This window comes from Streptomyces sp. NPDC059169 (genome assembly GCF_042755225.1).
GTDB lineage: Bacteria > Actinomycetota > Actinomycetes > Streptomycetales > Streptomycetaceae > Streptomyces.
Window position 1 is genome coordinate 346,931 of record NZ_JBHZCF010000006.1, and the last position, 85,294, is coordinate 432,224.

72 protein-coding genes are annotated in these 85,294 nt (G+C 70.7%); 44 read left to right on the forward strand and 28 right to left on the reverse strand.

Annotated elements, in window-relative coordinates; genetic code table 11:
• Window positions 1-139 precede the first annotated feature (139 nt).
• From ACFXOM_RS14340 to ACFXOM_RS14350, 3 genes are all read left to right on the forward strand, one after another.
• Entirely contained in the window at window positions 140-1,255 is a 1,116-nt protein-coding gene (locus ACFXOM_RS14340; protein WP_384933977.1) for a thiamine ABC transporter substrate binding subunit, read from the forward strand.
• Between the two features lie 83 nt (window positions 1,256-1,338).
• Complete coding sequence (locus ACFXOM_RS14345; RefSeq protein ID WP_384946631.1) at window positions 1,339-2,964, forward strand: ABC transporter permease; 1,626 nt, start codon at window positions 1,339-1,341, stop codon at window positions 2,962-2,964.
• Entirely contained in the window at window positions 2,964-3,992 is a 1,029-nt protein-coding gene (locus tag ACFXOM_RS14350) for an ABC transporter ATP-binding protein (RefSeq protein WP_384933983.1), read from the forward strand. Before ACFXOM_RS14345 ends, ACFXOM_RS14350 begins: the two co-directional genes overlap by 1 nt.
• A gap of 43 nt (window positions 3,993-4,035) precedes the next feature.
• On the opposite strand, the gene ACFXOM_RS14355 is transcribed toward ACFXOM_RS14350, so the two are convergent.
• The 6 genes from ACFXOM_RS14355 to ACFXOM_RS14380 all read right to left on the reverse strand — a co-directional run bounded on the left by ACFXOM_RS14355 (window position 4,036) and on the right by ACFXOM_RS14380 (window position 10,182).
• Window positions 4,036-4,968, reverse strand: coding sequence for a hypothetical protein (locus ACFXOM_RS14355; RefSeq protein WP_384933986.1), 933 nt, complete (start codon window positions 4,966-4,968; stop codon window positions 4,036-4,038).
• Window positions 4,969-5,061: 93 nt separating this feature from the next.
• Window positions 5,062-6,210 carry an LOG family protein gene (locus tag ACFXOM_RS14360; RefSeq protein WP_384933989.1) on the reverse strand — a complete coding sequence of 383 codons (1,149 nt, stop codon included), beginning with the start codon at window positions 6,208-6,210 and terminating at the stop codon, window positions 5,062-5,064.
• Window positions 6,211-6,252: 42 nt separating this feature from the next.
• Window positions 6,253-7,398, reverse strand: coding sequence for a hypothetical protein (locus ACFXOM_RS14365; protein WP_384933991.1), 1,146 nt, complete (start codon window positions 7,396-7,398; stop codon window positions 6,253-6,255).
• A complete protein-coding gene (locus ACFXOM_RS14370) occupies window positions 7,380-8,108 on the reverse strand; it encodes an ABC transporter ATP-binding protein (protein WP_384933994.1) in 729 nt (242 codons plus the stop codon). The genes ACFXOM_RS14365 and ACFXOM_RS14370 overlap by 19 nt, the downstream gene beginning before the upstream one ends.
• A gap of 203 nt (window positions 8,109-8,311) precedes the next feature.
• Complete coding sequence (locus ACFXOM_RS14375; RefSeq protein ID WP_384933997.1) at window positions 8,312-9,682, reverse strand: aspartate aminotransferase family protein; 1,371 nt, start codon at window positions 9,680-9,682, stop codon at window positions 8,312-8,314.
• Between the two features lie 2 nt (window positions 9,683-9,684).
• Entirely contained in the window at window positions 9,685-10,182 is a 498-nt protein-coding gene (locus ACFXOM_RS14380; RefSeq protein WP_384934000.1) for an Lrp/AsnC family transcriptional regulator, read from the reverse strand.
• A gap of 202 nt (window positions 10,183-10,384) precedes the next feature.
• Here ACFXOM_RS14380 and ACFXOM_RS14385 point away from each other — a divergent pair, with 202 nt between their 5' ends.
• Window positions 10,385-11,824: a gamma-aminobutyraldehyde dehydrogenase gene (locus tag ACFXOM_RS14385; RefSeq protein WP_384934003.1), complete on the forward strand. Its 1,440-nt coding sequence runs from the start codon at window positions 10,385-10,387 to the stop codon at window positions 11,822-11,824.
• A gap of 224 nt (window positions 11,825-12,048) precedes the next feature.
• Here the strand turns inward: ACFXOM_RS14385 and ACFXOM_RS14390 are convergent, their stop codons facing one another.
• Both ACFXOM_RS14390 and ACFXOM_RS14395 read right to left on the reverse strand, forming a co-directional pair.
• Window positions 12,049-12,606 (reverse strand): TetR/AcrR family transcriptional regulator, encoded by a 558-nt coding sequence (locus ACFXOM_RS14390; RefSeq protein WP_384934006.1) that lies wholly within the window; start codon window positions 12,604-12,606, stop codon window positions 12,049-12,051.
• Window positions 12,603-12,965 (reverse strand): DUF1304 domain-containing protein, encoded by a 363-nt coding sequence (locus ACFXOM_RS14395; RefSeq protein WP_384934009.1) that lies wholly within the window; start codon window positions 12,963-12,965, stop codon window positions 12,603-12,605. Before ACFXOM_RS14395 ends, ACFXOM_RS14390 begins: the two co-directional genes overlap by 4 nt.
• 164 nt (window positions 12,966-13,129) lie before the next feature.
• Here ACFXOM_RS14395 and ACFXOM_RS14400 point away from each other — a divergent pair, with 164 nt between their 5' ends.
• Genes ACFXOM_RS14400 through ACFXOM_RS14410 form a run of 3 tightly spaced genes read left to right on the forward strand, consistent with a single transcriptional unit; the run spans window position 13,130 to window position 15,400 of the window.
• Window positions 13,130-14,302, forward strand: a complete 1,173-nt coding sequence (locus ACFXOM_RS14400; protein ID WP_385038065.1) for a spermidine/putrescine ABC transporter substrate-binding protein — start codon at window positions 13,130-13,132, stop codon at window positions 14,300-14,302.
• A 13-nt stretch (window positions 14,303-14,315) separates the two neighbouring features.
• Entirely contained in the window at window positions 14,316-14,840 is a 525-nt protein-coding gene (locus ACFXOM_RS14405) for an HXXEE domain-containing protein (RefSeq protein WP_384946622.1), read from the forward strand.
• Between the two features lie 32 nt (window positions 14,841-14,872).
• Window positions 14,873-15,400 carry a hypothetical protein gene (locus ACFXOM_RS14410; RefSeq protein ID WP_384934014.1) on the forward strand — a complete coding sequence of 176 codons (528 nt, stop codon included), beginning with the start codon at window positions 14,873-14,875 and terminating at the stop codon, window positions 15,398-15,400.
• Window positions 15,401-15,520: 120 nt separating this feature from the next.
• Here the strand turns inward: ACFXOM_RS14410 and ACFXOM_RS14415 are convergent, their stop codons facing one another.
• From ACFXOM_RS14415 to ACFXOM_RS14430, 4 genes are all read right to left on the reverse strand, one after another.
• Window positions 15,521-16,246 carry a response regulator gene (locus tag ACFXOM_RS14415; RefSeq protein WP_385038017.1) on the reverse strand — a complete coding sequence of 242 codons (726 nt, stop codon included), beginning with the start codon at window positions 16,244-16,246 and terminating at the stop codon, window positions 15,521-15,523.
• Complete coding sequence (locus tag ACFXOM_RS14420) at window positions 16,243-17,430, reverse strand: sensor histidine kinase (protein WP_385038020.1); 1,188 nt, start codon at window positions 17,428-17,430, stop codon at window positions 16,243-16,245. Before ACFXOM_RS14420 ends, ACFXOM_RS14415 begins: the two co-directional genes overlap by 4 nt.
• 157 nt (window positions 17,431-17,587) lie before the next feature.
• Window positions 17,588-18,271, reverse strand: a complete 684-nt coding sequence (locus ACFXOM_RS14425) for a glycerophosphodiester phosphodiesterase (RefSeq protein WP_384934022.1) — start codon at window positions 18,269-18,271, stop codon at window positions 17,588-17,590.
• A gap of 10 nt (window positions 18,272-18,281) precedes the next feature.
• On the reverse strand, window positions 18,282-19,307 hold the full coding sequence (locus ACFXOM_RS14430) for an adenosine deaminase (RefSeq protein ID WP_384934024.1): 1,026 nt from the start codon (window positions 19,305-19,307) through the stop codon (window positions 18,282-18,284).
• Between the two features lie 106 nt (window positions 19,308-19,413).
• Here ACFXOM_RS14430 and ACFXOM_RS14435 point away from each other — a divergent pair, with 106 nt between their 5' ends.
• The gene (locus tag ACFXOM_RS14435; protein WP_384934027.1) at window positions 19,414-20,169 is read left to right on the forward strand and encodes a DUF4190 domain-containing protein; all 756 of its coding nucleotides are present in this window, start codon (window positions 19,414-19,416) and stop codon (window positions 20,167-20,169) included.
• Between the two features lie 57 nt (window positions 20,170-20,226).
• Here ACFXOM_RS14435 and ACFXOM_RS14440 read toward each other — a convergent pair whose 3' ends face one another.
• Window positions 20,227-20,808, reverse strand: coding sequence for an NADAR family protein (locus tag ACFXOM_RS14440; RefSeq protein ID WP_385038023.1), 582 nt, complete (start codon window positions 20,806-20,808; stop codon window positions 20,227-20,229).
• Window positions 20,809-20,983: 175 nt separating this feature from the next.
• On the opposite strand from ACFXOM_RS14440, the gene ACFXOM_RS14445 reads away from it, so the two are divergent.
• From ACFXOM_RS14445 to ACFXOM_RS14475, 7 genes are all read left to right on the forward strand, one after another.
• Window positions 20,984-22,498: a gamma-aminobutyraldehyde dehydrogenase gene (locus ACFXOM_RS14445; protein ID WP_384946615.1), complete on the forward strand. Its 1,515-nt coding sequence runs from the start codon at window positions 20,984-20,986 to the stop codon at window positions 22,496-22,498.
• Window positions 22,499-22,545: 47 nt separating this feature from the next.
• Window positions 22,546-23,796 carry a spermidine/putrescine ABC transporter substrate-binding protein gene (locus tag ACFXOM_RS14450; protein WP_384934036.1) on the forward strand — a complete coding sequence of 417 codons (1,251 nt, stop codon included), beginning with the start codon at window positions 22,546-22,548 and terminating at the stop codon, window positions 23,794-23,796.
• Between the two features lie 45 nt (window positions 23,797-23,841).
• The gene (locus ACFXOM_RS14455) at window positions 23,842-24,993 is read left to right on the forward strand and encodes an ABC transporter ATP-binding protein (RefSeq protein WP_384934039.1); all 1,152 of its coding nucleotides are present in this window, start codon (window positions 23,842-23,844) and stop codon (window positions 24,991-24,993) included.
• Entirely contained in the window at window positions 24,990-25,922 is a 933-nt protein-coding gene (locus ACFXOM_RS14460) for an ABC transporter permease (protein WP_384934042.1), read from the forward strand. Before ACFXOM_RS14455 ends, ACFXOM_RS14460 begins: the two co-directional genes overlap by 4 nt.
• Window positions 25,922-26,719, forward strand: a complete 798-nt coding sequence (locus tag ACFXOM_RS14465; RefSeq protein WP_384934045.1) for an ABC transporter permease — start codon at window positions 25,922-25,924, stop codon at window positions 26,717-26,719. The genes ACFXOM_RS14460 and ACFXOM_RS14465 overlap by 1 nt, the downstream gene beginning before the upstream one ends.
• A 21-nt stretch (window positions 26,720-26,740) precedes the next feature.
• Window positions 26,741-28,153: an NAD(P)/FAD-dependent oxidoreductase gene (locus ACFXOM_RS14470; RefSeq protein WP_384946613.1), complete on the forward strand. Its 1,413-nt coding sequence runs from the start codon at window positions 26,741-26,743 to the stop codon at window positions 28,151-28,153.
• A 207-nt stretch (window positions 28,154-28,360) separates the two neighbouring features.
• Window positions 28,361-28,810 carry a hypothetical protein gene (locus ACFXOM_RS14475; RefSeq protein ID WP_384934051.1) on the forward strand — a complete coding sequence of 150 codons (450 nt, stop codon included), beginning with the start codon at window positions 28,361-28,363 and terminating at the stop codon, window positions 28,808-28,810.
• On the opposite strand, the gene ACFXOM_RS14480 is transcribed toward ACFXOM_RS14475, so the two are convergent.
• Together ACFXOM_RS14480 and gabT are read right to left on the reverse strand one after the other, a co-directional pair.
• On the reverse strand, window positions 28,740-29,324 hold the full coding sequence (locus ACFXOM_RS14480; protein WP_384934053.1) for a phosphatase PAP2 family protein: 585 nt from the start codon (window positions 29,322-29,324) through the stop codon (window positions 28,740-28,742). The genes ACFXOM_RS14475 and ACFXOM_RS14480 overlap by 71 nt on opposite strands.
• 351 nt (window positions 29,325-29,675) lie before the next feature.
• Window positions 29,676-31,010 (reverse strand): 4-aminobutyrate--2-oxoglutarate transaminase, encoded by a 1,335-nt coding sequence (gene gabT, locus ACFXOM_RS14485; RefSeq protein WP_384934055.1) that lies wholly within the window; start codon window positions 31,008-31,010, stop codon window positions 29,676-29,678.
• A 522-nt stretch (window positions 31,011-31,532) separates the two neighbouring features.
• On the opposite strand from gabT, the gene ACFXOM_RS14490 reads away from it, so the two are divergent.
• From ACFXOM_RS14490 to ACFXOM_RS14540, 11 genes are all read left to right on the forward strand, one after another.
• On the forward strand, window positions 31,533-33,620 hold the full coding sequence (locus ACFXOM_RS14490; RefSeq protein WP_385038026.1) for an ATP-binding protein: 2,088 nt from the start codon (window positions 31,533-31,535) through the stop codon (window positions 33,618-33,620).
• Window positions 33,621-33,706: 86 nt separating this feature from the next.
• The gene (locus ACFXOM_RS14495) at window positions 33,707-35,287 is read left to right on the forward strand and encodes a PucR family transcriptional regulator (protein ID WP_385038029.1); all 1,581 of its coding nucleotides are present in this window, start codon (window positions 33,707-33,709) and stop codon (window positions 35,285-35,287) included.
• 185 nt (window positions 35,288-35,472) lie between these two features.
• Complete coding sequence (locus ACFXOM_RS14500; protein WP_385038032.1) at window positions 35,473-36,438, forward strand: EamA family transporter; 966 nt, start codon at window positions 35,473-35,475, stop codon at window positions 36,436-36,438.
• Between the two features lie 128 nt (window positions 36,439-36,566).
• Window positions 36,567-38,012: an aldehyde dehydrogenase family protein gene (locus ACFXOM_RS14505; RefSeq protein WP_384934066.1), complete on the forward strand. Its 1,446-nt coding sequence runs from the start codon at window positions 36,567-36,569 to the stop codon at window positions 38,010-38,012.
• A gap of 193 nt (window positions 38,013-38,205) precedes the next feature.
• Window positions 38,206-40,188, forward strand: a complete 1,983-nt coding sequence (locus tag ACFXOM_RS14510; protein WP_384934069.1) for an acyl-CoA dehydrogenase family protein — start codon at window positions 38,206-38,208, stop codon at window positions 40,186-40,188.
• A gap of 184 nt (window positions 40,189-40,372) precedes the next feature.
• Window positions 40,373-41,635, forward strand: a complete 1,263-nt coding sequence (gene dxr, locus ACFXOM_RS14515; protein WP_385038034.1) for a 1-deoxy-D-xylulose-5-phosphate reductoisomerase — start codon at window positions 40,373-40,375, stop codon at window positions 41,633-41,635.
• Entirely contained in the window at window positions 41,632-42,933 is a 1,302-nt protein-coding gene (locus ACFXOM_RS14520; RefSeq protein ID WP_384941636.1) for a M50 family metallopeptidase, read from the forward strand. Before dxr ends, ACFXOM_RS14520 begins: the two co-directional genes overlap by 4 nt.
• Window positions 42,934-43,099: 166 nt before the next feature.
• A complete protein-coding gene (gene ispG, locus ACFXOM_RS14525) occupies window positions 43,100-44,254 on the forward strand; it encodes a flavodoxin-dependent (E)-4-hydroxy-3-methylbut-2-enyl-diphosphate synthase (RefSeq protein ID WP_384941638.1) in 1,155 nt (384 codons plus the stop codon).
• A gap of 219 nt (window positions 44,255-44,473) precedes the next feature.
• Window positions 44,474-45,316, forward strand: a complete 843-nt coding sequence (locus tag ACFXOM_RS14530; protein ID WP_384941639.1) for a GNAT family N-acetyltransferase — start codon at window positions 44,474-44,476, stop codon at window positions 45,314-45,316.
• A gap of 29 nt (window positions 45,317-45,345) precedes the next feature.
• Complete coding sequence (locus ACFXOM_RS14535; RefSeq protein ID WP_384941641.1) at window positions 45,346-45,888, forward strand: GNAT family N-acetyltransferase; 543 nt, start codon at window positions 45,346-45,348, stop codon at window positions 45,886-45,888.
• Between the two features lie 70 nt (window positions 45,889-45,958).
• A complete protein-coding gene (locus tag ACFXOM_RS14540; RefSeq protein ID WP_384941643.1) occupies window positions 45,959-47,656 on the forward strand; it encodes a proline--tRNA ligase in 1,698 nt (565 codons plus the stop codon).
• A 411-nt stretch (window positions 47,657-48,067) separates the two neighbouring features.
• Here ACFXOM_RS14540 and ACFXOM_RS14545 read toward each other — a convergent pair whose 3' ends face one another.
• The 3 genes from ACFXOM_RS14545 to ACFXOM_RS14555 are packed head-to-tail and all read right to left on the reverse strand — an operon-like array spanning window position 48,068 to window position 49,955.
• Window positions 48,068-48,940, reverse strand: a complete 873-nt coding sequence (locus ACFXOM_RS14545) for an aminoglycoside phosphotransferase family protein (RefSeq protein ID WP_385038037.1) — start codon at window positions 48,938-48,940, stop codon at window positions 48,068-48,070.
• Window positions 48,941-48,957: 17 nt separating this feature from the next.
• The gene (locus ACFXOM_RS14550) at window positions 48,958-49,422 is read right to left on the reverse strand and encodes a ferritin-like domain-containing protein (protein WP_384941647.1); all 465 of its coding nucleotides are present in this window, start codon (window positions 49,420-49,422) and stop codon (window positions 48,958-48,960) included.
• Entirely contained in the window at window positions 49,419-49,955 is a 537-nt protein-coding gene (locus tag ACFXOM_RS14555) for a hypothetical protein (RefSeq protein WP_385038040.1), read from the reverse strand. The genes ACFXOM_RS14550 and ACFXOM_RS14555 overlap by 4 nt, the downstream gene beginning before the upstream one ends.
• Window positions 49,956-50,106: 151 nt before the next feature.
• On the opposite strand from ACFXOM_RS14555, the gene rimP reads away from it, so the two are divergent.
• From rimP to ACFXOM_RS14600, 9 genes are all read left to right on the forward strand, one after another.
• Window positions 50,107-50,631, forward strand: coding sequence for a ribosome maturation factor RimP (gene rimP / locus ACFXOM_RS14560; RefSeq protein ID WP_385038042.1), 525 nt, complete (start codon window positions 50,107-50,109; stop codon window positions 50,629-50,631).
• 2 nt (window positions 50,632-50,633) lie between these two features.
• On the forward strand, window positions 50,634-51,629 hold the full coding sequence (nusA, locus tag ACFXOM_RS14565) for a transcription termination factor NusA (protein WP_384948528.1): 996 nt from the start codon (window positions 50,634-50,636) through the stop codon (window positions 51,627-51,629).
• 185 nt (window positions 51,630-51,814) lie between these two features.
• Window positions 51,815-52,093, forward strand: a complete 279-nt coding sequence (locus ACFXOM_RS14570) for a YlxR family protein (protein WP_384941655.1) — start codon at window positions 51,815-51,817, stop codon at window positions 52,091-52,093.
• A 149-nt stretch (window positions 52,094-52,242) separates the two neighbouring features.
• Window positions 52,243-55,296, forward strand: a complete 3,054-nt coding sequence (gene infB, locus ACFXOM_RS14575) for a translation initiation factor IF-2 (RefSeq protein ID WP_384941656.1) — start codon at window positions 52,243-52,245, stop codon at window positions 55,294-55,296.
• Between the two features lie 157 nt (window positions 55,297-55,453).
• A complete protein-coding gene (locus ACFXOM_RS14580) occupies window positions 55,454-55,747 on the forward strand; it encodes a DUF503 domain-containing protein (protein ID WP_384941658.1) in 294 nt (97 codons plus the stop codon).
• 24 nt (window positions 55,748-55,771) lie between these two features.
• Complete coding sequence (gene rbfA / locus ACFXOM_RS14585) at window positions 55,772-56,209, forward strand: 30S ribosome-binding factor RbfA (protein ID WP_384941659.1); 438 nt, start codon at window positions 55,772-55,774, stop codon at window positions 56,207-56,209.
• Entirely contained in the window at window positions 56,206-57,108 is a 903-nt protein-coding gene (gene truB, locus ACFXOM_RS14590; protein WP_384941661.1) for a tRNA pseudouridine(55) synthase TruB, read from the forward strand. The genes rbfA and truB overlap by 4 nt, the downstream gene beginning before the upstream one ends.
• A gap of 195 nt (window positions 57,109-57,303) precedes the next feature.
• Window positions 57,304-60,873, forward strand: a complete 3,570-nt coding sequence (locus ACFXOM_RS14595; RefSeq protein ID WP_385038045.1) for a trypsin-like peptidase domain-containing protein — start codon at window positions 57,304-57,306, stop codon at window positions 60,871-60,873.
• Window positions 60,874-60,935: 62 nt separating this feature from the next.
• Complete coding sequence (locus ACFXOM_RS14600) at window positions 60,936-61,886, forward strand: bifunctional riboflavin kinase/FAD synthetase (RefSeq protein WP_384948522.1); 951 nt, start codon at window positions 60,936-60,938, stop codon at window positions 61,884-61,886.
• Between the two features lie 43 nt (window positions 61,887-61,929).
• Here the strand turns inward: ACFXOM_RS14600 and ACFXOM_RS14605 are convergent, their stop codons facing one another.
• Genes ACFXOM_RS14605 through ACFXOM_RS14625 form a run of 5 tightly spaced genes read right to left on the reverse strand, consistent with a single transcriptional unit; the run spans window position 61,930 to window position 67,752 of the window.
• Window positions 61,930-62,940 (reverse strand): oligopeptide/dipeptide ABC transporter ATP-binding protein, encoded by a 1,011-nt coding sequence (locus ACFXOM_RS14605; RefSeq protein WP_384941666.1) that lies wholly within the window; start codon window positions 62,938-62,940, stop codon window positions 61,930-61,932.
• Window positions 62,937-63,932 carry an ABC transporter ATP-binding protein gene (locus ACFXOM_RS14610; protein WP_384941668.1) on the reverse strand — a complete coding sequence of 332 codons (996 nt, stop codon included), beginning with the start codon at window positions 63,930-63,932 and terminating at the stop codon, window positions 62,937-62,939. Before ACFXOM_RS14610 ends, ACFXOM_RS14605 begins: the two co-directional genes overlap by 4 nt.
• On the reverse strand, window positions 63,929-64,816 hold the full coding sequence (locus ACFXOM_RS14615) for an ABC transporter permease (protein WP_384941670.1): 888 nt from the start codon (window positions 64,814-64,816) through the stop codon (window positions 63,929-63,931). Before ACFXOM_RS14615 ends, ACFXOM_RS14610 begins: the two co-directional genes overlap by 4 nt.
• Window positions 64,813-65,886 (reverse strand): ABC transporter permease, encoded by a 1,074-nt coding sequence (locus ACFXOM_RS14620; protein ID WP_384941672.1) that lies wholly within the window; start codon window positions 65,884-65,886, stop codon window positions 64,813-64,815. Before ACFXOM_RS14620 ends, ACFXOM_RS14615 begins: the two co-directional genes overlap by 4 nt.
• A 3-nt stretch (window positions 65,887-65,889) precedes the next feature.
• A complete protein-coding gene (locus ACFXOM_RS14625) occupies window positions 65,890-67,752 on the reverse strand; it encodes an ABC transporter substrate-binding protein (protein WP_384941674.1) in 1,863 nt (620 codons plus the stop codon).
• Between the two features lie 723 nt (window positions 67,753-68,475).
• Here ACFXOM_RS14625 and ACFXOM_RS14630 point away from each other — a divergent pair.
• Together ACFXOM_RS14630 and ACFXOM_RS14635 are read left to right on the forward strand one after the other, a co-directional pair.
• Window positions 68,476-69,459 carry an endonuclease gene (locus ACFXOM_RS14630; RefSeq protein ID WP_385038048.1) on the forward strand — a complete coding sequence of 328 codons (984 nt, stop codon included), beginning with the start codon at window positions 68,476-68,478 and terminating at the stop codon, window positions 69,457-69,459.
• A gap of 485 nt (window positions 69,460-69,944) precedes the next feature.
• Window positions 69,945-70,136, forward strand: coding sequence for a hypothetical protein (locus ACFXOM_RS14635; protein WP_384941677.1), 192 nt, complete (start codon window positions 69,945-69,947; stop codon window positions 70,134-70,136).
• A 526-nt stretch (window positions 70,137-70,662) separates the two neighbouring features.
• On the opposite strand, the gene ACFXOM_RS14640 is transcribed toward ACFXOM_RS14635, so the two are convergent.
• The 4 genes from ACFXOM_RS14640 to eccE form a co-directional block, all read right to left on the reverse strand.
• Window positions 70,663-73,743 (reverse strand): SCO5717 family growth-regulating ATPase, encoded by a 3,081-nt coding sequence (locus ACFXOM_RS14640; RefSeq protein WP_385038051.1) that lies wholly within the window; start codon window positions 73,741-73,743, stop codon window positions 70,663-70,665.
• Window positions 73,744-74,082: 339 nt separating this feature from the next.
• Window positions 74,083-74,316: a DUF397 domain-containing protein gene (locus ACFXOM_RS14645; protein ID WP_384941681.1), complete on the reverse strand. Its 234-nt coding sequence runs from the start codon at window positions 74,314-74,316 to the stop codon at window positions 74,083-74,085.
• A gap of 207 nt (window positions 74,317-74,523) precedes the next feature.
• Window positions 74,524-75,246, reverse strand: coding sequence for a hypothetical protein (locus tag ACFXOM_RS14650; RefSeq protein WP_384948510.1), 723 nt, complete (start codon window positions 75,244-75,246; stop codon window positions 74,524-74,526).
• Window positions 75,243-76,454 carry a type VII secretion protein EccE gene (gene eccE, locus ACFXOM_RS14655; RefSeq protein ID WP_384941685.1) on the reverse strand — a complete coding sequence of 404 codons (1,212 nt, stop codon included), beginning with the start codon at window positions 76,452-76,454 and terminating at the stop codon, window positions 75,243-75,245. Before eccE ends, ACFXOM_RS14650 begins: the two co-directional genes overlap by 4 nt.
• Window positions 76,455-76,759: 305 nt before the next feature.
• On the opposite strand from eccE, the gene eccB reads away from it, so the two are divergent.
• The 7 genes from eccB (at window position 76,760) to ACFXOM_RS14690 (ending at window position 84,094) form a co-directional block, all read left to right on the forward strand.
• Window positions 76,760-78,280, forward strand: a complete 1,521-nt coding sequence (gene eccB, locus ACFXOM_RS14660; protein ID WP_384948507.1) for a type VII secretion protein EccB — start codon at window positions 76,760-76,762, stop codon at window positions 78,278-78,280.
• A 14-nt stretch (window positions 78,281-78,294) separates the two neighbouring features.
• A complete protein-coding gene (mycP, locus tag ACFXOM_RS14665; protein WP_384941689.1) occupies window positions 78,295-79,557 on the forward strand; it encodes a type VII secretion-associated serine protease mycosin in 1,263 nt (420 codons plus the stop codon).
• Window positions 79,558-79,751: 194 nt separating this feature from the next.
• Complete coding sequence (locus ACFXOM_RS14670; RefSeq protein WP_384941691.1) at window positions 79,752-80,219, forward strand: hypothetical protein; 468 nt, start codon at window positions 79,752-79,754, stop codon at window positions 80,217-80,219.
• Window positions 80,220-80,225: 6 nt separating this feature from the next.
• Window positions 80,226-81,989, forward strand: coding sequence for a hypothetical protein (locus ACFXOM_RS14675; RefSeq protein ID WP_385038054.1), 1,764 nt, complete (start codon window positions 80,226-80,228; stop codon window positions 81,987-81,989).
• A 24-nt stretch (window positions 81,990-82,013) separates the two neighbouring features.
• A complete protein-coding gene (locus ACFXOM_RS14680; protein ID WP_385038057.1) occupies window positions 82,014-83,261 on the forward strand; it encodes a S8 family serine peptidase in 1,248 nt (415 codons plus the stop codon).
• A gap of 108 nt (window positions 83,262-83,369) precedes the next feature.
• Window positions 83,370-83,729 (forward strand): WXG100 family type VII secretion target, encoded by a 360-nt coding sequence (locus tag ACFXOM_RS14685; RefSeq protein WP_384941696.1) that lies wholly within the window; start codon window positions 83,370-83,372, stop codon window positions 83,727-83,729.
• Between the two features lie 65 nt (window positions 83,730-83,794).
• Window positions 83,795-84,094 (forward strand): WXG100 family type VII secretion target, encoded by a 300-nt coding sequence (locus ACFXOM_RS14690; protein ID WP_384941698.1) that lies wholly within the window; start codon window positions 83,795-83,797, stop codon window positions 84,092-84,094.
• 656 nt (window positions 84,095-84,750) lie between these two features.
• Here the strand turns inward: ACFXOM_RS14690 and ACFXOM_RS14695 are convergent.
• Window positions 84,751-84,897: a hypothetical protein gene (locus tag ACFXOM_RS14695; protein ID WP_384941699.1), complete on the reverse strand. Its 147-nt coding sequence runs from the start codon at window positions 84,895-84,897 to the stop codon at window positions 84,751-84,753.
• Between the last annotated feature and the right edge of the window lie 397 nt (window positions 84,898-85,294).

Here is an 85,294-nt window from a genome sequence, read left to right on the forward strand (position 1 = left end):
ACCCCCTCTTTTTTTCTGGGGGGGGGGGGGTTGGGAGAGGAACCGTTTCTTCCCCCCCTCCCCAACTGGGCACCCCGGCGCCCCCCCCCCCCCCCCCCAGGGCCGCGTCTCTTCCTGGTCATGTCCAGGAGGAAGCTCAGTGAGCACCACCAAGAAGATCACGGGCGCGGCGCTGGCCGCGGCCCTCGGCGTCAGTACGCTCGCGGGCTGCGGCGCGGACGACGCGGACAAGGGCTCCGGATCCGGCTCCAAGACCGTGACGCTCGTCAGCCACGACTCCTTCAACGCCACCCCGGCCGTCCTCAAGGAGTTCACGGAGCAGACCGGCTACACCGTCAAGGTGCTGAAGAGCGGTGACGCCGTCGAAGCGCTCAACAAGGAGATCCTCACCAAGGGCTCCCCGCAGGGCGACGTGTTCTTCGGCGTCGACAACACCACCCTGTCCCGGGCCCTCGACAACGACCTCTTCACGCCGTACGAGGCCAAGGGCCTGGACAGGGTTCCCGAGGCACTGCAGCTCGACAAGGGCGAACACCGGGTCACGCCCGTCGACAGCGGCGACATCTGTGTCAACTACGACAAGAAGTACTTCGCGGACAAGAAGCTCGCACCGCCGCAGAGCCTCGACGACCTCGTGAAGCCCGCCTACAAGGACCTGCTGGTGGTCGAGAACGCCGAGCGTTCCTCGCCGGGGCTCGGCTTCCTGCTGGGCACCGCCGCCGCGTACGGGGACGGGGACACCTCCCAAGGCGAAGCCCCTGGGGGGTGGCAGGGCTACTGGAAGAAGCTCAAGGCGAATGGCGTGAAGGTCGTCGACAGCTGGGAACTCGCCTACAACCAGGAGTTCTCCGGTTCCGCGGGCGGCAAGACAGCCAAGGGCGACCGCCCGCTCGTGGTGAGCTACGCCTCCAGTCCGCCGGTCGAGGTGCTCTACGCCAAGCCGCAGCCGAAGGTTGCGCCGACCGGTGTCGCCACTGGTACCTGCTTCCGGCAGACCGAGGCCGCTGGTTTGCTCAAGGGCGCGAAGAACGAGGCCGGGGGCAAGGCTCTGTTGGACTTCCTGATCAGCAAGAAGTTCCAGGAGGACATGCCGCTCACCATGTTCGTGAATCCGGTGGCGAAGGACGCGGCGCTGCCCCCGCTCTTCACGGAATTCGGCGAGGTGATCGCCAAGCCGCAGACGATGGCGCCGGAGAAGATCGCGGACAACCGCGACAAGTGGATCCAGTCGTGGTCCTCCCTCGTCCTCAAGTAGACGACCGGCTGAACGGGACGGCACGCCCGCGGGGACGGACCGTCCCCGCGGGCGTGCGGGGGAATGCGGCGAGGCTCGCCCTGATGGCGCTGCCCGTCGCGTTCTTCGCCCTCTTCTTCGCCTATCCGGTGACCGCGATCGTCGGCCGCGGGTTGCAGGCCCACGGTGACTGGCAGTTCGGGCGCATCGGTGACGTCCTCGGCCGCCCGGACCTGCTCGGCGTGCTCTGGTTCACCGTCTGGCAGGCGCTCGCGTCCACGGTGCTGACGCTGCTGATCGCGCTGCCTGGGGCGTACGCCTTCGCGCGCCTCGACTTCCCCGGCAAGGAGGTGCTCCGCGCGGTCGTCACGGTCCCGTTCGTGCTGCCGACCGTCGTCGTCGGCACCGCTTTCCTGGCCCTCGTCGGCCGAGGCGGGCTGCTGGACGAGCAACTGGGCGTGCGCCTGGACACCACGGTCTGGGCGATCCTGCTCGCCCATGTCTTCTTCAACTACGCCGTCGTCGTACGGACCGTCGGAGGCCTCTGGGCGCAGCTCGATCCGCGCCAGGAAGAGGCGGCCAGGGTCCTCGGCGCGGGGCGGCTCGCGGCTTGGCGGCGCGTCACCCTGCCGGCACTGGCGCCGGCGGTGGCCGCCGCGGCCCTCATGGTCTTCCTCTTCACCTTCACGTCCTTCGGTGTGGTGCAGATCCTCGGCGGTCCCGGGTACGCCACGGTTGAGGTGGAGATCTACCGGCAGACCGCCCAGGTGCTCGACCTGTCGACCGCCGCCGTGCTGACCCTGGTGCAGTTCGCCGCGGTGGGGGTGATCCTCGGCGTGCACGCGTGGACGGTGCGGCGGCGGGAGACGGCCCTCCGGTTGGTCGACCCGGCCCGCACCGCGCACCGGCCGTGCGGCGCGGGCCAGTGGGCGCTGCTCGGAGGCGTGCTCCTCACGGTCGTGCTGCTGATCATCGTGCCGCTCGGTGTGCTGGTCGAGCGGTCCCTGGGCGGCGGGGGCGGTTCCGGTGGATACGGCTTCGCCTTCTACGAGGCCCTGCAGTCGGCCGAGGCGAGCGGAGGCACGTTCCTCGTCCCGCCGCTCGCCGCCGTGGGGAACTCGCTCCAGTACGCGCTCGCCGCCACCGCCATCGCCCTGGTGATCGGCGGGCTCGCGGCCGCGGCGCTCACCCGGCGGGCCGGTCGCCTGGTGCGAGGGTTCGACGCGCTGTTGATGCTGCCGCTCGGGGTCTCCGCGGTCACGGTCGGGTTCGGCTTCCTGATCACCCTCGATGAGCCGCCGCTCGACCTGCGCACCTCGTGGATCCTGGTGCCGCTGGCCCAGGCGCTCGTGGGGGTGCCGTTCGTGGTGCGGACCATGCTGCCGGTGCTGCGCGCCGTGGACACCCGGCTGCGTGAGGCGGCGGCCGTGCTGGGTGCGTCACCGCTGCGGGCCTGGCGCGAGGTCGACCTGCCCCTGGTCCGTCGGGCTCTGCTCGTCGCCGCCGGCTTCGCCTTCGCCGTTTCGCTCGGAGAGTTCGGCGCCACGGTGTTCATCGCGCGGCCGGACAACCCGACGCTGCCGGTGGCGGTGGCCCGGCTCCTCGGTCGCCCTGGCGAGTTGAACTACGGTCAGGCCATGGCCCTTTCGACGATCCTGATGCTCGTCTGCGCCGCAGCGCTGTTGGTGTTCGACCGGCTCCGTCCCGACCGATCCGCAGGGGAGTTCTGATGCTCAGGTTGGAGGACGTGACCGTCCGGTTCGGGCGGCGGATCGCGCTCGACGGGGTGGACCTCGAGGTCGCCGACCGCGAGATCGTCTGCGTGCTTGGCCCGAGCGGCAGCGGCAAGTCCACCCTCCTGCGGGCCGTCGCGGGACTCCAGACCCCGGACGGTGGTCGGGTGCTGCTCGGCGGCGCCGACCAGGCGGGGGTTCCGGTGCACCGGCGCGGGGTCGGCATGATGTTCCAGGATCACCAGCTCTTCCCGCAGCGTGACGTTGCGGGCAACGTCGCTTTCGGGCTGCGGATGCACGGTGTGCCGAAGGCGGAACGGCAGCGCAGGGTCGAGGAGTTGCTCGTGCTGGTCGGCCTGCCGGGGGCCGCGAAGCGGGCCGTTGCCGCGCTCTCCGGGGGGGAGCAGCAGCGCGTCGCCCTCGCCAGGGCCCTCGCGCCCAGGCCCAGGTTGCTGATGCTTGACGAACCGCTCGGCCAACTGGACCGCACGCTCAGGGAACGGCTGGTGGTGGAACTCCGCTCGCTGTTCGAACGGTTGGGCACGACCGTGCTCGCCGTCACGCACGACCAGGGCGAAGCCTTCGCGCTCGCCGACCGGGTCGTCGTGATGAGGGACGGGCGCATCGCCCAGAGCGGCAGCCCGCGCGAGGTGTGGCGGCGCCCCGCTTCCGAGTTCGTGGCGCGCTTCCTCGGTTTCGACAACGTGGTCCCGGCGACGGTGACGGGCGAAGCCGCCGACACCCCGTGGGGCAAGGTCCCGGTGCCTGCAGGCTCGCCGCAGGGTGCGTGCCGGCTGCTGGTGCGGCCCGCGGCGGTGCGCCTGGAAGGGCCTGACGTGGGGCTGCCGTGCACGGTCGAGTCACTGACGTTCCGAGGACACCACGTCGCCGTGACGCTGCGGCCCCACGATGCTCCGCCGTTGGAGGCGGAGTGCACGCCTTCGGACGCGCCCGCGGTCGGGGCGACGGTCGGTGCCGCGTTCGCCGTCGACGACGTGGTCGTGCTCCCGACCGGCGCGGGCTGACCGCCGCGGGGCCGGATCCGGTCGGGCGGCCGGCCCGGCCGGATCACACGCCGGCAGGAGTCCTGGAGCGGGCCTCGGCGGGCGTCGTGGACCTCGGAGTCGGGTCGCCCCCGTGGCCTTCCGGGGATCCGAACCAGGCCACGGCCACCGCACCGGCCACGGCGAGGACGAAACCGGTGATCGCGGCCCAGGCGAACCCGGGGCGTGAGGCGTCGCCCAGCCACATCACTCCGATCACGCCCGGCAGCACGGTCTCGCCGACGACCAGCGCTGCCGTGGCGCCGTTGACGGATCCGATCTGCAGGGCCACCGTGTGCAGGTACATCCCGCCGGTCCCGGCCACCAGGATCGCGTAGAGCGCCGGGTCGGAGAGCAGCGCTCCCGGGTCGAGCGGGTCGATGCCGTTCAGCACCCGGACGCCGACGCCGAGCGCACCGAAGCCGAGGCCCGACAGCAGGCCGGCCAGGATCGCGGCGCGCGACCCGAGGAGCCGGACGGCGACGGTGCCGCCGGCCATCAGCAGCGTCGAGATCCCGAGCAGCCACCAGTGCGTGGAGATCGGGGTGTCCCCGCTGCCTTCCGGGCCCGCCGCGGTCGCCAGGAGCACCAGCGCGGAGCAGACGACCGCGATCGAGGTCCATTCGGCGCGGTTCAGCCGGATGCCCAGCAGTTTGATGCTCAGCACCGCCGTGATGACCAGGTTGGCGCTGATCACGGTCTGCGACAGGAACAGCGGCAGCAGCCGTGCCGCCATTGCCCCGAGCCCGAACCCGACGAAGTCGAGGATCGTTCCGACGATGAATTCCCAGGTCATCGCCGCTTTCGCGGTGGACGACAGGCTGGGGCCGCCGTGCTGGGTGACGCTTCCCGCGGCGGCTTCCCGGCGGGCGGACTTCCGCGATCCTACGGCTTGCAGGACGGAGCCCGTGCCGTAACAGATCGATGCCGCAACGGCGGTGAGCAGTCCTATGAGCACCGAGAGCTCCGTTCACGTGTGGGTCGGTGGGGTTCGGCCCGTTCCGACTGGCAGACGTGACTTTCGGCGAGGAAGTTGCTTTGCGCGTCGGGGTCAGACACCCCGGCCGTCGGTGGCGGTGAGCCGGGCCAGGGCCTGCGGGACCTCGTCCACCGAGTCCACGAGCGCGATGCGGGACTCCATGGAGCGGTCCTCGGCAAGGGCCCGGAGCAGCGGCCAGGCCGGGAGCTTCTCGGTCCAGTGGGCCCTGCCGACCAGGACCATCGGCGTGGGCTCGCCGCGCGACTCGTAGTAGTTCGGCGTGGCGTTGTCGAAGATCTCCTGGACCGTGCCGGCCGCACCGGGCAGGAAGACGACGCCGGCGTTGGAACGGGCGAGCAGGCCGTCTTCGCGGGTGGCGTTGGCGAAGTACTTGGCGATGTGGCCCGCGAAGGGGTTCGGCGGCTCGTGGCCGTAGAACCAGGTGGGGATGCCGACGGAGTCGCCGCCCCCGGGCCAGCGCGTGCGGACCTCGAAGGCGGTGGTGGCCCACTCCGTCACGGACGGGGTGAAAGAGGGAGCTTTGGACAGAAGTTCGAGGGACTCGTCGAGCATCTCGTCGTGGAACGGTGCCGCGTACGCGCCGAGGTTCGCCGCTTCCATCGCCCCGGGGCCACCGCCGGTGGCGACCAGCAACCCGGTGCGGGAGAGCGTGCGGCCGAGTCGGGCGGCGCCGGCGTAGGCGTCCGTCCCGCGGTTCATCGCGTGGCCCCCCATGACGCCCACCACCCGCACGCCGACGAGGAGTTCGTCGAGGGCGTCGGAGACGGCGTCGTCGTGGACGGCCCGCAGCATCGACGCAAAGGTGTCGCGGTCTGCCTTGGTCTGCTGGAACCACGTGTAGGCGAGGGCGTCGAGCGTGGTGTCGTAGCCGCCGTCCCCTAGGCCCTCGAACAGTTCGTCGGGCGAGTACAGCAGTCCCCGGTAGGGGTCGAACGGCAGGTCCGGTATGGGCGGGAAGACCAGCGCGCCCTCCGCGCGGACCTTGGCCGCGGCGTCGGGTTCCATGCGGCAGCCGAGGAACACGGCGCCCGTGGTGTCGGTGGTCAGGAGCGCGAACGTACGATCCGTCAGGTCGACGGACTGTATGCGCCGGCCCGCCAGGGAACTGCGTTCCAGGACGCGGTCGAACTCCACGATGGTCTCGATCTCCCGGTCGTCGTCGAATGACGACCCCAGCCTGTGCCCGTGTCCCTGCGCCATGCGGACACGATAGGGGGAGGCGTTCCCGGCGCCGCGGTCGGGTCAGCGGCGCAGCGGCATCGCGGCCAGCTCCGCCACCGCCCAGGTGAGCGGAGCGAAGACCGCCAGCAGGACGATCACCCGCAGCAGCACGGAGGCGCGGAGGAAGGCTCCCGGGGCCCCCGCCCCCCGCAGGCCCGCCCGGCCGACCGACCGTGACTGCCGCGCTTCGACGACTGATGTGAGCAACGTGGCCGAGGTGCAGGCCATCACGAGCACGACCCCGAGTCCGGTCAGTGGACCCAGGGGCTGCGGGCGGTCGCCGGAGACGGCCGGGACGGCGAGGACGGCGGACGCCACGGCGCACACCACCCCGAGTGGGCGGCCGATACGAGCCGCGTCCACCATCAGCGCCCGGCCCGCCAGGAGCCGGACGGCACCGGGGCGCACGGACTGCAGTACGCGGCCGCACAGGTGGACGAGGCCGGGGCCCATCGCGGCGAGGCCGAGCGCGGTGAGCGCCCAGCCCGCCGGCACCCCGGGCGGGGGAGCCGTTCCGGCGCCGGGGGCGCCCTGCTCCGCGTACGCCTCGACCGCGAGGCCCGCCGCGGTGAGCGCGACGCCCCAGGGCAGTCCGGCCGGAGTGGCTCCCCAGCGCACGTCCGGCAGGTCGTCGTCGCAGTCGTCGCCCGGTGCGGTGCGGCGCGGGCGTACGGCGGTGGCGGCCGCCGCGGCCCCCACGACCGGGACCACTGCGAGGAGCACCAGTACCGCGCCCAGTGGCAGGGGCTGTTCGGCGGCGACCAGGTCCGCGGCGGACCCGTCGAACGGCATACCGGTCAGGTCGCCGCGCAGGTGCAGGAACACCAGCAGTGCCAGCGCGCTGCCGAGGGAGCAGGACACGGCCGTGGACACGGCGGCCAGTGCGGTCAGCCGCACCGGTCCCAGGCCGACAGCGGACAGGCCCTGCCGGGGCCGCGCCCCGGGGTCGGTCCGGGCGACCGCGACCGCCAGTTGCACGGTCGCGGCGAGTGGGACCAGGCACCAGAGCAGCCGCAGCGGGGCCGGCTGGGCGGGGTCGGGGCCGGCCACGGCATAGGACAGGGTGCACAACAGCAGGAAGCTGACGCCCGCGGACGCCGCGGCGACCATCAACCGGCGCAGCAGCACCAGGGGGTGGGTACCGCGGGCTAGACGGAGAGCGAGCACGAGGCCCGGCCTTCCTCCTCGATGTCGTGCACGGGGCTGACGGGGCGTCCGTCGAGCAGGCGCACCTCGCGGTCGGCGAGCGTGGAGACCTCGGTCTCGTGACTGGCGAGCACGAGGGTGATGCGGTGTGACCGTGCCGCGGTGGTGAGCGTGCGCAGCAACTGGGCGCGGTCGGTGCTGTGCAGGGCGGCGGTCGGCTCGTCCGCGAAGAGCACGCTGGGGGTGGTGACGAGGGCACGGGCCAGAGCCACCCGCTGTCGCTGGCCCTGCAGCAGGGCGCGCGGGCGCTTGCGCGCGCACGTGCCGATGTCGAGCCGCTCCAGCCACTCCCTCGCTGCGGCCCTGGCCCTGCGGTGCGAGATGCCCCGCAGGAGCAGCGGAAGCGCGGCGTTCTCCCACGCCGTCAGTTCGGCGAGCAGCTGGGGCTCGGGGCCGATCCAGCCGAACCGGTCGCGGCGCAGCCGCTCCCTGGCCCCCGCCCCCATGGTGTGGACGGGGCTGCTGTTGAACCACACTTCGCCCTGCTGCGGGACGAGCTGCCCGGACAAGCAGCGCAGCAGAGTGGTCTTCCCGCTGCCGCGCGGGCCGTTCACGGCGAGGATCTCGCCTTCCCGCACGCCGAGGGAGACTCCGCCGAGTGCGGGTGATCCGTTGTGGGTGTGGTGCAGGGAGCGAGCCCAGAGCACATCGTCGTCCGGCGGGGCCACCATGGGGCAACACCTCGGTTCAGATCCGTTCCCGTCCCCCGGGTGGGTGAACGCAAACGCGGCCGATTGTCAGAGCACCGTAGGGACTGGGAACCGGCCGGAGGCACAGCACGCGGCCCGGACGCCCTCCTTCTCACTCGAAGGGGTACATCCGGGCCGCCGGAAAGCCGACAATCAGAGGTATCGGTGCCGGGAGGTGCCGGGCGTCAGAGCTTGGTCCAGGCCTCGGTGAGGACCGCCCGCAAGACCTGCTCGATCTCGTCGAAGGTCTCCTGGGTGGAGATCAGCGGCGGGGCGAGCTGGACGACCGGGTCGCCGCGGTCGTCGGCACGGCAGTAGAGACCGGCGTCGAACAGAGCCTTGGAGAGGAAGCCGTAGAGGACGCGCTCGGTCTCCTCCTCGTTGAAGGACTCCTTCGTGTGCTTGTCCTTGACGAGCTCGATGCCGTAGAAGAAGCCGTTTCCGCGGACGTCGCCGACGATCGGCAGGTCGTGCAGCTTCTGCAGCGTCGACAGGAACGCGCTCTCGTTGTCCAGGACGTGCTGGTTGAGCTTCTCGCGCTCGAACAGGTCGAGGTTGGCGAGGCCGACGGCCGCGGAGACCGGGTGGCCGCCGAAGGTGTAGCCGTGCAGGAAGGTGTTGTCGCCCTTGTAGAACGGCTCGGCGAGGCGGTCGGAGACGATGCACGCGCCGATCGGGGAGTAACCCGACGTCATGCCCTTGGCGCAGGTGATCATGTCCGGGACGTAGCCGAACTTGTCGCAGGCGAAGGTCTTGCCGAGGCGGCCGAAGGCGCAGATGACCTCGTCGGAGACGAGGAGCACGTCGTACTGGTCGCAGATCTCGCGGACCCGCTGGAAGTAGCCGGGCGGGGGCGGGAAGCAGCCGCCCGCGTTCTGCACGGGCTCCAGGAACACCGCGGCGACGGTGTCGGGGCCCTCGAAGAGGATCTGCTGCTCGATCTGGTCGGCGGCCCAGCGCCCGAAGGCCTCCGGGTCGTCACCGTGGAGCGGGGCGCGGTAGATGTTGGTGTTGGGCACCTTGTGCGCGCCGGGCACCAGCGGCTCGAACGGGGCTTTCAGCCCCGGCAGTCCGGTGATGGACAGGGCGCCCTGCGGGGTGCCGTGGTAGGCGACCGCGCGGGAGATGACCTTGTACTTCGTCGGCTTGCCGATGAGCTTGAAGTACTGCTTGGCGAGCTTCCATGCGGTCTCGACCGCCTCGCCGCCGCCGGTGGTGAAGAAGACCTTGTTCAGGTCGCCCGGGGCCTCGTTCGCAAGGCGCTCCGCCAGCTCGACGGCCATCGGGTGGGCGTACGACCACACGGGGAAGAAGGCGAGCTCCTGGGCCTGCCGGGCGGCCACCTCGGCGAGGTCCCGGCGGCCGTGGCCCGCCTGGACCACGAACAGACCGGCGAGGCCGTCGATGTAGCGCTTGCCCTTGTCGTCGTAGATGTAGGTGCCTTCACCACGCACGATGGTGGGCACGGGGGCGTTCTCGTACGACGACATGCGGGTGAAGTGCATCCACAGGTGGTCGTAGGCGGACTTGGAGAGGTCGCTGCGGTCCTTGCTCACGGCTATCGGGTTCCCCACATGTAGGTCTGCTTCTTGAGCTTGAGGTAGACGAAGCTCTGGGTGGAGCGCACACCTGGGAGGGTGCGGATGCGCCGGTTGATCACGTCGAGCAGGTGGTCGTCGTCCTCGCAGACGATCTCCACCATCAGGTCGAACGAGCCCGCCGTCATGACGACGTACTCGCACTCGGACATGGCGGTCAGCGCATCCGCCACCGGGTCCAGATCGCCCTCGACGTTGATGCCGACCATCGCCTGGCGACGCAGGCCCACGGTGAGCGGGTCGGTGACGGCGACGATCTGCATCACGCCCTGGTCGAGCAGCTTCTGGACGCGCTGTCGTACGGCCGCTTCGGAAAGGCCCACGGCCTTGCCTATCGCGGCGTACGGGCGGCGCCCGTCTTCCTGCAGCTGCTCGATGATCGCCAGGGACACGGCGTCGATCGTCGGGGACGAACCCGTTCCGGTCCCGGTCTTGGAGTCTGCGCTTCGGCTTGCCACGCCCACACTGTGCACCGGAGTCGTCGATCCTGCAACCCAGTCGCGATGAATTTCGTTGTTCATGGGCGATAATTTCACCGATTCCGAAGTTGCCTGGGGTTGGGCATGTCGAAAGCGTTACTCGTCTGGCTAGCCTGTGCGACGTATGGTTGGGCTGGATCGGGGTGTCTCACCCATCGGACATCTGACAGGAGGGGTGGCTGTGACCACCGAACTGCGTCGTCTGCGCAATTACATCGACGGGGAGTTCCGGGACGCCGCGGACGGGCGGACCATCGAGGTGGTCAATCCGGCCACGGGCGAGGCGTATGCGACCTCACCGCTCTCCGGTCAGGCGGACGTGGACGCCGCCATGGCCGCGGCCGCCGCTGCGTTCCCGGCTTGGCGCGACACCACGCCCGCGGAGCGCCAGAAGGTGCTGCTGAAGATCGCGGACGCCTTCGAGGAGCGCGCGGAGGAGCTGATCGCGGCCGAGTGCGAGAACACCGGCAAGCCGGTGGAGCTGACCCGCAGCGAAGAGATCCCTCCCATGATCGACCAGATCCGCTTCTTCGCGGGTGCGGCCCGGATGCTCGAAGGGCGCTCGGCCGGTGAGTACATGGAGGGCATGACGTCGATCGTCCGGCGTGAGCCGGTGGGTGTCTGTGCGCAGGTCGCGCCGTGGAACTACCCGATGATGATGGCCGTCTGGAAGTTCGCGCCGGCGCTCGCCGCGGGCAACACCGTGGTGCTGAAGCCGTCCGACACGACGCCGGCGTCGACGGTGCTGATGGCGGAGATCATCGGCGCGATCGTGCCCAAGGGCGTCTTCAACGTCATCTGCGGTGACCGCGACACGGGCCGCGCGATGGTGGAGCACCCCGTGCCGGCGATGGCCTCCATCACCGGTTCGGTGCGCGCCGGCATGCAGGTCGCCGAGTCGGCGGCCAAGGACGTCAAGCGCGTCCACCTGGAGTTGGGCGGCAAGGCGCCGGTCGTCGTCTTCGAGGACACCGACATCGCCAAGGCCGTCGAGGACATCTCGGTGGCCGGCTTCTTCAACGCGGGCCAGGACTGCACGGCGGCGACGCGGGTGCTCGTCCACGAGTCCATCCACGACGAGTTCGTCAGCGCCCTGGCGAAGGCCGCCCAGGAGACCAAGACGGGTCAGCCGGACGACGAGGACGTCCTCTACGGCCCGCTGAACAACGCCAACCAGCTGAAGCAGGTCTCCGGGTTCATCGACCGGCTCCCCGCGCACGCGAAGGTCGAGGCGGGCGGCCAGCGGGTGGGCGACAAGGGCTTCTTCTACGCGCCGACCGTCGTGTCCGGCCTGAAGCAGGACGACGAGATCGTTCAGAACGAGGTCTTCGGTCCGGTCATCACGGTCCAGTCCTTCGCGGACGAGGCGCAGGCGCTGGAGTACGCCAACGGCGTGGAGTACGCGCTGGCGTCGTCGGTCTGGACGAAGGACCACGCCCGGGCGATGCGCATGTCCAAGGCACTGGACTTCGGCTGCGTCTGGATCAACACGCACATCCCGCTGGTGGCCGAGATGCCGCACGGCGGCTTCAAGAAGTCGGGCTACGGCAAGGACCTCTCGGCGTACGGCTTCGACGACTACACGCGCATCAAGCACGTGATGACGTCCCTCGACGCGTAACGCCCCTCCGGCAGGGGTGCCGGGCGGGCCCGACGGGGCTCGCCCGGCACCCCCGCGCGGCGGCCCGTGTGGTGCCCACAGTGCCGCGGTCCGGGCGTGCGGGCTCGTCCCGGTGCCGCGGCGCGGCCCTCGGGGTGGGCTCGGGTGCGGCCGCCGGGAGCTGCGAAGGGGCGGGGCCGGCCCCTTGATGTCCGGCGTGCCGGGCCGCAGCCGGTGGACCCGCCTCAGTGCAGCGGGGTCCCGTGGAGGGTGAACAACAGGCTCCAGACGGCCGAGGCGATCTCTTCCGGTGTTCCTGCCACGCTGTCGTGGAGCCAGTCCGCCAGGACCCCGGTGAAGGCGGCGGCCACGGCCGAGGCAATCAGCTCCGGCGCCGGGGCGCCCACCAGTTCCCTTTCGCGGCGGCTGCGTTCGCGCAGTTCGCGGTGGAGGAGATCGCCGAGCGGCCCGCCGCCCCCCTCGCGCAGGAGCGTGCGGTAGAGCGGGGCGTGCGGGGCGATCCGCGCGAAGAAGGACGTGAGGGCGGGCGGTGGGGCCGCCGGATCGGGTCTGCCGCGCCAGGCGTGCAGCGCGTCCACGGCGTCCCGGACCACCTCGGCGCAGGCGTCCACCGCGAGTGCCTCCAGGTCGGGGTAGTGCAGGTAGAAGGTGGCACGCCCGAGTCCGGCGCGACGCACCAGGCCCGCCACGCTGACCTCCGCGAGCGGACGCTCGGTGCACTCCTCCAGCAGCGCTCGGCGCAGGCGGTCCCGGGTGCGCTCCGCGCGGGGGTCGCCGCTCACCCCGCCACCAGCACCGCGGCCAGGGCCAGTGCGCCCGGCAGCGCCTGAGCCACCCAGATGCGCCGGGTGACGCTGATCCCGCCGTAGACCCCGGCGATCACCACACAGCCGAGGAAGAACAGTTGCACCCGGTATCCGGTGGGATCCTCCGCAATCAGCCCCCACACGAGTCCCGCGGCGAGGAATCCGTTGTAGAGGCCCTGGTTCGCAGCGAGCGGGGCGGTCTTCGCGGCCGTTGTCGCGTCGAACCCCGAAAGGGCCCGCCCCCGTGGACGTTCCCACAGGAACATCTCCAGGGCCAGGAAGTAGACGTGCAGCGCGGCCACCAGGCCGACCAGGACGTTCGCCGTCGCGTTCATTCCGCTCCTTCATTCATGGACGCATGTCCATGACATGATAGACAGGTGTCCATGATCGACAGGGTGTCGGGGCCGGCGCCATCCCCTCGACGTACCGTCCATTGCCCGCCGTGCTCGGCGAGCGGCATCCTTCCGGCGTGCCAGCGACCCCCAAGAGCGCCCCGATGTCCCGCCGTTCCGTCCTGCGAGCCCTCGGCACGGCGGGTGCCTCGGCCGCGGGCCTCGCACTCGCCGGCTGCGGTGTCCCCGCGGCCTACGTCGAGGCGGCCGACCGCGCCGGGCGCGACCGGTCCGGTCGGGACGGGACCCTCGCCTTCGCCAACTGGCCCCTCTACATCGACACCGACGACGAGGACGGCTCCAAGCGGCCGACCCTGGACGCCTTCACCGCACGCACCGGGGTCTCCGTCCGCTACACCGAGGAGATCAACGACAACGACGAGTTCTTCGGCAAGATCAGTCCGGCACTGATGAACCATCAGGACACCGGACGGGACCTGATCGTCGTCAGCGACTGGATGGCCGCGAGGTTCGTACGGCTCGGCTGGGTCCAGGAGATGGACCGGGATCGTCAGCCCAACGTCGCCAAGTACCTCGATCCGCAGCTGCGTTCGCCCGCCTTCGACGAGGGCCGACGGTACAGCGTCCCGTGGCAGTCCGGTATCACCGGCATCGCCTACAACCGTCGGAAGCTGGGGCGGGAGATCAAGCACACCGAGGACCTGTGGGCGAGCGACCTGCGGGGCGGGGTCACCCTGCTCTCCGGACTCGACGAGGCCTTCGCCCTCCTGATGCAGGGCGACGACGTGGACATCACCCGCTGGACGGCCGACGACTTCCACCGGGTGTGCGACCGGATCGAGAGGCTCGTGCGCCGGAAGCACATCCGGCGCTTCACGGGCAACGACTACATCAAAGACCTGTCCACCGGTGACGTCCTCGCCTGCCAGGCCTACTCGGGCGACGTCATCCAGCTCCAGGCCGACAATCCCGACATCGCGTTCGTCGTCCCGGAGGAGGGGGCGGAGCTCTGGGCGGAATCACTGATGATCCCGAACCTCGCGCAGCACAAGCGCAACGCCGAGGCGCTCATCGACCACTACTACGACCCCGAGGTCGCGGCCGAACTCGCCTCCTGGGTCAACTACGTCTGCCCGGTGCCTGCCGCGCGTGACGTCCTCGCCGACTCCGGGGACCGGGAACTCGCCGAGCTGGCCGAGGACCCGCTGGTCTTTCCCGACGACTCGATGCGCAGCAGGCTCGCCATCGCCAGGGACATCACCGCTCGGGAGCGGCGGGAGTTCACAAAGCGGTGGAACTCCCTGGTCGGCCTGTAGCAGACTGGCGATCATGGAAGAAGTGAACCCGCTGGTCACCTATGGGCTGTTGGCGGCCTGGGCACTGCACGACACCGAGGAACTCCTCGCCGCGCCCCGGTGGGTCAGGGAGAACGTCCCGCACCTGCGTGAACGCTTCCCCGGGGCACCCGAGAGTCTCTGGCGGACCATGGAGTCCGTCAACGCGCGCGAATTCACCGTCGCCGTGGGGGCGATGGCCGCGGTCGTCGGTGCCGCGGCCACGGCGGGAGCACGCTCCGGGGGTCGATCGGGCTTCTACCAGGCCGCGTTGAACGGCTTCGGCCTCCACGGCCTGGTCCACCTCGCACAGGCCGCACTCGTACGCGGCTACACCCCGGGATCCGCCACCAGCCCGCTGATCGTGCTGCCCTTCACGCTCTGGGCCCGCGGCAGACTCCGTACGGCAGGCGTCCTGCGACCCGCCCGCACGCGCGACGTGCTGGCCGGACTGACGACGGCCGCAGGCGCCGTCATCGTCTCGCACGCTGTCGCCCGCAAGGTCACCGGGGGTCGGTGAGACGCCGGCAAACCCGGGCGTACGCTGCGGACATGAGTGAGCGAAGAGCGCTTCTGCGGCGCATACGCGTGTGGCTTGTCGTCTTCATCGTCTGCTTGGTCCTGAGCGGGCTGACGGCCTTTCCTCTCGTCACCGAACTCCGCGTCACGCACGAGGCGCTGACGTCATGGGCGTCCCCCGTCGCCGACGCCTTCCCCGGACTGCTGGAGTGGATCGCACGCGTCCGGCACGGTCTGGACGCGGCCGATGCGGACCACCCGTTCCTGCTGTACGGCACCGACTGGCTGGCCTTCGCCCACCTCGTCATCGCCGTGGCGTTCTACGGCCCGTACCGCGATCCCGTCCGGAACGTCTGGGTCATCGAGTTCGGCATGATCGCGTGCGCCGGAATCATCCCGCTGGCGCTGGTCTGCGGCCCGATCCGCGGCATCCCCTTCTGGTGGTCGGTCATCGACATGTCGTTCGGCGTGTTCGGCGTGCTCCCGCTGGTGTTCGTAAGGCGTCTGGTCAAGCGGTTGGAGGGCCTGGACGCGCCCGTCCCGGCCGCCGCCGCCTCCTAGCCGGTTTCCGCAGCCGTGGTGCGACCTCGTTCCGGTCGTGCCACCTGGTACCGCCCACCCCTTACCCGCTCGATCAGCAGTCCCGCGAGAGGATCGCCGGCGGGAGCGGCTCCCCCAGGGTCAGTTCCTCGCAGCTACGGGGGGGAAAGCGGTCGTCCCGCCTCTCCCGGCAGCAGGAGGCACCGCCGTGGCTCCCGCTGCGATCAGCCCCGTCTCGTAGGCGCAGATGACCGCCTGGATCCGATCCCGCAGACCGAGTTTGGACAGCACGTTCCCCACATGCGTCTTGACGGTGTGTTCGCTCACCACCAACTCCGCCGCGATCTCCGCGTTCGAAAGACCGCGCCCGAGGAGCAGGAGCGTCTCGCGCTCACGCGCCGTGAGGGCCTCCAGCCGGGCGGCGGGGGGCGCCGTCCGGTGGGCGGTGTGCAGGGTGTACTCCTCGATCAGTCGCCGGGCCACCGAAGGCGCGAGCAGGGAGTCGCCCCGGGCCACCACGCGGACCGCGTGCACCAGATCGTCCCGTCGCACGTCCTTGAGGAGGAAGCCGCTCGCCCCGGCGTGCAGCGCCTCGTACACGTACTCGTCGGAGTCGAAGGTCGTCAGGATCACCGTGCGGCACACGGTCTCCCGGCTGATCGTGCGGCACGCCTCGATGCCGTCCACACCGGGCATCCGGATGTCGAGCAGGGCCACGTCGGGAGCGAGGCGGCGCACCGCGTCTACGGCTTGCGCCCCGTCCGCCGCCTCGGCGACGACCTCCACGTCCGGCTGCGCGTCCAGGATCATCGCGAAACCGCTACGGACCAGCTCCTGGTCGTCCGCCACCACCACACGGATCGTCAACTCCCCACCTCCGCAGGGGATCCTATGGGGAGCGTGACGGAGAGCACGAAGCCCCGCCCGCCGGGCCCAGGACCGGTGCGAGCGGTGCCCCCGTGGGCGGCCGCCCGCTCGCGCACGCCGATCAAACCGTGACCGCCGGCCCCGGACGGACCAGGACCCCGTCCGTCGTCGGTGACGGTGATGTCCAGCCGGTCCTCCCTGTATGCCAGGCGCACCCGTACCGACGTCGCGCCCGCGTGCCTGACCACGTTCGTCAATGCTTCCTGCACCACGCGGTGGGCGGTCGCGCCGGTGTCCGGAGGCAGGGTGCGGACAGCGCCCGTCGTCTCGTACGTGACGTCGAGACCGCTGCCCCGCACGCGCTCCACCAGACCGGGCAGCGCGTCGGCTCCCGGCTGGGGCCCGCGCGGCGAGCCGCCGGGACCGGCGTCGTCGCCGCGCAGCACCCCCAGCATCCGGCGCAGCTGCGTCATGGCGTCCCGGCCGGTTTCCGAGATCGCGTCGAAGGCCGCTTCGGCCCGTTCCGGATGTGCACGCACCGCGACCGGCCCCGCCTCCGCCTGGACGATCATCAGGCTCACCGCGTGCGACAGGACGTCGTGCATCTCGCGGGCGATCCGGGCCCGTTCCCGGGCCGCGGCCTGCTCCGCCTCGATCCGGTTGGCGCGCTCGAGGTGTGCGGCGCGGTCCTCGACGGCCCTGACGTACGCCTGTCTGGTGTCGGTGAGCCTGCCGAAGGCGTACGCCGCGCCGAAGACGAACAACGAGAACAGCAGTTCCTTGGCATCACCGGAGTTGGTGGCGACCGACGGGAAGGTGACCACGAACGTGACGAGGGCGACCCCGACGCGTTTGCGCGGCGACGAGAGGGCAGCGACCGTGTAGACGGCGACGAGTCCGGCGTAGGGCAGTGGCTGGCCCGGCCCGTCGAGCGCGAACCGGTAGAGCGTCCCTGCCACCAGCACGGCGCAGAACACCGCGACCGGTGCCCTGCGCCGCCACACCAGGGGCACCACGGTCAGCGTCGTCAACCCGTAGGACGCCCACGTGGCGTCCGGCAGCTCCGGTGCGCGCGGCACCACGAACGGCATCGTCATCGCCGCCTGCACCAGCAGTGCGAGACCGATGTCCGTGACCAGGGGAGCCGGGTGTCGCAGTGCCCGTATCCCTCGTCTCCCGCCCACCCCTGCCGCCCTCTGTGGAACTGATGTCGAGTGATCCGTGGTGTCGTCGCGGCGGTCTCCCGACCACGACCACGACCACGCCCCCGTGCCCGGTGCGGCAGAGGTGCCGGTGCCCCACCCTCCGGCGGTCGACGGCACCGCGCTCCTCGCGTCCCCGCTAGCGCCGGCGGAGGACCCGGGCCAGGGCGTCGACGCGGTTGGTGGTGATCGAGTCGACCCCGCACGCCACCAGCCGCCGCATGGTGCGGCGGGTGTCCGGGGTCCAGACCGAGAGCAGCCGTCCGCCCGCGTGGACCCGGTCCGTGAGGTCCTCGTTCACCAGCCCGAAGCGGTAGTTGAGCCAGCGGGGGCGCAGCGCGTCGAGCAACACCGGACGGGGCGGGGCGAGGGTCGTCCAGGTCAGCGCGATCTCGGCGTCCGGATCGGCGTCACGGACCGCGAACATACCGGCCGGACCCCCCGTGTAGTACACCCGATCCTCGGCCCCGCACTCGCGGACGGTGCCGGTGATCGTCCTGACCGACGCGTCGTCGGCGCCGGGCAGATCGAGCATGAGCCGGTGCCCGGCGACCTCGGTGAGCGCGGCATCCAGGGTCGGCACCCCGCCGGCGGTGAGCTCGGTGAGCTGCCGGTGGGTGAGCCGTGCCAACGGCACGTCGTGCCCCCACAGCCGCTTGAGCGTGTCGTCGTGCAGTAGCACGGGTACGCCGTCGCGGGTCAGCCGGACGTCGACCTCCACGGCGTCGGCGCCCCGCCGGACCGCCGCGTGCAGCGACGGAAGGGTGTTCTCGCGGGCGACGTACGGATCACCGCGGTGTCCCACGACGGTCACGGTGCGCACGGGGCGGTCCTCACTTCGCCAGCCACTGCTCGGTGTAGGCGTCGATCTCCGCGGCGATCCGTGCCTTGCCCGCCGCGTCCAGGAAGGACGCCTCGACCGCGTTCTTCGCGAGGGCGGCGACGCCCCGTTCGTCGAGTTCCAGGAGCCTCGCAGCGACCGCGTACTCGTTGTTGAGGTCGGTGCCGAACATCGGCGGGTCGTCGCTGTTGACGGTCACCAGCACACCGGCCGCGACCATCTCCTTGATCGGGTGCTCGTCCAGGGTGGTCACGGCGCGCGTGGCGATGTTCGACGTGGGGCACACCTCCAGCGGAATGCGGTGCTCGGCGAGGTGCGCCAGCAGCTTCGGGTCCTTGGGGGCGCTGGTGCCGTGGCCGATGCGCTCGGCACGCAGCTCGCCCAGCGCGTCCCAGATCGTCTCCGGGCCCGTGGTCTCCCCTGCGTGCGGCACGGAGTGCAGGCCCGCGGCGATCGCGCGGTCGAAGTACGGCTTGAACTGGGGCCGCGGAACACCGATCTCGGGTCCACCGAGGCCGAACGAGACCAGACCTTCGGGGCGCAGGTCCACGGCGAGCCGGGCGGTCTCCTCGGCGGCGTCGAGCCCTGCCTCACCGGGGATGTCGAAGCACCAGCGCAGGATGACGTCGAGTTCGGTCTCGGCAGCCTTGCGGGCGTCCTCGATCGCCTCCATGAACGCGTGCTCGGGGATGCCCCGCCGGGTGGAGCTGAACGGGGTGACGGTCAGCTCCGCGTACCGGATGTTCTGCCGGACCATATCGCGGGCGACCTCGAACGTCAGCAGGCGGACGTCCTCCGGGGTGCGGACCAGGTCCACCACGGAGAGGTAGACCTCGATGAAGTGGGCGAAGTCGGTGAAGGTGAAGTACTCGGCGAGGGCGCCCGGGTCGGTGGGGACCTTGGAGTCCGGGTGACGGGCGGCCAGTTCGGAGACGATGCGCGGTGAGGCGGATCCCACGTGGTGGACGTGCAGCTCCGCCTTGGGCAGCCCCGCGATGAAGGGGTGCAGATCGGTCATCGGGTCCTCCGTTTATCTGAGCCGTGCCGTTCAGGGATCATCGTAGGCGGGGCGGTCGGCGCGCGACGCCGGCCCGTAACATGACCATTCACGATGGGGGAGGCACATGTCTGACCAGAGCGCCCAGCCGGGCGGATACCAGCCGAAGGATCCGTGGGCTCCGCCCGAGGGCAAGGAGCCGCAGGACCGGGTCGATCTCGGCAAGCCCGCGCACGACGCCCTGCCGGGGCCGCAACTGCACGACCAGCCGACGGTGACCTCGATGCCCGGCGTCGCGCCGTACGGCGCTCCCGGCGCCGAGTCGGGTAGCGGAGCCGTACCGCCACCGCCCGTAGCCCCGGGGGGACCGGCGCAGACCACGCCGGGAGCGTTCGGGGCGCCGTCGGCCGGTGTCGGTGCGGGGTACGGGTATCCGCCCGCACCGGTGGCCGGAGCCACGGGGTACGGGTATCCGTCCGCGCCGGTGACCGGAGCCGCGGCATACGGCTACCCGGGATATCCCGGTGGCGGCTCCTGGGGGATGGCCAATTCCTCGCAGAACGGCATGGGGACGGCCGCGATGGTGCTCGGCATCCTCGCCGTGTGCCTGTGCTGGTGCTACGGCGTGCCCGGTGTGGTCATGGGTGTGCTCGCGCTGATCTTCGGCATCATGGGCCGCAAGCGCTACCGGCGGGGCGAGGCCACCAACAACGGGCAGGCCCTGGCGGGGATCATCCTCGGTGCCATCGGCGCTCTGCTCGGTCTGCTCTTCATCGTCGGCCTGGTCTTTCTCATCACGCACGCTGACGAGTTCGACGAGTCGAGCAGTGACGACGACCCCTGGGCCACGACGCTGGTCGTCGAGGAACGCACCGCGCAGTGACCGGACGGGCTCCGGGCGGCCCCCCGCGCCGTCCGGACGCCCGTCCGCCCGCGCCCGTCAGACGCCCTGCATCTGCGCCACTTCCCTCCGCAGCCGCTCGCGGGCCTCCATCAGGGCGAAGCCCAGGAGATTCAACCCGCACCAGCGCGCAGGATCATGAGCGCGCTCGTCATCGGCGGCCAGGCCGATGCCCCAGACGCGGTCGCGCGGACTCGCCTCCACCAGCACCCGCTCTCCGGTCGCCAGCAGGAACGCACGCAGATCCGCATGCTGAGCGAACTTGTGAACGTTGCCTTCGACGACGATCCCGAAGCGCTCGCGCTCCCAGGTCTCCTCGCTGAAACCCCGCACCAGTCGGCCGTACTTCTTCGCGAGGGCGGGACTCTTCGCTTCCACGGCCCTACGCTCCGCGTCCGTATCTCCGAAGAGACGCGCCTTGCCGGCCATCATCCAGTGCTCGGCCGTCGCATACTCGATTCCATCCACGGTGAACGGCGCCGGCCACCACTGACTCAGGCAGGCGGCGCCAATGGCTCCGTCACGGCGCGGAGTATGTCCCCAGAAGTGCAGATATTTCAGCCGCATGCCTCTGCTGACCTGATCGATCAGCGTCGCGGCCGTTGTGCTGGTCGTCCCCATGCACGCGAGTGTGGCATTCGCCACTGACACTCCGTACGCGGATTGTCGCCGCGACGCGACACATGGTCGACCGAATCCGTCGCGTAACCAAAAGGCAACTACGGAATCCCTTGTTGACTGGGTCTAGCTCTGTCAGGATCGGCACTCAAATCGATCTGGAACAACGGAGAGCGTCATGGGCAACCGCTTCCAGGTGCAGGACCGTTTCAAGAACGGCGCACAGTACATCGACGGGCGACTGCGCCCGGGCACGTCGGGACGCCGCCATGCCGTGGTGGACCCCGCCACCGCGGAGCAGGCCCTCGAGTACGAGCTCGCCGGCACGGCCGACGTCGACGCCGCCGTGGCCGCCGCTCGCGCCGCGTTCCCCGCCTGGGCGGCCGCTACTCCCGGTGAGCGCTCCGACGCCCTGCACCGCTTCGCTTCGGTGCTCGCCGAGCAGTCCGAGGACCTCGCCCAGGCGGAAACGCTCCAGTGCGGCAAGCCGATCAAGCTGAGCCGCGAGTTCGACGTGCCCGGCACCGTGGACAACACCGCCTTCTTCGCCGGTGCGGCCCGTCACCTCCAGGGGCAGTCCGCCGGCGAGTACAGCGGCGACCACACCTCGTACGTACGCCGTGAGCCGATCGGTGTGGTCGGTTCGATCGCCCCGTGGAACTACCCGCTCCAGATGGCGGCCTGGAAGGTCCTCCCGGCCGTGGCGGCAGGCAACACGATCGTGCTCAAGCCCGCCGAGCTCACCCCGCTGACGTCGCTGATGTTCGCCGAGGCAGCCGCCGAGGCCGGTATCCCCGCCGGAGTCGTCAACGTCGTCACCGGTGCGGGTCGGGAAGCCGGCGAACACCTCGTCGGGCACCCGGACGTGGCCATGACCTCGTTCACCGGTTCCACCCCCGTCGGCAGGCGCGTCGCCGAGATCGCCACGGCCACCGTCAAGCGGCTCCACCTCGAGCTCGGCGGGAAGGCCCCGTTCGTCGTCTTCGACGACGCCGATCTGGAGGCCGCCGTGCACGGTGCGGTCGCCGGGGCGCTGATCAACAGTGGCCAGGACTGCACTGCCGCGACCCGTGCCTACGTGCAGCGCCCGCTGTACGACGCCTTCGTCGAGGGCGTCGCCGACCTCATGGGAACCGTACGCCTCGGCGACCCGCTCGACCCGTCCACCGACCTCGGGCCGCTCGTTTCGCACGCCCAGCGTGACCGGGTCGCCGGCTTCGTGGACCGTGCCCGCGACTACGCCACCGTCGTCACCGGCGGCCGGGCACCGGGCGGGGACCTGGCCAGGGGTGCCTACTACCTGCCGACACTGATCGCGGACGCAGCCCAGGACAGCGAGGTCGTCCAGTCGGAGATCTTCGGCCCGGTGCTGGTCGTCCTGCCCTTCGACTCCGATGACGAAGGCATCGCCCTGGCCAACGACACCCCCTACGGCCTGGCCGCCTCCGCCTGGAGCCGGGACGTCTACCGCACGGGCCGCGCCACCCGAGAGATCGGGGCCGGCTGCGTGTGGATCAACGACCACATCCCGATCATCAGCGAGATGCCCCACGGCGGCTACAAGGCCAGTGGGTTCGGGAAGGACATGTCGGCCTATTCCTTCGAGGAATACACGCAGGTCAAGCATGTGATGTACGACAACACCGCGGTGGCCAGGAAGGACTGGCACCGCACGATCTTCGGGGACCGATAGAAGCCCGCCGACGAAACCGCGGCGACCATCCCGAAAGGGCACAGCGCATGAAGCAGTACGAGCCCGAGCGTCTCTCGGCGGCCCAGGAGGCCGCAATACGGCGCAGCATGACGAACGGTAGGGGCTCCCTCTCCCGTCGTTCCCTCCTGCGCGCGTCATCAGTGGGGGCGCTCACCCTGGGGGGAGCCGGCATGCTCAGTGCATGCGGGATCCCTCCGGCCAAGCGGGAGGGCGAAGCTGCGGCGGCGTCCGACGACCACTCGGCCCAGGAGAAGGTGGTCAACTTCTCCAACTGGACCCAGTACATCGACATCAGCGACGACGAGAAGGGTCACCCCACCCTGAGCGCCTTCGCCAAGCGCACCGGCGTGCAGGTCAAGTACACCGAGGACATCAACGACAACGTCGAGTTCTTCGGCAAGATCAGGCCGCAGCTCGCGGCGGGCCAGGACACCGGCAGGGACCTGATCTGCGTCACCGACTGGCTCGCAGCCCGCATCATCCGGCTCGGGTGGGCGCAGAAACTGGACCCCGCCAACCTGCCGCACGCGTTCGCCAACCTGTCGCCCCAGTTCCGCAACCCCGACTGGGATCCGGGACGCGCCCACTCCTATCCGTGGGCCGGCATCTCCACCGTCATCGCCTACAACGCCAAGGCGACCGGTGGGCGCAAGATCGAGAGTGTCTCCCAGCTCCTGGAGGACCCCCAGCTCAAGGGCCGCGTCGCGTTCCTGTCCGAGATGCGCGACACCGTCGGCATGGCCCTGCTCGACATGGGCAAGGACCCGGCGAAGGTCACCGACGACGATTTCAACGCCGCCATCGCCAAGGTCCAGAAGGCCGTCGACAAGAAGCAGATCCGCCGCTTCACGGGCAACGACTACACGTCCGATCTCGACAAGGGCGACATCGCTGCCTGCCTGGCCTGGGCGGGCGACCTCGTCCAGCTCCGTATGGACAATCCGAACATCCAGTTCGTCGTCCCCGACGCCGGTTACATGACGTCCAGCGACAACCTGCTGGTCCCGGTCAAGGCGCGGCACAAGACCAACGCCGAGAAGCTCATCGACTACTACTACGAGCTCCCGGTCGCGGCCGAGCTGGCCGCCTACATCAACTACGTGTGCCCGGTCGAGGGCGTCGGTCCGGAACTGACGAAGATCGATCCGGCACTCGCCCAGAACACGCTGATCCTCCCGGACAAGGCGATGGCCGCCAAGTCCCACGCCTTCCGCTCGCTCAGTAGCAAGGAAGAGACGGCGTACGAAGAGAAGTTCGCCAAGCTCATCGGTTCCTGACCCTTCCTCCTCCCTGCTCCCCCTAGACCACTGGGATCGCGACCCATGACTGACAAGACAGCGGGCGGCGACGTCCGACTCTCCGGGATCAGCAAGACCTACGGCTCCTTCACCGCCGTGCACCCGCTGGACCTCACCGTGCCACAGGGCTCCTTCTTCGCCCTCCTGGGCGCTTCGGGCTGCGGCAAGACCACGACACTGCGGATGATCGCCGGCTTGGAGGACCCCACCACCGGCACCGTCTTCCTCGGCGACAAGGACGTCACCGACCTGCCGCCCTACAAGCGTCCGGTCAACACCGTCTTCCAGAGCTACGCGCTCTTCCCGCACCTCACCATCTACGAGAATGTGGCCTTCGGCCTGCGCCGCCGCGGCGTCAAGTCGGTGAAGAAGCAGGTCGGCGACATGCTCGACCTCGTCCAGCTCGGCGACTTCTCGCACCGCAAGCCGCACCAGCTGTCGGGCGGCCAGCAGCAGCGCGTCGCCGTCGCCCGGGCCCTCATCAACCACCCGCAGGTGCTGCTGCTCGACGAGCCGCTCGGCGCCCTCGACCTCAAGCTGCGCCGCCAGATGCAGCTGGAGCTGAAGCGGATCCAGACCGAGGTCGGGATCACCTTCATCCACGTCACCCACGACCAGGAGGAGGCCATGACCATGGCCGACACGGTCGCGGTGATGAACGGCGGCCGGGTCGAGCAACTGGGCGCGCCGGCCGAGCTCTACGAGAACCCGCAGACCACCTTCGTCGCCAACTTCCTCGGCACGTCGAACCTCATTGAGGCCGAGGTCGTCGAGACCTCGGGCGACGACATCCGGGTCACTGCGGCCGACGCCAAGCTGCGCGTGCCCGTCGCCCGCTCCGCCTCCCTGCCCCGCAACGGGGGCAAGCTGCTGGTGGGCGTTCGCCCCGAGAAGATCTCGCTCGCGCACGCCGACGACGCGGGCGACATAGCCGAGGGGCGCAACCGGTTCACCGGAAAGATCGCCGACTCCAGCTTCATCGGGGTCTCCACGCAGTTCGTCATCGACAGCCCGGTCTGCCCCGAGCTCGAGGTGTACGTCCAGAACATCGAGCGGGACCCGCGCTTCGTCCCCGGTGCCGAGGTCGTCCTGCACTGGAACCCGGAACACACCTTCGGTCTCGACGCGGCCCAGGACATCGACGCCGGTGTCGAGACGGTGGAGGAGTCGTCATGACGGTCACCGAGGCGCCCCCGGCTTCTCCGGCTCCCCCCGCGGAGCCGCCGCTGCGCAAGCCTCCGGTCCGCCGGGCGCTGGTGCCGTACTGGCTGCTGCTGCCGGGAATCCTGTGGCTGCTGGTCTTCTTCGCGCTTCCGCTGGTCTACCAGGCGTCGACGTCCGTGCAGACCGGTTCGCTGGAGCAGGGCTACGAGGTCACCTGGCACTTCCAGACCTACTGGGACGCGTTCACCGAGTACTACCCGCAGTTCCTGACGTCGGTGCTGTACGCCGGCACGGCGACGGTCCTGTGCCTGCTGCTCGGCTACCCGTTGGCGTACCTGATCGCCTTCAAGGCGGGGCGCTGGCGGAACCTGCTGCTGGTCCTGGTCATCGCACCGTTCTTCACCAGTTTCCTGATCCGTACGCTCGCTTGGAAGACGATCCTCGCCGACGGCGGACCCGTGGTGCATGCCCTCAACAGCGTCGGTTTCCTGGACGTCACGAGTTGGCTCGGGCTGACCGAGGGCCACCGGGTGCTGGCCACCCCGCTCGCGGTCGTCACCGGTCTGACGTACAACTTCCTGCCGTTCATGATCCTGCCGCTCTACACCTCGCTGGAGCGGATCGACCCGCGGCTCCACGAGGCGGCCGGCGACCTGTACGCGAAGCCGGCGACCGTTTTCCGCAAGGTGACCTTCCCGCTGTCGATGCCGGGGGTCGTGTCCGGAACGCTGCTGACCTTCATTCCGGCCAGCGGCGACTACGTCAACGCCGAACTGCTCGGCTCCACCGACACCCGGATGGTGGGCAACGTCATCCAGTCGCAGTTCCTCCGGGTGCTCGACTACCCGACCGCCGCCGCGTTGTCGTTCATCCTCATGGCGGTCGTGCTGATCATGGTCACCGTCTACATCCGCCGGGCCGGGACGGAGGACCTCGTCTGATGCGCTGGATACGACGCAACCTCGTGGTGATCGCGGGCCTGCTGACGCTCGCGTACCTGATCCTGCCGAACGTCATCGTGATGGTGTTCTCCTTCAACAAGCCGGCCGGGCGGTTCAACTACTCCTGGCAGCGCTTCTCGACCGACGCGTGGATGGACCCCTGCGGCGTCGCCGACATGTGCGGCTCGCTCACCCTCTCGCTGCAGATCGCCTTCTGGGCGACGTTCGGGGCCACCGTCCTCGGCTCGATGATCGCGTTCGCGCTGGTGCGCTACCGCTTCAAGGCGCGCGGCGCGATCAACTCACTGATCTTCCTGCCCATGGCGATGCCCGAGGTCGTGATGGCCGCCTCGCTGCTGACCCTCTTCCTCAACCTGGGGGCGGAGCTCGGCTTCTGGACCATCCTGATCGCCCACACCATGTTCTGCCTGAGCTTCGTCGTGGTGGCGGTGAAGGCGCGCGTGCTGTCGATGGACCCGCGTCTGGAGGAGGCCGCCAAGGACCTCTACGCCGGTCCCGTGCAGACGTTCCTGCGGGTCACCCTGCCGATCGCGGCACCCGGTATCGCCGCCGGTGCGATGCTCGCCTTCGCGCTCTCCTTCGACGACTTCATCATCACCAACTTCAACTCGGGCAACACCGTCACCTTCCCCATGTTCGTGTGGGGTTCGGCGCAGCGCGGTACGCCCGTCCAGATCAACGTCATCGGTACGGCCATGTTCCTCATCGCCGTCATCGTCGTGGTCGCCGCACAGGTCATCAGCAACCGGCGGAAGAAGACCGCCCTCCCCAAGTAGCACCCCGAAGGAGTGGAAACCATGGCCCCAGCTGCCATGACCTTTGCCTCATCACTTTCCGACGCCCAGCCCGTCCCCTTCTGGCTGGAAGATCCCGGCAAGCCCGCCGCGCTGCCCGCACTGACCGGTGACGAGCGGACCGACCTCCTCGTCATCGGCGGTGGATACAGCGGACTGTGGACCGCGCTCCTGGCCAAGGAGCGCGACCCCGAGCGGGACGTGGTACTGATCGAGGGCCGCGAGGTGGGCTGGGCCGCCTCGGGCCGAAACGGCGGCTTCTGTGCCGCCTCGCTCACCCACGGACTCGGCAACGGGTTGGCCCGTTGGCCGGGCGAGCTGGCGAAGCTGGAGGAGCTCGGTGCGCGGAACCTCGACGCCATCGAGTCCGCCGTGGCCGCGTACGGCATCGACTGCGACTTCGAGCGCAGCGGCGAGATCGACGTGGCCACCGAGCCCCACCAGCTCGACGAACTCCGCGAGCTGCACGAGGAGGCGGAGCGCCTCGGCTTCGGCGGTCTCGAACTGCTCGACCGGGACGCGGTCCGCGCCGAGGTCGACTCACCCACCTTCCTCGGCGGGCTCTGGGACCGGCGGGGCGTCGCCATGCTGCATCCGGCGAAGCTCGCCTGGGGCCTCAAGCAGGCGTGCCGCGACCACGGCGTGAGGATCTACGAGAACACCCGGGCCCTCCGGCTCTCGTCAGCCGGCGCCGGGATGGCCGTTCGCACCTCCTACGGCAGGGTCTTCGCCCGGCGGGTCGCGCTCGGTACGAATGTCTTCCCGTCGCTGGTCAGGCGGCTGCGCTCGTACACGGTCCCGGTGTACGACTACGCGCTGATGACCGAGCCGCTGTCGCCGGACCAGCTGACCTCCATCGGCTGGAAGAACCGCCAGGGGCTCGGGGACAGCGCCAACCAGTTCCACTACTTCCGGATCACCGCGGACCACCGCATCCTCTGGGGCGGCTACGACGCGATCTACCCGTACGGTGGGAAGGTCACCGCGGAGATGGACCACAGGCCCGAGACCTACCTCAAGCTGGCCGGTCAGTTCTTCACCTGCTTCCCGCAGCTGGAGGGACTGCGCTTCAGTCATGCGTGGGGCGGGGCGATCGACACCTGTTCGCGCTTCTCGGCCTTCTTCGGTACGGCACACCGCGGGAAGGTCGCCTATGCGGCCGGCTACACCGGCCTCGGCGTCGGTGCCACCCGCTTCGGCGCGGACGTGATGCTCGACCTGCTCGCGGGTGAGCGCACCGAGCGCACCGAGCTCGACATGGTGCGCACCAAGCCCCTGCCGTTCCCGCCGGAGCCGGTCGCCTGGGCCGGGATCGGCATCACGAAGTGGTCGTTGGCGCGCGCGGACGCCCGGGGTGGCCGGCGCAACCTGTGGCTGAAGGCCATGGACCGCCTGGGCCTGGGCTTCGACAGCTGACGTACCGGCGCAGGTGTGCCGAAAGGATCGCCGGTTGAGCGCTGGGGCGCACAACCGGCGATCTTTCGTGCTGCTCACCACTCGTCGTGCTCCCGCACCACTGAAATCGGGGCGTAATCCGCGTCATGAGCCGCATCCGGCGCCGTCTCTCCGGGTGAAAGCACTGTTGGGGTGCGTTTACCTCACACGGAATGGAGGCTGTTTCCGATGACCGGAACGGGGGCCAGGGCAGCGGTGGAATGGCTGGTGTCGGTGGCACCGGATCCCGCCGTCTGCCGCTGGGAATGGGAGCGCAGCCCCCTGGGAGTCGCCTTGCTCCCCGCGGGTAGGCGCTGGGACGTCCTCATCCTGCCGCGAGGGTTGGCCGCCCCGACCCTCGCCGTGTTGAGACGCTTCGCCGAGCGTCTGGGGCCGGTCCTCGCCGGCCCGACCAGAGTGGGCTTCTTCGTGCCCACCGGCACGTCGGCCCACTGGCTGGGCACAGGGATACGCAATGCCGGAGACGGCAGCTGGATCGCCGTACCGTACCCGGGGCGGGCCGCCGCGCGGGTCCACTGGCTCATCGCGCCGGACGGTTCGGGCACGCTCAACGACCCCTGGCTGCTGGAGGCGTCGATGCACGAGGCGGTGGCCGCCACCGCCGCCAACCGGAGCTGACCAGCAGCAGGACGCCGCACAGGGACCAACTCGCAATGACGTCCAGCGGCCAGTGGTAGCCACGGAGGACCAGGCCGACTCCCGTCGCCGCCGTCAGCAGGGCGGCGACGGACATCGTCCACCGGCGCGGAGCCGGTGCGAGGAGCAGTGCCGACCACCCGTACGCCACCATCGCCGTGGCCGCGTGCCCCGAGGGGAAGTAGCCGGTCTCGGCGGTGAGCGGCCCCGGTCGGTCCGTCAGTGCCTTGAGGGGCGCGATCAGGACCGGGACGAGCGCCATGGCGAGCACGGCCGCCACCGCGTCACCGCGCAGCCGCCGGAAGAGGGCGTGTGCGACGCAGACGGCGAGTACCGGCAGGGCGACCACGGTGTTGCCGAGGTCGGCGAGGAACTCGGTGAGTCCGGCGGGGCCGCGGCCGACGACGGCGCGGGCCAGTCGCTCGTCCAGCACCCTCAGGGGTCCGGATGCGATCGTCTGCCAGGTGGTCGACGCGAAGAGGACGGCGCACGGCACCAGGAGGAGGAAAGGCCGCCTCGGGGCAGGGGGGGTTGTCCCGAGGCGGCCGTCACGATCGGTGCGCCGCGCGCCCCGGGGGGTTTGGGGCGGGCGGCCGTCCGATCGGTGAGGAGTCCCGGAGCGCGAGGCTCCGGTGGTGTGCGCGAGGGCACGATCACAGCAGGGCTGGGGAGGCTCCGCCATGGAGTCGCCCGCAGTCCCCTGCGGGCGGGGTGTTTCTCTCATCTGCAGGAACCGTACGACAGCCGGACGGGGGCCGACAGCGGGAATGCCATCCCGCCATCGGCCCCCCACACGTTCTTCACAGAGAGCACGCGATCACTGATGGTTACCCTGGGAAACAGGGACTCACAGCCCGGCGAAAGCCGTCTCGATCACGTCCAGGCCCTCGTTCAGCAGGTCCTCGCCGATGACGAGCGGCGGGAGGAAGCGGAGCACGTTGCCGTACGTGCCGCAGGTGAGGACGACGACGCCCTCGGCGTGGCAGGCCTTGGCGAGCGCACCGGCGGCCTCCGGGTCGGGCTCCTTGGTGGTGCGGTCCTTGACCAGTTCGATGGCGATCATCGCGCCGCGGCCGCGGATGTCGCCGATGGCGTCGTACTTCTCCGCCATCGCGGCCAGGCGGCCCTTCATGACCTCCTCGATGCGCTTGGCCTTGCCGTTGAGGTCCTGCTCGCGCATGGTCTCGATGGCGCCGAGCGCCCCGGCGCACGCCACCGGGTTGCCGCCGTAGGTGCCGCCCAGACCGCCCGCGTGCGCGGCGTCCATGATCTCGGCGCGGCCGGTGACGGCCGCCAGCGGCAGGCCACCGGCGATGCCCTTGGCCGTGGTGATGAGGTCCGGGACGATGCCCTCGTCCTCGCAGGCGAACCACTGACCGGTGCGGCAGAAGCCCGACTGGATCTCGTCGGCGACGAACACGATCCCGTTGTCGTCGGCGAACTTCACCAGCGCGGGGAGGAAGCCCTTGGCCGGCTCGATGAAGCCGCCCTCGCCGAGGACGGGCTCGATGATGATCGCGGCGACGTTCTCCGCACCGATCTGCTTGGTGATCTGGTCGATGGCCTGGGCGGCGGCCTCCGGGCCGCAGTTCTCCGGGCCGGTCGGCCAGCGGTAGCCGTAGGCGACCGGAACGCGGTAGACCTCTGGGGCGAACGGGCCGAAGCCGTGCTTGTACGGCATGTTCTTGGCGGTGAGCGCCATCGTGAGGTTGGTGCGGCCGTGGTACCCGTGGTCGAAGACGACGACGGCTTGGCGCTTGGTGTGCGCGCGGGCGATCTTGACCGCGTTCTCGACCGCCTCGGCGCCGGAGTTGAAGAGCGCGGACTTCTTGGCGTGGTCACCGGGGGTCAGCGCGGCGAGCTGCTCGCACACCTCGACGTAGCCCTCGTACGGCGTGACCATGAAACAGGTGTGGGTGAAGTCCTGCAGCTGGGCGGAGGCGCGGCGTACGACGGCCTCGGCCGAGGCGCCCACGGAGGTCACCGCGATGCCGGAGCCGAAGTCGATCAGACGGTTTCCGTCGACGTCCTCGATGATGCCGCCGCCGACCCGGGCGGTGAACACCGGCAGCACGGAGCCGACGCCGCCCGCGACCGCGGACAAGCGGCGGGCCTGAAGCTCCTGCGACTTCGGGCCGGGGATGGCGGTGACGACGCGGCGCTCCTGCGGGATTGCGGACATGGGGGCTCCTGGGTGTCTTACGGACGCACTTCTTCTTTCTCCGCAGGCTAGGTCCGCTCCGGGCGGTCCGGCATGCTCCGTTCGGTAGTGGTGGGAGCGTGTCGTTGTCCGCTGCGGACATAGGGATGGACGGGTGGTGACCAGGGGACCGGGGCCGCGTGCCCCGACGCCGGGCGGGGAGCCGCGGTCCCTCCGGCCGCGTTCCCGCTCGCGAGGGGCGCCGCGCGGAGAGGACCGGCGCCGAGGAGGATGGGGTCCGAGGCCGACCACTTCGGCGTCCGCCGCAGGCGCCCCGGCCGGGTGACCTCCATCGGGTGGGGTCCCGCGGACAGATGGGACCTTCATGCGGCGCGGACCGGTTCGGACCGGCGGCCGCCCCCGTTCCGGCCCGGTGACGGATCGTCGACATCCGCTCCGCGACCGCATCCGGACCTCCGCAGAGCACGTCCAACAGCCTGACGGGGCACTAGATTGACGAGTGCACAGATGCGGACGGTCCTGGCTGGTCAGGGGGCAGGGTTCATGGATACCGAAGGCACGTACCACGCACGCGGCACGGAGGCGAACCCCGCCCATCCCGTCCCGCGCCCCGCCGGGCCTCCGCCCGCGGCCCCCCCGGTCCCCTCGTACGCACCGTCCCCCGCCACCGGCGCGTCCCTCGCCGACTGGCTGCGCACCCCGCGTCCCGCGGCCGACCCCGGCGTCTGGCGCTTCGGGCACCGGCCGCGGCCGGAGCAGGAGCCGGAGGCCGTCCCGGCCCGGCGACTGTTCGCGGGAGCGGTCGTCGCCCTGCTCACCGGGTGGCTGCTCTGGTCCCTGCTGTGGAACGGCTACCTCGGGCGCTACTGGCTGTGGCCGCTGCTCGTGCTGACCCCGGAGTCCTGGCGCTCCGACCCGCCCCTGTGGATGACCGTCAGCTACGTCTACTACGCCGTCGTCGGGGGCGGTCTGCTGGTCTTCTTCGCCAGGATCGGGCACGTACCGGAGATCTGGCGTCGGCTCACGCGCCGGGAGGACCTGCCCGCCCCGCCGCCGCCTCCGACCGACGCGGACCCGGCCGACTGGCCCGAGTTGCGGGACGCCGGCCTCGACGAAGCAGCCCGCACCCTTGCCGGGGCCACCCGGAAGGGGGCGCTCGGCGACGTCGACTACGCACGGATCCGGCGGGCGTGGCAGGGCGTGCGCACCCGCCCCGAGCGGCTGCCCGCCTTCACCGACGCCGTGCGCACGGACGGCGCCGCCGCCTGCGCGCACCCGTCGGGCGTCCGGGACCTGCCGGTCCGCACCGCCACGCACGACCTGGTCACCGGGCAGGTGAGGATCGGCACCGCGGCCGACCACTCCCGCAATCCCTACGCGCGCCGCACCACCGGCGTCGCCCTCGACCCGGCCCTGCTCGGCACCTCGCTCCTCGCCGTGGGGCCGTCTGGATCCGGGAAGACCGTGCGGCTCGTCCGGCCCGTGGTCGAGGCGATGTGTCTGCAGGCGCTCGCCAACCGCGCCGCCGTCGTCGCCGTCGCCGCACACGGCAGCGCACTCGCCCCCGACGAGGCCTTCGACCTCGTCATCGCCCTCGGCAGCCCCGAATCCACCCACGACCTCGATCTGTACGGCGGTGCGGACGACCCTGACGAGGCGGCCCGCATCCTCGCGGAGGCGCTGGTCGGCGACCTCACCGTCGACAGTCGTCGGGCCGCCACCGCCCTGGCCCAGCTCATCGGGCCGTACCAATGTGTCCACGGTCACTTCCCCGCCGTCCCCGACCTACGTGAACTCATCAGCGGGGCGCCCCGCGAAACACAGGAGCTGCGGGCCGCGCTGGAGGAAGCGGGGGAGGCGTCACAGCTCCGCGAACTGGACGCGCGTGCGAGGCAGTCGGAACGCGCCGACGACGTCGGGGTGCTGCTCGCCGAACGGATCGCCGTCCTGGACCGGCCCGCCTTCGCTCCCTTCTTCCGCACGCGCGAAGCGGGCCGCCAGTTCTCGCTGCGAGCGATCGAGCACCCGCTGCGAGTCCGGGTCGACCTGCCCGAGAGGGGCCGCGGCGAGGCCGCACGGATCATCGCCCGGCTTGTCCTCGCCCAGTTCACCGAGGCCGCGCTCGCGCGCTCGGACCGCTCGCTGTTCGCCTGCCTCGTGCTCGACGACGCCACGCACACCGTCACCGCCGACTCCGTTCGGGCCGTGCAGCGGCTGCGCTCGGCCCACGCGGGGGTGCTGCTGACCCTGCGCACGCTCGAGGACGTGCCCGAGGCGCTGCGCGGCCCGCTGCTCGGCTCGGTCGGGTGCCGGATGGCGTTCGCCGGCCTCGCGCCGTGGGACGGCGGCCGGTTCGCCGAGGCGTGGGGCACCGAGTGGGTCCAGACACGGGACGTCACCAACCGGCAGATCATCTCGGACGAGCCGCTCACCAAGGCGCTGCACTTCATGCGCCGCCTGGTGACCGGGAAGGCCGCGACGGCGGAGGCGGTGACGGTCCGTGAGGTGGAGCGGGAGCGCTGGTCCGCCTCCGACCTGGCCCATTCGGTGCCCGCCGGCCACGCCGTGCTGTCCCTGACGTCGGTCCGGGGCGAACACGTGCCCCCGCTGCTGGTGGATCTGCGGATCTGACGCAGCCACTGGTACGTCCTGGCAGAATCGAGGTACGCCGTTCATACGGGACGGCGAAAAGCCTCCCGTCGAAAGTCCGCGGTCCCATGCCGGTCACCCTCGCCTCGCTCGTCCAGCACTCCGCGCTCAAACTGACCGTACGCGCGGGGGCCGGACGGCTCGGGTCCCCCGTGCGCTGGGCGCACGTCAGCGAGCTCGCCGACCCCGTGCCCTACATGGAGGGCGGCGAGCTGCTGCTCGTCACGGCCATGACGCTGGACGCCGCCGACCCCGAGGCCATGCGCCGCTACGTGCGCAGGCTCGACGGTGCCGGTGTCGTCGGCCTCGGGTTCGCCGTCGGCGTCAACTACGAGGACGTCCCCGAAGCCCTGCTGCGGGCCGCCGAGGAGGCGGACTTCCCCCTCCTCGAAGTGCCGCGCCGGACCCCGTTCCTCGCCATCAGCAAGGCGGTTTCGGCCGCCATGGCCGCTGACCAGTACCGCGCGGTGACCGCGGGCTTCGAGGCCCAGCGCGAGCTGACGCGCGCCGCGCTCGGCGAGGGGCCGGCCGACCTACTGGCCAAGCTCGCCGCCCACGTCGACGGCTGGGCCGCGCTCTACGACGCCTCCGGGGCCGTGGTCTCCGCCGCGCCCGACTGGGCCGCCCGCCGTGCGGCCCGGCTCACCGGGGACGTGGAGCGGCTGCGCGAACGGCCGGCACCGGCCAGTGCCGTCGTCGGCGGCACCGACGACCGGGTCGAGCTGCAGTCGCTCGGCACGGGGCGCCGGGTGCGCGGCGTGCTCGCCGTGGGCACCGGGGCGCCGCTCGGTACGGCGGAGCGGTACGCCGTGCATTCCGCGGTGGCCTTGCTGACGCTGACGACGGAGCGCTCCCGCTCCCTTCAGGCGGCGGAGCAGCGCCTGGGAGCGGCCGTGCTGAGGATGATGCTGTCCGGCCAGCCGGACCACGCCCGGGCGGTGGCCGGCGATCTGTACGGGGGCCTGCTGGACGCACCGTTCCGCCTGCTGATCGCCGAACCGTCGGCCGGAGAACAGGACCCGGCCGCCGAGCAGCCGGTCCCCTCGCTCGTCGAGACCCTGGAGTCCGCCGCGTCCCGGGCGGGCGAGGCCGTGCTGATCGTGCCCGAGGGAAACGACCGCCTCGTGGTGCTCGCCGCCGACGGGGGAGCGGTCGCCCTCGCCTGCGAGACGTACGCCGAACGCGAAGCCGAGGAAGCGGGCGTCGTCGTCGGCATGTCCGCGCCGGCGGGACCCATCGCCGCAGTCGGCGCGTACAAGCAGGCGGAGCAAGCCCTTTCGGTGGCGCGCCGCAGGGGACGTGCGCTCGTCGAGCACGAGGAGCTCGCCGCGGGCTCCGTCCTGCCGCTCCTGGTCGACGACGCCGTGCGGGCGTTCGCCGACGGAATGCTCCGAGCCCTGTACGAGCACGACGCCACGGGGCGGGGCGACCTGGTGTCCTCGCTGCGCGCCTGGCTGTCCCGGCACGGGCAGTGGGACGCTGCCGCGGCCGACCTCGGCGTACACCGCCACACCCTGCGCTACCGGATGCGCCGCGTGGAGGAGATCCTCGGCCGGTCCCTGGACGATCCGGACGTGCGCATGGAGCTCTGGCTCGCCCTCAAGGCGACGGAGGGGCCACATCCGGCGCCGGCCTCGGCGCCGGAGTAGCCGCTGAGACTACCGTCGGAACGACCCGTCCGTCGGCGGTCTTGTCGCACACGCAGAGGAAAATGCCATTCTCCTGCCCGATTCCGGGCAGAATTGCTGGTCTTTGATGGTTGAAGTGCCTATGGTCCTGGCTCGTGATCAGCAGGCGGGGGAACTGCCCCCCGTCCACGAGACGAGAAGGACCGATGACGCAACTCCCGTCCCGTACCGATGATTCCGCGGTCGCCACCACCGATGCCGTCCCCAACGGAGCACCCGGCCATAGCCGGATACCCGGCCACGTCTGGGGCGCGCTCGCCATCGTGTACGTCGTCTGGGGATCGACGTACCTCGGCATCCGCGTCGTCGTCGAGACGATGCCCCCGTTCCTCTCCGCCGGCGCCCGCTTCGTCACCGCCGGACTGCTCCTCGGCGTGATCATCGCCTGGCGACAGGGGCCGACGGTACTGAAGGCCTCCCGTGCCCAGCTTGCTTCCGCCGCGCTCGTCGGCCTCCTGCTGCTCCTCGGCGGCAACGGGCTCGTCGTCTTCGCCGAGACCGCCGTTCCGTCGGGGCTCGCCGCGCTGCTGGTCGCCGTCGTCCCCGCGTGGGTGGTCGTCCTGCGCAGGGCGTCCGGGGAACGGCCGGGCCCCGGTGCATACGGCGGCGTCACCCTCGGTCTCGCCGGTCTCGCCGTGCTGACGCTGCCGGGCCTCAGCGGCGACGTCCGGCTGTGGGGCGTCCTCACCGTGGTCGCCGGGACCGTCATGTGGTCGGTCGGTTCGTTCTCCTCCTCGCGCATCCCGATGCCGGCCAACCCGTTCGTGGCCAGCGCCTACGAGATGGTCGCCGGCGGCATCGGCTGCCTCCTGGTCGGTCTGGGCCGGGGAGAGCAGCGCGGATTCGCCCTCGCCGACGTGTCGGGCAGGTCCTGGGTGGCCCTCGCCTACCTCGTCCTCTTCGGCTCCCTCCTGGCCTTCACGGCGTACGCCTGGCTCCTGCACTCGGCGCCGCTCTCCCTCGTCGCCACCTACGCCTACGTCAACCCGGTCGTCGCCGTGCTGCTCGGTGCGCTCGTGCTCGACGAACGGCTGACCTGGCCGATCGCGGTCGGCGGCGTCGTCGTGGTGGCGGGGGTGTGCCTGATCGTGAGCACGGAACGCCGCCGATGAGCTGCCTACTCGCCAATCCGGCAGGCCCGGCGCGCCGACCACTCCAGCGCGGACAAACCACGATTCGGCCCCACCGGCCTACCGTGTGAGGAGAGACCCCACTACTTCGGAAGGGCCGGGACCCGCATATGACTTCCACCCACGCCTTCTGGCTCGCCGGCCGCCAGGCGACCGGTGAGACGACCTTCGACGTGACCTCCCCGTGGGACGGCCGCCTGGTCGGCAAGGTCGCCGTCCCGAGCGATGCTCAGGTCGAGGAGGCCGTGGCCGCCGCGCACGCCGTCATGGACGAGTTCGCAGCGACCTCCGCCCACGTCCGTGCCGCCGCCCTCGACCACGTCTCCAAGCGTCTGGTCGAGCGCACCGAGGAGATCGCCCAGCTGATCTCCGCCGAGAACGGCAAGCCCGTCAAGTGGGCCCGCGGCGAGGTCGGGCGCGCCGTTTCCGTGTTCCGGTTCGCCGCGGAAGAGGCTCGCCGGTTCAACGGCGGCGAGGCACAGCGACTCGACACCGACGCCGGCGGCCAGGGGCGCCTCGCGCTCACTCGCCGGTTCCCCAAGGGCGTCGTCCTCGGCATCGCACCGTTCAACTTCCCGCTGAACCTGTGCGCACACAAGGTCGCCCCGGCGATCGCCGTCGGCGCCCCGATCATCCTCAAGCCGGCGCCCGCCACCCCGCTGTCCGGGCTGATCCTCGGTGAGTTGCTCGCCGAGACCGAGCTGCCCACCGGGTCGTGGTCCGTCCTCCCGGTGCCGAACGACAGGATGCCCGCCCTGGTCCAGGACGAACGCCTCCCGGTCATCTCCTTCACCGGTTCCGACAAGGTCGGCTACGCGATCATGGATTCGGTGCCGCGCAAGCACTGCACCCTGGAGCTCGGCGGCAACGGCGCCGCCGTGGTCCTGGCCGACTTCGCCTCCGAGGAGGACCTGGACTGGGCGGCGACCCGCATCGCCACCTTCTCCAACTACCAGGGCGGCCAGTCCTGCATCTCCGTGCAGCGCGTGATCGCCGACGCATCGGTGTACGACCGCCTGCTGCCGAAGATCGTCGCGGCAGTCGAGAACCAGGTCACCGGTGACCCGTCGGACGCGGCCACCGACGTCGGCCCGCTGGTCAACGAGGAAGCCGCCAAGCGGGTCGAGTCGTGGGTCGACGAGGCCGTCGGGGCAGGCGCCCAGCTGCTGACCGGCGGCAAGCGCGACGGGGCCTCCTACGCACCGACCGTCCTCACCGGCGTGCCCGCCGGCACCACCCTCGCCTGCGAGGAGGTCTTCGGGCCGGTCCTCACCGTGCAGAGCGTGGACGGCGAGGCCGAGGCATTCCGCGCGGTCAACGCCTCGAAGTACGGGCTCCAGGCGGGCGTGTTCACGCGCGACCTGCAGACCGCGTTCCGCGCCCACCGGGCACTGGAGGTGGGCGGCGTGGTCATCGGCGACGTCCCGTCCTACCGCGCCGACCAGATGCCGTACGGCGGCGTCAAGCAGTCCGGCGTGGGTCGCGAGGGCGTGAAGTTCGCGATGGACGACTACACGTACGAGCGGGTGCTGGTCCTCACCGGCCTGGCGCTGTAGTACGCACCGGACCGACGGCCGGAGCCCACTGTGCGGGGGCTCCGGCCGTCCTGTCTCCCGCGGGCCGCCCGGATCCACCCGGGTGCGCCGCAGGACTGGTGAGGCGGCGCGTAATCGGGTAGATACGGACGAGTAGCACCGGACGGTAGTTCCCGTCCGGCCGCCCCCTACGCAGCGGCGAGGTGATTCCCTCATGTCCGCCCCATCCACTCCGCAGGACACCCCGAAGGCCACCGTGACCCCAGAGGTCGACGGGCAGCCCAAGGTCACCGAGCGTGAGGCACGTCAGGTCGCCGAGGCCGCGCGCGAGCAGGGCTGGCGCAAGCCCAGCTTCGCCAAGGAACTGTTCCTCGGTCGTTTCCGGCTCGATCTGATCCACCCCCATCCGCTGCCGTCCGCCGACGACGTGCAGCGCGGCGAGGAGTTCCTCGCCAAACTGCGCGACCTCCTCGAGACGAAGGTCGACGGCGCGCTCATCGAGCGCGAGGCCCGCATACCCGACGAGGTCATCGACGGGATGAAGGAGCTCGGCGCCCTCGGTATGAAGATCGACCCGAAGTACGGCGGGCTCGGCCTCACCCAGGTGTACTACAACAAGGCCCTGGCTCTGGTCGGATCCGTGAGTCCGGCGCTCGGCGCGCTGCTCTCGGCGCACCAGTCGATCGGCGTACCGCAACCGCTGAAGATCTTCGGTACGCAGGAGCAGAAGGACAGGTTCCTCCCGCGGCTCGCCCGCACCGACATCTCGGCCTTCCTGCTCACCGAGCCGGACGTCGGCTCCGATCCGGCCCGCCTGGCCACCCTGGCCGTCCCCGACGGTGACGACTACGTGCTCGACGGCGTCAAGCTCTGGACGACGAACGGCGTCGTCGCAGACCTCCTCGTCGTCATGGCCCGGGTCCCGAAGTCCGAAGGCCACAAGGGGGGCATCACCGCCTTCGTGGTCGAGGCCGGATCGGAGGGCATCACCGTCGAGAACCGCAACGCCTTCATGGGGCTGCGCGGCATCGAGAACGGCGTGACCCGCTTCCACCAGGTCCGGGTCCCCGCGGCGAACCGCATCGGCCCCGAGGGCTCCGGTCTCAAGATCGCCCTGACCACCCTGAACACCGGCCGTCTGTCGCTCCCCGCGATGTGCGTGGGAGCGGGCAAGTGGTGCCTGAAGATCGCCCGCGAGTGGTCCGCGGCGCGCGAGCAGTGGGGCAAGCCGGTCGCCAAGCACGAGGCCGTCGGCGCGAAGATCTCCTTCATCGCCGCCACCACCTTCGCCCTCGAAGCCGTCGTCGACCTGTCCTCCCAGATGGCCGACGAGGACCGCAACGACATCCGCATCGAGGCGGCCCTCGCCAAGCTCTACGGGTCCGAGATGGGCTGGCGGATGACGGACGAGCTGGTCCAGATCCGCGGCGGACGCGGTTTCGAGACCGCAGACTCGCTCGCGGCCCGCGGCGAACGCGCCGTCCCGGCCGAGCAGTTGCTGCGTGACATGCGCATCAACCGCATCTTCGAGGGCTCGACGGAGATCATGCACCTGCTGATCGCCCGCGAAGCCGTCGACGCCCACCTCTCGGTCGCCGGCGACATCATCGACCCGGACAAGTCCTTCGGCGACAAGGCCAAGGCCGGTGCGGCCGCCTCCGCCTTCTACGCCCGCTGGCTGCCGAAGCTGGTCGCGGGACCGGGACAGCTGCCGGGAGCATACGGAGAGTTCCACCCGCGCGGGTACGTGGACCTGTCCTCCCACCTGCGCTACGTGGAACGCTCGGCGCGCAAGCTGGCCCGCTCGACGTTCTACGCGATGTCCCGGTGGCAGGGACGGATGGAGACCAAACAGGGCTTCCTCGGCCGGATCGTCGACATCGGCGCCGAACTCTTCGCGATGAGCGCCGCCTGTGTGCGGGCGGAACTGCTGCGCAAGACCGGTGAGCACGGCCGGGAGGCCTACCAACTCGCCGATGCGTTCTGCCGACAGTCCCGCATCCGCGTCGAGGAACTCTTCGACCGGCTCTGGACCAACACCGACGATCTCGACCGGAAGGTCGTGAACGGTGTGCTCGGCGGCTCGTACGCCTGGCTGGAGGAGGGAGTCCTCGACCCCAGCGGCGACGGACCCTGGATCGCCGACGCGACCCCCGGCCCAGCGACCCGGCCGAACGTCCACCGCCCGATCCGCTGAGAAGGCCCGCCCGCACGGTGCGGGGCGCCGCCACCACAGGGCGCCCCGTACCGAAGGACCCGCACCTCGGGAGGACCTCCTCCGCGACGCCGCACACGTGGGCGCGGGCCCTCCGCGGGACCGGCGGCGGCACACGGGGGGACGCCCTGTCCGACCGGCCGGACGCAGCGGCCACAATGGGGGGATGAGCGACAGCCCATCCCCCCTGGCCGACCCGCACGTCGTCTTCGATCCGACCGAAGACCGCCGGGACGTCGTCGTCCTCGGCTCCACCGGGTCCATCGGTACGCAGGCCATCGACCTGGTGTTGCGCAACCCCGACCGCTTCCGCGTCACCGGCCTGTCCGCCGCAGGCGGGCGGGTGCGCCTGCTCGCCGAGCAGGCGCACCGACTGCGGGTGCCCACGGTCGCCGTCGCACGCGAGGACACCGTCGCCGCGCTCCGAGAGGCCCTGCGCGAGGAGTACGGCCCGGGCGAGCCGCTGCCCGAGATCCTCGCGGGGCCCGACGCAGCCACCCGGCTCGCCGCCTCCGAGTGCCACACCGTCCTCAACGGCATCACCGGTTCCATCGGCCTCGCGCCGACCCTCGCCGCGCTGGAGGCGGGCCGGACGCTCGCCCTCGCGAACAAGGAGTCGCTGATCGTCGGCGGGCCGCTGGTGAAGGCGCTGGCCAAGCCCGGCCAGATCATCCCCGTCGACTCCGAGCACGCGGCGCTCTTCCAGGCGCTGGCCGCCGGCACCCGGGGTGACGTCCGCAAGTTGGTCGTGACCGCCTCCGGAGGCCCCTTCCGCGGCCGCACCAAGGCCGAACTCGCCGAGGTCACCCCCGAGGACGCCCTCGCGCACCCGACCTGGGCCATGGGCCCGGTGATCACCGTCAACAGCGCGACCCTCGTCAACAAGGGACTGGAGGTCATCGAGGCGCACCTCCTGTACGACCTCCCCTTCGACCGCATCGAGGTCGTCGTCCACCCGCAGTCCTACGTCCACTCGATGGTGGAATTCATCGACGGATCCACCCTCGCCCAGGCGACCCCGCCGGACATGCGTGGCCCGATCGCCATCGGCCTCGGCTGGCCCGGGCGGATCCCGGACGCCAGCCCTTCCTTCGACTGGTCGAATGCCTCGACCTGGGAGTTCTTCCCCCTCGACACCGAGGCTTTCCCCTCCGTGGGGCTCGCCAGGCACGTCGGCGAACTGGGAGGTACGGCACCAGCGGTGTTCAATGCCGCGAACGAGGAGTGCGTGGACGCGTTTCTCGCGGGACGGCTGCCGTTCAACGGAATCATGGATACGGTCACGGCAGTCGTCGGCGAACACGGGACCCCTGCCGGGGGAACTTCGCTGACGGTGCCGGACGTCCTGGAAGCGGAGGCATGGGCCCGAGCCCGCGCCCGGGAACTGGCTGAACTGACGGCGAAGGCGACAGCGGAGGCTCGCGCATGACGATTCTGTTGACGGTCCTCGGCATAGCGCTGTTCGCCGTGGGACTGCTCGTCTCCATCGCCTGGCACGAGCTCGGCCACCTTTCCACGGCCAAGCTCTTCGGCATCCGCGTGCCCCAGTACATGGTCGGCTTCGGTCCCACGATCTGGTCGCGGCACAAGGGCGAGACGGAGTACGGAATCAAGGCCATTCCGGCCGGCGGCTACATCCGGATGATCGGCATGTTCCCACCGGGGCCGGACGGACGGCTCGAAGCACGCTCGACCTCTCCCTGGCGCGGAATGATCGAAGACGCCCGATCGGCGGCCTTCGAGGAGCTCAAGCCCGGGGACGAGGACCGCCTCTTCTACACGCGCAAGCCCTGGAAGCGCGTGATCGTGATGTTCGCGGGCCCGTTCATGAACCTGGTGCTGGCCGTCGCGATCTTCCTCGGCGTCTCCATGTCGTTCGGATTCGCGACCCAGACCACCACGGTCGCGGGCGTCCAGAAATGCGTCATCCCGCAGAGCGAGAAGCGCGACACCTGCAAGGCGTCCGACCCGGTGTCACCCGCCACCGCCGCCGGGCTGCTCAAGGACGACAAGATCGTCGCCTTCAACGGACGGCCCGTCGACGACTGGGCCACGCTGTCCCAGCGGATCCGCGACACGATCGGACCGGCCACGATCACCGTCGACCGCGGCGGCGAGCAGAAGGTCCTCAAAGCCACCCTGCTGAAGAACCTGGTGGCCAAGAAGGACGCGGACGGGGACGTGGTCCCCAACCAGTACGTCGCCGCCGGCTACCTCGGTTTCGCCGCGAAGACCGAGATCGTGCCGCAGACCCTCGGCCAGTCCGCGGACCGCATGGGTGACATGTTCGAGAACGGTGTCGAGTCGATCATCTCGTTGCCCGGGAAGGTCCCCGACCTCTGGAACGCCGCCTTCGGTGACGGCGAGCGCAAGGACGACTCCCCGGTCGGCGTGGTCGGGGCCGCCCGCCTCAGCGGCGAGGTGCTCAACCTCGACGTGCCCACGCAGAACATCATCGCGACGTTCCTGATGCTGCTCGCCGGCTTCAACCTGTCGTTGTTCCTGTTCAACATGCTCCCGCTGCTGCCGCTGGACGGCGGTCACATCGCCGGAGCGCTGTGGGAGTCGCTGAGGCGCCAGGTGGCCAGGTTGTTCCGCAGGCCCGACCCCGGCCCGTTCGACGTGGCGAAGCTGATGCCGGTGGCCTACGTGGTGGCGGGGATCTTCATCTGCTTCACCCTGCTCGTGCTGGTCGCGGACATCGTCAATCCGGTGAAGATCACCTAGCGGTGCGACGACGGAGGGACGCGGCCGGGACCCGTGGGGCGCCCGACCGCGTCCCTTCGGGTGATCTCCCGCCGCGGTGTGCTGGGCCGGTGGCCCGTGGCGTAACCTCAAAGGCTGGAGCCCGCCCTCTCTGGGACTCGATCCACACCTTGGGGTTGCACAGCAGATGACCGCGATTTCTCTCGGGATGCCGTCCGTTCCGACCAAGCTCGCCGACCGGAGGGTCAGCCGCAAGATCCAGGTCGGCTCGGTCGCCGTCGGCGGCGACGCGCCCGTGTCGGTGCAGTCGATGACGACGACGCGGACCTCCGACATCGGCGCGACCCTGCAGCAGATCGCCGAGCTCACCGCGTCGGGCTGCCAGATCGTCCGTGTCGCCTGCCCCACCCAGGACGACGCCGACGCGCTCGCCACCATCGCCAAGAAGTCGCAGATCCCCGTGATCGCGGACATCCACTTCCAGCCGAAGTACGTGTTCGCCGCCATCGACGCCGGCTGCGCCGCGGTCCGCGTCAACCCGGGCAACATCAAGCAGTTCGACGACAAGGTCAAGGAGATCGCCAAGGCGGCCAGGGACGCCGGCACTCCCATCCGGATCGGTGTGAACGCGGGCTCGCTCGACAGGCGGCTGCTCCAGAAGTACGGCAAGGCCACCCCCGAGGCACTCGTCGAGTCGGCGCTGTGGGAGGCCTCCCTCTTCGAGGAGCACGATTTCCGCGACATCAAGATCTCGGTCAAGCACAACGACCCCGTCGTCATGGTCAACGCCTACCGGCAGCTCGCCGCCCAGTGCGACTACCCGCTGCACCTCGGCGTCACCGAGGCCGGCCCCGCCTTCCAGGGCACCATCAAGTCCGCTGTCGCGTTCGGCGCGCTGCTCAGCGAGGGCATCGGCGACACCATCCGGGTCTCGCTGTCCGCGCCGCCGGCCGAGGAGGTCAAGGTCGGCATCCAGATCCTGGAGTCGTTGAACCTCCGCCAGCGGCGCCTGGAGATCGTCTCCTGCCCTTCGTGCGGCCGCGCCCAGGTCGACGTCTACAAGCTGGCCGACCAGGTGTCCGCCGGACTCGAAGGCATGGAAGTCCCGCTGCGCGTCGCCGTCATGGGCTGCGTCGTCAACGGCCCCGGCGAGGCCCGCGAGGCCGACCTCGGCGTCGCGTCCGGCAACGGCAAGGGGCAGATCTTCGTCAAGGGTGAGGTCATCAAGACCGTCCCCGAGTCGAAGATCGTCGAGACCCTCATCGAAGAGGCCATGAAGATCGCCGCACAGATGGAGGCGGACGGGATCCCCTCCGGCGAGCCCGAGGTGTCCATCAGCTGAACCGTTCCGCGGAGGACCGGCCCCCGGCGCAGTCGGGGCCCGGTCCTCCTGCACGAGGAACTCCCGCGAGCGGTACCACGCGGCATCTCCGGGTACAGTGCGGAGACCAGCGGGCCCGTAGGGACGTGCCGAGACCGACGAGCCGTCCGTACGCCCGGGAGCTGGCCGGCCGAGCGGCACCTGTCGTTGCCCGCAAGGAGTGATGGAGGGCCCCTCGTGTTGACGCAGACCAGTACCCGGGTGCTCGACCCCGAAGACCTCGACGCCGCGCTCGCCGTCCTCGGGAGCGACCCGGTCGTCAATGCCTTCGTCACGGCCCGGGTCCAGGTCGCAGGCCTCGACCCTTGGCGGCTCGGCGGCGAGATGTGGGGCTGGTACGCGGAGGGCAGGCTCCGCTCGCTCTGCTACGCCGGGGCCAACCTCGTCCCCATCTGCGCCACCCCCGAAGCCGTGCGCGCCTTCGCCGACCGCGCCCGCAGGACCGGGCGCCGCTGCTCCTCGATCGTCGGACCGGCCGAGCCCACCGCGCAGCTCTGGCGACTGCTGGAGCCCAGCTGGGGCCCCGCCCGCGAAGTCCGGGCCCACCAGCCGCTCATGGTCACCGAGTGCCAGCCCGCGGACATCGCCCCGGACCCGTACGTCCGGCGCATCCGCAAGGAGGAGATGGACCTGATCATGCCCGCCTGCGTGGCCATGTTCACCGAAGAGGTCGGCGTCTCCCCGCTGGCCGGCGACGGGGGACTGCTCTACCAGGCCAGGGTCGCCGAACTGGTCGGCTCGGGCCGGTCCTTCGCCCGCATCGACGACGGCAAGGTCGTGTTCAAGGCCGAGATCGGCGCGGCCACTGCCCAGGCCTGCCAGATCCAGGGCGTCTGGGTGGCACCGGAGTACCGCGGCCGGCGCTTGTCGGAAACCGGCATGGCCGCCGTCATCCGCTACGCCCTCGCCGACGTCGCCCCCGTCGTCAGCCTCTATGTCAACGACTACAACACGGCCGCCCGCGCGGCCTACCGGCGCGTCGGATTCCGTGAAGTCGGTGCGTTCATGAGTGTGCTGTTCTGACCGGCTGACGCCGAAGTAGGGTTCCCGCCATGGAACGTGATGTCGAGGTCGGGCCGGTCAACCTCGCCGCCCGCGTGGACGACGCCCTCGCCGTGCAGGCCCTTGCCTTCGGGCTCAGCGACGAGGAGATCGGAGTGCGCCGCCACATCGTGCTCCGGCACCTGCTCTACCCGGGTGCCCAGGCATTCGGCGCCACGACCCCCCAGGGCAACCTGGTCGGCTTCGTGTACGGCATGCCCAACGACCGCACCCACTGGTGGTCCACCATCGTCGAGCCCTATCTGCGCACCAACGGCTCCGAAGACTGGCTCGACGACTCCTTCGTGATCACCGAGCTGCACGTCCACCCGCTTTACCAGGGGCGCGGTATCGGCCGGACGCTGATCACCACCATCACGGACGGGGTGCCCCAGCCGCGCTCCATCCTGTCGGCGATCGACGCGGAGAGCCCGGCGCGCGGCCTCTACCGCACTCTCGGCTACCGGGACCTGGCGCGGCGGGTGCTCTTCCCGAGCGCACCGAAGCCGTACGCGGTGATGGGGGCGCCGTTGCCGCTGCTGCGCGGCAACTGATTTCCACCCGCCCGCCCGGCCCGGCTAACCTCCTGCCCATCACCCTTTCTTGCAACGCAGGAGTAAACCCATGGCAGCCCAGGTCCAGCGCATGTCCCGTCTGATGGTCAAGACACTGCGCGACGACCCGGCGGACGCCGAGACGCTCAGCCACAAGCTGCTGGTCCGCGCGGGCTACGTGCGCCGGAACGCCGCCGGCATCTGGAGCTGGCTGCCGCTCGGCATGCGCGTCCTGGAGAACGTCGCCCGCATCGTCCGCGAGGAGATGGACGACATCGGTGCGCAGGAGGTCCTGCTGCCCGCGCTGCTGCCCAAGGAGCCGTACGAGGCGACCGGCCGCTGGGAGGAGTACGGTGCCGAGCTCTTCCGCCTGAAGGACCGCAAGGGCGCCGATTACCTGCTCGGTCCCACGCACGAGGAGATCTTCACCCAGCTGGTGAAGGACCAGTGCACCTCGTACAAGGACCTGCCGGTCATCCTGTACCAGATCCAGACGAAGTACCGCGACGAGGCCCGCCCCCGTTCGGGCATCCTGCGCGGCCGCGAGTTCCAGATGAAGGACTCGTACTCCTTCGACACCACGGACGAAGGTCTCGCGGAGTCCTACCGGCTGCACCGCGAGGCGTACATCAAGATCTTCCAGCGTCTCGGCCTGGAGCACCGGATCGTCTCCGCGGTCTCCGGCGCGATGGGTGGCTCGGCGTCCGAGGAGTTCCTCGCGCCGGCGGCCGCCGGCGAGGACACGTTCGTGTACTGCCCCTCCTGCGACTACGCGGCGAACACCGAGGCGGTCACGTTCACGGCGGAGGCCGTGGACGGCGCGGAGCACGGGCCTGTCGAGGAGCTCGACACTCCGGACACCCCCACCATCGAGACGCTCGCCGAGCACCTCGGCGTCCCGGCGTCCGCCACCTTGAAGAACCTCCTGGTGAAGGTGGACGGCGAGATCGTCGCGGTCGGCGTCCCCGGGGACCGCGAGGTCGACCTGGGCAAGCTCACCGACCACCTGGCACCGGCCGAGGTCGAGCTCGTCACGGCCGAGGACTTCACCGGCCGTCCCGACCTGGTGCGCGGCTACGTCGGCCCGCAGGGGCTGGGCAAGGTCCGCTACATCGCGGACCCGCGGGTCGCCCCGGGCACGGCTTGGATCACCGGCGCGAACAAGCCCGACACCCACGCCAGGAACGTCGTGGCGGGACGGGACTTCGAGGTCGACGACTACCTCGACGTCGTGGTGGTGGAGGACGGCGACCCCTGCCCGTCCTGCGGGACCGGGCTGAAGCTCGACCGCGCCATCGAGATCGGGCACATCTTCCAGCTGGGCCGGAAGTACGCCGACGCCTTCCAGCTCGACGTGCTCGGCCAGAACGGCAAGCCGGTGCGCGTCACCATGGGCTCGTACGGCATCGGCGTCTCGCGCGCCGTCGCGGCACTGGCGGAGCAGCACGCGGACGAGCAGGGCCTGTGCTGGCCCCGTGAGGTCGCACCGGCGGACGTGCACGTCGTCGCGGCCGGCAAGGCGCTCCAGACCGAGCTGGCGCTCGACGTGGCGGAGAAGCTGGGTGCGGCCGGCGTCCGGGTGCTGGTCGACGACCGCGCAGGAGTTTCTCCCGGCGTGAAGTTCACGGACGCCGAGCTGATCGGCGTGCCGACGATCCTGGTGGCGGGCCGCCGCTCGGGCGAAGGCGTCCTGGAACTGAAGGACCGCCGCACGGGCGAGCGCGAGGAGCTGACCGTGGACGAGGCCATCGCCCGCATCACGGCCTGACGGGGGAGCCGTCGCCTCCGTCACGGGCTGCCGCGGCTGACGGGCCCCGCTCCCCGGGCCGTGGCCCGCCACACCGGTCGGGAGCCACGTGCCGTTCTCCCACCCCGTCCTCCCGGATGCCGCCCGCGGGGGGATCCCCGCTGACGGTGAACCGGCCACCCGTTTCCGGATCCGGTGCATGCCGCACGGGTGCCCGCCATCGGCGGGGCCCTCGCCGGCGGGTGCCCGTTCGCTGTCGGTCGGTGCTCACCCGTCCGGTCCGCAGGCGTCCGCTCGTCCGGCCGAGGGGCCCGGGCCCCTCGGCGTGGGAGCACTCCGCGCCCTGCACCCGGCGGCGTCCGGCGGGAGGGACCAGTGCCGCCCAGCAGGCCCGCACGGGTGCCCCCCGATGGCGGGCACCCGGACTGCTGCCTACAGCCAGGCTGCGAACTCCAGCGCCAGCTCCCCCTCCGCCAGACGCCCGGCCGCCATCGCACGCATTCCGGATTCGACGGCCCTGAACAGGGTCCAGCCGCGCAGGCGGTCGGCGTCCACGTCCAGCGAGTCCGCAAGCCGGTTCACCCGGCGTCTGGCGGCGGACGGGCCGGCGGACGTCGCGATCAGGTCCTCCACGCGATCGCGGACGAGCCGAGCCAGGTCGTACGCGCGTTCACCCACGAGCGGCTCGGGACCGACGGCCAGCCACGGCGTGCGGTCGCCCGAGAGGACCTTGCCCTGACGGAAGTTCCCGTGGAGCAGAAGGCGCTCCGGGGAGTCGGCGGCCAGCTCTTCGCGTGCCGTCAGGGCCGCGGCGAGGAGCGCGGGCGGTGCCCCTCCACCGTGTGCGGCGAGCGCGGACGCCTGGCGGGCCGTGCGGTCGGCGACCGACTCGAAGCCGTGTCCGGCCGGCGGGTCGACCCAGAGCCGGCGCACCGTACCAGCGGCCTCCAGCAGCGCCTTCGCCTCCGGCAGCGAGCGCAGCGAGACCTCCGGGTGCAACCGCTCCAGCAGCAGCGCCCCTTCGGATCCGCCCAGCAGCCGTACCGCGCCGAAACCGTTCCAGTGCGCGAGCGCGGCACCCTCGAGCTGCGGCGCGGCGAACGGCGGCACGAGCTTCAGCGCGGCGGGCGCCCCGTCCTGCCGGTGCACGAGGACGACCAGACTGCTCCTGCCGCCGGGAGCCATCACCCGCTCGGCCTCAAGCCCGTCGCGGGCGAGCGCCGCCTCGGTGAGCTTCGGCAACTGCCCGAGCCACTCGTTGTCGCCGAGCGCCCGCACCAGACGTTGGGGCGGTTCAAAACCCATGCGTGTGTCGTTCCCCTTCACTGGCTCGTGGACCGCTCGGCAAGCCCGGGAAAGGCTACGCCGCTGCCGCGCCACCGCACCGCCCGCACCGCCGCCTCCCGCAGCGCGTCCGCCGCCTCCCGCCGCAGCGCACCTTCGGCCGCGCGCACGAGGTCGGAGTACACGCCTGCGACCCGGTCCTCCAGGACCGCGGCCAGCCGTACCGCAGCGGCGGAGTCCGGCACCGGGAACGGCAGGGCGTACGCGGCCCGGGCGGCGACGGGAGCCGCGCCGAGGTCCCGGACGGTCCGTTCCATGGCGTCACGACGGGCGCGGTGGCCGGCGTACGCCGCCTTGACCTCCGCGCGCCGGGCGTCTCCCGCACGGCCGCCGACGACCCCGTAGCCGTACACGGCGGCATGTTCGGCGGCGAGCGCGGCCTGGACGGCCCGGACCGTGTCCGTCGTGGTCCTCCCCGGGGGCGCGGGGTCCTGCCGACTCATGACCGGGCTCCTTCCGTGAGCAGGTAGGCGTGGGCGGCGCCGGCCGCAGCGACCGAGGCGAGCAGCCGGGCGTACTCGGCGTCGGCGCCGACGAGGGCGGCGGTGTGCGCGTCGGACGTGCGCCGTTCGGCCGCGGCGAGCGCGCGCAGGACGCTCGGAACATCCGCCACCGGCACGGACGTGCCGCCCGGGGACGCCGAAGGCGCCGGATCGGCAGCCGGGGCCGGCGTGCCCGTGGCGGTCGGCGGCGGTCCGGCCGAGAGCGCGGTGACGTGCGCTGCCACCGCCGTGCGCAGCGGGGTCAGGCGGCCGGAGAGTCCTGGATGGGTTCCCAGGGCCGCGTCGTACTCGGCGAGGAGCGCCCTGCTGGCCGCCGTGCTGCGCCGGCGCAGCACGGCGGCGGCCTTATCGGCCGCCGACGGCGCTGTGGGCCGGTCCTGTCGGCCGTCCGGGGAACAGCCGGTCAGCGCGGCGGCCGCCGCCGCTCCCGTCGCCATGAGCGCCCGTCTGCGGGTCGTTCCCGTGCGCTCCACGCCTTCTCCTCGGGCCTCGCCGTGATCACCGCAGGCGAGCGTACCTGTGGGTCATCCAAGGGTGGACGGCAACACCCCCCGCGACCGGATACCCTTTGTGCTGACACACGACGAAACCCACAACAGCACACGCGGCCGAGGAGTCACCCGGATGAGCACCACCCAGAGCGAGAGGCTGCGCGGACTGCTCGAACCGCTCGTCAGCGCCGCGGACCTGGATCTGGAAGAGATCGAACTGTCCCGGGCCGGCCGCCGCCGTGTGCTCAGGGTCGTCGTGGATTCCGAGGAGGGCGTGGATCTCGACGCCTGCGCCGATCTGAGTCGAGTCATCTCCGACATGCTCGACGAGAGCGATGCCATGGGCGAGGGCGAGTACCAGCTCGAAGTGACCTCCCCGGGGGCAGAGCGCCCGCTCAAGGAACACCGCCACTACGTGCGCGCCACGGGTCGGCTGGCCAGGTTTCAGCTGACCGACCCGGACGGGAAGCCCGCCGGCGACCTGGTCGCACGGATCCTGAGCGCCGATGACGAGGGTCTCGACCTGGAGGTGCCCGGCGTGAAGGGGCGCAAGCCCACCACCCGTCGCCTCGCCTTCGGCGAGATCGCCAAGGCGCGGGTGGAGATCGAGTTCAACCGCAAAGACAAGAACGGCATTCAGAAAGAGGAGGAGGCGTAGCCGTGGACATCGACGTGAAGCTCCTGAGGGGCTTGGCACAGGAGAAGGAGATTGCCTTCGACCTGCTGGTCGACGCGATCGAGTCGGCCCTCCTCATCGCGTACCACCGCACCGAGGGGAGCCGCCGCCACGCGCGGGTCGAGCTCAACCGCCAGACCGGGCACGTGACGGTGTGGGCCAAGGAGGACCCGTCCGAGCTCGAGGAGGGCCAGGAGCCCCGCGAGTTCGACGACACCCCGCACGACTTCGGCCGGATCGCCGCCTCGACGGCCCGCCAGGTCATCCAGCAGCGGTTGCGGGACGCCGAGAACGACGTGACGTTCGGCGAGTACGCGCGCCGCGAGGGCGACGTCGTCGCAGGGCAGGTCCAGCAGGGTAAGGACCCCAAGAACGTCCTGGTGAAGCTGGACGACAAGCTCGAAGCCATCCTGCCGGTGCAGGAGCAGGTTCCGGGCGAGGAGTACACCCACGGACTGCGTCTGCGCACGTACGTCGTCCGGGTGGCCAAGGGAGTTCGCGGTCCGTCCGTCACCCTCTCGAGGACCCACCCCAATCTGGTGAAGAAACTCTTCGCCCTCGAGGTTCCCGAGATCGCGGACGGTTCGGTGGAGATCGCGGCCATCGCGCGTGAGGCCGGTCACCGTACGAAGATCGCCGTACGCTCCACGCGCAGCGGACTGAACGCCAAGGGGGCGTGCATCGGGCCGATGGGCGGCCGCGTGCGCAACGTCATGGCAGAGCTCCACGGCGAGAAGATCGACATCGTCGACTGGTCGGACGACCCCGCGGAGATGGTGGCGAACGCGCTGTCGCCCGCCCGGGTCTCCAAGGTCGAGGTCGTTGATCTGGCCTCGCGTTCCGCCCGGGTGACGGTGCCCGACTACCAGTTGTCGCTGGCCATCGGCAAGGAGGGGCAGAACGCCCGCCTCGCCGCCCGGCTCACCGGGTGGCGGATCGACATCCGCCCGGACACGGAGCCGGCCACCGAGCAGAGCTGACCGGTTCCCGGACCGGCCCGATGCCTCGGGATGCCCCGCGGCCCGCGCGGCGTCCCGAGGCATCGGGAAGAGAACCACGCCCGGTGTCCGTTCCGACACGGAGAGCTCGGGTGAGGAATTGAGCCATCAACTGTTCGATTCTTGCCCCAAAGGGGTGAGGTCGGTGCGGGGAGGTAGACTTAAGAGTGTCTGGCCGGACGCATGCCCGCGCATGCCCTGAGCGAACCTGCGTGGGATGCCGGGAGCGAGCGGCCAAGAGCGATCTGCTGCGCATCGTGGCGGTCGAGGGCGCCTGCGTCCCCGATCATCGCGGTACGCTGCCCGGCCGGGGTGCGTACCTGCACCCCGCCTCGGTCTGTCTCGACCTGGCGGTCCGCCGCCGGGCGTTCCCGAGGGCCTTCAGGGCCCAGGGACCGCTCGAAACCGCGGACGTACGCCGTTACGTCGAGCAGGCAGCACCGTAGGAAAGAAGTACGGCACGGAACCCCGTGCGGTCAGGTACCTCGCGAGTTGGAAGTAGGTCGAGATTGCGATGAGCACTCGATGAGTACGCGATGAGTACGCCCATGAAGTAGCGACGGTCCGGCGGTAACCCGGACCTAAAAGGAGCGAAGTGGCTAAGGTCCGGGTATACGAACTCGCCAAGGAGTTCGGTGTGGAGAGCAAGGTCGTCATGGCCAAGCTCCAAGAACTCGGTGAATTCGTCCGTTCGGCGTCCTCGACGATCGAGGCGCCGGTTGTACGCAAACTGACTGACGCTTTCCAGCAGGGCAGCGGCTCCGGCCGTGCCGCCGGGAAGCCCTCGGCGCCGCGCAAGGCGACGCCTTCCCCCGCAGCCAAGCCTGCCGCGCCGTCGCCGGCCGCCCCGGCCCAGACGGCACGTCCGGCTGCCCCCAAGCCCGGTGCGCCCACCCCCGGCCCCAGGCCGGCCGCTGCCGAGAAGCCCGCGGCGCCCACTCCGGGACCGCGTCCCACCCCGGGCCCGAAGCCCCCGGCTGCGCCCAAGCCCGCGCCGGCCGCGCCGGCGGCCCCCGAGTTCACCGCGCCTCCGTCGGCTCCTGCCGCCGGCCCCCGGCCCGGTGCTACTCCGGGACCGCGTCCCGCCGGCCGTCCCGGCCAGGGCGCGCAGGGCGGTGGCCGTCCCGGTGCCCCGCGCTCCGGTGGCGAGCGCCAGGCCCCCCGTCCGGGTGCCCGGCCCTCGGGTCCGCGTCCGGGTAACAACCCCTTCACCTCCGGTGGCTCCACCGGCATGGCGCGCCCGCAGGCGCCCCGGCCGGGAGGCGCGCCGCGTCCCGGCGGCCCCGGTGCCCCGGGTGGTCCGCGTCCGCAGGGCGCCGGTCAGGGCGGTCCCCGCCCGCAGCCCGGTCCCGGCGGCTCCCGCCCGACTCCGGGCGGTATGCCCCGTCCCCAGGCTCCGCGTTCCGCGGGTGGCCCCGGCGGCGGTCCCGGCGGTAACCGTCCGAACCCGGGCATGATGCCGCAGCGTCCCGCTGCCGGCCCGCGTCCCGGTCCCGGTGGCCGTGGCCCCGGCGGCCCCGGTGGCCGTCCCGGCGCCGGTGCCGGTCGCCCGGGTGGTGGCGGCGGTTTCGCCGGTCGTCCCGGTGGTGGCGGTGGCCGTCCCGGTGGTGGCGGTGGCGGCTTCGGCGGCCCGCGCCCCGGTGGTGGCGGAGGCTTCGGCGGTGGCGGCGGTGGCCGTCCCGGCTTCGGCGGACGTCCGGGTGGACCCGGTGGCCGTGGTGGCACGCAGGGCGCCTTCGGCCGTCCCGGCGGTCCGGCCCGTCGTGGCCGCAAGTCGAAGCGGCAGAGGCGCCAGGAGTACGAGGCCATGCAGGCCCCGTCCGTGGGCGGTGTGATGCTGCCCCGCGGCAACGGCGAGACCGTCCGTCTGTCGCGCGGTGCGTCCCTCACCGACTTCGCGGAGAAGATCAACGCCAACCCGGCGTCGCTCGTCGCCGTGATGATGAACCTCGGCGAGATGGTGACGGCCACGCAGTCCGTCTCCGACGCGACGCTGCAGATCCTCGCCGGCGAGATGAACTACACCGTTCAGATCGTCAGCCCGGAGGAGGAGGACCGCGAGCTCCTCGAGTCCTTCGACATCGAGTTCGGCGAGGACGAGGGCGGCGAGGAGTTCCTCGTCGCGCGTCCGCCGGTGGTGACCGTCATGGGTCACGTCGACCACGGTAAGACCCGACTGCTGGACGCGATCCGCAAGACGAACGTCATCGCGGGCGAGGCCGGCGGCATCACCCAGCACATCGGTGCCTACCAGGTCTCCACCGAGGTCAACGACGAAGAGCGGCGCATCACCTTCATCGACACCCCGGGTCACGAGGCGTTCACCGCCATGCGTGCCCGCGGTGCCAAGTCGACCGACATCGCGATCCTCGTGGTGGCGGCCAACGACGGTGTGATGCCCCAGACGATCGAGGCGCTCAACCACGCCAAGGCCGCGGAAGTCCCGATCGTCGTCGCGGTCAACAAGATCGACGTCGAGGGTGCGGACCCGACGAAGGTGCGCGGTCAGCTGACCGAGTACGGCCTGGTGGCCGAGGAGTACGGCGGCGACACCATGTTCGTCGACATCTCCGCCAAGCAGGGCCTGAACATCGACAGCCTGCTCGAGGCCGTGGTCCTGACGGCGGACGCCGCCCTGGACCTGCGGGCCAACCCGGAGCAGGACGCCCAGGGCATCGCGATCGAGTCCCACCTCGACCGCGGCCGAGGTGCCGTCTCGACCGTCCTGGTCCAGCGGGGCACCCTCCGCATCGGTGACACGATGGTGGTCGGCGACGCGTACGGCCGAGTCCGCGCGATGCTCGACGACAAGGGCAACAACGTCGAGGAGGCGACCCCGTCGACTCCCGTCCTCGTCCTGGGTCTCACCAACGTCCCGGGCGCCGGCGACAACTTCCTGGTCGTCGACGAGGACCGTACGGCCCGTCAGATCGCCGAGAAGCGTGCCGCCCGTGAGCGCAACGCCGCGTTCGCCAAGCGCACCCGCCGGGTGTCCCTCGAGGACCTGGACAAGGTGCTCAAGGCGGGCGAGGTCCAGCAGCTCAACCTCATCATCAAGGGCGACGCGTCCGGTTCGGTCGAGGCCCTCGAGTCCTCGCTTCTCCAGCTGGACGTCGGCGAGGAGGTCGACATCCGGGTGCTGCACCGCGGTGTCGGTGCGGTCACCGAGTCGGACATCGACCTGGCGACCGGTTCCGACGCCATCGTGATCGGCTTCAACGTGCGCGCCGCAGGGCGTGCCACGCAGATGGCCGACCGCGAGGGCGTGGACGTTCGCTACTACTCGGTCATCTACCAGGCGATCGAGGAGATCGAGGCGGCCCTCAAGGGCATGCTCAAGCCGGAGTACGAAGAGGTCGAGCTGGGCACGGCGGAGATCCGCGAGGTCTTCCGTTCGTCCAAGCTGGGCAACATCGCGGGTGTGCTCATCCGCTCCGGCGAGGTCAAGCGCAACACCAAGGCGCGCCTCATCCGCGACGGCAAGGTCATCGCGGAGAACCTCACGATCGAGGGTCTGCGTCGCTTCAAGGACGACGTCACCGAGATCCGCGAAGGCTTCGAGGGCGGTATCAACCTCGGGAACTTCAACGACATCAAGGTCGACGACGTCATCGCGACGTACGAGATGCGCGAGAAGCCGCGCGGCTAGCACGGCGGCTGCCGCACAGCACCCGTTTCGGGGCCGGTCGGCGGGAGGTAAATCCCGTCGATCGGCCCCGGCCGTGCGTGTACGGTTCTTGGTGTCCCTGCCAAGAGCGGGCGGGGCATCACAACCGATCCCGTACCGGCGGGACATCCGGACATACATGTACGTGGGGACGCTGTCCTTCGACTTGCTCCTCGGCGACGTTCACTCGCTGAAGGAGAAACGCTCCGTCGTCCGCCCGATCGTGGCCGAACTCCAACGCAAGTACGCGGTGGCCGCGGCTGAAGTGGGTGATCAGAACCTGCACCGCAGGGCCGAGATCGGCCTCGCGGCGGTGTCCGGGGACACGGGGCACCTCAGAGACGTACTGGACCGGTGCGAGCGACTCGTCGCCGCCCGGCCCGAAGTGGAGCTGCTGTCGGTTCGACGGCGACTGCACGGCGATGAAGACTGAATGAACGAAAGAGGAGTAGGACCGGTGGCCGACAACGCGCGGGCCCGCAAGCTGGCCGATCGCATCCAGGTCGTGGTCGCGGAGACCCTGGACCGGCGTATCAAGGATCCGCGGCTGGGCTTCGTCACGATCACGGACGCCCGGGTCACCGGCGACCTGCGGGAGGCCACGGTCTTCTACACGGTCTACGGCGACGACGAGGAGCGCGCGGCGTCCGCCGCGGCGCTCGAGTCCGCCAAGGGCATCCTGCGATCGGAGGTCGGCCGGCAGACGGGAGTCCGCTTCACGCCCACGCTGACCTTCGTCCCGGACGCCCTTCCCGACAACGCCCGGACCATCGACGACCTGCTCGACAAGGCCAGGGCCAAGGACGCGGAGGTCCGTGAGTCCTCCACGGGCAAGACGTACGCGGGCGACGCCGACCCGTACCGGAAGCCGGAGGAGGACGAAACCTCCGAATGAACCGGCACAGCACTACGCCCGACGGACTCGTCATCGTCGACAAGCCGTCGGGCTTCACTTCGCACGACGTGGTCGCCAAGATGCGCGGTATCGCCAGGACCCGGCGGGTCGGGCACGCGGGCACGCTGGACCCGATGGCGACGGGCGTCCTCGTCCTCGGCGTCGAGAAGGCGACCAAGCTCCTCGGCCACCTCGCGCTGACCGAGAAGGAGTACCTCGGCACCATCCGGCTCGGGCAGAACACCGTCACGGACGACGCCGAGGGCGAGATCACCACCTCGACGGACGCCTCCGGGGTCACTCGGGAAGGCATCGACGCGGGCGTGGCCGAGCTGACCGGCAACATCATGCAGGTGCCGTCCAAGGTCAGCGCCATCAAGATCGACGGAAAGCGGTCGTACGCACGGGTGCGCGGCGGTGAGGAGTTCGACATTCCGGCCCGCCCGGTGACCGTCTCGCAGTTCACGGTGTACGACGTCCGCGAGGCCGTCGCCGGCGACGGTACCCCGGTGGTGGACCTGGTCGTCTCCGTCGTGTGTTCCTCGGGTACGTACATCCGGGCACTCGCCCGAGACCTGGGGGCCGGTCTCGGTGTGGGCGGGCACCTGACCGCGCTGCGCCGCACCCGCGTCGGCCCGTACAAGCTCGACGCGGCCAGGACGCTGGACCAGCTCCAGGAGGAGCTGACGGTGATGCCGATCGGAGAGGCCGCCGCAGCGGCTTTCCCGCGTTGGGACCTCGACGAGAAGCGCGCCCGGCTGCTCGTCAACGGCGTCCGCCTGGACATGCCGGAGTACGGCACGGCCGGGCCGGTGGCCGTTTTCGGCCCGGAGGACCGTCTCCTGGCCCTGGTCGAACAGCACAAGGGGAAGGCGAAGAGCCTGGCCGTCTTCGGCTGAAGGCCCTTCGGCGCCCCACCGTGGAGCGGGCACGGCCGCTGCCCGCTCCACGATCCCCCTCGGGTAGGGGTCTATCCCTCCAGACGCGCGGATTCACCCACTTGGGCAGGCGCTCGGAGTGAACAGAGGGAGCATTCGGGGGCGCTTTCCTTCTCCGGCTTCATCCGTTGATCATCGCCGACCTACGGTCGGACCATGGCACGCGGGGACCTGGCAACACTGGTACGGATCTGCGATCGGGCGGGCCGTCCGCGCGGCTCGGGATTCGTCGCGGACGATTCGGGCACGGTCGTCACCAGCCACGAAGCCGTCGCCGGGCTGTCCGGTCCCGAAGTGCACGCCGCGCGGGGCGACCGCACCAGCCACGTCGGCGCGGACGACGTCACCCTGCTGCCCGAGGTCGATCTGGCGCTCGTCCGCACCCGAGGGCTCGGCGTGCGCCCCCTCCCGATCGTCGCGCGCCGGGACGTGGAGACCGGTGCCTATGTGTGCGTCGCAGCCCGCGGCTGGAGGGAGGCGCGCGTCCTCGGGGTCACCGACGTCACTTACGCGGACGCCGGTCGCCACCACCATCTGGGCGGTGCCCTGGAACTGACGATCGGTACCGACGGCAGCGACGCCCTGCGGCTCGGCGGGACCACGGGCGCCCCGGTTCTGGACGCTGCGACCGGTGCCGTCGTGGCCGTCCTCGGTGCCGCGCTGCACGGCAACCGTGCGGCCGCCGGGTTCGCCGTACCGCTCCGTGCTGCCGCCGCCCGCGATCCGCACGGGCCCCTCGCGGAGCTGCTGGAGCGCAACGCGTCCGACGCCCCCGGTTTCGGACCCGATCTCAACCTCGCGGGCGCGCTCCGCCTCGCCGCCGTGTCCACAGGTCCCCCGCAGGACCCGCCGGCCGTGGAACGAACCGCCATCAGCGGTCGGTTGACGTCCTTCGCAGCGTCCGACGCCCTCGTCCTCGGCATGACCGGGGACCCCGGAAGCGGCCGGACCACCGCACTCCGGTCCTTCGCCGCACGGCGAGCGGACGGGACGGCACCGGCCCCGACCGTCCTGCTGCGCGGCGCCGACCTGTACGCCGCGGACGGCTCCCTGGCCGACGCCGTCGCCCGCATCCTCGCCCGCGCGAGTCGGATCGCGGCCGACGGCGACGAGACCTGCGCCACCCCCGAGCGGATCGCGCACCTCGCCCGCGACCACGACCGCCGTCTTCTCGTCCTCCTTGACAGCCCCGAGGAGATGCCGCCGGGCCTCGCCGCCCGCCTCGCCGACTGGACCGGGGCCACGGCGCACTGGCTGCGCCACTGCGACGCGCGCCTGGTCGTCGCCTGTCGACCCGAGCACTGGGAACAGGCTGCGGCCCTGTACCCGGAGGGAGTCCTGCACCGCCCCGGCGGAAACGCGCCGGGCGAACCACACCGTCCGGCCCTGCACCTGGGTCCGCTGACCGGAGCCGAGGCCGCGCAGCTCCGCGGGCAGTACGGGCTACCGCCCGGATCGCTCGCGGAGCGGGACTCCCACGATCCGCTGGTGCTGCGACTCCTCGCGGAGGTGCGGGAGGCGCTGCCCGGCGACGTGGCCGGGCAACCGGGCCGGGACGAGGTCTTCGGGGCGTACCTGGACCTGGCCTGCTTGCGGGCCGCGGAACGGATCGCGTCCGCGGCGGGGCGGGGAACGCTGGCCACACCCGTGCGGTGCCTCGCCGCGCGGATCGCGGGCCGCGTCCACGAGGCCGCACGGCGGTGCCTCGGCTCGGGGCAGGGGCGTCTGGACAGGGAGTGCTTCGAAGAGCTGTTCCCCTGGCGCCCCGGCTGGGCCTCCGCCGTGCTCGCCGAGGGCCTGCTGGCCCCGGCCGGTGGTGGTTACCGCTTCGCGCACGAAGGGCTTGCCGACTGGGTGCAGGCCGCCCATCTGGACCTGGACGGCGCGCTGCACTCACTGGTCCACCGTGCGCACCCCGCCGAGCCGTACGAGGCGGAGGAGGCCGGACAGCCGGATGAAGGCGCGCAGCCGGGGGACCGCTGGACCCCGAGGGTGCCCCGGCACCGGCTCGGCCCGGTGGTCCAGGCCCTGCTCCTCCTCGGCCGGCGCTCCGGCGCCGCTGAGCTGGGCCACCGGCTCAAGGCCCTGGTCGATGCGCTGCCCGCCCTGGACGCACAGGGCGCCGACGGCTCGGGCGTCGACGGCCCGGCCGGAGGACCGCCGGGCGCGGGGGAAGCCCGCTGGTGGGCCGTCCGGCTGCTGCGGGAATCGCTGCTGCGGCTTCCCGACGCCCGCCCTCACCTCGGTGTGTTGCAGGCACTCGCGGACTGCGTCAGCCACTGCTTCGCGCAGCGGGGCGACACGGGCGGCCCGACCCTTCGGGACGACTTCGGGCCCGGCTTCTGGCAGCGGCTGCGTCTCACGGAGGCAGACCGGATCGACCTCTTCCGCCGTCTGATCCCCGCGGACGGCGTACCGCGAACCCGGGTACCGGGGGGCGAAGCGACTCGGCCCCGATACCTGGACGCCGTGGCGGAACGCCTCGCACGGGCCCCGAGGAGCGTCCAGCCGCTGCTGTGCCGCTGGTTCACCGACGACCGGCCGCTGCCCACGGGGCCGGCGGCGGACGTACGGCCCACCGTTGCCGGGGCGGCCCAGGCGCTGCTGTACGCCCGGCGCACGCTGGCACCCGACGACCTGTGCGAGGCCCTCATCAGCACAGCACATCCGCGCGCCGGTGAGCTGCTCGCGGCCCTCGCCGAGGACGAGACGTCCGCGGTGTGCCGGGCTGTCGACCGTTGGGCGCACGACGACGCGCGCCAAGGGCGGCGCGCGGCGGCGGCCAGCTACGGGTGGGCCGCAGCACACCACGCCACCGGCACCACCGACCGCGAACTGCTGCGCTACGCAGCGGTCGCCCTCCTCGCGCGGCCCGCCGACACCGCGCTGCACGGCCAGGCCCTCGCCCTGCTCGTCCTCGACCCCCGCACCAGGTCCCGCTACCTCGCCCGGGCCCTCGCGCTGTACCGGTCCGGGGATCGCGGACTGCCCGCGAGTGCCCTGGCCGCGGCACTGCCGACCCATCCTGAGCAAGTGTTTGAATCCTTCCGGGCCCGGCTGCTGGAGCCGGGGGACGGGGCACGCGAGGTGTTCCGCGCGCTGGCCGGGATCGGCGCGCCCGATCTGGCCGAGCGGGCGGTGGGTCTCGTCCGCGAGTACGCCGATCTGCAGCCCGACGCAGCTGCGCACGCCGCCGTCTTCGTGGACCGCGCCCTGGAGCGGGGCACCGCTGCACGCGTCGTGCTCCTGCCACTGATCAGCTGCCTGCTGCGGGGCAGGCCGGAGACGGCCCGCGGCGCCCTGGCCGAGGTGCTCGCGGCGCCCGGGCCGACGGCCTCCCGCCCACTGCGGGCCGAGCTGCTGGACCTGCTGCTGGAATACGAGCAGTACGAGGGCAGCGGTCTGGACGTCCTGGACGCCGTGGTCCGGACCGCGGCCCTCGGCTGGGCCCGGCAGCCGGAGTCCAGGACCCGCGAGCTGGTCCACCGTGCCGGGTTGCTCCTCGTGCGCACTCCCGAAGGCGCGAACCGCTTCGACAGCCGGCTCGTCGAGTTGGCGCGGCGGTTCCCCGGCTTCGGCTCGCTCGTCGCGGTCTGGCTCGCCGAGGCGCCGCACGACTGGTCCCTGGTGGTCGGTCCGAGCACCAGGCGCACGGTGGAAGCGCTGCGCAGTCCGATGCCGATGCGAACGGACGACCTCGGGCATGGCAGTCTTAGACCTGCGTGAGCGCTCATGCGTCACGCACAAAGGTTCGGTTCGGGTTGAGGTTCGGGCGAGGAGCGGTCACAGTGCAGCGCTGGCGTGGCTTGGAGGACATCCCCCAGGACTGGGGGCGCAGCGTCGTCACCATCGGTTCGTACGACGGGGTGCACCGCGGCCACCAGCTGATCATCGGGCGGGCCGTAGAACGCGCCCGTGAGCTGGGCGTGCCGTCGGTCGTCGTCACTTTCGACCCGCACCCCAGCGAGGTCGTCCGCCCGGGCAGCCACCCGCCGCTGCTCGCACCGCACCATCGGCGCGCGGAGCTCATGGCCGAGCTCGGGGTGGACGCCGTGCTCGTCCTCCCGTTCACCTCCGAGTTCTCCAAGCTGTCGCCCGCGGACTTCATCGTGAAGGTGCTCGTGGACAAGCTGCACGCCCGCCTGGTGATCGAGGGTCCCAACTTCCGCTTCGGTCACAAGGCCGCGGGCAACGTGAGCTTCCTGGCCGAGCTCGGCGGCACCTACGACTACGAGGTCGAGGTCGTCGACCTCTACGTCCGGGGCGAGGCGGGGGGCGGTGAGCCCTTCTCCTCCACCCTGACCCGGCGCCTGGTCGCCGAGGGCGACGTCGAGGGGGCTGCCGAGATCCTCGGCCGGCCGCACCGCGTCGAAGGCGTCGTGGTCCGCGGTGCCCAGCGCGGCCGTGAGCTGGGCTACCCGACGGCGAACGTTGAAACCCTCCCGCACACCGCGATCCCTGCGGACGGCGTCTACGCGGGCTGGCTCATCGCGGACGGCGAGTGCATGCCGGCCGCGATCTCCGTCGGCACGAACCCCCAGTTCGACGGGACCGAGCGGACCGTCGAGGCGTACGCGATCGACCGCGTGGGGCTCGACCTGTACGGCCTCCACGTGGCCGTCGACTTCCTCGCCTACGTGCGGGGCCAGGAGAAGTTCGCCTCGATCGAGGCCCTGCTGGACGCCATCGCGGCCGATGTGAAGCGCGCACGCGAACTGACGGGGGCCCAGGACGCGTAGGGCGCGCCCGGGAGGCGCACGGCCCTCCCCAAAGCCCCCGAGCTCACAACCGGTCGGGGGAGGCGGCCCAGTGGCACGCCACGCCGCCCGGACCGGAGCCCTGGAGCAGCGGCAGGTCCTCCGCACGGCACCGGGCAGCGACCCCGACGCTCTCGGCCTCCCCCGAGGCGAGGACCTGGCAGCGTGCGTGGAAGCGGCATCCGCCCGGGATGCGGGTCGGGTCGGGCGGTTCGCCGGTGAGGACGACCGGGGTCATCGGGGATTCCGGCAGCACGGACAGCAGCGCCCGTGTGTAGGGGTGCTGAGGATCCGTCAAGATGCTTTCCACCGGGCCTGCTTCCACGATCCGGCCCAGGTACATGACGGCGACACGGTCCGCGATGTTCCAGGCGAGGCCCAGATCGTGCGTCACCACCAGCGCCGACAGGCCCAGTTCATCGCGCAGGCGCAGCAACAGTGCGAGGATCTCCCCCCGCACCGAGGCGTCCAGCGAGGCCACCGGCTCGTCCGCGACGATCAGTTCGGGACCGAGAGCCAGCGCACCGGCGATGACCACCCGCTGCCGCTGCCCTCCCGACAACTCGTGTGGGTAGCGCAGGAAGAACCGCTCCGGCGGTCGCAGCCCCGCCCGTGCGAGGGCCTCCGTGACCGCCTCGCGCTCCTCGCCCCCGCACCTGTGGATCCGCAAGCCCTCCGCCACCGCGTCGTACACGGTGTGCCGCGGATTGAGCGATCCGCTCGGGTCCTGCAGCACCAACTGGACCCGCCTGCGGTACGCCTTCAGGGCCCGGGCACCGTACGACAGCGGCACACCGTCGAACGTCACGCCGCCCGCCGCCGGCTCCACCAGCCCCAACAGCGCCCGCGCCAAGGACGTCTTCCCGCACCCGGACTCGCCGACCAGTGCCACGATCTCCCCGGCTCCGACGTCCAGGTTCACCCCGTCGACGGCCCGTGCCACGGGAGCGCCCCGCCGGCCGGGGAAGGTCACGTGCAGCCCCGAGGCCGACAGCAGGGGAGCAACGGGCCCGGCGGATCCGTCGGTGGCGCTCATACGTCCTCCCGTTCCACGCGCACGCACGCCGCCCAGCGGCCCGCGCTCGCCTCCCGCAGCAGTGGTTCGTCCGGCCCGCACGCGTCCAGTGCCACAGGGCAGCGCGGACGGAACGCACAACCGTCGGGAAGCGCCAACGGGTCCGGAGGATCGCCGGGCAGACCCCGTGGGGACCTGCGCGACGACGGATCCCCGATGCGCGGGAACGCCGCGGACAGCGCCCGTCCGTACGGATGCACCGCCGCGTCGTACACCTCCTGCGCCGGACCCTCCTCCACCACCCTTCCCGCGTACATCACGGCGAGCCGGTCACAGGTCTCGGCGAGCACGGCGAGATCGTGGCTGATCATCAGAAGACCGATGTCCTGGTCGGTCACCAACTCGGTGATGAGGCGCAGGATCTGCGCCTGGATCATCACGTCCAGCGCCGTTGTCGGCTCGTCGGCGACGATCAGCTGCGGATCACAGGCCAGTGCCATCGCGATCATGACGCGCTGTCGCTGCCCACCGGACAGCTCGTGTGGATAGGCGCCGGCCCGTCCGGCCGGCAACCCCACCTGCTCCAGCAACTCCACGGAGCGTCGCGTGGCCGCCCCCTCGGTCGCCCGTCCGTGCACGAGCAAGGGCTCCGCGATCTGCTCGCCGACCCGGTGCACCGCGTTGAGCGAGTGCATCGCACCCTGGAAGACGATCGAGGCGCCGGCCCAGCGCACCGCGCGCAGCCGTCCCCACCTCATGGCCAGCACGTCCTCGCCGTCCAGCAGTACCTCGCCCGACAGTCGCGCCGTCGGCGGGAGCAGCCGCAGCAGTGCGAGCGCCAACGTCGACTTCCCGCAGCCCGACTCGCCCGCGATGCCCAGCGTCTGCCCCGCACCGAGCGTCAGGTCCACTCCACGCACGGCCGGGACGGCAGACGCGCCCTCACCGTAGGACACCCGCAGATCCCTGACCTGCAACAGGCTCCGAGCGGACGTCGCGGCGGGCACGGTCATCGGGCTGCCCCCAGCTTCGGATTGAGGACGGACTCGATCGCCCGGCCGCACAGGGTGAATGCGAGTGCCACCAACGCCACCGCGATGCCCGGAGGGGCCAGGTACCACCAGTGCCCCGACGACACCGCTCCCGCCTCCCGGGCGTCCTGGAGCATCCCGCCCCAGGACACCACCGTCGGGTCCCCGAGGCCGAGGAACGCAAGCGTCGCCTCCGTCAGGATCGCGGCGGAGATGCCGAGCGTGGTCTGGGCGAGGACCAGGGGCATCACATTGGGCAGTACGTGGCGGGCCATGACGTGGCGGTGACCGCCGCCGAGTGCCCTGGCCCGCTCGATGTACGGCCGTGACTCGACCGCGATGGTCTGGGCCCGCACCAGTCGGGCCGTCGTCGGCCACGTCGTCACCCCGATGGCCAGGATCACCGTCCACACGCTGCGCGACATCACCGTGGCCAGCACGATCGCCAGCACAAGCGTCGGCATCACGAGGAACCAGTCCGTGACCCGCATGGCGACCGTGGCGAACCAGCCGCCGTAGTGGCCGGCCGCCACGCCGACCAGCGTGCCGATGGCCACCGACAGCGTGGCCGCGAGCAGACCCACCGCGAGCGAGATGCGCGCCCCCCAGACCAGCAGGCCGAGCAGCGAGCGCCCGAACTGGTCGGTGCCGAGGGGGAACTCACCACTCGGCGGTTCCAGTGCCTGCCCGGGGGCACGGGTGACGTTCTGGACGTCGCTGCCGAAGAGCGCCGGGGCGGCGAGCGCGATCAGGGCAAGGAGCACGAGTCCGGCCAGGCCTACCACGCCGGCCCGGTGCCTGCGGTACTCGCGCCAGAACCGTGCGGCCGAGTCACGGCGGCGCGCCCAGGGCAGTGATCTCGTCATCGGCTCACCCTCGGGTCGAGCAGCGGATAGAGGACGTCCGCGAGCAGGTTCATCAGGATCATCGCCCCGGCGAACACCATGAACAGGCCCTGCACCAGAGGCAGGTCGGGGACACTGAGCGCCTGGTAGAAGAGCCCGCCCAGCCCCGGCCAGGAGAAGACGGTCTCGACGAGGATCGACCCGGCCGCCACATGGCCGAGGTTGATGAAGACCATCGTGACGGTCGGGAGCAGTGCGTTGGGCACGGCGTGTCGACGGCGTACGGCGTCGTCCGGCAGTCCCTTGGCCCGGGCGGTGGTCAGGTAGTCGCTGCCCATTTCGTCGAGCAGCGACGCCCGCGTCACCAGGAGCGTCTGGGCGTAGCCGACGGCGACCAGCGTGAGCACCGGCAGCACCATGTGGTGGGCGACGTCCAGGACGTGCGCGTAGCCCGTCGTTCCGCCGGACTCCATGCCGCCCGTCGGGAACAGCCCAGGAACAGGACCGACACCCACCGAGAAGGTGATGATCAGCAGCAGCCCGAGCCAGAACGACGGCACCGACCACAATGTGAGCGCCACCCCGGTGTTCAGCCGGTCCCCGAGCCCGCCGTGGTGCCATGCGGAGCGCGTACCCAGCCACAGTCCCAGCATCGAGTAGATGACCACGGACACACCGGTGAGCAGCAGCGTCGCCGGCAGTTTCTGCGCGATGAGGTCACCGACGGGCGCGTGGAACTGGTACGACGTGCCCAGGTCACCGGTGAGCGCGCCGGAGCAGTAGCTCGTGAACTGGTGCCACAGCGGTAGGTCGAGCCCGAACTGACGCCGGAGTGTGGCCAGTTGCTCGGCGCTCGTCGGCATGCCGTGCGTCATGGCCTTCACCGGGTCTCCGGGGACGATCCGGAAGAGGAAGAAGCTGGTGACGAGGACGGCGAACAGGGACACGGCGGCGCCGACCAGCCTGCCCGCCACGTAGGCCGGATAGCCGGACGTCCGGCCGCCGCGCCCGGGACGGTCCCCTGGGAGCAGGGTTGCCGGCTGCCCGTCGTCCCTTGCGGACGTCGCGGGGGTGCTGCTGGCGCTGCTCATCGACTACTCACGGTCGTAGGCGGAGGATTTGCGGCGCCGGCTGGAGATGATGCCGACCGCTATGACCAGGGCGATGGACACGCCGATGCCGATGGCCACCGCCGCCGAGGAACCGCCGGAGCCCGTTGACGAGGCCTCGCCGTCTGCCGGCTCGGCGGACCACCAACTCCAGTAGCCGTCCTGCCCGTAGAGGTTGCCCGCCGCCTCGGGCATCGTCGTGATGGCCTTGATCTGGTCCGTGCGGTACGCCTCCACCACGTTGGGGTAGGCGAGGACGTTCAGGTAGCCGGTGTCGTACAGCCGGGACTGGAGCTGTCGCACCAGGTCGGATCGCCGGGTCGCGTCGTATTCCGCGGCCTGCCGTGCGTACAGGTCGTCGTACTGCCTGTCGCAGATGAAGTTGTCCGTGGCGCCGGTGTCCGCGGGCGTCGCGGGCAGGGCCGCACAGGTGTGGATGGAGAGGACGAAGTCGGGATCGGGGTTGACCGACCAGCCGTCGAACGCCAGGTCGTAGTCGCCCTTGACCCAGGGGTCCGAGACGTTGTCGAGGCAATCGACCTTCAGGCCGATGCCCAGGGCACCCCACCATTCCTGGAGGTACTTGCCCACCGCCTTGTCGTTGGGGTCGGTGGCATGGCACAGGATCCGGAAGTCCAGCGGTCTGCCGTCCTTGCCGGCGCGCTTGCCGTTCTCGCCCTTCCGGTAGCCGGCCCCGTCGAGCAGTGCGGCTGCCTTCGCGGGGTCGTACCCGATCCGCTGGGCGGCCGTCGGCTTCCAGAAGTACGTGTCGAAGCGCGGGGGGATGTAGCCCTCTCCTTCCACTGCGTGCCCCTGGAACACCTTGTCGACGAGCGCCCGCCGGTCGACGGCGTGGAACAGCGCCTTGCGCACCGCCGGGTCGAGCAGCGCCGGGTGTCCGCTGCCGAACTTCCGGCCGTTCTTGGCCCTGGCGCCCGGGTTGGTGGCGAGCGCGAAGAAACGCCGCCCGGGAGCGTCGTTGACCTTGATGTTCTCGCTGCCGTCGAGCGATGCGGCCTGTGCAGGGGTGAGGTTGGAGACGAAGGAGACCTCGCCCTTGCGCAGCGCGGAGACGGCCGCGTCACCGTCCTTGTAGTACTTGAACACCAGGGCTTCGAACTTCGGTGCGCCCCGCCAGAACGTCTTGTTGGGTTCCAGTCTGATGTACTGGTCGACCTTGAAGTCGGTGAGGACGAACGGCCCGTTGCCGACCACGGGGAACCGCTTGTCGTTGTTGAACGTGGAGAAGTCGCCGACCTCGTCCCAGACGTGCTTGGGAACGATGGGGACGTCCAGGGAGACCATCGTCGCCTGCGGCTTCTTCAGCTCGATGACGAGGGTCTCGGGGTCCGGGGCGGTGACCTTCCTGAAGTTGGCGGTGAAGCTCCCGTTGGCGGTGGCGGCGTTCGCGTCCGTCATCATCGTGTTGAAGGTCCACGCCGCGTCCTCGGCGGTGGCCGGTACCCCGTCGGTCCACGTCGAGTCCTTGCGGATGGTGTACGTCCACGTCAGCTTGTCCGGCGAGGAGGTCCAGCGGGTGGCGAGGCCGGGGACCGGATGGGCGTCCTTCACGTCGTAGTTCGTCAGGTAGTCGTAGATCAGCCGGTGGATGCTGGTGGAGATCAGGCGTTGTGCGAGGAACGGGCTGAGCGAGTCCACGCTCTGGGAGACCGCGACCGTCAGGACCTTCTGCGGGCCGGACTTGGCGTCGGTCCCTCCGCTGTCGTCGTCCGGTGCGGGGACGCGGGTCGGAGCGGCTGCCAGGGCGCACGCTGCCAGGGCGCAGACGAGTAACAGCCGGAGGGGCGGACGCCTCCGAGCGGGCCGGGGCCGAGCCGTTTTGATCATGGACGTTGACCTCACGTCGTGGTCGCCAGGAGGACGTACGCGGATCTATGGGGCGCCAGCTGATGCAGCGAAGGTTTATCAGCGTGGTCTAGACGTGTCAACGGACGCGACGTCAATCCGCTTACGGTCCCGCACAATGCGTGAGGATCCGCATCGTCGGAACGGACGCCGTCGGTCAATTCCGCTTCGCTGGACACATCCGGTGGAGTGGGATCGCTGTGAAGGGCGAGGTGCGAGTGGAGGGTCCGCCGGCAGTCAGGCGTGGGGGCGTGCCGGGGCTCGCTCCCGCGACGGTGGCGTGCTCCGTCGGAGCCTTCGTGGGTGGGGCGTCGTCATGGGGAGGGAACCTGCGCCGGCTCCTCCTCGTGGTGTACCCGAGCGCGTCCGGCGCAGAGCCGGTGCCGCCTTCTCGATCGAGTAGCGGCGAGGGGGCTCGTCGGCCTGTGCGACGGCGGGGTGTCGGCGGCGGTCGCGGCAGCCGGCGGGGGTGACGGACTGGGTGTGGTTGTGTTCGGTCGCACCCAGCCGCAAGGATGCGTTCATGACAAGTCGCCAGTGCCGTCGACGCCCTCTGCCATGCGGGCGTCCGCGCGGCGCCCCGCGCCACGAACCTGCCGCGGACCCCGCCGAGGGCACCTCGGAGACCGCTGGTGCCCTCGGCGAGGGCACCTCGGAGACCGCTGGTGCCTGCCTGCGCGACACCCCCGAGAGAAGGGACAACACATGCCGGCACCTCGTACGGCAACCGGGTTCGCCGTTCCCGCCGTGAGCCTGGCAGTGCTCACCGCGACGATGGCTCTGTCCCCCGTCGCGTACGCCGACGGATCCTCGACCGGACCCGCCAGTGGCACCTTCAGCGTGCTCACGTACAACGTCGCCGGGCTGCCCGAGCCGCTCTCCGGCAGCAAGCCCGCGAAGAACACCAAGGTGATCTCCCGGCGGATCAACGCCTACGACATCGTCAACGTCCAGGAGGACTTCGCGTACCACGCCGACCTCATCAAGCACGACGAGCACACGTACCGGACACCGCCGTCGGTTCCCGACTGGGTGCCAGTGCCCGGCGTGCCCTTCTCGGACGGCCTCAACACCCTGTCCGACTTCAAGCTGAAGAAGCTCGACCGGGTGACGTGGGACCGGTGTACCAACGCCGACTGCCTGACGCCGAAGGGATTCACCTACCTCCGACTGGAACTTCCGGGCGGAGCGTCCCTCGACCTCTACAACGCGCACATGAACGCGGGGTCCGGCACGGAGAAGATGCTGCGCGTCCGCCGTCACAACGTCCGTCAGCTGTCCGACTACATCAGGAAGCACTCCGCCGGCCGGGCGGTCATCGTGACGGGTGACACCAACAGCCGCTACACCAGGTCCGGCGACATCATCCGCGAGCTGCGGGACGACAACGGACTCACCGACGCCTGGGTCCGACTGGTGAAGGGCGGCACGACGCCCGATGTCGACGACGATGCGCCGACCTGCAAGGAATCCACCGAGTGTGAGCTCCTCGACAAGGTCTTCTACCGCAGCGGCCCGGGACTGACCCTGGACGCAGTCCGCTACAGCAATGAGTACGCGGAGTTCCTCGATTCCGAGGGGGAGCCGCTGTCCGATCACAATCCTCCGACCGTCACCTTCTCCTTCACCGTCGACGACGGGAACGGTGCTGCTGAGGCGCCCAAGGACGCGATCGTGCGCCGTCATTGATGAAAGCCACGGTTGCCACTCCGTCCGAAGCCGGGGCTGCGGGCACTCCACGACGAAACCGCCCCCGGCTTCGGGTGCGGCGGCGGTTTCGTCGTACGGGCTCCTGGCGGGCATCCCCGTTTCGCTTCGGGGGCGCCGCAGGGCAAGAGTGACGTTTCAGCTGGTCAGAGCCGTGCCATTCTGCCCGGGACCACCGTCGTGGGGGGGCATCCACGGGTTCCTCGGCAGATCAGGTTCCGTGGCCGTGCGCGTGGGCATTGACCGGCCGTGCCGGACGGGCATAGCGTGGCGCGCTCTGATCAACAGATGAGCCCACCGGCCCGGACGTAACGGGCTGGAGGAACGAGCCCTGTCCCGCCGGAGCATCGCATCGGGCACCCGTCGATCGACGGACAGCCCGTGCCCCGGCGCCGCCCGGCGGCAGTGTTGCCGTGGAGGCCGTCCCGCGGGCCCCGACGACGACGTGTGCTGGAGGCGAGGCGACGATGGGACCGGATGGCCCGGACACCGGGGATGGCCGGCGGAACTCCGAGGACTTCCGTCAGGACGTACTGGAAGCGGCCCGGATCCTGGGGTACCGCCCCGAGGTCATGGCCCGGCGCAACCGCCTCGCGATGATCCTCGTGGCTTTCGCCGTGTGTATGACCCTATTCGCGGTCGGCGTCATCGTCTTCTAGCGATCCGCCACGGCAGAGGTCCGGTACCCCGCGTGGTGAAGAGTGGGCCCGCACCCCCTGGACCGGGTCCCGTGCCACCACCTGAGGGACGTCCGGTGAACCTGCTCCACGGTGGAGGAGCGCCCATCGACAACCGACCGGTCCTCGGCTCGGTGGTGCTCCTGGCGTCATACGGCCGGCCTCATGACGACGGGAACGCCCCGTGCTGCATCGGCTCTTCGTCGTTGTGGACCGCAGTTGCCCGGCGGCCCGATCCGTCGGGCGCTGCGGCGCGCACAGGCTGCGCCCCCGCGGGTGGGTGAAGACCTGTTCCCGGCCGCAGCTCACCGCCGCCGCGACCAACCTCGCCCGCACCGACGCCCATCTCGCCCCGCACACCACGGGCCCGCAACCGCACCGCCTGTTCGTGGTGCTTCGTTCCGCGGACCAAGCGATCGGCGGAACGAAGCGACCAGGAACCCGGTTTGACCAACGGCGTCGATCGGCACAGCACGAGCCCGCACGCGCCAGGGTGTCGACGCCCTACTTACTGATGGGGCGGCTGAGGATGCTGAGGCGGTTGAGGCGCCTGCTGCTGGGGGTATCCGTAGCCCTCGGGCGGGACCGGGCCCCCGGGAAGCCCCGATTGGCCGGGCGCGGGGGGAGTACCCGGCAGCTGGCTCTGCGCGGGCGGCTGGCCCGGTGCGGGCGGCTGGGCGGCACCGGCGGGGAAGTGCTGCGGAAATCCCGGCTGGCCGGGCTGCGACTGCGGCGGCTGGAGGGCCGCCGGGTTCGGCACGGACGGCGCCTGCGACGGCAGCGGCTGCTGCCACTGCTGCTGGGCGCCCGGCTGCGGCGGGTACGGATGCTGTCCCCCGTACGGCGGCTGGCCCGGGTGCGGGGGCTGCCCACCTTGAGCGGGCGCTTGTGGGTTCGGCGCGTACGGCGGGGCCGCCTGACCCGGGTACGGTGCCGGCTGGTGACCCGGGTAGGGCTGGCCGGGCATCGGCGGTGCCATGTGCGGTGGCTGGTGGCCCTGGCCCTCGGACGTCCACAGCCCCTGCGCCTGCTGCGCGCGCACGAAGTCCTCGGCGACCATCGCGGACAGGTTGAAGTACGCCTCGCGCGTCTTCGGGCGCATCATGTCCAGGTTGACCTCGGCGCCGGCCGCCAGGTGCTCGTCGAACGGCACGACGACGACGCCGCGGCAGCGGGTCTCGAAGTGCTGCACGATGTCCTCGACCTTGATCATCTTTCCGGTCTCGCGGACTCCCGAGATCACGGTGATCGACCGTTGCACCAGGTCCGCGTAGCCGTGTGCCGAGAGCCAGTCGAGCGTGGTGCTCGCACTGCTCGCGCCGTCGACGGACGGGGTGGAGATGATGATCAGCTGATCGGCGAGGTCGAGAACCCCGCGCATGGCGCTGTAGAGGAGCCCGGTGCCGGAGTCGGTGAGGATGATCGGGTACTGCTTGCCCAGCACGTCGATCGCACGCCGGTAGTCCTCGTCGTTGAAGGTCGTCGAGACCGCCGGGTCCACGTCATTGGCGATGATCTCGAGACCCGAGGGCGCCTGCGACGTGAAGCGGCGGATGTCCATGTACGAGCTGAGGTACGGGATGGCCTGGACCAGGTCGCGGATGGTGGCCCCGGTCTCGCGGCGCACCCGGCGACCGAGCGTGCCGGCGTCCGGGTTGGCGTCGATGGCCAGGATCTTGTCCTGCCGCTCACTGGCCAGGGTCGAACCCAGCGCCGTGGTTGTCGTGGTCTTGCCGACGCCGCCCTTGAGGCTGATGACCGCGATGCGGTAGCAGGAGAGCACCGGCGTGCGGATCAGTTCGAGCTTGCGCTGGCGCTCGGCCTCCTCCTTCTTGCCACCGAGCTTGAAGCGGGAGGCGGCGCTCGGGGTACGACTCGACTTGGCCTTCTGCTTGTTGTTGCGCAGGAGGCGGTCCGAGGAGAGCTCCACGGCCGCGGTGTAACCGAGCGGCGCGCCCGGGACGGAACGCTCGCGCTGGTCGTGCGCCACGGGAGTGGGCCAGGCGGCGCCGGTCCTGGGGTCGACGGGCGCGCCCTGCGACGGGACCTGGCCCGCTGCCTGCGGGCCTGGCGCCTGCGGTCCCGGTGCCGCCTGCTGGGCGGGCAGGTGGGGCGGGGTGGGCATCGCCGGGTTCTGGGCCGGGAAGGCCTGGGGTGCCGGTGGGGGAAAGCCGTAACCGGCCGGTGGGACCTGCGCGTTCGGCCCGGGAGCGGCCGGCGGCGGGGGCGCCGGAGTCTGCTGGCCCTGGGCCGGCGCCGGGGAGGGCGCAGCGGACTGCGGGGGCTGGGGCGCCGGCAAGGGGAAGCCGTACCCGCCCTGCTGGGCGGGGACATGCGGTGTGGGCCGGTCCGGCTGCGGAAAGCCGTAGCCGCTCTGCTGGGCGGGGGTCGGGGCGCCGGCATGAGGTCCCGGCCAGCCGGACTGGGCCTGCTGGGGCGGCAACGGTTGGTCGGGCTGCTGTGTCGGCGCCGGCCACTGGGCAGCCGCCGTCGGTGCGGCCGGTCGGTACGCGGGCGGCAAGGGCGGAAGGGCGTCGCCCGCTGCCGGGTCGGCTGCGGCCCAGGGCTGTGCCGCGACAGGGCCGGGCGCCGCCCGGACGGTGTCGGTGGGCACCGAGTCCTGGGGGGAGGCATCAGCGGGCGCGTCGGCGGCCTCGGCGTCTCGTGGGCCCACCGCCGCGCCCGTGGCCTCCGCTGCGGGAACCACGGGCTCCGTCACCACGGGGGCGGACTCACCCCCGGCGCCCGGGAGTTCCCCAGCGGCGTCCCCGGGAGCGGACTCCGCGGCGTCCACGGCCTCGGTCGCGCCGGGGGCTTCGCCGTCCGGCGCTCTCTCGTCCGCACCGGGCGCGGCACCGGGCGCCGACTCGTTCCGGACGGCGTCGGTTTCCTCGGTGACCTCCTCGGCACGCGTGCCGCCTCCGGAGACCTGCACTGGGGCGGACGTACCCGCCTCCTCTGCGTCGACGGGCCCACCGCTCGCTGCGTCGCCCGGCTCAGTCGTACCCGTGACGGAGGGCTCATCGGCGCCATGCTCCGCAGAAGCAGCCGCAGCCGCCTCACGCTCGGCGATCTCCCGCTTCAGTGCGGCGGGGGAGAAGCGCATCGTGGCGCCGCTCTCGACGTCTCCACCGCCGAACGGCTGCGGCACGTCCGCCCCGGCGCCTGCGGGCACACTGGCCGGAGCCGGAGCCGGAGCCGGAGCCGGAGCCGGAGCCGGAGCCGGAGCCGGAGCCGGAGCCGGAGCCGGAGCCGGAGCCGGAGCCGCGTCGGGGGAGGGGGTGACGGGTGCCGCCGCAGCCCCGGACGAGGACGCCGCCGCCGGGTTCTGCAGGGGCGCCCAGTTCGGTTCGAAGCCACTGCCGGGGGGGAGGTCGGGAACGGCCACCGGGGCACCGGACGGCGGCGGTGCCGTCTGTGCCGTCCCGCTGGGACCGCCCGCCGCGTCCCCCGTCGCATTCTGGGTGTACCAGGCCGGCGGGGTGTAGTCGATGGTGAACTCACCCGTCATCTCTGAGGGCTCCGCGTCGGACTGATCGTCGACGGGCGTGTTCCAGCCCTCGCGGATCTCGTCCCGATCGCCGTTCACTTTGCCTCCTGTGGTCGAGCACCCTCGTGCCGTGGTGGGTGGGGGCGACCGTCATCGTCGTCCGATCCGCCTGGCTCTCCCCCGTGGGACGCCGCGTGCCTGCCCGCAGGTCGCTACGCGTCGCGTCCCCACCCTAAACGCCGATGCCGTCAGTAGGGCAGGCCGGACCACCCGGCAACGACTGTCCCGCTCCTCACGCCTGTCCTCAAGTGGCGCGGCCACGCCGGTGCGTGCAGAGCGAATCCGTCACATCCGCACGGACCGTGCCAATCGCGGTGCCGACATCCGGGACCGACACGAACGGGTGCCGCCCGGCGTCCGCCGGTCCGGCAGGGGGGCTCAGCGGAGGTCGAACTCCCCGTCGCGCGCACCGAGCACGAACGCCCGCCACTCCGCCTCGGTGTAGCGCAGCACGGTCTCCGGGGCCAAGGACGACCTCATGGCGACGGCGCCGTCGGGCAGATAGGCGATCTCGACCCGCTCCTCGTCCGGTCGGGTGCCGGGGGCGCCGTGCCACTCGACCTGGGAGATGTCGAGGGCGTACAGCTCGTCCTTCTCTTGTGCGCTCCCCATGAGTCACGCTTCCTTTCGGTCTTTCCGGGACGAACGCGCCCGATGCTCGGCGAGCGTGACCCAAGCGCCCAGGGACGCCGCTCAGTTGGATGTGGCCCGGGTCACTCCGGGCATCCTATCCAGCACGGACCGCGTCCGAGTCAGGGTCGACGGGGCCGGTGAACCCGTGGTAGGAGGTGACCCGGCCCGGCCGTCACGGCCGTGGGGTCAGTCCATCCTTCGTGCCACGCCCAGCAGTCCGGACTCGGCGTCCGTGGCAGTCGTCATCACCCAGTGGCGTTCCCGTCCGGAACACCAGAGCGTGACCCCGTCCGCCAGGGACGGCAGCGCCTCGCACTCGGCCCGTGACAACCCCAGTATCCGGGTGATCTGTTCCGCCTCCTGGGGCGAGACCCGCTGGACCCCCACGAGGGTGGCCGAGCGCAGCAGCCGGGGAGCGACCGGGCTCAGATAGGGCAGCAGCGTCAGCACCGACTGCCAGGGGGACGACACCACGCGCCCACGGGGCGGCCGCATGCCGCAGTCCCGCACCACGACGACCGGACTGCCCACCGTCGCCCCCATCGGGGGAACACGGCCCACGTCGTGCAGCGTGATGCACTCCAGACCCGCTCCCGCGGCCTGCGCCAGACGCGTCCACTCCTGGGCGCGTCCGGTCTCCACGGCCACCCGGGCGCCCGTACCGGCGGCACGCAGGGCGAGTACCTGTGCCGTCCACAGTCCGCCGATCAGCAGCACGTCGTACGGTGTCGAGCGGTGGAACCCCACCATCTGCGGGCGTCCCTCGGCGTCGTCGCCGATCACCACGCCGTCGTCCCCGACAGGAAGCGACAGTGCGCCCAACTGGCTGACAGGCAGGCTGTGGCCCGCGTGCCGCGGACCCAACAGCCCCCGCGGGCCACGGGGTGAACCGTTGCGGGTCGTCGTCATCGCACACCTCCGAGTGGCAACGTGGCCAGCACGCCGGGCAACTGTTCGCGGTCCAGGCGCAGCAGTCCCACCTTGGCGCTCCGGGCGGCCTGCTCCAACGCCCTGCGCACGCCCACGAGTTCCGTGTCGGACACGCCCGTGATCCGCACGTGGCTGCCGACGGTCATCGCCCCCTGACGAGAGCCGTGCCGCAGGGTGAGACTGAAGGTGGTCGCATGGGCAGGCGCCGACGTGAGCGTCGACACCAATGCGGGAAGGGGGGTCGTACCCGGGCCCAGCTCCGGCCAACGGCCGACGGCGTAGGTCGTGTGCCATCGATTGTCACAGCGCCAGACCCGTGAGGTCTCGGCGGTCCTGCGGTGCGGGGTCGCATCGGGGCGCCCCGCCCTGGCGGCGGCCCCCGGACTGGCGCAAGCAGCCGTGGCCACTGCGGAGTTCAGCTCCTCCTGGTCCAGCACCGCGGCCTGGAAGCCGGCGCCGACGATGCGGCTCGCCACGTGATCCGCAGCACGCACCAGGCAGCGCTGCGCACCCTCCATCCCGCCGCCCCGAGCCTCGACGGCCTCGCGGCAGCGTTCGGGGTCCAGCTTCACCGCCACCCACGTCAGGCGGAGCGCGGGCGACCCGGTCCGCTCCTGCAGCGGGGCGTACGAAAGTCGCGCCACCGACTGCTGAGGCAGGTGCGGTGCCGGTGCCGATCGCACCTGCTGCACCAACTGCACCGACTCCAGTGCGATGTCGTCCACGGTGAGCGCGTCACCGAGGAGGGACAGCGGAAGCGCCCGGGCGCCGGAAGCGGGTCGCAGGGACGATCCGCTCGCCTCGACCCTCACCACCGCGGTCAGGAAGGTGCCGTCACCGAGCATCCCGACCGTGCGCCGATCGCGGTCCACATAGGTGAAGGGGCGGATGCCCGGTACGGCTTCGACGACCGGTGCCAGGGACGGTTCCACGTCCGGCGCGGCAGGAGCCGTCGCCCGATTGCGCGAGCGCAGGGAGACGGCCGTCGACAGCCAGTCCGGCACCGCCTGCCCGCGGCGGCGTACTACGGCCAACAGCACCAGTACGCAGGCCGCCACGGAGGCGGGCACCAGCCAGAGGCTACCGAGCGCGGCACCCACGACGACCAGCGCGAGCGCCACCTCGACGAGCACCAGCTGCCTCAACTCGAAGGGTCCGAGACGGCCGGCTCGGGACAGCGTGCGCATCGTCGCCGACGTGCCAGCCGCCCGATACGCATTCCCTGCACGGACGTTGCTGCGTTGCCGCCGGGAAGTCTCGGGGGCCCGTCCGGAACTCCGCCCACTCCGCTCGCGCGTCGCCGTACCCATCGCCGCGTTGCCCCCCTCGTGTCCGTATTTACCAAATTCCCATGGGCGTTGACCGGGCGATCACCCTACCTGAGCAGTGCGGAGCAAACGCCAGCAGGCATAGTAGGGGGCCGTGCAGCTGCGGGGCCCACGACGAGCGTGTGGGAACCTGGTCGCCCAGCGGGGAGAGGGACAGCGGACAGATGGCATCACGACGGGACGAACTCAACGCATACACCTTCGCGAAGCGGAGACTGATCGCACAGTTCGTACAGCCCAACACGACCGGTTCCGAGGAGGGTGCCCCCAAGCCGCTGCGTGCGGTGATGCCCGGAGCCGTCGTGGGTGTCGTCGTCCTCGCGGTCTTCGGCGCCTGGGGCATGTTCAAGCCCGTAGCGCCGCAGAAGTGGGACGCACCCGGTGAGAACGTCATCATCGCGAGCAAGTCCACGACCCGCTACGTGGTGTTGACGACGGGCGGCAAGAAGCAGCTGCACCCGGTCCTCAACATGTCCTCCGCCAAGCTCCTCCTCGACCCCGACAAGGGCAAGGTCATCAACGTCGACGAGTCCGTACTCGACAGCGGAAGGATCCCGCACGGCGCCACCCTGGGCATTCCCTACGCCCCCGACCGGCTGCCCGACGCCAAGGAAGCCGGCCTCCCGAAGCGTTGGGCCGTCTGCGAGCGTCCGGGCGAGGGTGGCCGGGCCATCCAGAAGGCGGCCTTCGTGCTGGCGGCGCGCGAGGAGAAGAAGACGGAGGGCGAAAACCGGCTGCGGGGCGGTGAACTGCTCTACGTCGAGGGACCCGACAAGGCGCGCTACATCGTCGACGCCGACGGCACGGCGTACCCGGTGGCCAAGGACGAACTCCTCCTGCGGCAGCTGGTGGGCCAGGGCCGAGCGGCCCAGCGCGTGTCCACCGCCTGGCTCGACACCCTCCACAAGGGCGACCGGATCTCCTTCCCGACGATTCCCGCGCCGGGTACCGACGCCGGAATCGCCGGCGGCCTGGACCAGGACCTGAACAAGGTGGGCACCGTCCTCACCGCGACCGACGGAACCAAGGACCAGAACTACGTGGTCCTGCCGGGACGGGTCGCGCCCGTCTCCGACTTCATGGCGAAGCTCCTCCTCAACAGCAGGGAACTGGTCCGCCTCGGTCAGGCGGGGCGGGCGAAGCCGGTCAGCGCGGCCACCTTCCGCCCGGGCCGGCCGTTCGGGCAGGACAAGAAGTGGCCGACGCACTCCCCAACGCCCGTGAACACGCCCACCACCGAGGACGGCAGCCGCAACACCGTGTGCAACGTCCTGCGGACGGTGGGCGAGAAGGGTTCCACCACGCTCAGCACCTGGGCTGGCACCGACTTCCCCGCGACGCTGCCCACGGGGTCCAGCAGCGCCTACGTCACCCCCGGATCCGGTCAACTCTTCCGCCAGTTCAAGGGCTCCCGCACCGACACCGGTTTCCTCTTCCTGGTCACCGACACCGGCCTGCGCTACGCGATGCAGTCCAACGGCGACAGCGCCACGGACGACTCCGGCATCGGCACCTCGGGGTCCGCCAAGGACAAGGAGGCCCGCCAGCAGGAAGCCCAACAGGCCCAGAACCGACTCGGGTACAAGGGCGTGGACCCCGCGGCCATCCCCGCTGCCTGGTCCACCTTCCTGCCGACCGGCCCCCGGTTGTCCACGGGAGCCGCTCGTCAGCCGCAGGGCTCGTGAGGACGGGGCTCACCATGACGAACCTCCACCGTCGGCTGGCCGCTCTCGCCGCGGCCGCGACGCTCGCGTTCATCGGTCTGCCGGCGAGCCCCGCGGCGGCCGACTCACCGGACCAGTGCACCTTCCCCGGAAAGACGTACGAGGCCCGTCCGTGGGCCCTGCAGCGCGTCATGCTGGACGAACTGTGGAAGCAGTCCACCGGCAAGGGAGTGCGGGTCGCCGTCATCGACACGGGCGTCGACGTCAAGAATCCGCAACTGACCTCCGCGGTCGACACCAAGGCCGGACGGAACTTCCTCCCGAAGGACCTCAAGGACGCCAACGGCAACAAGCTCGATCGCGGCAAGGACGACGGCACCTCGGACACCGTGGGCCACGGGACCAAGGTCGCGGGCATCATCGCCGCCCGCCCCGTGAAGGGAACGGGCTTCGTCGGGCTGGCTCCCGACGCCACGATCATCCCGATCGACCAGAACGACGCCGAAGGACACGGAACCGCCGAGAGCCTCGCCGCCGCGATCGACCACGCGGTCCGCGTCCGCGCGGACGTCATCAACATTTCCCAGGACACGGCCAAAGCGGTCAAACCCACACCCCTGTTGGAAAGGGCCGTGGACAACGCGCTCACACGCGGTGTCGTGGTCGTCGCCTCGGCGGGCAACGATGGCCTGGGCGGGAACGTGAAGGAGACCTACCCCGCCTCGTTCGACGGCGTCCTCGCGGTGGCCGCCTCCGACCGCAACAACGAACGCGCACCCTTCTCCCAGTCGGGGGAATTCGTCGGCGTGGCAGCCCCCGGCGTGGACATGGTCTCCACCGTCCCCGGAGGCGGCCACTGCGCCGACAACGGCACCAGTTTCTCGGCCCCTTACGTGGCGGCGATCGCCGCGCTCATCAAGAGCAAGCACCCCAAGTGGACGCAGAAGCAGATCGTCGCGCAGATCGAGCAGACCGCGGAGAGGTCGATCGCGGGCCATGACCGGCTCGTGGGCTGGGGAGTCGTCGACCCGGTGAGTGCACTGACCGAGGACGACAAGCCCGTCGAGCAGCCCGTCGCCCACGAGGGCGTGACGAGGGCGGAAGCGCCGACCCCGGCGGAGATCCACCTCGGGGAGACGGCGGATGAACGCAATGCCCGTCTGGCCACGTACGTCGTGGTGGGAGGCGCCGTGCTGGTCGCGGCGATCGCGGGCAGCGCGGTGGCCGTACGGGACGCGCGGCGGCGATCGCGCAGGCTTGCCGCCGGACCCGGAGACGAGTACGCGGTGAGTAGCTGAACGGGCGGGTCCCGCGATTGCAACCGCATAGGTCGGGTTGATCGTCGACCTTGTGAAGTTGGCTCCACATTAAGGGACTTGGGACTGTCAGACCGCGTGACTACAGTGGTCTGCGTGTATGGGTAAACGATGAGTCGCCGGCTGGCGACGAGTGAACCTGTGACAGCAATGGCAAACGGGGAGGAACGGGAGTAATGGGCGGAGCAGGTGGCGGGGGCGGCTCTGGCGGCGGCGGTGATCTCGAGCGCGGCCTCGGCGCACTCAAGAACTTCCAGAAGAAGGTGAACAAGCTGCTCGGCGACCTCGAAGAGGGCGCCGGCAGCGCCACCAAGTTCGAGGAGCAGCGCGTTTCACGGGCCTCGTTCAGCGGCTCCAGCATGCCGTTCGCGGAAGCCGACGGCTTCTACAGCCAGTACAACCGGGTGCACACGTCACTCGTCTCGCTCTCCAAGTCCCTGAGCGACCAGATCGAGCTGCTGAGCATCGGCGTCCACGGTGCGGACGTCGGCTTCAACAACGTGGAAGACGAGATGCGGCGCCGCTTCCACCAGATCCAGACCCGTCTGGACGCCAGGCGAGAGACCGAGGACCACGGCGGGAAGGGCGCAGGGTCCGGTCAGCACCGCAACAAGGACAATACGCTTCCTACGGATATCGGGTGATATCTGATGAGTGACAAGAAGCCGCAGAAGGAACTGACTCCCGAACAGCACCAGGCTGAAGTCGCAAAGCAGCAGGGCGATCAGGCCACCCAGTTGAAGAATCAGTTCGAAGCGACGAACGCCTACGAACAGATCGCGGCATCGGGGAACCCGTGGATCCCCCTCCCTGGTGGGATCTTCGGCAAGACGAGCTTCGAGCAGGCTCAGCTCAACGCGATGCTCGACCTCATGGAGCACGCGAACCCGTCGGACCTGTCGAGCGCGGGCGATGCCCTGAAGAAGGCGACGACGGCTCTGAACGAGGCGGCCAAAGAGCTGGAGGACTACGTCAGGGTCGTCGAGTGGAAGGGCGACTCCGGCACCGAGTTCCGTCGGTACGGCAAGGAGCTCGTCACCTACGCCTACGGCCTCGGGACCTTCGCCAACGCCATCGGCACCCAGATGGTCGAGGCGAGCACGGGGCTGAGCTCCGTACGAAGCGCGCTGCCGCCGCGTGATGGTCGGGCGAACCCGAAGAAGGTCGAGGACTTCAAGCCGTCCGAGCGCAGGGACGACAACCCGGAGTACGCGCAGGCGGTGAAGGCGGAGCAGCACCGCCAGGAAGCCATCAACCAGATGAACCGCCTGGCGTCCTTCTACGGGGTTTCGGAGCAGACCCTGGCGGCGCAGGAGCCGCCGAAGCTCCCGAACTCACTTGGCGCGCCGGTGCCGCCGCCGAGTGCCCAGTACCGTGCGGATGACGACTCAACGGGCGGCTCAGGGGCAGTTGACGCCCCTCGTAGTTCCGGGCACCCATCGGTGGCTGACCAGCCAGAGTCCAGTGGAGGAAACGGAGCGCACCCTCGCGCGGGAGTCCCTGGTGTAGCGCCACAGCTGCCCGATCGTGACACATCGATGGAAATCGACAGCGTCACGGCTCCACCGGCGCCCCCCACGGCTCCCAGCGGCGCACCACCCTCCCCGGTCACCGGTACGGCGGTCCCGTCGACCAGCCAGGTGCCTCCTCTGGCTCCTGCGCTGGGAATTTCCGCACGGGGCACGGGACCGAAGGCTGGCCCTGCGTTCGGTCCTCGAACCGCGGGACCGAACGCAGGCCAGCTCGGTCGGACAAGCTCAGGGTCAGGTCCGGCGGCTAGCGGACGTTCCGGCCCCGCGGGGCGGCCCGGTGGCGCCCAGGCCACTGCGAGCGGGCGTCAGGGACTCGTGGGTCGGCCGGTGAACCCGACCACGGCCAGCCCGTCCACCGGCCGGACTGGCACACCCGGGCCTGCTGGCCAGAACGCTGTCGGGCGGAACGGCAGTACGGGTCAGCAGGCGACTGGCCGGGTTGGACAGGGCACTTCCAATGGCTCCCGAGCCGGCCGCTCGAACGGCATCGTGGGCGGCACCCCGCAGCGCTCCACGGGAGGCTCCACCAGTTCCCGGATCCCCCGTGGCACGGTCATCGGGGCGGATGGGTCTCCTCAGGGGCGTGCCAGCGCCGGGAAGCCCGGCCAGTCAGGCGTCATCGGGTCCAACCGGGGCAACGGTGCGCAACGCTCTGTTGGCAAGGGCACGGCGAGTGTCAACGGAGTCGTCGGCACGCCTCGGAACGGTTCCTCGTCAGGGAAACCAGTCGCAGGAAATGCGGCTGGCGGTGGTTCTGCTCAGCGCAACACCCGTGACAAGGATCAGGAGCGCGCCCGGTCCGAGCGTCCTGACTACCTGACGGAAGACGAAGAGACCTGGGCTACGCGACGTCGTGGTGCAGTTCCACCCGTGATCGACTGAGCACAGAGAAGGTTTGGAAGTCTGATGACAGCAGCAGCGAGCCGGGCGTGGTGGCGTCCCAGCCGGCGAAGTCTCGCGTGCGGACTGGCCCTGGTGACGTTCACGGTCGGGATGGGCGGAACGCCGACCGCAGCCGCCGCGGAGGGCGTGCAGTCGAAGCAGTGGTACCTCGACGCAATGCACGCCGATGAGATCTGGAAGAAGACCACCGGCAAGGGCATCAAGGTTGCTGTCATCGACACGGGCGTAAACGCGTCCACGCCGTCCCTGAAGGGGCAGGTACTACCTGGCCTTGACGCTGCGGACGTCAAGGGCGACGAGACCGATGACTACACCGGCCATGGAACGACCATCGCAGAGTTGATCGCAGGTACGGGGAAAGGTGGCGGTCTCAAAGGTCTCGCCCCAAGCGTGAAGATCATTCCCTACCGGATTTCCAACACGGATCTGCAGAACCGTGAGGCAGTGAACGGGTTTGACCAAAGAGACGCGATTCGTGCTGCTGCCGACAGCGATGCGCAGATCATCAACATGTCCTTTGGCACCATCTACAGGAACCCCCAAATCAGGGAAGCCGTTGAGTATGCGGAGCGCAAGGGGAAGCTGTTCTTCGCCGCCGTTGGCAACAATGCCAAGAAGGGAAACGAACCGTCTTATCCAGCGGCCTACAGGCAGGTAGTTGGCATCGCGGCGTCCTCGCCGGAGGGTCGCGTATCCGACTATTCTCAGCACGGGGATTCCGTAGAGCTCGCCGCCCCCGGCGACGACATTCCTTACTGGTGTGACTCCAGCTTTAAACGCTACTGCGACGGGAATGGCGGCACCAGCGCTGCGACCGCAATTGCCTCCGCCTCCGCCGCGCTGATCTGGTCAATACACCCAGACTGGACTGCAAACCAGGTCCTCCGGGTCATGTTCGAAAGCGCGGGCCGGGGCGAGGACGGGAACAAGACCACCCTCAGCGAGTACTACGGCCACGGAATCGTCCGCCCCAACGCCCACATCAACCGCGGTCTCGGCAAGCCCGGAGACCCCGACGTCAGCCCGCTCACCGGCGAGCGGACGGATGGCTCACCAGCCCCCTCCACCCCGACTGCACCAGGTTCGTCACAAGCCCCGAAGGGCAAGCCCGGCGCCGACGCAGTCGTGGCAGGCTCCGGCAAGAGCGCAGAGGACGATGGTCAGTTGGGCCTCATCGTCGGCGGAGTCGTCGCCGTGGTCGTCCTCGCGGCCGGGGCGTTCGTCCTCGCGCGCAGGCGTCGCACCAGTTGATCCCGGCACTCACACCGACGTGGCGGTCGGCGCGTCCGCCCGCCCGGCTCACGCACACAACGGTGAGACACAGGCTCACCGAGAACCTCTAGAGAGGAACACCAACGCATGGCAGTCCAGAAGGTCAATGGCGTAGCCCTCAAGTCGTTGCAGGGCGAGCTCACGCACAACTTCGAGGACGTCAAGGGCCAGCTCCGCTCCCTGCAGGGCACCATCGACAGCCTCGAGGGCCGCTGGCAGGGTATCGGCGCCGGCGCGTTCAACGACAAGCAGGCCCAGATCAACCACCGCATGGTCCACATCGGCAAGCTTCTGCTGAAGTTCCAGGAGGCGATCGAGGCCGCCCGGACCATCGCCGGCAACACCGACGACGATGTCCTCCAGGCCATGCGTGGCGTCAACGTGGCCGACGGCTACGTCGGCGACGCCGGCGCCGAGAGGGCCGTCTCGAACATCGCGAAGCTCTGATATTTCCGCGGCCGTCATACGCACTCGGCCACCTCGCCACATTTACCACGTAATTGGAGGACCGCATGGCTCACGACAACGACACGATGGTCGTTACGTATGCCTCGCTCACGGAAGCAGCCGGAGAGATCCGGAAGCAGGCGAACAAGCTCGACCAGAGCCTCGAGGCCATTCAGGCGAAGATCCGCCAGGTCTCGGCGCTGTGGGAGGGTGAGGCGCGTGAGGCCTACAACACCGCCCAGGCCGACTGGGACAAGCAGGCCAAGGAGATCCACACCGCGCTGATGGAGATCGCCGGCCGGGTCGACGAGGCAGCTCCCGCCTACAAGGGCGGCGACAAGAGGGCCGCTCAGAACTTCATGTAGTAGGCGCTTCTTCAGTGAGACGGGGTGGGCGTGTGCGGGAGGCGCCCACCCCGCGAGCAAGAGTCAATGGTTGTTCATCGGTTGAGTACCACCGGCTTGGTGATGCCGGTTCGTCGCCCGGCCGGCTCTCCGTCAGATTGCTGTCATCCCAAGCGTCAGGATCCCAGGGCCACGGTCACGATGACCGCTGTGATCGCGCGGTCCAGCGATACTTGGTGGAGGATGCCGGACGAATGTGCCGCGAGGCCCCTCATCGTCGGCCGTTCCGTCATCGAGACAGGGATGCCGCACTCTTTTCGCCCTCCAGCCGCTGCACAGTGGCGCGCAGCCCGGCCCTCACCAACGGGTCGGCATATCGGCTTACCTCGTTGAGCGTGCCTCTGTGCCTGAGGGGTAGGGCGGCGCCTCGGAAGCGAGCACCCTCGGTGATTCGTACGCAGACGGACCGTGGCGAAAATCGACTCGATGGGACTCGTGGTCCGCAGGGGATCCAGTGCTCGGCGGGGAAGTCGTAGGACGCCGGAACCTCGTCCTCTTCATCGTCGATCTTCTTGACTGCCGTGGGGAACTTCGCTCCGTACGGCCTGGCGAATGCCTGGATGGCCTTTGCGACGTGGTCGCGGGCCTCGGGTTGCAGATGGCCCGGATGGCAATCTTCAGTCGCCGGCTTTGACCTCGACGATCCCAGCCGCGGCGGTCACCGTCCGCGGCTGGTGGTAGACGCTGCGGGCGACCAGGCGTCGGCCGTCGCCATCCCGCTCACCTGCCGACTCGGCCGGGTGGCTGCTGACGTCCGCTTCCAAGCGCGGAGGCAAGCACCGCCTGGTGCCCGCTGGCACGTCCTCGTCGATCAGGGATCCGACTGGCGTGGAACCGTCAGAGTTGACCACCGCGAGTACGGGCGTGCCTTTCCGACCGGTGCTGCGAACACCGGCCTGCTCATGGACTCAATCGACCACTCGGGAAGGTACGGCCTCCCAGGGTGATCCACAGGAATTGAACATGGCTCGCACCACGGCTCGTCGTGGTCGGGCCCGCCCCGTCCCGCCGTCGGAACGGAGCAGCGCTGCCGGTGGGGAGAACGGATAGCGGGGGGGGTTGGGGGCGGGGGGGGGCGGGGGGGGCGGGGGGGGGTGCAGTGGCAATGCCGTGTCAGATGCCGTGCTTCTTGAGGATCGCTTCGATATCGCTGAAGTCCTC

Excerpts from the sequence above, each read along its gene's own strand:
- ACFXOM_RS14345 (WP_384946631.1), top strand. The coding sequence starts at position 1,339 with ATGGCGCTGCCCGTCGCGTTCTTCGCCCTCTTCTTCGCCTATCCGGTG.
- ACFXOM_RS14350 (WP_384933983.1), top strand. The coding sequence starts at position 2,964 with ATGCTCAGGTTGGAGGACGTGACCGTCCGGTTCGGGCGGCGGATCGCG.
- ACFXOM_RS14360 (WP_384933989.1), bottom strand. The coding sequence starts at position 6,210 with ATGGCGCAGGGACACGGGCACAGGCTGGGGTCGTCATTCGACGACGAC.
- ACFXOM_RS14370 (WP_384933994.1), bottom strand. The coding sequence starts at position 8,108 with ATGGTGGCCCCGCCGGACGACGATGTGCTCTGGGCTCGCTCCCTGCAC.
- ACFXOM_RS14395 (WP_384934009.1), bottom strand. The coding sequence starts at position 12,965 with ATGAACGCGACGGCGAACGTCCTGGTCGGCCTGGTGGCCGCGCTGCAC.
- ACFXOM_RS14400 (WP_385038065.1), top strand. The coding sequence starts at position 13,130 with ATGTCCCGCCGTTCCGTCCTGCGAGCCCTCGGCACGGCGGGTGCCTCG.
- ACFXOM_RS14405 (WP_384946622.1), top strand. The coding sequence starts at position 14,316 with ATGGAAGAAGTGAACCCGCTGGTCACCTATGGGCTGTTGGCGGCCTGG.
- ACFXOM_RS14410 (WP_384934014.1), top strand. The coding sequence starts at position 14,873 with ATGAGTGAGCGAAGAGCGCTTCTGCGGCGCATACGCGTGTGGCTTGTC.
- ACFXOM_RS14430 (WP_384934024.1), bottom strand. The coding sequence starts at position 19,307 with ATGACCGATCTGCACCCCTTCATCGCGGGGCTGCCCAAGGCGGAGCTG.
- ACFXOM_RS14435 (WP_384934027.1), top strand. The coding sequence starts at position 19,414 with ATGTCTGACCAGAGCGCCCAGCCGGGCGGATACCAGCCGAAGGATCCG.
- ACFXOM_RS14440 (WP_385038023.1), bottom strand. The coding sequence starts at position 20,808 with ATGGGGACGACCAGCACAACGGCCGCGACGCTGATCGATCAGGTCAGC.
- ACFXOM_RS14445 (WP_384946615.1), top strand. The coding sequence starts at position 20,984 with ATGGGCAACCGCTTCCAGGTGCAGGACCGTTTCAAGAACGGCGCACAG.
- ACFXOM_RS14450 (WP_384934036.1), top strand. The coding sequence starts at position 22,546 with ATGAAGCAGTACGAGCCCGAGCGTCTCTCGGCGGCCCAGGAGGCCGCA.
- ACFXOM_RS14455 (WP_384934039.1), top strand. The coding sequence starts at position 23,842 with ATGACTGACAAGACAGCGGGCGGCGACGTCCGACTCTCCGGGATCAGC.
- ACFXOM_RS14460 (WP_384934042.1), top strand. The coding sequence starts at position 24,990 with ATGACGGTCACCGAGGCGCCCCCGGCTTCTCCGGCTCCCCCCGCGGAG.
- ACFXOM_RS14465 (WP_384934045.1), top strand. The coding sequence starts at position 25,922 with ATGCGCTGGATACGACGCAACCTCGTGGTGATCGCGGGCCTGCTGACG.
- ACFXOM_RS14470 (WP_384946613.1), top strand. The coding sequence starts at position 26,741 with ATGGCCCCAGCTGCCATGACCTTTGCCTCATCACTTTCCGACGCCCAG.
- ACFXOM_RS14475 (WP_384934051.1), top strand. The coding sequence starts at position 28,361 with ATGACCGGAACGGGGGCCAGGGCAGCGGTGGAATGGCTGGTGTCGGTG.
- gabT (WP_384934055.1), bottom strand. The coding sequence starts at position 31,010 with ATGTCCGCAATCCCGCAGGAGCGCCGCGTCGTCACCGCCATCCCCGGC.
- ACFXOM_RS14490 (WP_385038026.1), top strand. The coding sequence starts at position 31,533 with ATGGATACCGAAGGCACGTACCACGCACGCGGCACGGAGGCGAACCCC.
- ACFXOM_RS14495 (WP_385038029.1), top strand. The coding sequence starts at position 33,707 with ATGCCGGTCACCCTCGCCTCGCTCGTCCAGCACTCCGCGCTCAAACTG.
- ACFXOM_RS14500 (WP_385038032.1), top strand. The coding sequence starts at position 35,473 with ATGACGCAACTCCCGTCCCGTACCGATGATTCCGCGGTCGCCACCACC.
- ACFXOM_RS14505 (WP_384934066.1), top strand. The coding sequence starts at position 36,567 with ATGACTTCCACCCACGCCTTCTGGCTCGCCGGCCGCCAGGCGACCGGT.
- ACFXOM_RS14510 (WP_384934069.1), top strand. The coding sequence starts at position 38,206 with ATGTCCGCCCCATCCACTCCGCAGGACACCCCGAAGGCCACCGTGACC.
- dxr (WP_385038034.1), top strand. The coding sequence starts at position 40,373 with ATGAGCGACAGCCCATCCCCCCTGGCCGACCCGCACGTCGTCTTCGAT.
- ACFXOM_RS14520 (WP_384941636.1), top strand. The coding sequence starts at position 41,632 with ATGACGATTCTGTTGACGGTCCTCGGCATAGCGCTGTTCGCCGTGGGA.
- ispG (WP_384941638.1), top strand. The coding sequence starts at position 43,100 with ATGACCGCGATTTCTCTCGGGATGCCGTCCGTTCCGACCAAGCTCGCC.
- ACFXOM_RS14535 (WP_384941641.1), top strand. The coding sequence starts at position 45,346 with ATGGAACGTGATGTCGAGGTCGGGCCGGTCAACCTCGCCGCCCGCGTG.
- ACFXOM_RS14540 (WP_384941643.1), top strand. The coding sequence starts at position 45,959 with ATGGCAGCCCAGGTCCAGCGCATGTCCCGTCTGATGGTCAAGACACTG.
- ACFXOM_RS14545 (WP_385038037.1), bottom strand. The coding sequence starts at position 48,940 with ATGGGTTTTGAACCGCCCCAACGTCTGGTGCGGGCGCTCGGCGACAAC.
- ACFXOM_RS14550 (WP_384941647.1), bottom strand. The coding sequence starts at position 49,422 with ATGAGTCGGCAGGACCCCGCGCCCCCGGGGAGGACCACGACGGACACG.
- rimP (WP_385038042.1), top strand. The coding sequence starts at position 50,107 with ATGAGCACCACCCAGAGCGAGAGGCTGCGCGGACTGCTCGAACCGCTC.
- ACFXOM_RS14580 (WP_384941658.1), top strand. The coding sequence starts at position 55,454 with ATGTACGTGGGGACGCTGTCCTTCGACTTGCTCCTCGGCGACGTTCAC.
- truB (WP_384941661.1), top strand. The coding sequence starts at position 56,206 with ATGAACCGGCACAGCACTACGCCCGACGGACTCGTCATCGTCGACAAG.
- ACFXOM_RS14595 (WP_385038045.1), top strand. The coding sequence starts at position 57,304 with ATGGCACGCGGGGACCTGGCAACACTGGTACGGATCTGCGATCGGGCG.
- ACFXOM_RS14605 (WP_384941666.1), bottom strand. The coding sequence starts at position 62,940 with ATGAGCGCCACCGACGGATCCGCCGGGCCCGTTGCTCCCCTGCTGTCG.
- ACFXOM_RS14610 (WP_384941668.1), bottom strand. The coding sequence starts at position 63,932 with ATGACCGTGCCCGCCGCGACGTCCGCTCGGAGCCTGTTGCAGGTCAGG.
- ACFXOM_RS14615 (WP_384941670.1), bottom strand. The coding sequence starts at position 64,816 with ATGACGAGATCACTGCCCTGGGCGCGCCGCCGTGACTCGGCCGCACGG.
- ACFXOM_RS14620 (WP_384941672.1), bottom strand. The coding sequence starts at position 65,886 with ATGAGCAGCGCCAGCAGCACCCCCGCGACGTCCGCAAGGGACGACGGG.
- ACFXOM_RS14625 (WP_384941674.1), bottom strand. The coding sequence starts at position 67,752 with ATGATCAAAACGGCTCGGCCCCGGCCCGCTCGGAGGCGTCCGCCCCTC.
- ACFXOM_RS14630 (WP_385038048.1), top strand. The coding sequence starts at position 68,476 with ATGCCGGCACCTCGTACGGCAACCGGGTTCGCCGTTCCCGCCGTGAGC.
- ACFXOM_RS14635 (WP_384941677.1), top strand. The coding sequence starts at position 69,945 with ATGGGACCGGATGGCCCGGACACCGGGGATGGCCGGCGGAACTCCGAG.
- ACFXOM_RS14645 (WP_384941681.1), bottom strand. The coding sequence starts at position 74,316 with ATGGGGAGCGCACAAGAGAAGGACGAGCTGTACGCCCTCGACATCTCC.
- ACFXOM_RS14650 (WP_384948510.1), bottom strand. The coding sequence starts at position 75,246 with ATGACGACGACCCGCAACGGTTCACCCCGTGGCCCGCGGGGGCTGTTG.
- eccE (WP_384941685.1), bottom strand. The coding sequence starts at position 76,454 with ATGCGCACGCTGTCCCGAGCCGGCCGTCTCGGACCCTTCGAGTTGAGG.
- eccB (WP_384948507.1), top strand. The coding sequence starts at position 76,760 with ATGGCATCACGACGGGACGAACTCAACGCATACACCTTCGCGAAGCGG.
- mycP (WP_384941689.1), top strand. The coding sequence starts at position 78,295 with ATGACGAACCTCCACCGTCGGCTGGCCGCTCTCGCCGCGGCCGCGACG.
- ACFXOM_RS14670 (WP_384941691.1), top strand. The coding sequence starts at position 79,752 with ATGGGCGGAGCAGGTGGCGGGGGCGGCTCTGGCGGCGGCGGTGATCTC.
- ACFXOM_RS14675 (WP_385038054.1), top strand. The coding sequence starts at position 80,226 with ATGAGTGACAAGAAGCCGCAGAAGGAACTGACTCCCGAACAGCACCAG.
- ACFXOM_RS14680 (WP_385038057.1), top strand. The coding sequence starts at position 82,014 with ATGACAGCAGCAGCGAGCCGGGCGTGGTGGCGTCCCAGCCGGCGAAGT.
- ACFXOM_RS14685 (WP_384941696.1), top strand. The coding sequence starts at position 83,370 with ATGGCAGTCCAGAAGGTCAATGGCGTAGCCCTCAAGTCGTTGCAGGGC.
- ACFXOM_RS14690 (WP_384941698.1), top strand. The coding sequence starts at position 83,795 with ATGGCTCACGACAACGACACGATGGTCGTTACGTATGCCTCGCTCACG.